The 110,509-nt window shown below is 64.5% G+C and carries 111 protein-coding genes, 1 tRNA gene and 2 pseudogenes (1 of these 114 cut by a window edge); 47 read left to right on the top strand and 67 right to left on the bottom strand.

What is annotated here, in order from left to right; translation table 11 throughout:
* Positions 1–968 carry the 3' portion of an MFS transporter gene (locus RHIZ70P_RS12500; protein ID WP_115670645.1) on the top strand. 253 nt of this gene lie to the left of the window's left edge, so 968 of the gene's 1,221 nt are visible here — the last part of the coding sequence; its start codon lies off the left edge, out of view; its stop codon occupies positions 966–968.
* A gap of 45 nt (positions 969–1,013) precedes the next feature.
* Here RHIZ70P_RS12500 and RHIZ70P_RS23030 read toward each other — a convergent pair whose 3' ends face one another.
* Positions 1,014–1,538, bottom strand: a complete 525-nt coding sequence (locus RHIZ70P_RS23030; RefSeq protein ID WP_181904012.1) for a hypothetical protein — start codon at positions 1,536–1,538, stop codon at positions 1,014–1,016.
* A complete protein-coding gene (recO, locus tag RHIZ70P_RS12490; protein ID WP_115670643.1) occupies positions 1,535–2,308 on the bottom strand; it encodes a DNA repair protein RecO in 774 nt (257 codons plus the stop codon). The genes RHIZ70P_RS23030 and recO overlap by 4 nt, the downstream gene beginning before the upstream one ends.
* Positions 2,309–2,479: 171 nt before the next feature.
* On the opposite strand from recO, the gene RHIZ70P_RS12485 reads away from it, so the two are divergent.
* Positions 2,480–3,580 carry an AbrB family transcriptional regulator gene (locus RHIZ70P_RS12485; RefSeq protein WP_115670642.1) on the top strand — a complete coding sequence of 367 codons (1,101 nt, stop codon included), beginning with the start codon at positions 2,480–2,482 and terminating at the stop codon, positions 3,578–3,580.
* 7 nt (positions 3,581–3,587) lie between these two features.
* On the opposite strand, the gene era is transcribed toward RHIZ70P_RS12485, so the two are convergent.
* The 8 genes from era to rpoZ form a co-directional block, all read right to left on the bottom strand.
* The gene (gene era / locus RHIZ70P_RS12480; RefSeq protein WP_115670850.1) at positions 3,588–4,532 is read right to left on the bottom strand and encodes a GTPase Era; all 945 of its coding nucleotides are present in this window, start codon (positions 4,530–4,532) and stop codon (positions 3,588–3,590) included.
* Between the two features lie 9 nt (positions 4,533–4,541).
* Complete coding sequence (gene rnc / locus RHIZ70P_RS12475) at positions 4,542–5,264, bottom strand: ribonuclease III (protein ID WP_115670641.1); 723 nt, start codon at positions 5,262–5,264, stop codon at positions 4,542–4,544.
* Complete coding sequence (gene lepB, locus RHIZ70P_RS12470) at positions 5,261–5,998, bottom strand: signal peptidase I (RefSeq protein WP_115670640.1); 738 nt, start codon at positions 5,996–5,998, stop codon at positions 5,261–5,263. Before lepB ends, rnc begins: the two co-directional genes overlap by 4 nt.
* A gap of 99 nt (positions 5,999–6,097) precedes the next feature.
* Positions 6,098–6,502, bottom strand: coding sequence for a holo-ACP synthase (gene acpS, locus RHIZ70P_RS12465; RefSeq protein ID WP_115670639.1), 405 nt, complete (start codon positions 6,500–6,502; stop codon positions 6,098–6,100).
* A gap of 214 nt (positions 6,503–6,716) precedes the next feature.
* Positions 6,717–6,869 carry a DUF3563 family protein gene (locus tag RHIZ70P_RS12460; protein WP_115670638.1) on the bottom strand — a complete coding sequence of 51 codons (153 nt, stop codon included), beginning with the start codon at positions 6,867–6,869 and terminating at the stop codon, positions 6,717–6,719.
* 156 nt (positions 6,870–7,025) lie between these two features.
* Positions 7,026–7,586: a hypothetical protein gene (locus RHIZ70P_RS23025; RefSeq protein ID WP_181904011.1), complete on the bottom strand. Its 561-nt coding sequence runs from the start codon at positions 7,584–7,586 to the stop codon at positions 7,026–7,028.
* 157 nt (positions 7,587–7,743) lie between these two features.
* Positions 7,744–9,966 (bottom strand): RelA/SpoT family protein, encoded by a 2,223-nt coding sequence (locus RHIZ70P_RS12450; protein ID WP_115670636.1) that lies wholly within the window; start codon positions 9,964–9,966, stop codon positions 7,744–7,746.
* Between the two features lie 94 nt (positions 9,967–10,060).
* The gene (gene rpoZ, locus RHIZ70P_RS12445) at positions 10,061–10,462 is read right to left on the bottom strand and encodes a DNA-directed RNA polymerase subunit omega (RefSeq protein ID WP_115670635.1); all 402 of its coding nucleotides are present in this window, start codon (positions 10,460–10,462) and stop codon (positions 10,061–10,063) included.
* A 299-nt stretch (positions 10,463–10,761) separates the two neighbouring features.
* On the opposite strand from rpoZ, the gene RHIZ70P_RS12440 reads away from it, so the two are divergent.
* Together RHIZ70P_RS12440 and RHIZ70P_RS12435 are read left to right on the top strand one after the other, a co-directional pair.
* Positions 10,762–11,343 carry an NYN domain-containing protein gene (locus tag RHIZ70P_RS12440; protein WP_115670634.1) on the top strand — a complete coding sequence of 194 codons (582 nt, stop codon included), beginning with the start codon at positions 10,762–10,764 and terminating at the stop codon, positions 11,341–11,343.
* A 329-nt stretch (positions 11,344–11,672) separates the two neighbouring features.
* Positions 11,673–13,187 (top strand): globin-coupled sensor protein, encoded by a 1,515-nt coding sequence (locus tag RHIZ70P_RS12435; protein ID WP_115670633.1) that lies wholly within the window; start codon positions 11,673–11,675, stop codon positions 13,185–13,187.
* Between the two features lie 72 nt (positions 13,188–13,259).
* Here RHIZ70P_RS12435 and RHIZ70P_RS12430 read toward each other — a convergent pair whose 3' ends face one another.
* The 3 genes from RHIZ70P_RS12430 to dapA form a co-directional block, all read right to left on the bottom strand.
* Positions 13,260–13,676, bottom strand: a complete 417-nt coding sequence (locus tag RHIZ70P_RS12430) for a DUF3830 family protein (RefSeq protein WP_115670632.1) — start codon at positions 13,674–13,676, stop codon at positions 13,260–13,262.
* 8 nt (positions 13,677–13,684) lie between these two features.
* A complete protein-coding gene (gene smpB / locus RHIZ70P_RS12425) occupies positions 13,685–14,164 on the bottom strand; it encodes an SsrA-binding protein SmpB (protein WP_115670631.1) in 480 nt (159 codons plus the stop codon).
* A 152-nt stretch (positions 14,165–14,316) separates the two neighbouring features.
* Entirely contained in the window at positions 14,317–15,201 is an 885-nt protein-coding gene (gene dapA / locus RHIZ70P_RS12420; RefSeq protein ID WP_115670849.1) for a 4-hydroxy-tetrahydrodipicolinate synthase, read from the bottom strand.
* A 220-nt stretch (positions 15,202–15,421) separates the two neighbouring features.
* On the opposite strand from dapA, the gene RHIZ70P_RS12415 reads away from it, so the two are divergent.
* The gene (locus tag RHIZ70P_RS12415; protein WP_115670848.1) at positions 15,422–17,488 is read left to right on the top strand and encodes a lytic transglycosylase domain-containing protein; all 2,067 of its coding nucleotides are present in this window, start codon (positions 15,422–15,424) and stop codon (positions 17,486–17,488) included.
* Positions 17,489–17,574: 86 nt separating this feature from the next.
* Positions 17,575–18,462 (top strand): alpha/beta fold hydrolase, encoded by an 888-nt coding sequence (locus tag RHIZ70P_RS12410; RefSeq protein WP_115670630.1) that lies wholly within the window; start codon positions 17,575–17,577, stop codon positions 18,460–18,462.
* A gap of 160 nt (positions 18,463–18,622) precedes the next feature.
* Here the strand turns inward: RHIZ70P_RS12410 and RHIZ70P_RS12405 are convergent, their stop codons facing one another.
* Complete coding sequence (locus RHIZ70P_RS12405) at positions 18,623–19,618, bottom strand: porin (RefSeq protein ID WP_115670629.1); 996 nt, start codon at positions 19,616–19,618, stop codon at positions 18,623–18,625.
* 645 nt (positions 19,619–20,263) lie between these two features.
* On the opposite strand from RHIZ70P_RS12405, the gene RHIZ70P_RS12400 reads away from it, so the two are divergent.
* The 3 genes from RHIZ70P_RS12400 (at position 20,264) to RHIZ70P_RS12390 (ending at position 23,980) form a co-directional block, all read left to right on the top strand.
* A tRNA-Ser gene (locus RHIZ70P_RS12400) sits at positions 20,264–20,354 on the top strand.
* A 308-nt stretch (positions 20,355–20,662) separates the two neighbouring features.
* Entirely contained in the window at positions 20,663–21,658 is a 996-nt protein-coding gene (locus RHIZ70P_RS12395) for a porin (protein ID WP_115670628.1), read from the top strand.
* Positions 21,659–22,126: 468 nt separating this feature from the next.
* Positions 22,127–23,980: a methyl-accepting chemotaxis protein gene (locus RHIZ70P_RS12390; protein WP_181904010.1), complete on the top strand. Its 1,854-nt coding sequence runs from the start codon at positions 22,127–22,129 to the stop codon at positions 23,978–23,980.
* Here the strand turns inward: RHIZ70P_RS12390 and RHIZ70P_RS12385 are convergent.
* The gene (locus tag RHIZ70P_RS12385; protein ID WP_115670847.1) at positions 23,977–25,194 is read right to left on the bottom strand and encodes an NAD(P)/FAD-dependent oxidoreductase; all 1,218 of its coding nucleotides are present in this window, start codon (positions 25,192–25,194) and stop codon (positions 23,977–23,979) included. The genes RHIZ70P_RS12390 and RHIZ70P_RS12385 overlap by 4 nt on opposite strands.
* Positions 25,195–25,389: 195 nt before the next feature.
* Positions 25,390–25,830 carry a glyoxalase superfamily protein gene (locus RHIZ70P_RS12380; protein ID WP_115670626.1) on the bottom strand — a complete coding sequence of 147 codons (441 nt, stop codon included), beginning with the start codon at positions 25,828–25,830 and terminating at the stop codon, positions 25,390–25,392.
* Between the two features lie 335 nt (positions 25,831–26,165).
* Between RHIZ70P_RS12380 and RHIZ70P_RS12375 the strand changes: the two genes are divergently transcribed.
* Positions 26,166–26,513 (top strand): hypothetical protein, encoded by a 348-nt coding sequence (locus RHIZ70P_RS12375; RefSeq protein WP_115670625.1) that lies wholly within the window; start codon positions 26,166–26,168, stop codon positions 26,511–26,513.
* Between the two features lie 90 nt (positions 26,514–26,603).
* Here the strand turns inward: RHIZ70P_RS12375 and RHIZ70P_RS12370 are convergent, their stop codons facing one another.
* Positions 26,604–27,056: a host attachment protein gene (locus RHIZ70P_RS12370; RefSeq protein WP_115670624.1), complete on the bottom strand. Its 453-nt coding sequence runs from the start codon at positions 27,054–27,056 to the stop codon at positions 26,604–26,606.
* A gap of 99 nt (positions 27,057–27,155) precedes the next feature.
* Positions 27,156–28,706, bottom strand: coding sequence for a right-handed parallel beta-helix repeat-containing protein (locus RHIZ70P_RS12365; protein WP_181904009.1), 1,551 nt, complete (start codon positions 28,704–28,706; stop codon positions 27,156–27,158).
* Between the two features lie 249 nt (positions 28,707–28,955).
* On the opposite strand from RHIZ70P_RS12365, the gene RHIZ70P_RS12360 reads away from it, so the two are divergent.
* Positions 28,956–29,339, top strand: a complete 384-nt coding sequence (locus RHIZ70P_RS12360; protein WP_115670622.1) for a PilZ domain-containing protein — start codon at positions 28,956–28,958, stop codon at positions 29,337–29,339.
* Positions 29,340–29,466: 127 nt separating this feature from the next.
* Positions 29,467–30,576, top strand: a complete 1,110-nt coding sequence (locus tag RHIZ70P_RS12355; RefSeq protein ID WP_115670621.1) for a pyridoxal phosphate-dependent aminotransferase — start codon at positions 29,467–29,469, stop codon at positions 30,574–30,576.
* A gap of 173 nt (positions 30,577–30,749) precedes the next feature.
* Here RHIZ70P_RS12355 and RHIZ70P_RS12350 read toward each other — a convergent pair whose 3' ends face one another.
* Positions 30,750–31,016 (bottom strand): sel1 repeat family protein, encoded by a 267-nt coding sequence (locus RHIZ70P_RS12350; RefSeq protein WP_115670620.1) that lies wholly within the window; start codon positions 31,014–31,016, stop codon positions 30,750–30,752.
* 537 nt (positions 31,017–31,553) lie between these two features.
* Between RHIZ70P_RS12350 and RHIZ70P_RS12345 the strand changes: the two genes are divergently transcribed.
* A complete protein-coding gene (locus RHIZ70P_RS12345; protein ID WP_115670619.1) occupies positions 31,554–31,895 on the top strand; it encodes a DUF2147 domain-containing protein in 342 nt (113 codons plus the stop codon).
* Between the two features lie 74 nt (positions 31,896–31,969).
* Here the strand turns inward: RHIZ70P_RS12345 and RHIZ70P_RS12340 are convergent, their stop codons facing one another.
* Positions 31,970–32,662, bottom strand: a complete 693-nt coding sequence (locus RHIZ70P_RS12340) for a glutathione S-transferase family protein (RefSeq protein ID WP_115670618.1) — start codon at positions 32,660–32,662, stop codon at positions 31,970–31,972.
* Positions 32,663–32,845: 183 nt separating this feature from the next.
* Here RHIZ70P_RS12340 and RHIZ70P_RS23020 point away from each other — a divergent pair, with 183 nt between their 5' ends.
* From RHIZ70P_RS23020 to RHIZ70P_RS12335, 3 genes are all read left to right on the top strand, one after another.
* Complete coding sequence (locus tag RHIZ70P_RS23020) at positions 32,846–33,013, top strand: hypothetical protein (protein ID WP_154719891.1); 168 nt, start codon at positions 32,846–32,848, stop codon at positions 33,011–33,013.
* 22 nt (positions 33,014–33,035) lie between these two features.
* Positions 33,036–33,212, top strand: a complete 177-nt coding sequence (locus RHIZ70P_RS23015; protein WP_181904008.1) for a hypothetical protein — start codon at positions 33,036–33,038, stop codon at positions 33,210–33,212.
* Between the two features lie 102 nt (positions 33,213–33,314).
* A complete protein-coding gene (locus RHIZ70P_RS12335) occupies positions 33,315–34,817 on the top strand; it encodes an AMP nucleosidase (protein ID WP_115670617.1) in 1,503 nt (500 codons plus the stop codon).
* 61 nt (positions 34,818–34,878) lie between these two features.
* Here RHIZ70P_RS12335 and RHIZ70P_RS12330 read toward each other — a convergent pair whose 3' ends face one another.
* Positions 34,879–35,853, bottom strand: a complete 975-nt coding sequence (locus RHIZ70P_RS12330) for a lysylphosphatidylglycerol synthase domain-containing protein (protein ID WP_115670616.1) — start codon at positions 35,851–35,853, stop codon at positions 34,879–34,881.
* Between the two features lie 92 nt (positions 35,854–35,945).
* Between RHIZ70P_RS12330 and RHIZ70P_RS12325 the strand changes: the two genes are divergently transcribed.
* Together RHIZ70P_RS12325 and RHIZ70P_RS12320 are read left to right on the top strand one after the other, a co-directional pair.
* Positions 35,946–36,950 carry a glycosyltransferase family 2 protein gene (locus RHIZ70P_RS12325; RefSeq protein WP_268877527.1) on the top strand — a complete coding sequence of 335 codons (1,005 nt, stop codon included), beginning with the start codon at positions 35,946–35,948 and terminating at the stop codon, positions 36,948–36,950.
* 1 nt (position 36,951) lies between these two features.
* On the top strand, positions 36,952–38,448 hold the full coding sequence (locus RHIZ70P_RS12320; RefSeq protein ID WP_115670615.1) for an ArnT family glycosyltransferase: 1,497 nt from the start codon (positions 36,952–36,954) through the stop codon (positions 38,446–38,448).
* Between the two features lie 17 nt (positions 38,449–38,465).
* Here RHIZ70P_RS12320 and RHIZ70P_RS12315 read toward each other — a convergent pair whose 3' ends face one another.
* Positions 38,466–38,936 carry an OsmC family protein gene (locus RHIZ70P_RS12315; RefSeq protein ID WP_115670614.1) on the bottom strand — a complete coding sequence of 157 codons (471 nt, stop codon included), beginning with the start codon at positions 38,934–38,936 and terminating at the stop codon, positions 38,466–38,468.
* A gap of 179 nt (positions 38,937–39,115) precedes the next feature.
* On the opposite strand from RHIZ70P_RS12315, the gene RHIZ70P_RS12310 reads away from it, so the two are divergent.
* Both RHIZ70P_RS12310 and RHIZ70P_RS12305 read left to right on the top strand, forming a co-directional pair.
* Positions 39,116–39,703 (top strand): PadR family transcriptional regulator, encoded by a 588-nt coding sequence (locus tag RHIZ70P_RS12310; protein ID WP_115670613.1) that lies wholly within the window; start codon positions 39,116–39,118, stop codon positions 39,701–39,703.
* Between the two features lie 2 nt (positions 39,704–39,705).
* Complete coding sequence (locus RHIZ70P_RS12305; protein WP_115670612.1) at positions 39,706–39,993, top strand: DUF2218 domain-containing protein; 288 nt, start codon at positions 39,706–39,708, stop codon at positions 39,991–39,993.
* A gap of 84 nt (positions 39,994–40,077) precedes the next feature.
* On the opposite strand, the gene RHIZ70P_RS12300 is transcribed toward RHIZ70P_RS12305, so the two are convergent.
* Entirely contained in the window at positions 40,078–41,448 is a 1,371-nt protein-coding gene (locus RHIZ70P_RS12300; RefSeq protein WP_115670611.1) for an aspartate aminotransferase family protein, read from the bottom strand.
* Between the two features lie 214 nt (positions 41,449–41,662).
* On the opposite strand from RHIZ70P_RS12300, the gene RHIZ70P_RS12295 reads away from it, so the two are divergent.
* Together RHIZ70P_RS12295 and RHIZ70P_RS12290 are read left to right on the top strand one after the other, a co-directional pair.
* A complete protein-coding gene (locus RHIZ70P_RS12295; RefSeq protein WP_115670610.1) occupies positions 41,663–43,021 on the top strand; it encodes a glutamine synthetase family protein in 1,359 nt (452 codons plus the stop codon).
* A 224-nt stretch (positions 43,022–43,245) separates the two neighbouring features.
* Positions 43,246–43,905 carry an outer membrane protein gene (locus tag RHIZ70P_RS12290; RefSeq protein ID WP_115670609.1) on the top strand — a complete coding sequence of 220 codons (660 nt, stop codon included), beginning with the start codon at positions 43,246–43,248 and terminating at the stop codon, positions 43,903–43,905.
* A gap of 74 nt (positions 43,906–43,979) precedes the next feature.
* Here RHIZ70P_RS12290 and RHIZ70P_RS12285 read toward each other — a convergent pair whose 3' ends face one another.
* The 4 genes from RHIZ70P_RS12285 to RHIZ70P_RS12270 form a co-directional block, all read right to left on the bottom strand.
* Positions 43,980–44,606: a nucleoside triphosphate hydrolase gene (locus RHIZ70P_RS12285; RefSeq protein ID WP_115670608.1), complete on the bottom strand. Its 627-nt coding sequence runs from the start codon at positions 44,604–44,606 to the stop codon at positions 43,980–43,982.
* Positions 44,603–45,385: an ATP-binding cassette domain-containing protein gene (locus RHIZ70P_RS12280; protein ID WP_115670607.1), complete on the bottom strand. Its 783-nt coding sequence runs from the start codon at positions 45,383–45,385 to the stop codon at positions 44,603–44,605. Before RHIZ70P_RS12280 ends, RHIZ70P_RS12285 begins: the two co-directional genes overlap by 4 nt.
* Positions 45,385–46,467: an ABC transporter permease gene (locus RHIZ70P_RS12275; protein WP_115670606.1), complete on the bottom strand. Its 1,083-nt coding sequence runs from the start codon at positions 46,465–46,467 to the stop codon at positions 45,385–45,387. Before RHIZ70P_RS12275 ends, RHIZ70P_RS12280 begins: the two co-directional genes overlap by 1 nt.
* Before the next feature lie 159 nt (positions 46,468–46,626).
* Positions 46,627–47,652, bottom strand: a complete 1,026-nt coding sequence (locus RHIZ70P_RS12270) for a sugar ABC transporter substrate-binding protein (protein WP_115670605.1) — start codon at positions 47,650–47,652, stop codon at positions 46,627–46,629.
* Between the two features lie 236 nt (positions 47,653–47,888).
* On the opposite strand from RHIZ70P_RS12270, the gene RHIZ70P_RS12265 reads away from it, so the two are divergent.
* Positions 47,889–49,133 carry an ROK family transcriptional regulator gene (locus RHIZ70P_RS12265; RefSeq protein ID WP_115670604.1) on the top strand — a complete coding sequence of 415 codons (1,245 nt, stop codon included), beginning with the start codon at positions 47,889–47,891 and terminating at the stop codon, positions 49,131–49,133.
* Positions 49,117–49,551, top strand: coding sequence for an RbsD/FucU family protein (locus RHIZ70P_RS12260; RefSeq protein ID WP_115670603.1), 435 nt, complete (start codon positions 49,117–49,119; stop codon positions 49,549–49,551). Before RHIZ70P_RS12265 ends, RHIZ70P_RS12260 begins: the two co-directional genes overlap by 17 nt.
* A 20-nt stretch (positions 49,552–49,571) precedes the next feature.
* Here the strand turns inward: RHIZ70P_RS12260 and RHIZ70P_RS12255 are convergent, their stop codons facing one another.
* Entirely contained in the window at positions 49,572–50,492 is a 921-nt protein-coding gene (locus RHIZ70P_RS12255; protein ID WP_115670602.1) for a diacylglycerol/lipid kinase family protein, read from the bottom strand.
* Between RHIZ70P_RS12255 and RHIZ70P_RS22780 the strand changes: the two genes are divergently transcribed.
* Both RHIZ70P_RS22780 and RHIZ70P_RS12250 read left to right on the top strand, forming a co-directional pair.
* Positions 50,482–50,775, top strand: coding sequence for a hypothetical protein (locus RHIZ70P_RS22780; protein WP_147293994.1), 294 nt, complete (start codon positions 50,482–50,484; stop codon positions 50,773–50,775). The genes RHIZ70P_RS12255 and RHIZ70P_RS22780 overlap by 11 nt on opposite strands.
* Positions 50,776–50,779: 4 nt before the next feature.
* Positions 50,780–52,015, top strand: a complete 1,236-nt coding sequence (locus tag RHIZ70P_RS12250; RefSeq protein WP_115670601.1) for an MFS transporter — start codon at positions 50,780–50,782, stop codon at positions 52,013–52,015.
* Here RHIZ70P_RS12250 and RHIZ70P_RS12245 read toward each other — a convergent pair.
* A complete protein-coding gene (locus tag RHIZ70P_RS12245) occupies positions 52,004–52,417 on the bottom strand; it encodes a winged helix-turn-helix transcriptional regulator (protein ID WP_115670600.1) in 414 nt (137 codons plus the stop codon). The genes RHIZ70P_RS12250 and RHIZ70P_RS12245 overlap by 12 nt on opposite strands.
* A 122-nt stretch (positions 52,418–52,539) precedes the next feature.
* Between RHIZ70P_RS12245 and RHIZ70P_RS12240 the strand changes: the two genes are divergently transcribed.
* The 3 genes from RHIZ70P_RS12240 (at position 52,540) to RHIZ70P_RS12230 (ending at position 54,223) form a co-directional block, all read left to right on the top strand.
* Positions 52,540–53,556, top strand: coding sequence for a zinc-binding alcohol dehydrogenase family protein (locus RHIZ70P_RS12240; RefSeq protein ID WP_115670599.1), 1,017 nt, complete (start codon positions 52,540–52,542; stop codon positions 53,554–53,556).
* Positions 53,557–53,667: 111 nt separating this feature from the next.
* Positions 53,668–53,913, top strand: a complete 246-nt coding sequence (locus tag RHIZ70P_RS12235; protein WP_115670598.1) for a type II toxin-antitoxin system ParD family antitoxin — start codon at positions 53,668–53,670, stop codon at positions 53,911–53,913.
* Position 53,914: 1 nt separating this feature from the next.
* A complete protein-coding gene (locus RHIZ70P_RS12230) occupies positions 53,915–54,223 on the top strand; it encodes a type II toxin-antitoxin system RelE/ParE family toxin (RefSeq protein ID WP_115670597.1) in 309 nt (102 codons plus the stop codon).
* A gap of 1 nt (position 54,224) precedes the next feature.
* Here the strand turns inward: RHIZ70P_RS12230 and RHIZ70P_RS12225 are convergent, their stop codons facing one another.
* A complete protein-coding gene (locus RHIZ70P_RS12225; RefSeq protein WP_115670596.1) occupies positions 54,225–54,701 on the bottom strand; it encodes an Lrp/AsnC family transcriptional regulator in 477 nt (158 codons plus the stop codon).
* A gap of 126 nt (positions 54,702–54,827) precedes the next feature.
* Here RHIZ70P_RS12225 and RHIZ70P_RS12220 point away from each other — a divergent pair, with 126 nt between their 5' ends.
* A complete protein-coding gene (locus RHIZ70P_RS12220; RefSeq protein ID WP_115670595.1) occupies positions 54,828–55,739 on the top strand; it encodes a DMT family transporter in 912 nt (303 codons plus the stop codon).
* 25 nt (positions 55,740–55,764) lie between these two features.
* Here the strand turns inward: RHIZ70P_RS12220 and RHIZ70P_RS12215 are convergent, their stop codons facing one another.
* Positions 55,765–56,379: a L,D-transpeptidase gene (locus tag RHIZ70P_RS12215; protein ID WP_115670594.1), complete on the bottom strand. Its 615-nt coding sequence runs from the start codon at positions 56,377–56,379 to the stop codon at positions 55,765–55,767.
* Between the two features lie 277 nt (positions 56,380–56,656).
* On the opposite strand from RHIZ70P_RS12215, the gene RHIZ70P_RS12210 reads away from it, so the two are divergent.
* Positions 56,657–57,052, top strand: a complete 396-nt coding sequence (locus RHIZ70P_RS12210) for a DoxX family protein (RefSeq protein ID WP_115670593.1) — start codon at positions 56,657–56,659, stop codon at positions 57,050–57,052.
* 81 nt (positions 57,053–57,133) lie between these two features.
* On the opposite strand, the gene RHIZ70P_RS12205 is transcribed toward RHIZ70P_RS12210, so the two are convergent.
* A complete protein-coding gene (locus RHIZ70P_RS12205) occupies positions 57,134–58,240 on the bottom strand; it encodes a branched-chain amino acid aminotransferase (protein ID WP_115670592.1) in 1,107 nt (368 codons plus the stop codon).
* 257 nt (positions 58,241–58,497) lie between these two features.
* Between RHIZ70P_RS12205 and RHIZ70P_RS12200 the strand changes: the two genes are divergently transcribed.
* Both RHIZ70P_RS12200 and RHIZ70P_RS12195 read left to right on the top strand, forming a co-directional pair.
* Complete coding sequence (locus tag RHIZ70P_RS12200; protein ID WP_115670591.1) at positions 58,498–58,698, top strand: type II toxin-antitoxin system VapB family antitoxin; 201 nt, start codon at positions 58,498–58,500, stop codon at positions 58,696–58,698.
* Complete coding sequence (locus RHIZ70P_RS12195) at positions 58,695–59,063, top strand: type II toxin-antitoxin system VapC family toxin (protein ID WP_328588185.1); 369 nt, start codon at positions 58,695–58,697, stop codon at positions 59,061–59,063. The genes RHIZ70P_RS12200 and RHIZ70P_RS12195 overlap by 4 nt, the downstream gene beginning before the upstream one ends.
* A gap of 44 nt (positions 59,064–59,107) precedes the next feature.
* On the opposite strand, the gene RHIZ70P_RS12190 is transcribed toward RHIZ70P_RS12195, so the two are convergent.
* The gene (locus tag RHIZ70P_RS12190) at positions 59,108–59,392 is read right to left on the bottom strand and encodes an immunity 53 family protein (RefSeq protein WP_115670590.1); all 285 of its coding nucleotides are present in this window, start codon (positions 59,390–59,392) and stop codon (positions 59,108–59,110) included.
* 99 nt (positions 59,393–59,491) lie between these two features.
* Positions 59,492–61,156 (bottom strand): electron transfer flavoprotein-ubiquinone oxidoreductase, encoded by a 1,665-nt coding sequence (locus tag RHIZ70P_RS12185; RefSeq protein WP_115670589.1) that lies wholly within the window; start codon positions 61,154–61,156, stop codon positions 59,492–59,494.
* A 305-nt stretch (positions 61,157–61,461) separates the two neighbouring features.
* Between RHIZ70P_RS12185 and RHIZ70P_RS12180 the strand changes: the two genes are divergently transcribed.
* The 10 genes from RHIZ70P_RS12180 to RHIZ70P_RS23010 all read left to right on the top strand — a co-directional run bounded on the left by RHIZ70P_RS12180 (position 61,462) and on the right by RHIZ70P_RS23010 (position 69,579).
* Positions 61,462–62,871, top strand: a complete 1,410-nt coding sequence (locus RHIZ70P_RS12180; protein WP_115670588.1) for an FAD-binding oxidoreductase — start codon at positions 61,462–61,464, stop codon at positions 62,869–62,871.
* Between the two features lie 145 nt (positions 62,872–63,016).
* Positions 63,017–63,319 (top strand): putative quinol monooxygenase, encoded by a 303-nt coding sequence (locus RHIZ70P_RS12175; protein WP_115670587.1) that lies wholly within the window; start codon positions 63,017–63,019, stop codon positions 63,317–63,319.
* A 4-nt stretch (positions 63,320–63,323) separates the two neighbouring features.
* Positions 63,324–64,076, top strand: coding sequence for an AraC family transcriptional regulator (locus tag RHIZ70P_RS12170; RefSeq protein ID WP_115670586.1), 753 nt, complete (start codon positions 63,324–63,326; stop codon positions 64,074–64,076).
* A 187-nt stretch (positions 64,077–64,263) separates the two neighbouring features.
* Positions 64,264–65,052: an SDR family oxidoreductase gene (locus tag RHIZ70P_RS12165; protein WP_115670585.1), complete on the top strand. Its 789-nt coding sequence runs from the start codon at positions 64,264–64,266 to the stop codon at positions 65,050–65,052.
* A gap of 161 nt (positions 65,053–65,213) precedes the next feature.
* Complete coding sequence (locus RHIZ70P_RS12160) at positions 65,214–65,438, top strand: hypothetical protein (protein WP_115670584.1); 225 nt, start codon at positions 65,214–65,216, stop codon at positions 65,436–65,438.
* An 88-nt stretch (positions 65,439–65,526) separates the two neighbouring features.
* Complete coding sequence (locus tag RHIZ70P_RS12155; protein ID WP_115670844.1) at positions 65,527–65,721, top strand: hypothetical protein; 195 nt, start codon at positions 65,527–65,529, stop codon at positions 65,719–65,721.
* Positions 65,722–66,079: 358 nt separating this feature from the next.
* The gene (locus RHIZ70P_RS12150; protein WP_115670583.1) at positions 66,080–67,417 is read left to right on the top strand and encodes an Hsp70 family protein; all 1,338 of its coding nucleotides are present in this window, start codon (positions 66,080–66,082) and stop codon (positions 67,415–67,417) included.
* Between the two features lie 636 nt (positions 67,418–68,053).
* Positions 68,054–68,926: a uracil-DNA glycosylase gene (locus RHIZ70P_RS12145; RefSeq protein WP_115670582.1), complete on the top strand. Its 873-nt coding sequence runs from the start codon at positions 68,054–68,056 to the stop codon at positions 68,924–68,926.
* 172 nt (positions 68,927–69,098) lie between these two features.
* On the top strand, positions 69,099–69,290 hold the full coding sequence (locus RHIZ70P_RS12140) for a hypothetical protein (RefSeq protein ID WP_115670581.1): 192 nt from the start codon (positions 69,099–69,101) through the stop codon (positions 69,288–69,290).
* A 130-nt stretch (positions 69,291–69,420) separates the two neighbouring features.
* Entirely contained in the window at positions 69,421–69,579 is a 159-nt protein-coding gene (locus RHIZ70P_RS23010) for a hypothetical protein (protein ID WP_181904007.1), read from the top strand.
* Between the two features lie 30 nt (positions 69,580–69,609).
* Here the strand turns inward: RHIZ70P_RS23010 and RHIZ70P_RS22775 are convergent, their stop codons facing one another.
* Both RHIZ70P_RS22775 and RHIZ70P_RS12125 read right to left on the bottom strand, forming a co-directional pair.
* The gene (locus RHIZ70P_RS22775) at positions 69,610–70,518 is read right to left on the bottom strand and encodes a hypothetical protein (protein WP_147293992.1); all 909 of its coding nucleotides are present in this window, start codon (positions 70,516–70,518) and stop codon (positions 69,610–69,612) included.
* 257 nt (positions 70,519–70,775) lie between these two features.
* Positions 70,776–71,714 (bottom strand): DMT family transporter, encoded by a 939-nt coding sequence (locus tag RHIZ70P_RS12125; RefSeq protein ID WP_115670578.1) that lies wholly within the window; start codon positions 71,712–71,714, stop codon positions 70,776–70,778.
* Between the two features lie 360 nt (positions 71,715–72,074).
* Here RHIZ70P_RS12125 and RHIZ70P_RS23440 point away from each other — a divergent pair, with 360 nt between their 5' ends.
* Together RHIZ70P_RS23440 and pepN are read left to right on the top strand one after the other, a co-directional pair.
* Positions 72,075–73,184 (top strand): methyl-accepting chemotaxis protein, encoded by a 1,110-nt coding sequence (locus RHIZ70P_RS23440; RefSeq protein ID WP_115670577.1) that lies wholly within the window; start codon positions 72,075–72,077, stop codon positions 73,182–73,184.
* 258 nt (positions 73,185–73,442) lie between these two features.
* Positions 73,443–76,091, top strand: coding sequence for an aminopeptidase N (gene pepN / locus RHIZ70P_RS12115; protein ID WP_115670576.1), 2,649 nt, complete (start codon positions 73,443–73,445; stop codon positions 76,089–76,091).
* Positions 76,092–76,194: 103 nt separating this feature from the next.
* Here the strand turns inward: pepN and RHIZ70P_RS12110 are convergent, their stop codons facing one another.
* Positions 76,195–77,190, bottom strand: coding sequence for a DUF4344 domain-containing metallopeptidase (locus RHIZ70P_RS12110; RefSeq protein WP_115670575.1), 996 nt, complete (start codon positions 77,188–77,190; stop codon positions 76,195–76,197).
* A 244-nt stretch (positions 77,191–77,434) separates the two neighbouring features.
* Between RHIZ70P_RS12110 and RHIZ70P_RS12105 the strand changes: the two genes are divergently transcribed.
* Positions 77,435–79,777 (top strand): PAS domain-containing sensor histidine kinase, encoded by a 2,343-nt coding sequence (locus tag RHIZ70P_RS12105; protein WP_115670574.1) that lies wholly within the window; start codon positions 77,435–77,437, stop codon positions 79,775–79,777.
* Between the two features lie 39 nt (positions 79,778–79,816).
* Here RHIZ70P_RS12105 and RHIZ70P_RS12100 read toward each other — a convergent pair.
* Positions 79,817–80,575 (bottom strand): annotated as a pseudogene (locus RHIZ70P_RS12100) (GlxA family transcriptional regulator); the annotation flags it as partial.
* On the opposite strand from RHIZ70P_RS12100, the pseudogene RHIZ70P_RS23005 reads away from it, so the two are divergent.
* A pseudogene (locus RHIZ70P_RS23005) lies at positions 80,567–80,671 on the top strand (SAM-dependent methyltransferase); the annotation flags it as partial. The pseudogenes RHIZ70P_RS12100 and RHIZ70P_RS23005 overlap by 9 nt on opposite strands.
* 215 nt (positions 80,672–80,886) lie before the next feature.
* Here the strand turns inward: RHIZ70P_RS23005 and RHIZ70P_RS12095 are convergent.
* The 29 genes from RHIZ70P_RS12095 to RHIZ70P_RS11955 all read right to left on the bottom strand — a co-directional run.
* On the bottom strand, positions 80,887–83,850 hold the full coding sequence (locus tag RHIZ70P_RS12095) for a bifunctional [glutamine synthetase] adenylyltransferase/[glutamine synthetase]-adenylyl-L-tyrosine phosphorylase (RefSeq protein ID WP_181904022.1): 2,964 nt from the start codon (positions 83,848–83,850) through the stop codon (positions 80,887–80,889).
* Between the two features lie 185 nt (positions 83,851–84,035).
* Positions 84,036–85,448: a sensor histidine kinase gene (locus RHIZ70P_RS12090; protein ID WP_115670572.1), complete on the bottom strand. Its 1,413-nt coding sequence runs from the start codon at positions 85,446–85,448 to the stop codon at positions 84,036–84,038.
* A gap of 7 nt (positions 85,449–85,455) precedes the next feature.
* On the bottom strand, positions 85,456–86,214 hold the full coding sequence (locus RHIZ70P_RS12085; protein WP_115670571.1) for a response regulator transcription factor: 759 nt from the start codon (positions 86,212–86,214) through the stop codon (positions 85,456–85,458).
* Between the two features lie 83 nt (positions 86,215–86,297).
* Complete coding sequence (locus tag RHIZ70P_RS12080) at positions 86,298–87,860, bottom strand: Do family serine endopeptidase (RefSeq protein ID WP_181904006.1); 1,563 nt, start codon at positions 87,858–87,860, stop codon at positions 86,298–86,300.
* Positions 87,861–88,009: 149 nt separating this feature from the next.
* Positions 88,010–88,441: a cytochrome c-type biogenesis protein gene (locus RHIZ70P_RS12075; protein ID WP_235842227.1), complete on the bottom strand. Its 432-nt coding sequence runs from the start codon at positions 88,439–88,441 to the stop codon at positions 88,010–88,012.
* A gap of 170 nt (positions 88,442–88,611) precedes the next feature.
* Entirely contained in the window at positions 88,612–90,603 is a 1,992-nt protein-coding gene (locus RHIZ70P_RS12070) for a heme lyase CcmF/NrfE family subunit (protein WP_115670568.1), read from the bottom strand.
* Positions 90,600–91,049: a cytochrome c maturation protein CcmE gene (gene ccmE / locus RHIZ70P_RS12065; protein WP_115670567.1), complete on the bottom strand. Its 450-nt coding sequence runs from the start codon at positions 91,047–91,049 to the stop codon at positions 90,600–90,602. The genes RHIZ70P_RS12070 and ccmE overlap by 4 nt, the downstream gene beginning before the upstream one ends.
* Positions 91,046–92,203 carry a c-type cytochrome biogenesis protein CcmI gene (gene ccmI, locus RHIZ70P_RS12060; RefSeq protein ID WP_115670843.1) on the bottom strand — a complete coding sequence of 386 codons (1,158 nt, stop codon included), beginning with the start codon at positions 92,201–92,203 and terminating at the stop codon, positions 91,046–91,048. The genes ccmE and ccmI overlap by 4 nt, the downstream gene beginning before the upstream one ends.
* A gap of 117 nt (positions 92,204–92,320) precedes the next feature.
* Positions 92,321–92,746 carry a hypothetical protein gene (locus RHIZ70P_RS12055; RefSeq protein WP_115670566.1) on the bottom strand — a complete coding sequence of 142 codons (426 nt, stop codon included), beginning with the start codon at positions 92,744–92,746 and terminating at the stop codon, positions 92,321–92,323.
* A 115-nt stretch (positions 92,747–92,861) separates the two neighbouring features.
* A complete protein-coding gene (locus RHIZ70P_RS12050; RefSeq protein WP_115670565.1) occupies positions 92,862–94,268 on the bottom strand; it encodes an ATP-binding protein in 1,407 nt (468 codons plus the stop codon).
* On the bottom strand, positions 94,265–94,936 hold the full coding sequence (locus RHIZ70P_RS12045; RefSeq protein WP_115670564.1) for a response regulator transcription factor: 672 nt from the start codon (positions 94,934–94,936) through the stop codon (positions 94,265–94,267). Before RHIZ70P_RS12045 ends, RHIZ70P_RS12050 begins: the two co-directional genes overlap by 4 nt.
* A gap of 52 nt (positions 94,937–94,988) precedes the next feature.
* Entirely contained in the window at positions 94,989–95,276 is a 288-nt protein-coding gene (locus RHIZ70P_RS12040) for a hypothetical protein (protein ID WP_115670563.1), read from the bottom strand.
* Positions 95,277–95,355: 79 nt separating this feature from the next.
* Positions 95,356–95,580, bottom strand: coding sequence for a hypothetical protein (locus RHIZ70P_RS12035; RefSeq protein WP_115670562.1), 225 nt, complete (start codon positions 95,578–95,580; stop codon positions 95,356–95,358).
* 361 nt (positions 95,581–95,941) lie between these two features.
* Complete coding sequence (locus RHIZ70P_RS12030; protein ID WP_115670561.1) at positions 95,942–99,784, bottom strand: baseplate multidomain protein megatron; 3,843 nt, start codon at positions 99,782–99,784, stop codon at positions 95,942–95,944.
* A gap of 317 nt (positions 99,785–100,101) precedes the next feature.
* Positions 100,102–100,539: an NlpC/P60 family protein gene (locus RHIZ70P_RS12025; protein ID WP_115670560.1), complete on the bottom strand. Its 438-nt coding sequence runs from the start codon at positions 100,537–100,539 to the stop codon at positions 100,102–100,104.
* Positions 100,540–100,994: 455 nt separating this feature from the next.
* Positions 100,995–101,888 carry a DUF2163 domain-containing protein gene (locus tag RHIZ70P_RS12020; RefSeq protein ID WP_115670559.1) on the bottom strand — a complete coding sequence of 298 codons (894 nt, stop codon included), beginning with the start codon at positions 101,886–101,888 and terminating at the stop codon, positions 100,995–100,997.
* A complete protein-coding gene (locus RHIZ70P_RS12015) occupies positions 101,885–102,526 on the bottom strand; it encodes a DUF2460 domain-containing protein (protein ID WP_115670558.1) in 642 nt (213 codons plus the stop codon). Before RHIZ70P_RS12015 ends, RHIZ70P_RS12020 begins: the two co-directional genes overlap by 4 nt.
* Positions 102,527–102,609: 83 nt before the next feature.
* A complete protein-coding gene (locus RHIZ70P_RS12010; RefSeq protein ID WP_115670557.1) occupies positions 102,610–103,203 on the bottom strand; it encodes a phage tail tape measure protein in 594 nt (197 codons plus the stop codon).
* A 466-nt stretch (positions 103,204–103,669) separates the two neighbouring features.
* Positions 103,670–103,915: a phage tail assembly chaperone gene (locus RHIZ70P_RS23405; RefSeq protein ID WP_268877526.1), complete on the bottom strand. Its 246-nt coding sequence runs from the start codon at positions 103,913–103,915 to the stop codon at positions 103,670–103,672.
* Entirely contained in the window at positions 103,912–104,289 is a 378-nt protein-coding gene (locus RHIZ70P_RS12000; protein WP_115670556.1) for a gene transfer agent family protein, read from the bottom strand. The genes RHIZ70P_RS23405 and RHIZ70P_RS12000 overlap by 4 nt, the downstream gene beginning before the upstream one ends.
* Complete coding sequence (locus RHIZ70P_RS11995) at positions 104,289–104,696, bottom strand: phage major tail protein, TP901-1 family (RefSeq protein ID WP_115670555.1); 408 nt, start codon at positions 104,694–104,696, stop codon at positions 104,289–104,291. The genes RHIZ70P_RS12000 and RHIZ70P_RS11995 overlap by 1 nt, the downstream gene beginning before the upstream one ends.
* A gap of 215 nt (positions 104,697–104,911) precedes the next feature.
* Positions 104,912–105,310, bottom strand: coding sequence for a DUF3168 domain-containing protein (locus RHIZ70P_RS11990; RefSeq protein WP_115670554.1), 399 nt, complete (start codon positions 105,308–105,310; stop codon positions 104,912–104,914).
* The gene (locus RHIZ70P_RS11985; protein ID WP_115670553.1) at positions 105,307–105,564 is read right to left on the bottom strand and encodes a hypothetical protein; all 258 of its coding nucleotides are present in this window, start codon (positions 105,562–105,564) and stop codon (positions 105,307–105,309) included. The genes RHIZ70P_RS11990 and RHIZ70P_RS11985 overlap by 4 nt, the downstream gene beginning before the upstream one ends.
* Positions 105,561–105,896, bottom strand: coding sequence for a phage head closure protein (locus tag RHIZ70P_RS11980; RefSeq protein ID WP_115670552.1), 336 nt, complete (start codon positions 105,894–105,896; stop codon positions 105,561–105,563). Before RHIZ70P_RS11980 ends, RHIZ70P_RS11985 begins: the two co-directional genes overlap by 4 nt.
* A gap of 2 nt (positions 105,897–105,898) precedes the next feature.
* A complete protein-coding gene (locus tag RHIZ70P_RS11975; protein ID WP_115670551.1) occupies positions 105,899–106,468 on the bottom strand; it encodes a head-tail connector protein in 570 nt (189 codons plus the stop codon).
* A 367-nt stretch (positions 106,469–106,835) separates the two neighbouring features.
* Complete coding sequence (locus RHIZ70P_RS11970; RefSeq protein ID WP_235842219.1) at positions 106,836–108,122, bottom strand: phage major capsid protein; 1,287 nt, start codon at positions 108,120–108,122, stop codon at positions 106,836–106,838.
* Between the two features lie 3 nt (positions 108,123–108,125).
* Entirely contained in the window at positions 108,126–108,701 is a 576-nt protein-coding gene (locus RHIZ70P_RS11965; RefSeq protein ID WP_115670550.1) for an HK97 family phage prohead protease, read from the bottom strand.
* A gap of 280 nt (positions 108,702–108,981) precedes the next feature.
* Positions 108,982–109,302 (bottom strand): DUF6107 family protein, encoded by a 321-nt coding sequence (locus RHIZ70P_RS11960; protein ID WP_115670549.1) that lies wholly within the window; start codon positions 109,300–109,302, stop codon positions 108,982–108,984.
* A gap of 562 nt (positions 109,303–109,864) precedes the next feature.
* Positions 109,865–110,509 (bottom strand): phage portal protein (locus RHIZ70P_RS11955; RefSeq protein WP_115670548.1); only part of this gene is annotated, 645 nt, incomplete at its 5' end.

The raw sequence follows: 110,509 nt of genomic DNA, 5'->3' as shown, positions 1-110,509 counted from the left end.
TGCTCTATGCGGGTGGCCTGCTGATGATGGCGAATGCCGGCGCGCCGCTTTGGCTGCACATCGGCGGTGGTGTGCTGATCGGGCTTGCGATCGCCGCCGGCTCCTTCGGCGTGGTGCTGTCGGCCTTTGCCCGCAACGTGACGCCGGAGCAGCGCTCGCTGGCGTTTGGCATCGGCACCGCGGCCGGTTCGGCCGGCATGTTCCTTTTCGCGCCGCTCAGTCAGGCGCTGATCTCCTCCTTCGGCTGGTCGGACAGCCTCGTCTACATGGGCGCGCTGATGCTTATCGTGCCGCTGCTCGCCTACCCGCTGCGCGGCAATGCCAATTCCGGGACGCAAGGGCAGAGCCAGTTCAAGCAATCGGTCGGGGACGCTCTGAAAGAGGCCTTCGCCCACAAGAGCTATCTGCTCTTGACCAGCGGCTTCTTCGTCTGCGGGTTCCAGGTCGCCTTCATCACCGCACACTTTCCCGCCTATCTCGGCGATATCGGCATCGACGCGCGCTATGCGGTGATTTCCATGGCGCTGATCGGCTTCTTCAATATTATTGGCTCGCTCGCCTCGGGCGTGATCGGTCAGCGCTATTCCAAGCCCTATTTCCTCGCGCTGATCTATATCGCCCGCTCGGTCGCCGTGACGCTGTTCCTGCTTCTGCCCCAGTCACCGACCTCGGTGGTCGTGTTCGCCATCGTCATGGGCCTGCTGTGGCTCTCCACCGTGCCGCCGACCAATGCGCTCGTCGCCATCATGTTCGGCACGCGCCATCTCGGCTTGCTCGGCGGGCTGGTCTTCCTGTCGCACCAGATCGGCTCCTTCCTCGGCGTCTGGATGGGCGGCTATCTCTATGACCGTCTCGGCTCCTACGACAGCGTGTGGTGGTTTGGCGTGGCACTCGGCATCTTCGCCGCGATTGTCCATTGGCCGATCCGCGAAAGGCCCGTCGAGCGGGCGGTTCCTGCGGCGGCCTGAAACGCCTGGATCAGGAGCATTTTTTAACGATTGCGGCAGGACGGATTATTTTTGCCGCAATGCACACATATTAAAACCGTCACAGAATATTATTTTGTTTTTCACTGAAGGTCGGTTGACGCGGGTGACCTGCGCACCTACCTTGATGCAGCCGGTTCGAACCGGAAGAAACCGGGTCTCGGAAGAGAGGCCCTTGCCAAAAAGGAGGTCAGCGAAATGCGTGTTGTTTTCCATCATGCCGCCCGCCCCTGGCAGAAATCCCCGCTCGGTGTGGTGGCAACCAATCTCTGCCGTCGCTTCTGTCGAATGTGACGCTGCCCAAGCACTGAATTCTACAATCGACACAATATTGTATGTCTGCGCGACCGCGCAGGCGGGGAAATCGTTATGGAAAAGCAAGTCATCGAATATGCCGGGGTTCCGGTCGGAATCACCATTCCGGATGGTGATCGCCTGAAGTTCATCGCCGTCAAATATCCGGTCATCGCGCTGGACGGTGGCACCTATAGCAATATCGGCGAACTCCAGAACGCCATCCACCGGCATATCCAGGAAACCAGCGACGATCACGAGATGTTTCGGGTCGCCGCCAATGGCGGGCCGGCTTCCGGCGCCCGCAAGGTCTTCAGCGCCGCCTGACAGAAACCCTCACGCGCCGCGCCGGCCTCGAGTCCGCGCGGCTCGTAGACATGACGGTTGAGGAAGAACCCGGTCAGCCGGAACGCCGCAGCAAGGCTGTCGCTGTCCGCCGCCTTGGAAGCACCGGACCTCAGAAATGGCGGCAGCGCCAGCATCCTGTCCGCCCAGGGCAATCCGGCATCGCGGCTCACCGCCCGGCCCGTCTTGGGTGACACGAATGCCAGGTCCTCGCGCTGGCCCGTGGCGGCGCATCGCTCCAGATCCAGCCCGTAGCCGAGATCATCCAATATCGCGAGTTCGAAACGAATGAACAATTCGCCGGCCGTCGCCGGGTCATCGAGATGTTCCAGGATGACGTCGAGAGCCTCGAACAGATGCGGATGCGGTTCGCGCTCCGGCAGCAGGCGCAACAGCGCCGCCAGCGCCTGTACGCCATAGACGGCGGTGGCGCTTTCCATCAGCCGCGCCGCACGCTGGGTAATCGGCTCGACGCGGAATTCGCCGAGATGGTCTTCCAGCCGGGCCCGCCAGACAACCTCCACCCGATTGCCGGGCTGGAGCACCGGCTGCATGGTGCGCGAGCGCCCGCCCCGCACCATGCCGAGATGGCGGCCGCGGGTGCGCGTCATCACTTCGGCGATGACACTCGTCTCGCCGTGGCGCCGCGCGCCGAGGAATATTGCTTCGTCCGTCCACTGCATGGTCCTGTTCTAGCCGATTTGAACGCTCGCGGACAGACGAGACGCCGACCCGCCGTGGATCAAAGGTCAGATGGAAATGATATTCGCCAAGTTTTCACACGGGGCTTGATCGAATCGGTATAGTCGAGGCCGACACCCCTCCCGCGCACGCGACCCTCAGGCTTCCCCGCAATGCAGCCATCGCCCTCCGGCTCCCCCGACCACACGCCCGATCCCGGCTTCCTGACCGGACTACCGGCTCCAGCGCGCTGGCTGGTCCTGGTCTGCGCGTCGATCGGCTTTTCGCTGGTGCTGCAACTCCTGCACCTGCCGGGCTCGCTGTTGCTCGGCCCGATGGTCGCTGCGATCGTCGTCGCCACGAACGGCGCGCGGCTTTCAGTCCACCGCATCCCCTATATCGCCGCCCATTCCCTGCTCGGCTGCGTCATTGCGCGCTCGCTCGATGCCGAGATCATCAAGACCTTCGCCGCCGACTGGCCGATTTTCCTGGCGATCGTGCTGGCGGTCATCGGTGCCAGCAGCGTGATGGGATATCTGATGGCCAAGGGTGGCACATTGCCGGGCACCACGGCGATCTGGGGCACTTCGGCGGGTGCGGCCTCGGCCATGATGCTGATGGCCGAAGCCCATGGCGGCGATGTTCGGCTCGTCGCCTTCATGCAATATCTGCGGGTGGTCTGCGTCGCCTCCGCCGCCTCGCTCGTCGCGGCCCTGGCCTTTCATGCCAGCGGCGGCCCCGCCCCTCAGATCGTCTGGCTTCCCGCCGTCGACGCAATCGAACTCGCCAAGACGCTGGCCGTATCCTTCGCCGCGAGTGCGCTCGGCGCACGGCTGAAGATCCCGGCCGGCACCATGCTTTTGCCGCTGATCGCCACCGCCACCCTTCATTCGGCGGGCATGATCACCATCGACCTTCCGCCATGGCTCTTGGCCATCGGCTATGCGACGCTCGGCTGGAAGATCGGATTGAGCTTTACCCGCCGCATCCTGCGTCATGCCGCCCATGCGCTGCCGCAGATCCTTGCCTCGATCGTCGTGCTGATCGTCTTTTGCGCCGGGCTTGCGGCACTGCTGACCTACCAGTTCGGCATCGACCCGCTCACCGCCTATCTGGCGACCAGCCCCGGCGGCCTCGATTCGGTCGCCATCATCGCCGCCTCGACGCCGGTCGACTTGTCCTTCGTCATGGCGCTGCAGACGGCGCGGCTGTTTCTGGTGTTGTTGCTCGGCGGGCCGATCTCGAAATTCGTCGCTCGCCGCATAGAGCGCTAAGACGCGCTCAGTTCCTCGGGAATTCGAGGCCCATCTCGCGGAAGCGCTCCGGATCGTCGCCCCAGTTCTCGCGCACCTTGACGAACAGGAAAAGGTGGACCGGCTGCTCGAGGATTTCAGAGAGCTCCTTGCGCGACGCCGTCGAGATCGACTTGATCGCATCGCCGCCCTTGCCGAGCACGATCTTCTTCTGGCTGTCGCGCTCGACATAGATGACCTGCTCGATCCTAACCGAGCCGTCCTTGCGCTCTTCCCACTTTTCCGTCTCGACATGCGACGAGTAAGGGAGCTCCTGATGGAGCCTGAGGAACAGCTTTTCGCGGGTGATTTCGGCGGCGAGCTGGCGCATGGGCAGGTCGGAGATCTGGTCTTCCGGATAATACCACGGACCTTCCGGCAGGCGCTTGGCAAGGAAATCCATCAGGTCGTCGCAGCCGGAGCCGGTCGTTGCCGAGACCATGAAGGTTTGCTCGAAGGCGATGGCCTCGTTCGCCTTGGCGGCGAGCTTCAGCAGATCTTCGTGGCGAACCCGGTCGATCTTGTTGAGCACCAGGATCTTCGGCTGGTGCACGTCTTTCAGCCCCTCGAGGATGGCTTCGGCATCGCCGCGCAGCCCTCGCTCGCTGTCGATCAGGAGCAGGATAAGGTCGGCATCCTTGGCACCGCCCCATGCGGACGTCACCATGGCGCGATCGAGCCTGCGGCGCGGCTTGAAGATGCCGGGGGTGTCCATGAAGACGATCTGGGCATTGTCGTGGATGGCGATGCCGCGGACGATGGCGCGGGTCGTCTGCACCTTATGGCTGACGATCGACACCTTGGCGCCGACGAGGCGGTTGAGCAGCGTCGACTTGCCGGCATTGGTCGGGCCGATCAGGGCCACGAAGCCGGAATGCGTGGGCTTGTCGTCAACGGCTGCGCCTTCGACGGAGGGGTTTTCGGTATCGCTCATGGTTTCCAATCAGCCTGCGTCCGTGGACTGCGTCCAGACGCCTTCGCGTTCGAGTATTTTCGTGGCGGCGACCTGCTCGGCGGCGCGCTTGGAGCGGTCCGTTCCGGTTTCAGGTGCAATGCCGGGGATTTCGACAATCACCGTGAAGAGGGGATCATGATCCGGTCCGGCGCGTTCGGCAATCCGGTAAGCGGGCGTCTTGGCGAATTTCGCATGCGCCCATTCCTGCAGTTCGGTCTTGGCATCGCGTCGCGCGCCGTCGGCCCGGCTCGCCTTTTCCTGCCAGAAGCGCAGGACGAAGCCGCGCGCGGCCTCCAGCCCTGCGTCGAGATAGATTGCCGCAATGAGGCTTTCCACCACGTCGGCCCGGACATTCAGCATGGCCTTGCCGGTCAGCTTCTTGACGTCGGAGCCGGTGCGGATGAAGCGGTGCAGTTCCAGATCGTCGGCGATCGCGGCGCAGGCCTCGGCGCTGACCAACTGGTTGAAGCGCACGGAAAGCTCGCCCTCGGTGGCGTTGCGGAAGGTCTTGAACAAAAGCTCGGCAATGCACAGGCCCAGAACCCGGTCGCCAAGAAACTCCAGCCGCTCATAGTCTCCGCCCTTGGCCGAGGGCGTCGCGCTCGAATGGGTGAGCGCGCGGTCAAGCCTCTCCTTCTCGGCGAAGGTGTGGCCGATCGCGGTTTCGATCCGCGTCCGGTCCTCCTCGCCGAGCCCCTTCAGTCTTTTCATTCGACCACCTTGAACAGGCGATCCCAGCGCATGTTCGACGGCCACTTCCACACTTCGCGGAACGAGGTGTCGTTGCCGAGCGAGAAGAAGATCACCGAAGCGCGGCCGATCAGATTTTCTTCCGGCACGAAGCCGACGTCGAAACGGCTGTCGAGCGAGTTGTCGCGGTTGTCGCCCATCATGAAATAGTGGCCTTCGGGGACGATGAACTCGCGCGTGTTGTCGCCGCGGGTGTTCGGGGCCTGGTCGAGCGTGTCATAGCTCACGCCATTGTCCATGGTTTCGCGGAACACCGGCACGTCCGTGCCGGGATCCAGGCTGTAGTCGGAGGTAAAACGGCCATCCTCGGCGCGTGCCACCGGCTTGCCGTTGATGTTCAGCACGCCGTCCGTCACCTGAATGCGGTCGCCCGGCAGGCCGACGACGCGCTTGATGTAGTCGACCTTGGGATTCGGGGGGAAGCGGAAGACGGCGATGTCGCCGCGCTCCGGCGCGCTGGCAAAAATGCGGCCCTCGAACAGGTCCGGCGAGAACGGCAGGGAATACTTGGAATAGCCGTAGGAGAACTTGTTGACGAAGATGTAGTCGCCGACAAGCAGCGTCGGCATCATCGAGCCCGACGGGATGGTGAAGGGCTGGAACAGGACCGTGCGGATGATCATGGCCAGGAGCAGGGCCTGGATGATGACCTTGATATTCTCCCAAAGAACACTGTGCTTCTTCTCAGCTTCCACGCCGTCAATTCCTTTTCTGGCAAATCCTGCCCTGTCTAGTCGGTTCGCGTCGCTGCGGCAACGGCAGAGGCGCGGAAAATGCCCTGTCCGGTGGGGTCGTCAGTCGCGCACCGGCCGCGCCTCGATGATGACGAAGGCCTGGGCCAGCGGATAGTCGTCGGTGATGGTCAGATGCACGACCGGTTCGTGACCGGCCGGGACCAGTCTTTGCAAGGCGATCGCGGCGCCGCCGGTCAGCGCCATGGTCGGCTTGCCGCTCGGTGCATTGACCACGCCCATGTCCTTCCAGAACACGCCCTCGGCCATGCCGGTGCCCAGCGCCTTCGACATGGCCTCCTTGGCGGCGAAGCGCTTGGCATAGGACTCGGCGCGGTTCTTTCGGCCATCGGACCTTTGTCGCTCGATCTCGGTGAAGCAGCGTTGGGTGAAGCGCTCGCCGAAGCGTTCGAGCGATTGCTCGATGCGGCGAATGTCGATGAGGTCGCTGCCGATGCCGATGATCATAAGCGATCACCCCGCAGCACCAAATGCTCTGGCGAAGCCGGATACCGGCAGGATGAAAGGGGATCAGGGGCTTCAGCCCGGCATCGAAGGGTCAGCATGGACCACATGTAGTGGATGCCCCCATCTTCCGACAAGTCAGGCGGGCGAAAATCGTCCGCAGACATTCGCAACGGTGCGCAAGGACCCTGCGCACCGGTATGGGTCGCGTTCGCGATCAGAAGCGGCTGCGGAACATGCCGCGTTCGATTTCGCGCTGACGGAATTCCAGGTCGACCATGTCGCGGGCGCCGTTGAGATAGGCCATTTCGCGTTCGGTGGAGGTGGGAACGCGAAGGGCGTTGGCAATCTTGCGAAGGGGCTTGAACATTTTTCGTTTCCTCAGATCATTTCTCTTATCTGAGGCGAATATAATTGTGCACCGCACAAACGACCAGATCCGAAAGAGGAACGCAGGCATGCGGCCTTTGCATGCCGGCTTAAGGAAGGTTTAAGAAACCGGCAACCACGTTAATGGCTGGCCAACCTACTGTCCGGCAGCCCGGAGCAGACGCGGACGTATCTCGTCGTCCCAGATCAGATCCCGGCAATCGGCCAAATCCGTCCGATCGAGGCGGAAGAGCTTGTCATCGCCGGCAAAATCCGCACCCTCCCCATCGTTGCAAAGGCCCGGTGCGGCGGGCATGTCGACCATGATCGCCCCTCCCCCGGCCTTCCTCAGGGCAAAGGGGCCACCATCGCATTCCATGCCACAGGCCAGCACATCACCTCGACCCTCTTTGCACTCTCCCGAGAATTCGGCCAATCCTCCGTCCCGGAACCGCGCCTTGAAGTTGAGGATGCTCGCCCCCGCGCCCGGCCAGTCGGGGCGATAGGCGAGCATGGCTATCTCCGAGACGTTCTGGCCGGGATGGCTGCGCAAATGAGCGGGATCGTATCGCCTTGAATAACAGGCCCAACCGAGTTCCCGGTCTTGAAGGACTCGGCCATAGAGAAACCGCTGCTCGACGTCGCCCGCATGAGCGATCCGGCCGGAAAGGGGTCCGGCCAGCAAGACCAAAAGCAAGACGGAGAACACCTTGATCACGGCTGCCGCTCCTCGCATGGACTTCGCTGCGGAGTGAACCGCATCCACGGCACCCCACAGCGCATGGTCAGAGTGAACCATTGGTGACGAGCAATCAATTGGCCTCGTTGACCGGAAACACACTTCATTGCCGCATCGCGGGAACGATGCGGCCCCGTCAGTCGTAGACCCGCTTGACGGTCGAGATGCAGTCCAGTTCCTTCATCTCGACCAGCAACTGGTTGAGTTGGCGCAGGTCCCAGACTTCGACATCGATCGCCATCTCGGTAAAGTCGGTGGCGACCCGCATCATCGACAGGGTGCGGATATTGATGTCGAGCCGCGCCACCGTCTGCGCCACCGTTGCCAGCGTACCCGGTTCGTTGATCGCGTTGATCAGGATGCGGGCCATGAAGCGCGACTTGTTGGCCTCGTCGAGATCCCAGCGCACGTCGATCCAGCGTTCCGGCTCGTCGTCGAACTTTTGCAGGGCGGACGCCTGGATCGGGTAGATGGTGATCCCCTTGTCGTCCTCCATGATGCCGACGATGCGATCGCCGGGAACGGCGCCGGCCGGCCCGAAATGCACACCGGCATTGCCACCGAGGCCGCGGATCGGCAGTCGCTCCTCGCCGTCGGCCGCGTCACCCTCGACGGGGCGCGCTTTGCCGGGGATCTTGAAGACCATGCCATTGGCACTGTTCATCGCGAACCAGCCTTCGTCGCTCGAAGGCTTCACCGTGACCCGTTCATCCTGGTAGTCGGGATAGACGGCGCGCAGGACGTCGATCGACGACAGTTCGCCGCGACCGACGGCGGCGATCGCATCCTCGACGTCGCGCTGGCCGAGACGGTGCAGGACCGGCCGCAGGCCGTCGCGCGAAAAGATCTTGCCGGCCCGCTCGAAGGTGCGCTCGAGGATGCGATGGCCAAGGCCGGCATACTGCTTGCGGATCGCCATGCGCGTGGCGCGCCGGATCGCGGCACGGGCCTTGCCGGTGACGACGATCTCCTCCCAGGCCGCCGGCGGCACCTGGACGCCGGAGCGTATGATCTCCACCTCGTCGCCGTTCGACAGGCGGGTGACAAGCGGCATGATCGAGCCGTTGATCTTGGCGCCGACCGTGGTGTCGCCGATATTGGTGTGGACGGCATAGGCGAAATCGATCGGGGTCGCACCGCGCGGCAGGGCGATCAGCTTGCCCTTCGGCGTGAAGCAGAAGACCTGGTCCTGGAACAGCTCGAGCTTGGTGTGCTCGAGGAACTCCTCCGGGCTGTCGCCCTCGGCCAGGGCCTCGATGGTATGGCGCAGCCACGAATAGGCATTGCTCTCGCGCGACAGAAGTTCCCCGTCGCCTCCGCCCTCACCGTCCTTATAAAGCGCATGCGCAGCGATGCCGTATTCGGCGATCTCGTGCATGCGCTTGGTGCGGATCTGCAGCTCGATGCGCTGGCGCGACGGACCGACGATGGTGGTGTGGATGGAGCGGTAGTCGTTCTGCTTGGGCGTCGAGATATAGTCCTTGAACCGACCCGGCACGACGCGCCAGCGGGTGTGGACGATCCCGAGCGCGCGGTAGCAGGACGGAATATCGTCGACGATGATGCGGAAACCGTAGACATCGGAGAGCTGTTCGAACGACAGCGACTTCGACTGCATCTTGCGGAAGACCGAATAGGGCTGCTTCTGCCGCCCCTTCACCCGGGCGTTCAGCAGTCCGTTGGCGACCAGCAGTTCGCGCAATTCGTCCTCGATCTTCTTGACCAGGCCTTCATTGCGCTGGGAGAGCTCGGCGAGCCTCTGCGTGACGGTCTCGTAGGCCTCCGGATTGATGTAGCGGAAGGACAGGTTTTCCAGCTCGTCGCGCATGTCCTGCATGCCCATGCGGCCGGCGAGCGGCGCATAGATTTCCATCGTCTCTTCGGAAATGCGGGCGCGCTTGTCGTCGCGCATGTGCTCGAGCGTGCGCATGTTGTGCAGGCGGTCGGCCAACTTGACCAGAAGGACGCGCACGTCGTCGGAAATCGCCAGCAGCAGCTTGCGCAGGTTTTCCGCCTGCTTGGCCTTCTTCGACACGAGGTCGAGCTTTTTAAGCTTGGTCAGCCCCTCGACCAGACGGCCGATGTCCTCGCCGAACAGTTCGTCGATTTCCTGCCGCGTCGCGGAGGTATCCTCGATCGTGTCGTGCAGCAGCGCCACCGCGATGGTCGACTCGTCGAGATGCATGTCGGTGAGGATAGCGGCGACTTCGAGCGGGTGGGAAATGTAAGGGTCGCCACTGGCACGCGTCTGCTTGCCATGCTTCTGCATGGCATAGACATAGGCTTTGTTGAGCAGAGCTTCGTTGGCATCGGGCTTGTATTTCTGAACCCGCTCGACGAGCTCGTATTGCCGCATCATGCCCAGGTGCTCCATAAACGAAAAGCGCGCCAATCGACAGGGATTGGCGCACAACGGCGGGTTTCCGAGACTTTAAAGCCCTATTGCTTGACGATTAGTAATCGTCGCTCTTTTCCGGCGGAACAAGCCCTTCGATACCGGCCAGAAGATCTTCTTCCGACATCTGGTCGAAGCTGACGGCCTCCGGCATTTCATCCTCGTCGTCGCCCTTGGCTGCAACCGCGCCGGCGCCGATCAGGGTGCCCGTATCCTGCTCCGGCTCGTCGACCTCGACATGCTTCTGCAGCGAATGGATCAGGTCTTCCTTGAGATCGCCGGGCGAGAGCGTCTCGTCGGCAATCTCGCGCAAAGCCACCACCGGGTTCTTGTCCTTGTCGCGATCGACCGTGATCGGAGCGCCCTGCGAGATCTGACGCGCGCGATGGCTGGCGAGCAGAACGAGCTCGAAGCGGTTATCTACTTTGTCGATGCAGTCTTCAACGGTGACACGGGCCATTGCCTGTCCTTTGCGCTCGGGAATTTAAGGATTTAGCAGCCCGATACAATCAATGGAAGGCAATTTCAAGTTTTTCGTCACCGAAGCGTCCTCCACACCGGGACCGCCGGGCAAAAAATCACCGCCGGACGGGCCCATTTCAACCCATGCGTGCTTGGAATATGATATTCCCTGCCCTAGATAAATCGTATATGAATATTTCATAATTTAAGTGGACTATTCATGAGTGAAAAGGCAAGGTTTTGTTTTGATTGTCTTTTATCACTAGTTCTGTATTTCCGACAAAGGAATTTGGCACGATGTTTGATCCCCGGGAAAAAATCGCACTCTTCATCGACGGCGCGAACCTCTATGCGGCATCGAAGAGCCTCGGCTTCGACATCGACTATCGTAAATTGCTAAAGGCGTTCCAGAAACGCGGCTATCTGCTACGCGCCTACTACTACACCGCACTGATCGAGGATCAGGAATATTCCTCGATCCGCCCCCTGATCGATTGGCTCGACTATAACGGCTACAAGGTCATCACCAAGCCGGCGAAGGAGTTCACCGACTCGATGGGCCGCCGCAAGGTCAAGGGCAACATGGACATCGAACTGGCGATCGACGCCATGGAACAGTCCGAGACGGTCGACCATCTGGTCATCTTCTCCGGCGACGGCGATTTCACCACCCTGGTCGAGGCATTGCAGCGCAAGGGCCGCAAGGTCTCGGTGGTCTCCACCATGGCGACCCAGCCGCCGATGATCGCCGACGACCTGCGCAGGCAGTCGGACCATTTCATCGACCTGATCTCGCTCAAGGCCGAGATCGGCCGCGATCCGAGCGAACGCCCGGTTCGCCAGGTCGAGCCCGCGCCCGCCTCCGAAACCGAAGCGTGATCCAGGTCAGCCTCTGCTGACGGCCAATGCGCGACGCCTGAAAAGGCGCGTCTGGGGCCAACATCGAGAAACGCCCTGTGGCGGTAATTACGTCATTGAAAACAATCAACAAACAGACGTGCCTCGCGGACCGGTAGGGTGGCGCGGTCGATGCTGAATTGTTTTTCGGCCCAGCATTTTTTGATCATTGCCAATTAATTCATGCGTTTCAAATGTCTGATTCATCCTTCCTTAATCACGCTAAAGCTACGGCCGCGTCTCGTGATTTACTGCCGCCTCCGACGAGCCTATCACGGCCGCCACCATCAATTTAATTATAGGTCATAAACATGTCCGCCTTTCATCGCCCGACCGCCCACCTGCACGACCGGTTGCATTTCCTCGGTCTCGGCAGTGCCGAAAGGCAGCGGCTCGCCAGCCTGCAGCCGTTGATCCGGCAGGCCATCGGCCCGGCCCTGGACGCGTTCTACGGCATGGCGAAATCCCATGGGGAAACGGCACGTTTCTTCGCCAGTGATGCCCACATCGCCCATGCCAAACAGAAGCAGGAGCAGCACTGGTCGCTCATCAGTTCCGGCAAGCTGGATGACCAGTATGTCGAGGCGGTGTCGAAGATCGGGCGAACCCATGCGCGGTTGGGGCTAGAGCCCCGCTGGTACATCGGTGCCTATGCCCTGGTCCTGGAGGGCATCATGGAAGCCCTGATCGCCGATGAGATGAAAGGTTTGCTGCAGCGGCGCAAGGCGAAACGCCTGGCCGAGAACCTGACGACAATCGTAAAGGCGGCCATGCTGGACATGGACTATTCCATATCGGTCTATCTCGACACCCTGGCCGAGGAGCGGGCGCGTGCCGAGGAGGAACGCCAGAGGCTTGAACATGAGCAGGACGTGGCGCTCGACGCTCTCGATGCCGCGCTCGTGCGGCTCAGCAACCATGACCTGACGGCCACTGTCGAAGGTGAACTGGCGCCGCGCTTCGACAGACTGCGTATGAACTTCAATACCACCGTGCAGACGCTCGGCGCTGCCTTTGCAGAGATTTCCGGCGAGGCTGCCCGCACGGCCGCCAATACGCGAGAGCTGACCCGGGCGACCGACGAGATGGCTCGGCGGACCGAGCAGCAGGCAGCCGCGCTCGAGCAGACGGCGGCGGCTCTCGACGAGATCACAACGGTTGCCCAGCAGACCGCGCAACGCACGCGGGAAGCCCGCGAAGCAGTCACGGCCTCGGCCGACGAAGCCGTGCGTTCCGGTCTGGTGGTCGACGAGGCGATCGAGGCCATGGGCGACATCGAGTCTTCCTCGAAGAAGATCACCCAGATCATCAGCGTCATCGACGAGATCTCGTTCCAGACCAATCTGCTGGCGCTGAATGCCGGGGTCGAGGCCGCGCGGGCCGGCGAAAGCGGTCGCGGCTTTGCCGTCGTCGCCCAGGAAGTGCGCGAACTGGCTCAGCGCTCCGCGGCCGCGGCAAAGGAGATCAAGGTCCTGATCGATCGTTCGTCACAGGACGTGGCCCGGGGTGTCGGCCTCGTCAACAAGACGGGTGCGGCCCTCAAAACGATCGGCACGCAGGTGCAGGCCGTCAACACCCATATCGCAGCGATCACGACGTCGTCCCAGGAGCAGTCGGCGGGCATTGCCGAGATCAATACGGCCATCAACAGCATGGACCAGATGACCCAGCAGAACGCCGCGATGGTGGAAGAAACACACGCCTCCACACAATCGCTTCTGCAGATCTCCCAGGAGCTCAATCTTCTGGTGCAGCGCTTCACGCTTTCCCGGGCCATGCCGATCACCGCACCAGCGCAGGACTACCGGCCGCGCTACGCCGCCTAGAGTTTGTCAGGGAGAAGCGGGATCCGGTTTTTCCCGAAGAGACAATGCCGTGCCCCCTCGGGGCGCGGCTTGTCAGATCGCTTCGAAACGGATCGGCTGGGCGCCCTGCCACAACACCATCCGGCCCATGGTTTCCAGGTTCTCAGCTCCGTCGACCACGGTGAGGAAATGATTTCCGGCAAGCGCGCCCATCTTGCTGGCGAAATGGGAACTGCCATAGGCGAAGAGAAGTTCGGTTTCGCTATAGCCGCCCGGATAGAGCAGGATGTCGCCGCGTGACGGGTGGCAGGTGTGGTTCTCGAACCCGGCACCGAACTGAAAGTCGCCGAGCGGCACCCAGACGGCCTCGCCGCTCCAGCGGGAATGGATCGTCTGATTGTGGAACGGCAGGAAGGTCTCGAATATCCGGCAGGTCTCCGGTGCCTTCTGCCGCTCGAAGCGCGCGGTGAAGATGAAGGGGCCGACACTGACTTTCAGCAGATCAGTCATTCTCTCACTCAGCCGCCGGTCTTCAGCAGTCGCGATTTCTGCCGGTTCCAGTCGCGTTCCTTCTCCGTCTCGCGCTTGTCGTGCAGCTTCTTGCCCTTGGCGAGCGCCAGTTCGAGCTTGGCGCGGCCCTTCTCGTTGAAATAGATCTTGAGCGGGACCAGCGTCATGCCCTCGCGATTGATCGCCTGACGCAGCCGGTTGATCTCGCGCTTGTTGAGCAGAAGCTTGCGGCGGCGGCGCGGTTCATGGTTGAAGCGATTGGCCTGGAGATATTCCGGCAAATGCGAATTGATCAGCCAGATCTCATCGCCCTCGTCCGAGGCATAGGATTCGGCGATGTTCGCCTTGCCTTCGCGCAACGACTTGACCTCGGTTCCGGTCAACTGGAGACCGGCCTCGTAGGTGTCGATGATCTCGTAGTTGAAGCGGGCCTTGCGGTTTTCCGCGACAATCTTGTTGACGGTGCGCTGGCTGCCTCTGGGTGCCATTATGATGATCCGATCCGCCCGGAATGCTTGTTGTTGGCCGGGCGGCGGGCATCCGTCCGGCTCTTGTCGTCATTATGTAATATAGCGCCTCGGGCAAAAAAAGAAGCCGGACGGAAAACCGCCCGGCCCGTTCACTTCAAGGAATTGCCCGCTCAGCCGAGAAGACCGGCGTGCTTCAGCGCCGCGTCGATCGCAGCCTCGGTCGAGGCTTCCAGCGTCGGCAGAAGCGGCAGCCGCACCGCGCGGTTCATCCGGCCGAGCCTGGACAGCGCATATTTCGCCCCGCACAGACCCGGCTCCAGGAAGATCGCCTTGTGCAGCGGCATCAGGCGATCCTGGTAGGCCAGCGCCTTCTTGTAATCGCCGGAAAGCGTCGCCGCCTGGAACTCCGCACAGAGCTTCGGCGCGACATTGGCGGTGACCGAGATACAGCCGACGCCGCCATGGGCGTTGAAGCCGAGCGCCGTCGCATCCTCGCCCGAAAGCTGGATGAAGTCGTTGCCGCAGGTGATCCGCTGCTCGGAGACACGCTCAAGCTTGCCGGTCGCATCCTTGACGCCGACGATGTTCTTGTGGGCCTTGGCCAGCACACCCATGGTCTCCGGGCTCATGTCGACGACCGAGCGGCCGGGAATGTTGTAGATGAAGATCGGCAGCGTGACGGCGTCGGCGATCGCGGCAAAATGGGCGACGAGGCCTTTCTGCGTCGGCTTGTTGTAATAGGGCGTGACGACCAGCAGCGCATCGGCGCCGACCTTTTCGGCATGCTGGGCAAGCTCGATGGCTTCGCGGGTATTGTTCGAGCCTGCGCCGGCGATGACCGGCACGCGCTTGTTCGCCGCTTCGATGCACAGTTCTACGACCCGTTTATGCTCGGCATGGGAAAGCGTCGGCGATTCACCGGTGGTGCCGACCGGCACCAGGCCGCTGGACCCCTCGGTGATCTGCCAATCCACATGGGCGGCAAAGGACTGCTCGTCGACGGTGCCGCTTTCGGTGAAAGGGGTGACGAGTGCGGGAATGGATCCCTGGAACATGCAGTAAAACTCCTTCAGGCCGACATCCATGCTTCGGCCGCATTCCTTGGCTACAAAGCGCGCACATTACTTGGCCGGCACGGGCGCGACAAGCCGAGCGGCGGGGCTTTTGTTTCGGTTTCCCACGCCTGACAGATCATATTTTGCCTGTCCGCTAGGATTTCGTTAATCTTGCGAATGACTAATGGAGGACATGCGCATTTTTCAGCGGGCAATCGAGATGAGGAAGACCACTCTCCTCGCATCCGTCGTCGGTTTCAGCCTCACGGCGCTCGCCTTCGCCAGCGAGCCCCTTGATCCGGCCGCCGCGCCCGTACCCTCTCCCAAGCCCTCCATGCCCCAGGCCGCCGTCGCCCCGCCGCCTTCACTGGAAATCACCGGCACCATCCCGCGCGGTGCCAGGATCAATTCGGCAAGCCCGCTCTTGAAGGCGGGTCTCGACGCCCTGTCCGACCGCAAGGCGGCGGAGGCGCTTGCCATTCGCGACCGCCTGCCCGCCGGCCTGGATAGGCACATGCTCACCTGGTCGATCGCCGTCTCCGGCCTGCCCGGCGTCGCCTCGTCGGAAATCGCCAGGGCGCAGCGGGAACTGCAGGGCTGGCCGGGCCTCAAGGCCTTTCGCGCCGGTTCCGAGCGGGCGCTCTACCGCGAAGATCCCCCGGCCGAAGAGGTGATCGCCGCCTTCGGTGCGACCGCACCAGAGACCGCGGAGGGAGCGATCGTGCTCGCCCGCGCGCTGCTCGCCACCGGGCAGAAGGCAAAGGCGGCCGAGGTCGTCCAAAAGCCGTGGCGCGAAGACCTGCTCGACACGGCCATGGAAGACCGCATCCTGAAGGCGTTTTCCGACCTGTTGACCGTGGCCGACCACAAGGCCCGCATGGACTACCTGCTTTATCGCGGGCGCACGGCGCAGGCGAAACGCTTCTCTTCGCTCGGCGAGGCGCAATCTCTCTACAATGCCTGGGTCGCGGTGCTGACCAGATCGTCCAAGGCGACGGCGCTGCTTGCGGCCGTCGATCCGCGCTGGCGTGCCGATCCGGGCTATCTGTTTGCGCGCATCGAACACCTGCGCCATCAGGAAAAATATGAGGAGGCGGCAAAGCTGATCGCTGCTGCGCCGCGCGATCCGGCGAAGCTGATCAATACCGGCGAGTGGTGGAACGAGCAGCGCATCGTTGCGCGCGGGCTTGCCGACCGGGGCAAGTTCAAGGCGGCCTACGAAATCACCTCGAAGCACTCGGCCACCGAACGCATCGACGTCGTCGACGCCGAATTCCATGCCGGATGGTATGCCCTGCGTCATCTGCAGGACCCCAATGCGGCCGCCGGCCATTTCGCCAAGATCCTGCAGGTGTCCGACAGGCCGCTTTCGGCGTCGCGCGCCTGGTATTGGCTCGGCCGCACATCGGAGGTCGCCGGGGACGGCAAGGCGCAGGAACATTTCACCCGGGCGGCACGCTTTGCCAGCACCTTCTACGGTCAACTCGCCGCCGCACGACTGAAAAACAGCCGGCTCGACATTCCCTATCCGATGCCGAGCGCCGAGGACAAGCAGAGCTTTGCGCGACGCGAGGCCGTGCAGGCGATCGCCCGCTATGAGGCGGCCGGGCACGCCTGGCGCGCCGAGAGCCTCTACCGCGCCTTGGCCGAACAACTCGACCGGCCGGGCGAGCTGGCGCTCCTGACGGCGAAGGCCGAACGATCCGGCGATCACCATTTGTCGCTGCAGATCGGCAAGATCGCCTATGCACGCGGCATCAACGTGCCGGCGCTGGCCTTCCCGGTCGGCGTTATTCCGGCCTCGGCCAATATCGAGGGATCGGGCAAGGCGTTGGCCTATGCGATTGCCCGGCAGGAAAGCGCATTCAATCCGGCGGCGGTCTCGCCGGCCGATGCGCGGGGCCTTCTGCAACTGATGCCGGGGACGGCCAAGGCGGTTGCCAAGCGCCACGGTCTTGCCTTTGCGCCGGAAAAGCTGACCCGCGATGCGGGTTATAACGCCACCCTTGGCGCCCATTACCTCGGCGAACAGATCGACGCCTTCGACGGGTCCTACATCCTGACCTTCATCGCCTATAATGCCGGGCCGAAGCGCGTTCCGGAATGGATCGCCCGCTACGGCGACCCCCGGGGCAAGCCGATCGACGAGGTGGTCGACTGGATCGAGCGCATCCCCTTCCCCGAGACGCGAAACTACGTCCAGCGGATCATGGAAAACTACCAGATCTACAAGAGCAGGCTCGGCCAGACGTCGGATATCGTCGCCGATCTGCGCTTTGGGCGGTAACGTCTGCAGTCCCTGACTGAACTCCGACTTTGGCAGCCGGCAAAACTGCGCTAGATCAGTCTTGCGGCACCGAACCGGAGGGCGGGATGACAGGCAGGGACAAAGAGGATTTCGCGACCCGTTTCATTCGGACTGCGGACGGTCTTTCGCTCCACATCCGGAGCTATGGCGAAGACCTGCCCAGCCCCCCGGTGGTCTGCCTGCCGGGCCTCACCCGCAATTCCCGTGATTTCCACCAGCTTGCGGTGATTCTCTCGCAATCCGCCAATCCGTCGCGGGTGATAACCGTTGATTCGCGCGGTCGCGGACTGTCCGATCGCGACAGCGACAAGAGCCACTATGCGCTTCCCGTCGAGGCGCTCGACGTCATCACCGTCCTCGACACATTGGCCATCGACCGCGCCGCCTTCATCGGCACCTCGCGCGGCGGGCTGATTCTCCATCTTCTCACCGCAAGCCACCCCGAACGCCTTGCCGCCGTTGTGCTCAACGATATCGGCCCGGTGATCGAACGGCAGGGGCTGGAGCAGATACAGGCCTATCTCGGGCGTGAGCAGAAGGCGCCAAACGACATGGACGAGGCCGCCGCCGTGCTGCGCGCCATCCACGGCGACGCCTTTCCGGCACTTCGACCGGAAGACTGGCGCGACATGGCCGATGCGATCTACCGCGAGATCGACGGCCGGATCGTTGCCGATTTCGACCCGGCCATCGCCGCGCAGATGGCCAGCGCCGACCTCAGCCAGCCGGTTGCCGATCTATGGGCGAATTTCGAGGCGTTTGGCCGCACGCCACTGATGGCGATCCGCGGCGAGACGTCAAAGCTTTTGTCGCCCGAGACGCTGGACAAAATGGCATCGCGGCATCCGGGACTGATCAGCGTCACGGCCAAGGGACAGGGGCACGCCCCGATCCTGCATCTGGATGGCCTGGCGGCGCGCATCGGCGAATTCTTCACCGCCGCGCTGGCCTGAGCCGGGCACCGCGGCGCCCGACGACACGTTTCAATTTCCCGACAGAGCCTACCCCGCCACGATTCGCGGCGCGCCCGAGCGAGCCGCATCCTTGGCTCAGCCCAAACGGAAAAAGCCCGGTCTTGCGACCGGGCTTTCCCTATAAGATCCGGAGATCCTATTAGAACGAACGCTGCAGGCGAACGTAACCGGTCCAGACGCCATCGGCGGCTGCATCTTCGTCGAAGTAGTTGGCAGTCGTCTTGAATGCCAGACCTTCGGCAACCTGGTAGTCGAGCGTTACGCCAGCCTTCCAAGCGTCGTTGCCGTCGACGAAACCGTAATCCCAGAAGTACTGGGCAGCCGGGGTCAGCTTGAGCTTGTCGGTCAGCTTGGCTGCGTATTCGGCAGCAACCGTCCACTCAGCTGCGCTGTAGTACTCATTGATGCCGGTCGAGTACACGCCAGCAACGCCGAGGGTGCCCGGGCCGATGTCGGCGGTGACGATCAGGCGAACGGCGCCTTCTTCGCGAGCGAAGTCATAACCACCGAGCAGGGCAGCGTTGGCAACGCCGAACGAGCCGGAAACCATGCCTTCGATGCCGATGCCGTCATTTTCGCCCGGAGCCGTGGCGTTCAGTTCGTCGATGAATACACCGGCGGTGAAGGCGTCGGAAGCATATTCGTAACCGACAGCGTTCAGACGGTTCGAACCGAGCACGTCGGTTTCACCCGACAGGCCGAGGTCCCAGTAGTTGTACATGTAACCGACCTTGAAGCCGCCAGCGGTGATGAAGGCTTCTTCGAGATAGGCAACGCCGTTGGTGTAGTCTTCGTTACCGTTGGCCAGGATCGAGATGTAGGAACCGATCGTGCCGATTTCCGAGTCGTTCTTGGCGCTGACGCGCAGTGCGCCGCGGGTAAACATGTTGAAAGCGAACTCCTCAGGAGCGCGGCCATCTACGTGCGACCAGTCGATCTGTGCACGAACGTAACCGCCGACCTTGAGGCAGGTTTCGGTGCCGGGGATGTAGAAATAGCCGGTGCCGAAAGCGTCGCAAACGCGAACGTATTCCATCGGCTCGGGCTCAGCTGCAACGATAGCGTCGGCAGCCTGTGCGCCGGTTACTGCAACGAGAGCTGCAGCGGAGCCGAGAAGAAGGCTCTTGATGTTCATATTGACCTCCAGTCAAGTTTCGTATGGGTCTGGGTTCTTTGGCTGAAGGACAGCATTCCCTGCCCCATCCCCTTCGGTTTTCAGAAGACGGACGATCCACCGCCTCGCTTCCGAAATCGAAAATACAAAACGCCGCCGGTCATGCAATCGCCAAACGGTCAAAAGCCACACAACCCATCGCCCTTCCCATCGCCCTGTTGCCGAAAGGACACAAACACGACCTCGAGACCAGCTTCGCGTTTACCTCTTGTTAAGAAACCCCTTATGAAAAAGGCACTTAGCACGCGATAGCGAGAGATCGTCGCGGCTCATTCACCGACTCACATCCCGAAACGGGACAACAAGAGAGCACCCTCTGCAGCTGAATGCAGGGCGGACCGAGTCTCGCCGAATAGCGCCGTCGCACGGTTGGGAGCCTGTCTCGACAGAATCACAAAGGCACCCAGACCTTCGAATCGACGCCTCATCGAGGTTTCGCGGAATCACTAACCATTCTCCTCGCCGGCCATCCCGGAGACGGTATCGAGCAAGGCGACCGCATCCGACCTTTTATATAGACACGGGCGTGAGACAGCGTCCGTAAAATGCGGGCCACGACGAAAAGACCTTGCATTCGCCCCATCAAGCAAATAATCAGGCCGCACCGGAGAGGTGGCCGAGTGGTCGAAGGCGCTCCCCTGCTAAGGGAGTATACGTCAAAAGCGTATCGAGGGTTCGAATCCCTTCCTCTCCGCCATCATCAAACTCTCCGCCATCATCAAAATTGCCCCACCATCGGAACGCCTGCCGGGATCGTGTGCGTCCACCCATATGCCGCCCACCGGACACCTCAAGAGTGCGCGATTTTGGCAACAGCTTGAGGGAAATAAGACGAACTGTTTCCCCTTGCATGTTTTTGACGCTTACATGACAGCCGCATTTGCGTATTCTGTTTACAGGAAGCGAGGCGGTGGATCGTCCGTCTTCCTTAAACCAGAGAATGGGTTTCAGGAGCGGTCTCCCAGCGTTTCGCCTTGACCCATCCGAACTTGACCGGAGATCATTATGAACATCAAGAGCCTCCTTATCGGCTCCGCTGCAGCTCTCGCTGTAGTATCTGGCGCGCAGGCTGCCGACGCTATCGTCGCCGCTGAACCCGAGCCGATGGAATACGTTCGCGTTTGCGACGCTTTCGGCACTGGCTATTTCTACATCCCGGGCACCGAAACCTGCCTCAAGATCGGCGGTTACGTTCGTGCGCAGATCGACTGGTCGCATGTAGACGGTCGCGTTCCTGAGGAATTCGCCGTCAACATGTGGACCCGCGGCGCACTGCGCGTCAGCGCCATGAACGACTCGGAAATCGGCACGATCGGCTCCTACATCTCGATCCTGGCCGAAGGCAACGAAGACTACACGAATGAGGCTGCCTACCTCGAAGAAGCCTACATCACCGCTGGCGGCTTCAAGGTCGGTTACATGTACAACTACTGGGACAACGATCTGTCGGGTGAAACCGACGTGCTCGGTTCGAACCGCCTGAACGCAGTTGGTTACGAGTACTCGTCCGACGCCTTCACCGCCGGCGTATTCATCGACGAACTGCGGGCAACGGCTCCGGGCGAAAATGACGGCGTTGGTGTTGAAGCCCAGATCGCTGGCACCTTTGGCGTTGCCAATGCCGCCCTGCTCGGCGCTTACGACTTCGCTCGCGAAGAAGGCGCTGTTCGCCTGATCGTCACCGCTGACCTCGGCCCGGGCACGCTCGGTGTTGCCGGCGTCTACTCGACCGGCGTCAACCAGTACTATGACGTTGCCGAATGGACGGTTGCTGCCGAATATGCAGCCAAGCTGACCGACAAGCTCAAGCTGACCCCGGCTGCCCAGTACTTCTGGGATTACGGTTTCGTCGACGGCAACGACGCTTGGAAGGCTGGCGTAACGCTCGACTACCAGGTTGCCGAAGGTCTGGCATTCAAGACGACTGCCAACTACTTCGACGAAGATGCAGCTGCCGATGGCGTCTGGAGCGGTTTCGTTCGCCTGCAGCGCTCGTTCTAATAAGATCCCAGGATCTTATAGGGAAAGCCCGGTCGCAAGACCGGGCTTTTTCCGTTTATGAGTTTGGTCCTGCGCTGGCCAAGGCGCCACGCCTGGAGCGAGGAACGTATCCGATCTGGGATTGTGCGGAGGATGATCAGCCGAGCGCCTGCACAGTCGCTCCGTTCACCTCGTTCACATATGATCGACCGAGGGGACCTGACCGAATTCGCCGGCGCGGTCCTGTCGACGGTCAAGTCTTCCGCCATTTGACTCCCCGCCTCCCGCGAGTGTCTCCCGCCCCCCCTTTGCCCGGTTGCAGCCCTTGCTGATCAGCGTCGGACAGGCCAAACAGGTCGCCAAACCGCGACGAAAGGATCGGTAGGCCAGCGTCTTCCTTTGCGAATAATCATGGGTGACGCGAATCGAGCGGCAGCGATGAACGTCCGGGAGGGACGGTCGCCGCACCGGTTTGCCACGGGGGGTGGCATGAGGATCTTGAAGGGCCGGGGCGCGATCAGCCTTTCGGCGATCGCATCGACGCTGCTGCTGGCCGGAGCGACATGTCTCGGTATCGTCCTCTGGACCCTGGTTCCAGCGCTTGGCGCCCGGCTGGGAATGACCGCCTTTGCCGGGCGGGCGGGCGCGATCGCCGCCATCCTGCTCACCGCGGCGGCGCTGGTGCCGACGAGCCGGCGGCTGGCCGGCGCGGGTGGGACATCGCTTGACGGAATGGCGAAGACCCTCACCGAAACCGCATCCCGTGCCACGAACATGGAGATGTTGGCGCTGGCCCAGCAAAGCCTGGACAACAACCTGCAAATCCTCGAAGCGGAGCTTCGCCTGCGCGGCGAACCCCAGGTGCGCGACGGCGCGCTCTATTATGGTGATACGCGAATCAATGACGATACCGCCATCGTCGATGCGGTCCGAGACAAAGCCGGGGGAACGGCCACCATTTTCCTCGGCGACCTGCGAATCGCCACCAATGTGACCAAGCCGGACGGTAGCCGGGCGACCGGCACACGCCTGACCGCCGAGAGCGTGATCGACACGGTCTTGCACCAGGGCAAGGCGTTCCGCGGCGAGGCCGAAATTCTCGGCGAGGCCTATTACACTATCTATGAGCCGGTACTCAGTGACGGCCGCGTGGTCGGCATTCTCTATGTCGGGTTGCGCAAGGCGGAATTCGCCGCCCGTCACGGCGAAGGCGCGGGTGACACGGGCGTCGGCGACCCGGCGGCGGCAATCGCCCGCGCGCTTTCCGCGCTCGACCGCTCCGCCAGGACGCAGGAGGAGATGGCGCGGGCGGCAATCGTCCAGCGCCAGGAGGCCGAAGACCTCAGGCGACAGCACGAGGCGCGCCGCCAGGCGCAAGCCGCCGAGCAGCGCCGGGTGGTGGGGGATCTCTCGGCCGCGCTCGAGCATCTGGCGCAGGGCGACCTGACCCGGCCGATCGCAGCCCCCTTCCCGCCCGACTACGAATCACTGCGGCTGAACTACAATAGCGCCCTCCATCGGCTGCATGACGCTATCGCCGAGATTTCGAGCGGCGTCGACAGCCTGCGCGAAGGATCGAACGGCATCAGTAGCACCGCCGACCAGCTCGCCCATCGCACCGAACAGCAGGCGGCAAGCCTCGAGGAAACGGCCGCCGCGCTCAACGAGATCACCGCGACGGTGCAGGCCACCTCGGCCGGCGCCAGCAAGGCCCGGGAAGCGGTCGAAAACACCCATGCCGATGTGGAGCGCAGCGGCCGGACCATGAGCCAGGCGGTTAGCGCCATGGAGCGCATCGAGGCTTCGGCCCGCCAGATGGAACAGATCATCGGCGTGATCGACGAGATCGCCTTCCAGACCAATCTGCTCGCCCTCAATGCCGGGGTGGAGGCGGCGCGGGCGGGCGAATCGGGGCGCGGATTTGCCGTCGTTGCGCAGGAGGTGCGGGCGCTGGCCCAGCGTGCCGCCGACGCCGCCCGGGAAATCCGCCAGCTGATCTCCGGCTCGAACGAGCAGGTGGCCCTGGGCGCGAGCCTCGTCAACCAGACGGGCGAGGCCTTGAGCAAGGTGGTCGGCCAGGTCGGCGAGATCGCCCGGCTCATTTCCGAGATCGCCAGCTCGGCCGTCGAACAGGCCAACGGCCTGGAGGAGGTCAACGGCGCCGTCAACCAGATGGACCAGTTCACCCAGCAGAATGCCGTGATGGTCGAGGAGAGCAATGCCGCAAGCCATGCGATCCGCATGGAAGCCGACCGGTTGAGCGGCAAGGTTGCCGTGTTCAAAGTTGATCTGCCACCCAGCTCATCCAAGAGCACCGTCGCGGCCCGAGCGATGATTCGCTAAGCCAGCAAGAGCTTCAGCTCGCTGCTGGGATCGGCGATCAGCGCGCGGTCGGGGGTGCGGCCGATCTCCAGCAGCTTCTTGCCGGTCACATAGGCCTTGGCATCGTTGATGGCATCGACGGCGATGAATTCGCCCTTGGCGAAGTACCAGATCGACAGGCTGCCCTCGCGCCCGCCGGGGCGCACCACCGTCTCGTCATAGCCGAGGTTGAAGCCGGCGATCTGCAGCTTGACGTCGTACTGGTCGGACCAGAACCACGGCTTTGGCCGATAGGGCTCGACGCCGCCGGCCATGGCGGCGGCGGCGGCTTCCGCCTGGTCGACGGCGTTCTGCACCGATTCGAGGCGGATCTTCTGGCCCTTCCAGTCGAACACGGCGCAGTCGCCCATGGCATAGACGGAGGGATCGGAGGTGATGCCGAAGGCGTCGACGACGATGCCGTCGGCGGTCTCGATGCCTGCGCGTGCGGCCAGCCCGTCATTGGCATTGACGCCGATGCCGGCGATCACGATGTCGGCCTCGACGCGGGAGCCATCCGACAGTTCGGCCGCGACGACCCGGCCGTTTTCGCCGATCAGCCGGCCAAGCCCGGTCTTTTCGCGGATGACGACGCCGTGGCCGACGTGGATGGCGCGCATGGCGTCGGCGGTCTCCTTCGCCGCGACCCGGGCCAGAATGCGGTCGGCCATCTCGATCACGGTGACGTCCAGCCCGAGATGGCGGGCGACGGCCGCGGCCTCGAGGCCGATATAGCCTCCGCCGACGATCAGCAGACGCCGGCCCGGCTTCATCTCGACGGCCAGGCGATCGGCATCGGCCTTGTCGCGCACGGTGTAGACGCCCTGAAGATTGCCGCCGATCGTCTCCGGCAGCCGTCGCGGCGTCGCGCCGGTGGCGATCGCCAGCGTGTCATAAGATATGGTCGAGCCGTCGAACAGGCGCACGGTCTTCTCTGCCCGGTCGATGTCCTCGACAGGGGTCGACAGGCGAATCTCCACATTGTTCTCGCCGTACCAGGCCTCGGGGCGGAACAGCAGGCGATCGAAACTCATCTCGCCCAGCAGGTATTTCTTCGACAGCGGCGGGCGCTGGTAGGGAAGGCAGTCTTCCGCGCCGAGGATGGTGATCGGCCGAGTGTCCTTCAGGCTGCGCAGTTTTGCCGCCAGTGCAAAGGCCGCCTGCCCTGCCCCGATGATGACCAGTCTGCCTGTCACGTGAAGCTCCCGATGCCGGTTCTGGAAGGTCGCGCCGATCGCCGCTTTGGGCCGCGCGAGAAGGAAGGCCAAGGGGTAACGCGCCGATACCGACCCGTCAAGCTGGACGACCGATCTGCAGAAGGCCCCGCCGCCGCCCGGACAGAGAACGGCCCGGCCGGCACATCGAGCGTGCCGGCCGGGCCGGGTGGCGGGTCAAAGGTCGAGCACGAGATGCGGCCGACCGTTGGAGGTATGACGGGGCGAAACGCCCTTTCCGTCGATCGTCGCGGTGACGCGCTGGCGAAAGGCCGAGAAGCTGTCGAAGGTGACGACATCGACCGGATCGTCGAAATGCAGCGTGATCGCGTAATAGCTGCTCTGCGACAGCCGCGACAGGGAAAGCACCTTGCCGCGAAAGCGCTGGCCGAGATATTCGCCGGAAACGACCGCGCCGACGGCAACGGGGGCCGGCTCGGCATTGTCGCTGCGGGCGGCGAGCGCCGAGATGGTGTTCCAGTCGCGCGCGCCGTGGCTCTTCGCCACCAGCTCGAGTGCCGCGCTATGGGTGACGGGCGTGCCGCCGCCGGACATGGCGTCGCGCAGGCGCCGGGCCTGGGATTTCAGTTCGTCAATCGTCAGTGTGGCCATGGACATGGCAAACCTCTTTTCTCATGGCATGCGAAAAGATCGAAGGGAGCCCGCATTGCCCCCATCGCGCATGCACGCAAAAAGGGTTCATTCCATGTCTCATGAGGACTTCACCAAGGGCATATCACCCGCGGGCGGCCGGCGCCTCGAACCGGGATCACATATGGAAAGCGGGAGGGCGCCTGTCAAGTCGGCGGAGCGAGCCAGCATTGGCACGCAGTCCTGCCCCTGGCCGCTGCGGCGAAGCGCGCACTCCCTTCGTCTTTTACCTATGTCGTTCAGAAAGCGTCAGGGAAGTTGCGCTAAAATGAGACCCTAAAAAGAATCTTGGGGAGGTTGTCATGCCGCTGCAGGTCATACCGGACGCCAAACAGACCGTTCCGCCGGACAAGGTCTACGAGAAGTTCACGATCGATCGCCCCGGCAAGATTATTTTCGTCGGCCGTCATCTCAGCACCAAGAACAACCTGCGCTGCCTGATCCATTCCATCTCGCTCTACGGTGCCGAACTCGAAGTCAGCCCGCAGGTGCCCGTCCCGAGCAATTTCTTCCTGGAAATCCTCGGCATCCACGACGAGATCGGCTGCACGCTGATCCGCCGCGAGGAAGAGAAGGTCACCGTCGGCTTCAACATGCTGATCGATGCCGAATTCCTGCACCACGTCGTGCGCTTGTCCTTCGAACTCTGAAACCTGCCGAACACTGACGAATTCAGCGACAAGAGGCCTTGCGCGTTCCCGCCCAAGGCCTCTTGTCCGTTCGTGTGGCCGCAGGGCGGACTATCTCAGCGCGGCCAAATGCTTCTCGATCTCGGGAACCGTCATTTTCACAAGATCCTTGTCGACCTCGGCGCGAAGAACGCCTTCCGGCAGAGAAGCGAGTTCCGGCCGCAGGATGCCGAGCGCCTTTGGTGGCGCGACCAGGATCATCGCCTTGATTTCATGCGATTGCACGAGTTTCTCGATCTTCCCGGCGACATCTTTCAGGAAGTCCGCCTCGGCCTGCTCGTGCCAGTCGGTATCCTCCATGGCGCTGCGGCCGGCGCCCTGCGACTGGTGCACCCGGCCAGGCCGATCGGAGCCCAGATCGCGGGTGGCCTCGTCCGGCTGGGACTGGTGGTCGACGACCGTCAGGTTGACCAGGCCGGCATCGCCATCGTTGCGCAGGAAGAGTGCCTTGGCACCGTCGCAAACGATCACCCAGGATTTGTGGCCAATATCGAAACGGCTCATGACTTTCTCCCTTTTTTGCCGAGGCGGTTCCGCCTCTATTTTAATACTAGGCCCCTCTGACCGCCCGTTCAAGGCGCACCACTTGCCTTGAGGTCGCAGTCATGGCGCGGCGGAAAGCCTTGCCACCGTGGGTGCATCGAGCGGATGGTGGTCGACTGCGGCGCCGCCGTCAATGGCGCGCCCGGTCTCGGAAACGCCATCGCCGCTTGCGTCGACAAAGCCCTCCGCCGTGTCGTCGAAATCGTCATAGCGATTGCCATGGACACCGTCGTCCCATTGAGTGACAGCCGGTACGAGGCTTTGCAGCATGGCGCCCAGCATCGCCTCGCGCACCGACCGGTTGGCGCGCAACTGCTGCTTGACCGGTTCAGGATAAGGCAGGCTGTCGATCACCCCGACAAGGTCGTCGACCGTCAGCCGGCGGCCGGAGGAGTCGAAGGCGTTGGCGCCGTTCCCCGCCATGTCGTTCAGCGTCAGCATATTGTCGGATGAAGGGGTGGCAAGCGGATTGCTGCCGCCGATGCGGATGCCGTGCGCCTTGTTGTCCGCCACCGTGTTGCGATGGATGCGATTGGCATTGGAACTGACGAGAAAGATGCCGGTCTGATTTCCCGTCACCGGATTGGCGCGGATCTCGTTGCGGTCGGAGCCGCTGACGAAGATGCCGGCGCCCAGGTTTTCGAAGGACCGGTTACGGATGACGAGACTATCCTCGACGCTGCACAGGACATAGATGCCGCTGCCGATAGCCTCCCGGTCGATCACGCCGACGCCGGACAGGCCGAGGCTGGCGGCGACGGCCTTCTCCATCAGTTCCATCTGCGCGGCGTCGTGCTTTCGCTCGATCCCGGTCGCGTGGACGACATTGTCCTCAATGGTCAGACGGCGGCTGTGCCAGGTGGCGGTGATGCCGAAACTGCCATTGCCGCGCACCTCGTTGCGGGAAACGAGGATGTCCTCGCTACGCTGCGCCTTGGCATTGTCCTCGGCAATCCGGGCGACCGAGGCCGGATCGCCGAGCGTGGCGAAGGGCGAGCGGCGATCCCCGTGCAGAACATCGATGGAGATACCGGTTTCGTTGCGCAGGATCGTGTTGCCGAGGATTCGATGTTCACGGCCGCCGAAGATGGCGATGCCGTCACGACGATTATCTCCTATGAGAGAAGTCTCGATCGTCGAGCCCCTTCCGCCGAGCATCACGATACCCCAGTCATTGGCGGAAAGATGCAGGTTGGCGAGCCGGGCGCCATCCGCAGCAAGGGTTATTCCGGCATCGCCCCAGAAGAAAAAGGGATCGTCGACCTTCCCGGAATTGCGGATCTCCAGGTCTTCGACCGTCACGCCTTCGGAGCGGATCGTCAGCACCGTCCCTTGGCCGCCGCCATCGAGAACCGGACGCTCCGCGCCCTGCTGCCGTCCGCGCAGAATCACACGCCGTTCGATCAGGAAGTTGCCCATGTAGGGCCCGCCGGAAACCTCGATCGCGTCGCCGTCGCGGGCGCTGGACAGGGCATCCTGCAGGCCGTCAAAACTCTCTCCCGTCGTCACGTTGCGTATGGCGCCCGAAGCCGCAAGCGCGATCGGTCCGCAAGCCGCGCCTGCGAGCAGGCAAACGAGAGCAAGGGCCAAGCCCGAGAGCGGCTTACGCATTCGCGACATCTCCTCCATCCCTTCACATCACCCTAGATGAACGCGGATCCGCCAAAATTGATCAGGATCAACAGGAGCACCGGAGCTGAGGCCAAGGCGTGCAGGTGGCCCCCTGAGGCTCGAAATCCGATTTCCGTTGGAAAACATGGGAATTCATAAAACCTTAGTGTTCTCGTTGACCGCACCACAATGCTTTTGATGCAGCCTCCCCTTCAAGAAACCGCCGCAGGGCGCAAAAAGGGGAATGCCATGCAGGATGGAACACATCTGGCGGCAGTGAGCTCGGAAATGTACGAGCGCAAGTGGGAGCGGTTCTATGTGCGCCGGCCGGCCCGCATCATGGCCGTCAGCCCGGGCTTGAGCGGCATCACCATGCGCAGCGGCGAAGTGGTGGACATCTCCCAGGGCGGCGCTGCCCTCGAGATAACCACGACGATCGGGCTGTCATCCCACTACTATATCCAGGTGATCGGGCTCGCCGACCGGATCGGTTGCGCCGAGGTCTATCGCAACGGCAGCCGTGTGGGGGTGAAGTTCATCTGCCCCATTCCGGAACACGTGCTGCACTCCATCGTGCGCGCCGATTTCATCATGGGCGAGAGGGTCAGGCAACCCGCTCCGGCCTATCGCTAGGCGCGCCCCTTCACAGGGAGAGATATACCCGCGGACGCGGCACTTCCGGCAAGGCCTGCTCTTGCGCGGGGCGCAATTGGACCTATTGTGGACCGGATTTCAATTTTCCAGGATTCTCAAGAACAGCATGTCCGGCTTCTCGCGCTTCACCCCCTTGATCAGCGCCCTTCCCGCAACCGTGCCCTTTGTCGGGCCAGAGGCCATTGAACGGCAGCGCGGCCTACCGGTCAAAGCCCGCATCGGCGCCAATGAAAGCGGCTTCGGCCCTGCCCCGTCCGTGCTCGCGGCGATCCGAGAGAAGGCAGGCGAGATCTGGAAATACAATGATCCGGAGAACTTCGCGCTGAAGACGGCGCTCGCCACTCATCTCGGGCTTGCTCCGGCCAATTTCGTCGTCGGCGAAGGCGTCGATGACCTGCTCGGCCTAATCGTCCGGCTGATCATCGAACCCGGCATGCCCGTCGTCACCTCGTTCGGCGGCTACCCGACCTTCAACTTCCACGTCAACGGCTTTGGCGGACGGCTCGTTACCGCCCCTTATGTCAACGATCGCGAAGACCTCGACGGCCTGCTGGCGGCGGTGAAGCGGGAAAACGCGCCGCTCGTCTATTTCGCCAATCCGGACAATCCGATGGGCAGCTGGTGGGATGCCGACAGCATCGTCTCATTTGCCCGGGCGCTGCCCGAGACGACGCTGCTCATTCTCGACGAAGCCTATTGCGAGACCGCGCCCGCTGGCTCGGCGCCGCTGGCCGATGCGCTGATCGACCTGCCGAACGTGCTGCGCATGCGCACCTTCTCCAAGGCCTATGGGCTGGCCGGCGCGCGCGTCGGCTATGCCTTCGGCACGCCGGAGACGGTTCTTGCCTTCGACAAGATCCGCAACCATTTTGGCATGCCGCGCCTGTCGACCGAGGCCGCGCTCGCCGCCCTTGCCGACCAGGCCTATCTGAAGGACGTGGTTGCCCGCATCGTCTCGGCACGCGAGCGGATCGCCGCGATCGCCACGGCCAACGGGCTTGTTCCGCTCGCCTCAGCCACCAATTTCGTCGCCATCGACTGCGGTCGCGACGGCACCCATGCCCGCGCCATCGTCGACGGACTGATGCAGCATGGCGTGTTCATCCGCATGCCGGGCGTTGCCCCGCTCAATCGCTGCATCCGCGTGTCGACCGGACTGCCGGCCGACATGGACCTGTTCGAGGACGCCCTGCCCAAGGTGCTGAAGTCGCTCTGATCGGCCGGTCCTCGGGTCAAATAAAAAGTACCGCGCCGGCCTTGTTCCTGCCGGTCGCGGTTCTCATGTGTTGGCTTAAGGCCCCGTCCAAAGGTCCCCCGCCACGCTCCCCTCTCCCAGGGTTTTTCTTGTCTGTCGAACCCGGTATCATACCGGGGAATTGGCGGTGACGATCAGTGCATCGTCATCCATTCACGGGCGGCGCGCAGCGCCTCGGCGAGTTCGCCCTTGCTCATCGTCTGGGCCAGATCGGCGCGGAGTTCCGCGGCGCGCTCGCAGCCCTTGATGGCGGCGATGTTCAGCCACTTGTGCGCCGAGACGAGATCGATGGAGCAGCCGCGGCCGGTTGCATACATCAGTCCCATGTCGCAGAAGACATCGGCGCGGGTTTCGCCACCCATGGTGGCCATTTCGGAATTGTGCATTTCAAAGCGTGCCATCGGTTTTGTCCCTGTCTAGCCTAACGGTTTAAACTGTCCCTGTTTTGGCCCTTGAGAGGCCTTCCTTTGGAACCCCTGGCCGCCTGTCGCGGCGTCTTATGGGGCCTTCCGGATCGGCGGGTTTTCCCTGCTCGTTTGATGACTTCACTATGCCAAAAGGCTTTCAACGGGCGCTTAAAATCCATGATTAATTTGCTGAAAACAAAGTACAAATGCTTTGTAAACTTGGCTTTTCGTTAAGCATCGCCGCTCCTGCATTCAAAGGCTTTCGGTTCAAAATTTACGAAAGTTTCAGACATGGATTTAAACGGAACGATAACCACAAGAACGACTGGGCTTTTGCTCCAGCACGATCTGAGAGGCGAAAACGGTCTTTCCCAAGCCGCGCAAAAGCCCGCGACGGCTATTTACCTTTACGTTTGCGTAAGATAATTTTCGCTGGCTGACCCATGGACGGCCATCTGGATGGTATCGACATGCCGGCATTGGAGCGCCGGTCGGTCAGCATTGGGCTCATTTCGGGAGGAGAGTTACACAATGCGCATGATTATCGTCGCCGCGGTTGCGGCCCTGGCATTTTCGACCGCCGCGGTTCAGGCTGCCGAACCGATCGAAGGCAACTGGAAGACGGCAAGCGGCGCCACCGCGCAGATCGCGCCTTGCGGCGGCAGCTTCTGCGTGACGCTGAAGAGCGGCAAGCATGCCGGCAAGCAGATCGGCAAGATGGCCGGCGCCGGCGGCGCCTACAAGGGTACCATCACCGATCCGGATGCGGACAAGACCTATTCCGGCTCCGGCAAGGTATCCGGCAATTCACTGAAGATGCAGGGCTGCGTCATGTCGGTCTTCTGCAAGACCCAGACCTGGTCGCGTCTCTGAGACATCGCAATCGCCAAGAATGAGGAAAGGCCCGGCAAGCTTTTGCCGGGCCTTTCTTTCTAAGGACAATTGATTCAGCGCGCCTTCTGGCCGAACAGAACCTTCTTGGCCTCGTCGTCCTGGGCTATGTTCTGGCGCTTCTCCTGACCAACCGCAATGCCGCGCTCGACCGCGGGGCGCGCCATGACACGCTCGAACCAAGCCTTGAGGTTCGGGAAGTCGTCGAGGTCCTGGCCCTGGTTCTTGTGCGGCACGATCCAGCCGACACAAGCGATGTCGGCGATCGAGTAGTCCCCCGCCAGGTAGTCGCGATCGGCAAGGCGCCGGTTCATCACGCCATAAAGCCGGTTCACCTCGTTGGTGTAGCGATTGATGCCGTATTCGATCTTCTCCGGCGCATACTGGCGGAAATGATGGGCCTGGCCGGCCATCGGACCGAGCCCGCCCATCTGCCAGAACAGCCACTGGTCGACTTCGACGCGGGCCCGCTCGTCGCTCGGATAGAGCTTGCCGTATTTTCGACCGAGATATTGCAGGATGGCACCGGACTCGAAGATCGAGATCGGTTCGCCGCCCGGGCCGTCCGGATCGATGATCGCGGGCATCCGGTTGTTCGGCGCGATCTTGAGGAATTCCGGCTCGAACTGCTCGCCCTTGCCGATATTGACGTACTTGACCTCGTAGGGAACGCCGAGTTCTTCGAGCATGATGGAGATCTTCCAGCCGTTCGGCGTCGGCCAGTAATAAAGTTCGATCGGCTTGGTCATGGTCTCTCTCCGGTTCCTCGGGATGATGGTCTGGTTGTCCCAAAGAGTTAGACGCAGCCGGCGGATCTTCAAGTGAATTCCCCTTAACCGATCTGAATGCCAGATGAACCACCACCTCAGGACGCGTTCAGGCCCGTTCGTTCATAAAGGCATCATCGAAACGACAAAGCGGGAGACACGGGAATGACCAAGGTAGCAAGACGGATGACGATCTTCAGCCTCGCCATGACGATCTTCGCCATGCTGGTCGCGGGTCTGGTGACCGCCGGCAGCGGTGCGGCCGGCCGCCCCGTCTCGGTGTCGTCCGCGTGCCTGTCGTCGACCGCCGCCTTCTGCAACGCCACCTTCTGACCCCAGCCCCGAGGACACCACCATGAGCGCAGCCATCAGCCCCCTTGCCGCCCTCTGCCTGCGCTGCACGCTGGCCGTCGGCCTCTTCCTCGGCCCGCTGGTCGCGGTCGGCATTGCCCGGTCCGAGGAGATCAAACTGGCCAAGAACGGCGCCGGCCTGGTGCTCTTCGTCAGCCTGCAGCGCCAGTCGATGAGCTGATCGCCGGCGAGCCGCCCGACAGCATTTTTCCCGCCGAAGTTCTCATGAATTCAAAGCTTGTAGCGTCGTTTGCTTGTCAACAAGTCTTCACTATAATGCCTCATGAGCAAACGAATCCATTTCCACTCGCCCATCAATTTCATCAGTCCAGAGCCCTTTGAGCCGCAGGTCTTCACCGATGCCGGGGCGGCGGTCGATGCGTTGACCGCGCTCTACGAGCGCAACACGGCCTTTCTAATCGACGGCTTCTCCTCTCTTGCCAAGGGTGCGCCGATCTCCGCGCGCTACCGGGCCTTCTATCCCCAAGTCGCCATGGAAACGACCAGTTTCGGCCATGTCGACACACGCCTCTCCTACGGCCATGTCACCGCCCCGGGGCGCTACACCACGACGATCACACGCCCGCAGCTCTTCCGCCATTATCTCGAGGAACAGCTCGGTTTGCTGATCCGCAACCACCAGGTCCCGGTGGTCGTGTCGGAATCGGAAACGCCGATCCCCTTGCATTTTGCCTTCGGCGAGGGCGCGCATGTCGAGGCGGCGGCGACCGGCCTGATGGACATGCCACTGCGCGACCTGTTCGACACGCCGGACCTCACCGTCACCGACGACGAGATCGCCAATGGCGAATATGATCCGCGGCCCGGCGAACCGCAGCCGCTCGCGCCGTTCACGGCGCAGCGTATCGATTATTCATTGGCACGCCTGTCGCACTACACCGCCACGAGTGCCGCCCATTTCCAGAACTTCGTGCTGTTCACCAACTACCAGTTTTACATCGACGAGTTCTGCGCCTATGCCCGCAAGCTGATGGCCGAGGGTGGCGAGGGCTATACCGCCTTCGTCGAGCCCGGCAATCTCGTGACGCTGCCCGGCGACAGCGAGCCGAGCGAAGGCGTGGCGATCGGGCGGCTGCCGCAGATGCCGGCCTATCACCTCAAGGGCAAGGGCCATGCCGGCATTACCATGATCAATATCGGCGTCGGCCCGTCGAACGCCAAGACGATCACCGACCATGTCGCGGTGCTGCGGCCGCATGCCTGGCTGATGCTCGGCCACTGCGCGGGCCTGCGCAATTCGCAGCGTCTCGGCGACTACGTTCTGGCGCATGCCTATGTGCGCGAGGACCATGTGCTCGACGACGACCTGCCGGTCTGGGTGCCGATCCCGGCGCTGGCCGAGGTGCAGCTGGCGCTGGAGGACGCCGTCGAGGAGATCACCGGCTTTGAGGGCTTCGAGCTCAAGCGCATCATGCGCACCGGCACGGTCGCTACCATCGACAACCGCAACTGGGAACTGCGCGACCAGCGCGGGCCGGTCAAGCGCCTGTCGCAGTCGCGGGCGATCGCGCTCGACATGGAATCGGCGACGATCGCCGCCAACGGCTTCCGCTTCCGCGTGCCCTACGGGACGCTGCTTTGCGTCTCCGACAAGCCGCTGCACGGCGAACTGAAGCTGCCGGGCATGGCGACCGCCTTCTACAAGACGCAGGTCAGCCAGCATCTGCAGATCGGCATCCGGGCCCTGCAAAAGCTCGGCGCCATGCCGAAGGAGAAGCTGCATTCGCGCAAGCTGCGCAGCTTCTTCGAGACGGCGTTCCAGTGAGGTTAGACACCCCGATCCGCCAATCATATCCGGGGACTGTTTGAAAATCAGGGCGGGCCGCTCAGCGGCCGGCCCGGAGGCGTCTCAGCTCGTTCAGCCCAAGCGACAGCGCGGTGCCGGTCAGCGCCGAGAGAATGATCATCAGGTGCATGTTGATGCTGGCGCGGGCCAGCGTGTCCATCGCCGCCCTTCCGGTCGGCGCGCCGAGCGAAACGGCGCCGGCGACGATGCCGGCCGAATAGGTGCCGACCCCGGCCGGGGCATGGAAGGGCAAGACCGAGGACAATTCCCCGCCCAGCGCACCGCCGAAGGTGGCGGAGAGCGGCGTGACCCCCATCAGCCCGAGCGCCCAGGCAAAGACCAGCACCTTGGCGCCCCAGTTGATGACCGTTGCCAGCCAGGCGCGCAGCAGCGCGGCAAGATCGACAGGCAAGCCATCGACGATGCCGTCGAGAATGCGGGCCAGCTTGCCCCTGAGGCGCGGGCGAAGGGCGGCCAGCACCGGCCCCTTCAGCAGGAAGGCCGGGATGGGTGCGACGAGGAAGGCAAGCCAGACGACGACGGGCAACAGCTTCGCTTCCGACGCCAAGACGAGCCCCAGCCCGCCGGCGGCCAGAAGCGCGTGCAGGTCGAGCAGCCGCATGACCAGCAGCGCCGAGGTTCCGTGCAGCAGCGGCACGGAAAACTCCGAGCGCATCAGCAGCGGAAAGCTCGTCTCGCCGCTGCGGAAGGGCAGCATGATGTTCAAGAGATTGTGCACCTGGGCGAGGTGGAAGAGCTCGACGAACCGGCCCGATGTCTCGCGCGGGAAGTAGTCGTAGAGCCGCCAGGCGCGGACGAAATAGGTGGAGACAAGCAAGCCGATCACGGCCGCCACGGTGCCGTAGCCGATGGCCTGCCACTCCACGACGATCGAGCCCCAGCCCCAGACATAATGGACGAAGGCGGCATAGGCGAGTATCGCGGCCGCTGCGATCAGCGACAGCCGATGGCGCACCAGCGCCGACGGCCGGCGGTTCTGCTCGTCTGTCTGCATGGGCGACCTGAGAAGTTCCGAATTGCGCTCTTTGCTTGGTTCCTATAACAACCGCGACAACAAAAGCCAGCCATTTCCGGAGTATCAAACCCGTGTCGTTCGAGCGCCTTTCCCCACCCACCCAGGACGGCACGGCCGTCTACGAGGTCGAACTCTCTCTCGTCATTCCGGTGATGAACGAGGAGGAGAGCCTGCGGCCGATGATCGACCGGGTGATCGAGGCGATGAAGGGATTCGACAAAAGCTGGGAACTGATCCTGATCGACGACGGCTCGACCGACAAGACGCTCAGCATTGCCCGCGACTATCTCGGTCGCGAGGGTCTCGACCTGCGGATCATCGAGTTCCAGCGCAATTTCGGCAAGGCATCCGGCCTGCAGGCAGGCTTCGACGCGGCACGCGGCCGGCTGATCGCCACGCTTGACGGCGACCTACAGAACGACCCCTATGACATCCCTTCCATGGTCGCCGAACTCAACGCGCGCGACCTCGACCTGCTCTGCGGCTGGCGCAAGGCGCGTCAGGATGCGCTGGTGCTGCGCAAGATCCCGTCCTGGTGCGCCAACCGCCTGATCGGCGCGGCCACCGGCGTCAAGATCCACGACAATGGCTGCGGCCTGAAGCTCTACCGCTCGGAGGTCATCCGGCAAGTCCGCATTCTCGGCGGCATGCACCGCTTCATCCCGGCCTGGGTCGCCTCCGTCGTCCCGAGTTCGCGGATCGGCGAGTGCGTCGTGACCCACCATGCCCGCCAGTTCGGCGAATCCAAGTACGGCATTTCGCGCACCATCCGCGTCTTCCTCGATCTGCTGTCGGTGCTGTTCTTCATGCGCTTCAAGCAGCGTCCGGGGCATTTCTTCGGAACGATCGGGCTCTTGATCGGCGCAATCAGCTCGCTCATCCTGCTCTACCTCGCCTGGGTCAAGTTCGGCCTCGGCGAAGACATCGGCACGCGGCCGCTGCTGCTCGTCGGCGTCATGCTGTTCCTCACCTCGATCCAGATGATCACCACCGGCATCCTCGCCGAAATGCTGGCGCGTTCCGACGACACGACGAAGAACTATATCGTCCGGAAGACCTATCATAAGGACGCCTGACATGGTCGCCGCGCTTCGGGAAAGGCCTTATCTGGTCTTCGCGCTGCTCGGCGCCTATTTCACCGCCAATGTGATCGTCCGCCTCTCCCTGCCGCATTCGCTCGAACTCGACGAAGGCCAGCAGCTGTTTCTGGCCCAATGGCTGGCCGTCGGCTATGACAGCCAGCCGCCGTTCTACAACTGGCTGCAATATGGCGCGGAACAGCTGCTCGGGCCGACGCTCGCCTCGCTGTCGGTGCTGAAGAACCTCGTCCTCTTCCTGTCCTACCTGTTCTTCGGGCTGACCGCCATCATGGTACTGCGCTCGCGCGAGCTGGCGATCATCGCCACGCTCGGCCTGCTCACCATGCCGCAGGTCAGCTTCGAGGCGCAGCGCGACCTGACCCATACGGTGGCGGTGATCTTCACCGCCTGCCTCTTCCTCTTTTCGCTCGTCAGAGCGATCCGCGCACCAAGCCTCTTTAGCTATGCACTGACCGGCCTTGCCATCGGCCTTGGCCTGATCGCCAAGTATAATTTCGTCCTTCTGCCGGCCGCCGCCCTTCTCGCCATGCTCGCCGAGCCGGAATTCCGCCGCCGCGTGTTCGACTGGCGCATCCTTTTGACCGCAGTGATCGCGCTGGCCGTGGTCCTGCCGCACGGACTGTGGTTCCTCGATCATCTCGACGCCGCCACCGGCCGCACCATCGGCAAGCTGACGGCGGAGGAGGCCTCCAGCCGGCTGTCGCAGATCATGACCGGCCTGTCCTCGCTGGCGCTGGCCTTTGCCGGCTTTGCCACGCTGACCCTCGTACTGTTTGCCATCGTCTTCGGCCGCGACATGATGTCGGCGTGGAAGGCCTCGAGCCCATGGAGCCGGCTGATCGGGCGGATCATGCTGATTTCGGCCGTTGCGCTCGTCGTCGTGGTGCTGTTCGGCGCCAGCAATATCAAGGACCGCTGGCTGACGCCGATCTACCTGGTCCTGCCGCTTTATCTCTGCCTGAAGATCGAGGCCGCCGGTCTCGCCTCTGAACGCCAGCTCAAGCGGTTTCTGCCGCTCGGTCTGACGCTCATGGCGCTGATCCCGCTCGTGCTTTTCGTCCGCATCCCGCTGCATGGGCAACTTGGCAAGTATGAGAAGCTCAACGTACCCTATGAAGCGGCCGTTGCGCAGATCCTGTCGTCGGAGCCGAACCGGCCTTCGCTGATCCTTACCAGCGACCAGCAGATGGCCGGCAATATCCGCCTCAATGCGCCTGAGATCCCGGTGACCATTCCCGGCTACGAAGCCTTCGAAGAGCCGTTCGCCTTCGATGCCACGCATCCGGTTCTGGTGGTCTGGCGCAATCGCGGCCGCGAGACCATGCCGCTGCCGGACGATGTCGCTGAGTGGCTTGCCGCCCACGGCAACCTACAGGTCGGCGAGACGAAGACCATCGCCCTGCCCTATATCTTCGGGCGCGAGGGCGACCTCTACCACTTCGCCTACGCCTTCCTCTACCCGCAGGCCAACTGAGGGGCCGATCGCCCTGTTCACCCCAGGATGATCACCGGCTCGCAACGCACCGGGAAATTCACCGAATTGGCGATGAAGCATTTCTCATGCGCGTCATCGTGCAACTGTTGCGCCCGCTCGGGATCGCCTGCCGAAATGGTCACGCGCGGCCGCAGCACCACGTCGGTGAAGCGGCCGCCGCCGGTTTCGTCCGTCACCATCGTGCCCTCGGCATGGTCTTCATAGGCCGTCACGACGACACCGTTGACCGCGCAGAAATGTAAATACCACAGCTTGTGGCAGGCGGAGATCGAAGCCACCAGCAGATCTTCCGGGTTCCATCGTTCGGCGTCGCCGCGGAAGGCGGGATCGGCCGAGCCGGGAATGTCGGGTTTTCCCTCACAAGAAATCACATGGTCGCGCGAATAGTCGCGGTAGCCGGACGTACCGGTGCCGCGATTGCCGGTCCAGGTGACGGCAGCCCGGTATTCGTGGTGATGCCCTGCCATGATCTTCCTCCCGAAGCTTGATTCTGTTGCAGCACGATAGGTCAATGACCACACCTCTCCAAGGCAGCCGCGCCGAACCCAAACTCCAGAACAACGAAAAAAAGTAAAAATGGCCCTTGTAACGACCAGTCTACGATATATCTTAGATACAGTTTCATTTCACAAACAGAGGAACGCAGATGACACACACGAATTTTGAAGGCCATGGCCCGGGTTTCGGCCACCGGGGTTGGCATGCCATGCGGGAAGGCGCGCCCGGCGGCCGCTTCGACGGTCCGCACCGGGGTCGCGGCCACGGTGGCGAGCGCCGTCGCATGTTCGAGAGCGGCGAGCTGCGGCTCGTCCTGCTCAAGCTGATCGAGGAACAGCCGCGCCACGGCTATGACCTGATCCGCGAGATCGAACACCGCTCCGGCGGCGCCTATGCCCCGAGCCCGGGCGTCGTCTATCCGACCATGACCCTGCTGCTCGACATGGGCCTTGCCGAGGAAGAGGCGAGCGAAGGCCCGCGCAAGCTGCTCACCATCACCGAGGCCGGACGCGCGCATCTTGCCGACCGCGCCGACGAGGTGGCGACCGCCATGGCGCGGCTTGCAGCCCTGGCCAAGGTCAGCGCACGCACGGATGCCGCGCCGGTCCGGCGCGCCATGCAGAACCTGAAGGCCGCCCTGCAGGACCGCCTGTCGCAGGAGAGCGTCACCCGCGAGGTCCAGCTCGAAGTGGCCCGCCTGATCGACGAGGCGGCCGGCAAGATCGAGAGGCTCTGAGCATGGTCAAGGTAATCGCGGTCGTGCCGACCGAGAACGGCTGGAAGTACCTGCAGCAGCTCTGCAAGCACTGGAGCCACAAGCTCGACGTCGAGCTCGGAGAAAAGAGCGGCGTCGTTCGCTTCGCCGAGGCGGTCGCCACCATGGGTGCCGATGACAAGGCGCTGACGGTGGAGATCGAGGCGGCCTCGGACGAGGTGCTGGAGCGGATGAAGGGCGTGGTGTCGAGCCATCTCGACCGCTTCGCCTTCCGCGAGGCGCCGCTGCCGTTCGAGTGGACGGCGGTTTGACCACGCGAGGCGAAATGGCAGCGGCCGTGGCGGTCGAAGCCGCAAATGACAAGGCCGGCGCGAAGCCGGCCTTGTGCTTGAGAACTATTCCTTGTGATTGTCCTTCAGCCAGTCGAGCCCTTTGCGCAACGTGTCGACCGCCTGGTCGACCTCGGAACGGGAAATGATCAGCGGCGGCGAAAACAGCATGCGGTCGCCGGTGGCGCGCAGGATCACGCCATTGTCGACGCACTGGTTGCGCACCAGCGTGCCGACTTCGTCCGGCTTGGCGAAACGGCGTCGGGTTGCCTTGTCCGCGGCGATCTGGACTGCGCCCATCAGGCCGACGCTGACGGCCTCGCCGACAAGGTCGTGATCCGCAAGCGACTGGAGCGCCTGCGCAAGATATGGGCCGATATCGTCGCGCACCCGCTCGACCAGGCCCTCTTCCTCGATGATCCGCAAATTTTCGATGGCCGCGGCGGCCGCCACCGGATGGCCGGAATAGGTGTAGCCGTGGTAGAAATCGCCGAGTTCCTCGATCATCACCTTCGCCACCCGCTCGGAGACCAGAACGCCGCCGATCGGCAGGTAACCGGAGGACAGGCCCTTGGCGATCGGCGCGAGGTCCGGTTCGAAGTCGTAATATTGGTGGCCGAACCAGGTGCCGAGGCGACCGAAGCCGCAGATGACTTCGTCGGCGACCAGGAGGATCTTGTATTTGGCGGCAATACGCTTGATTTCCGGCCAGTAGGTCGAGGGCGGAACGATGACGCCACCGGCGCCCTGGATCGGCTCGGCGACGAAGGCCGCGACATTCTCCTCGCCAAGCTCGAGGATCTTGTCCTCCAGTTCCTTTGCCACCTTGAGACCGAATTCCTCTGGCGAGAGGTCGCCGCCCTCGGCATACCAGTAGGGCTGGTTGATGTGGTGGATGCCCGGGATCGGCAGGTTGCCCTGCTCGTGCATCCATTTCATGCCCCCGAGCGAGGCGCCGGCGACCGTCGAGCCGTGATAGGCGTTCTTGCGGGCGATCACCTGGGTCTTCGTTTCGTGGCCGAGCGCCTTCCAGTAGACGCGGGCCATGCGGAACCAGGTATCGGAGGCCTCAGAGCCCGAATTGGTGAAGAAGACATGGTTGAGCTTGCCGCGCGTATGGCCGGCGATCTTCTGGGCCAGGAGCGTTGCCGGCGGGGTCGTCGTGCCGAAGAAGGTGTTGTAATAGGGCAGTTCCTGCATCTGGGCATAGGCCGCATCGGCGATCGACTGGCGGCCGTAGCCGACATTGACGCACCACAGACCGGCAAAGGCGTCGAGATACTGCTTTCCGTTGGAATCCCAGATATGCACGCCGTCGGCCCGGTTGATGATCTTGGTGCCGGCGTCGTTGAGCTTCTTCATGTCCGAGAAGGGGTGCAGATGATGGGCAGCGTCAATGGCACCGAGATTGGAGGGGGCAACGGCAGTCTTCGTCATGGCAAAAATCCTTGCGCAAGGTGCACTCGCAAAGACGGGCGCGCACCGGCGGCTCAAGGCCGGTCCGAGACGTCCTGCTTTTCCTTGCCTGATTGAAAGGCGGAAGTTTATCGGCTACGAACATGGCCTTCCAAAAAGCGTTTGGCAAGGGCGTCGAAAAGCCGTCGTCCCGGCCGCAAGCCACCTTTCCGCCAGCCCAGCGAGAGCCCTTTTCATGACGAATGCATCCAAGGCCGCCGAACTCCTCGCAGCCGATCCCTCCGCGCGTATCGAAGTCTTGCTCGTCGGCATGAACGGCGACTTGCGGGGCAAGATGATCCCGATCAAGGCCGAGGACAAGGTCTGGAAGAACACGGTCAGGCTGCCCGCCTCCACCCAGTCGCTCGACATCTGGGGCGACGACAACGACGACATCACCAAGATCTCGCTGACGCTCGGCGACCCGGACGGCATCTGCGTCGCCGACCGCAATTCGCTGACCACCCTGCCCTGGGGCCCGGCCGGTTCCAAGCAGGTGCTTGCCACCATGCATACGCTCGACGGCAATCCGCACTATATCTGTCCGCGTGCCATTCTCGCCAATGTGATGAAGCGCTTCGAGGCGCGTGGCCTCACGCCGGTCGTCGCCACCGAACTCGAATTCTACGTGGTCGAGCCGGACTTCCGCGAGACCGGCAAGCCGATGCCGCCGAAGGCGCTGGTGATGAACGGCGAAGCCGAGGGCTTTCAGCTCTACGACATGCGCGCGACCGCGGCTATGGAGGATTTCCTCGGCACCGTGCGCCGCTATTGCGACGAGATGGGCCTGCCGGCGGATGCCACGACCGCCGAGTTCGGCGCAGGCCAGTTCGAGGTCAACCTGCTGCACAAGCCGGACGCCATGGCAGCGGCTGATGACTGCATCTACCTCAAGCGCGTCGTCGATTTCGCTGCACGCCGCCATGGCCTGAAGGCCACCTGCATGGCCAAGCCCTATGCCGACCAGGCGGGCTCCGGCCTGCATGTTCATGCCTCGATCCTCGACCGCGACGGCAAGAATATCCTCGACGCCAAGGGCGGCGATCCGGCAAAGCTCAAGTCGATCACCGCCGGCATGCTGAAGACCATGCAGGACGCCCAGTTGATCTTCGCCCCCTTCGCAAACTCCTACCGCCGCTTCCAGCCAGGCTCGTTCGCCCCTGACAAGGTCGACTGGGGCTTTGGCAATCGCGGCACGGCGATCCGCATCCCCGACAGCGAAGGTCCGGCCGCCCGTGTCGAGCATCGCGTGGCCGGCGCCGACGCCCATCCGCACCTGCTGCTGGCCGCCATCCTCGGCGGCATCCTGCTCGGCCTCGACGCGGATCTCGATCCGGGTCCGGTGACGACACCCGACAGCGCGCCGGAAAACCCGGCCATGCTGACCCACGATTTCCTCACCGCCGTCGATCGCTTCCGCAACTCGACCTTCATCGCCGACGTCTTCGGCGCCGAATACCAGCGGATCTACGGCGAGACCAAGCGCAAGGAGGCGATCACCTACCTGCGTACCGTCTCGAGCTTCGACTACCAGACCTATCTGCCACGGATATGAACCGCGAGTCGCGGTGAGGTTTCTCCCAGCCATCCCCTCACCGCCGGATGCCGCAAATGAGGCGCGCCGGCAGCGCGGTGCGGGGCCAGGACTTGACGTGCGTCAAAAATACACGCCCAAGTGTTGTTTTCCGGTGACGCGCGCATCAATAAGCTTCAGCCAAATTGTCTTTGCACACATCGCGATGTATAGATGTTCTATGCCTCATCGAGGGAGAGGGAGCTATGATCAAGCAAGTCGTCAGTGCACTAATGTTGGCAGCCATGGTATCGCCGGCTGCCGCGGCCGACGTTTCGGCGCCTCTGGACATCCCGGCCTCCAGCGATTGGTCCGGCTTCTACATCGGTGGCCACCTTGGGGGTGGCAAGTCGATCATCGACTGGACCTATGACCTGGGCGGCACCGCCGATCACGAGGGCGACGGTGTCCTCGGCGGCGCGCAGGCCGGTTACAACTTCCAGTCCGGCGCCTGGGTGTTCGGTGCGGAAGCCGACATTTCCGCGTCAGGGATCGAGGGCGACACCGATTGCCCCAACCCGGCCTTCACCTGCTCCAGCGACGCCCAGTGGCTTTCGACCGTTCGTGCCCGCATCGGTTACAGCTTCGACAATCTGCTGGTCTACGGCACCGGTGGTCTCGGCATCGGCCGCTTCGAGATGAGCACAAATAACGGTGCCGGCGTAAGCGGCAGCACGACCAAGACCGATACCGGCTGGGTGGCGGGCGCCGGCGTTGAATATGCCTTCTCGCCGCGTTGGTCGGTGAAAGCGGAATACATGTACTATGACTTCGGCAGTTCCAGCTATGAGGTCGATGGCGGCCTGGGCGTTGATGTCGATCAGCGCTTCCACACCGGCAAGATCGGCGTGAACTTCAAGTTCTGATCGATCACTTAACGAACCCATAATCAAAAGGGCTGCCCGCGGGGCGGCCCTTTTTTTTCCTTTTGCGGGCCGGCTCAGAAGTCGTCGATGCTCAAGTCGGCCGGACGGCTATTCTCAACGACCAGCCGTGCATTGGGCAGGTCGTTGCCGTAGAGCTTCCAGTCGATGCCGGTGGCGTCGAGCTTATAGCCCTGCCAGCGGGCGGTGAGCCGACGCTCCAGTTCGTCAAGCGGCGGGGCGACGAAGATCGAGAAATCGAAAAGCGGCGCCAGGCCGGACCACGGTGCCCGGTCCAAAAGCAGGTAATTGCCCTCGACCAGCACGATGCGGTCCTGCGGCGCGATGCTGCGGGCCGAGGCGATTGCGATCTCCCGGTCGCGGTCGAAGACAGGGACCAGCACGTCTTCGTCCCCTGCCCTCACCGCACGCACGATGTCGGCAAACCCGCGCACGTCGAAGGTTTCCGGCGCGCCCTTGCGCGGCAGGAGGCCGCGTTGCTCAAGGATGCCGTTGTCCATGTGGAAGCCGTCCATCGGCAGGACGACCGCGCGTTCTCCGCGGGCATTGAGGATCTCGGCTAGGCGCTCGGCGAGCGTCGACTTGCCGGCACCCGGCGGCCCGGCGATCGCCACGAGAAAACGGCGCGCCCCTTCGGCGCGCCGTATGATGGTTGCGGCAAGGTCGTCAGCCTTAAGGCTCATGCGGCAAGTGCCTCGCTCGGGGCTTCCTTGGCGCCGGTCATGAAGGCCACGGCGTCCGACATGGTATAGTCCCTCGGATTGACGACGCAAAGACGTCGGCCGAGCCTATGAATGTGGATGCGGTCGGCGACTTCGAAGACATGCGGCATGTTGTGGCTGATCAGCACGATCGGGATGCCGCGCGAGCGCACGTCCTGGATGAGTTCCAGCACGCGGCGGCTTTCCTTGACGCCGAGCGCCGCGGTAGGCTCGTCGAGAATGATGACCTTGGAGCCGAAGGCGGCCGCACGGGCCACGGCCACGCCCTGGCGCTGGCCGCCCGACAGGGTTTCCACCGCCTGGTTGATGTTCTGGATGGTCATCAGGCCGAGTTCGGAGAGCTTGTCACGGGCAAACCTCTCCATGGCCGGACGGTCGAGCGAGCGGAAGACGCTGCCCATGATGCCCGGTTTGCGGATCTCACGACCAAGGAACATGTTGTCGGCGATCGACAGGGCCGGCGAGAGCGCAAGGTTCTGGTAGACCGTTTCGATGCCGGCCTTGCGCGCCTCGATCGGGGAGCGGAACTGCACCGTCTGGCCTTCCAGCCGGATCTCGCCTTCGTCCGGCGCAATCGCGCCGGAGATCGCCTTGATCATCGATGACTTGCCCGCACCGTTGTCGCCGATGACGGCGAGAATCTCGCCCGGGTAGAGATCGAAGTCAGCATTGTCTAGGGCGGTGACGCGGCCGTAGCGCTTGACGAGGCCGCGCGCGGTGAGAATGGGTTCCTTTGCCATCAGCCTGCTACCTTTCTGATCCACTGGTCGATTGCCACGGCGGTGATGATGAGGACGCCGATCAGGAGATAGGTCCACTGCGGATCGGTGCCGATGAGGCGAAGGCCGAGCGAGAAGACACCGACGATCAATGCGCCGAACAGCATGCCGAGAATAGAGCCCCGGCCGCCGAAGAGCGAGATGCCGCCGATCACCACGGCCGTGATGCTCTCGATATTGGCGAACTGGCCGGCGGTCGGGGAGACCGAACCGATGCGGCCGATGAGCGCCCAGCCGGCGAGCGCGCAGATCAGGCCCGACAGCGTATAGACCGAAACCAGCATGCGCTTGACGTTGACGCCGGCGAGTTCCGCCGCATCCGGGTCGTCGCCGACGGCATAGACATGGCGACCCCAGGCGGTGCGGTTGAGCACGTACCAAAGCAGCGCGACGAGCAGCACCATGAAGATCACGCCATAGGTAAAGACGGCGCTGCCGATGCGCAGGTTCTGGCCGAAGAACTGCAGGATCGGCGCATTGGCGGCGATGTCCTGGCTGCGGATCGTCTCATTGGCCGAATAGAGGAAGTTGGAGGCGAGCACGATCTGCCACATGCCGAGCGTGACGATGAAGGGGGGCAGCTTCATGCGGGCGACGAGTTGGCCGTTGATCCAGCCGCAGGCCGCGCCGACGGCCAGGCCACAGAGAACGGCGACGGCCGGCGGCAGGCCGTAGCGGAAGGTGAACTGGCCCATCACCACCGACGACAGCACCATGATGGCGCCGACGGAAAGGTCGATGCCGGCGGTGAGGATCACCAGCGTCTGGGCGGCGCCGACAATGCCGACGATCGCCACCTGCTGCAGAATGAGGGTGAGCGTGAAGGCGGAGAAGAACTTTCCGCCGAGGAGCACGCCGAAGACGACGAGCGACAGCACGAGCACGATCAGCGGCACCGCCGCCGGGCTCGAATGCAGGAAGTGCTGGAACTTCTGCAAGGGTGTCTTGTCATGGGTGTCGAAGGAGGCGACCTGGGTCGAACTTCCGGTCAATACCTTCTCGAATTCCTGGCTTGGTTGCGAAACCGGATCTGCAGACTGCATCGCATCGTCCTCCCTGGCTGTCCCGCGCGTGTCTCTGCTGGATTTGAGCGACCGGCCCTTAGCCCAATGGGCCGGTCGCGTGGACCGTGATCGCTCATTGCGGGGGACCTGACGTTCCCACGCGCTGCTTTGCCGACACGATCACGGTCAGTTGAGGGCTTAGCCCCAGCACTTGTCCTTGCCGGTCTTGGTGTCGATCGACTCGACGCCGGCGGCCGGCTTGTCGGTGACGAGCGCCACGCCGGTGTCGAAGAAGTTCTTGCCTTCGGTCGCAGCCGGCTTTTCACCGGTATCGGCGAACTTCTTGATCGCCTCGATGCCCATGGAAGCCATCAGCAGCGGATACTGCTGGGAGGTCGCGCCGATCACGCCATCGGCGACATTCTGTACGCCCGGGCAACCGCCGTCGACCGAAACGATCAGCACGTCCTTTTCGCGGCCGACGGCCTTCAGCGCTTCATAGGCGCCGGCAGCGGCCGGTTCGTTGATGGTGTGGACGACGTTGATCGTCGGATCCTTCTGCAGGAGGTTTTCCATGGCGGTGCGACCGCCTTCCTCGTTGCCGTTGGTGACGTCATGGCCGACGATGCGCGCATCGTCCTCGTCGCCGATCTTGTTGATGTCCTTCACGTCGATGCCGAAGCCCTTCATGAAGCCCTGGTTGCGCAGGACGTCGACAGACGGCTGCGACGGGGTGAGGTTCAAGAAGGCGATCTTGGCGTCCTTGGCGGCATCGCCAAGCGTTGCGGCGGCCCATTTGCCGATCAGTTCGCCGGCCAGCAGGTTGTCGGTGGCAAAGGTCTGGTCGGCGGCATCGATCGGCTCGAGCGGGGTGTCGAGGGCGATGACCAGCAAGCCGGCGTCGCGGGCCTTCTGCACGGCCGGGACGATGCCCTTTGTGTCGGACGCAGTCAAAAGGATGCCCTTGGCGCCATCGGCGATGCAGGTTTCGATGGCGGCGACCTGGCTTTCCGAATCGCCGTCGATCTTGCCGGCATAGGATTTCAGGGTCACGCCAAGTTCAGCGGCCTTGGCGGTCGCGCCTTCCTTCATCTTGACGAAGAAGGGATTGGTGTCGGTCTTGGTGATCAGGCAGGCCGAAACGTCGGCGGCGCTCGCCGGAGCCGCAAAAACGGTGCCGAGGGCAAGGGCAGCAAGCGAGGCGGCGAAAAGAGACTTCTTCATGTGATTCCTCCCGAAAAACGACAGATCCGGACCCTCCGGACCGTGAACGTGGACCCGATGCGCTCCCACGCCGGGTGGGCGATCCTCTTCGAGCCCGCCATTCCTCCACGCCCCATTAAGAACATCAGGGTTTCCTTATTGTCAATAAATAAATCCAGTTGAATTATTAATTCGCTGTGACATGCTGGCAGCCACGATCTATAAGACAGCCGGGAGCGACCGAAGGAGGAGCGGCCATGGCAGTGTCGGAAGGCCCGGGCGGGGCAAGCGAGCAATCGCCGTCGACCACCGCCGGCGGCGCCAATCAGGTGCGCGTGCGCGCCTATAACGAACGGCTGGTGCTCTCGCATGTCCGGCGCAACAGCGGCATATCCAAGGCCGAGATCGCCAGACTGACCGGTCTATCTGCCCAGACCGTGTCGGTCATCATGCGGGCATTGGAAAAAGACGGCCTGCTGGTGCGCGGCAAGCCGGTGCGCGGACGCGTCGGCCAGCCCTCGGTGCCGATGCATCTCAATCCCGACGCGGTGCTCTCCTTCGGCGTGAAGATCGGCCGCCGCAGCGCGGATCTGGTGCTGATGGACTTCGTCGGCACGATCCGCCTCAACCGCCACCTCACCTATCCCTATCCCGATCCGGCCGAGATCCTCGATTTCGTCGTCGCGGGAATCGGGGACCTGCAGCAGGAGCTCTCGGCCTCGCAGCGCGGTGCCATCGCCGGCGTCGGCATTGCTGCGCCCTTCGAGCTGTGGAACTGGGCGCGCGAGGTTGGCGCGCCGGAAGGTGCGATGGAGGCCTGGCGGGGCTTTGATCTGCAGGCCGAGGTGGCGAGCCGCCTGCCCTATCCGGTCTACCTGCAAAACGACGCCACCAGCGCCTGCGGTGCCGAACTGGTGTTCGGCGTCGGGCCTCGCTATCCGGATTTCGTCTATTTCTATGTGGGTTCCTTCATCGGTGGCGGGATCGTACTCAACTCCTCGGTCTTCGTCGGAAGAACCGGAACCGCCGGCGCGATCGGCCCGCTGCCGGTGCGCAACAAGCATGGCGAAACCCGGCAGTTGCTGGAGATCGCCTCGATCTTCGTCCTCGAAAAACTGCTGCGCGAGCGCGGCATCGATCCGCAGCCCCTGTGGTATGCCGCCGATCAATGGATCGATTTCGGCGAGCCGCTGGACATATGGATCCGCGACTGCGCCGCTGCGCTGGCCCAGGCGATCGTCGCGGCTTCGTCGATCATCGACTTTTCCGCCGCCATCATCGACGGCGGTTTCCCGGACTGGGTGCGCACCCGGCTCGTCAAGGCGACGATCGAGGCGATCGGCAAGCTGGACCTGCAGGGCATTGTGTTTCCCGACATTATCGAGGGTGCGGTCGGTGCCCAGGCCCGCGCCATCGGCGGCGCCAGCCTGCCGATCTTTGCCCGCTATCTCATCGACCAGACCGTCTTGTTCAAGGAAATCGATCATGCTGAAGGGAATTGACCCGCTTTTGAGCCCCGATCTGCTGGCGACGCTGCGCGCCATGGGCCATGGCGACGAGATCGCCGTCGTCGACGGCAATTACCCGGCCCTCGAGCATGCCAGGCGCCTTGTCCGCCTCGACGGCCATGGCATCGTCGCCGTGATCAACGCCATCCTCGGCCTCATGCCGATCGACGATTTCGTGCCCGAGGCGATCTTCCGCTCGACCGTCGGGGCGGACGCCGAGCGGCTCGACCCTATCCACCAGCAGATGATCGCCTGCTGCGCCCGGCATGAACCCGAACGCCGGGTGGTGCCGCTGGTCGGCGAGGATTTCTACAAAAGGGTCAAGGCTGCCCATACGGTGGTCCAGACCGGCGAGCCGGCCCTCTACGCCAACATCATCCTGCGCAAGGGTGTGATCTACCCGCAGACATAGCCTGGAACGACAGCTTGCGATCAAGCCGGAGGCGGAGCCGCCGCGGCCACCAGGACCTTGAGTTCTCCGGGATGCGCCCGTATCTCCACATCGCGCGGCATCCGCAGCAATTCCCCGTCGACGACACAGAGCGCCCCGTGACGGCGCTTGGGGAAATGCAGTCTAACGCGTTCGGCGGTGGTGGCGTTGACGGCCTCGTTGTCCTTCAGCCGACCGCGAAGAATGTCGAGCGCCAGTTTGGCCACACCGACCGGCTTCAACGGATCCGCCAGATAGACGCCGAGCTTTCCGCTGGTCAGGTCGTCTGCGAAGAACAGCGGACTTTCGCCGAACGGATTGTTGGATACCGAAATCGCCGAAACCACGCGATGCTCGTTTCGCCCGTCATGGTCGATGTCGAAAATCACCTCGAAACGCGACGGGCGGAGCATGACGCCGAGGGCCGCGCGCGTGCTCGCCCGCATCTTGCCCAGTCGGGACGCAAAATCCATGGCATTGCGCATGCGCACCATGCGGGCATGCAGGCCGGCGGAGAACTGATGAACGAAGGGACGGTCATTGACCGTTGCGATATCGACGGACTGAACCCGCCCCTCGGAAAGCGTGTCAAGGACGGCGTGGATGTCGAGCGGCAGCTTCAGCGAGCGGGCAAAGAGGTTCATCGTTCCTGCCGGGACGACACCGAGCGGTATCCCCGCCTTCCAGGCGATGCCGGCGGCCGCCGAAATCGTGCCGTCGCCGCCTCCGGCAATCAGCGCGTCCAGCCCCTCTTCGCGTGCCGACGCCTCCAGCCGCTCCACCACGTCGCGCCCGGCCACCACGTCGAAGGAGATGTCATGGCCGGCCGCGCGGAAGATCTCGTCCGCGCGGGCGCAATAGGCGTCCATGTCGGTGGTCTTGAACGTGCCGCCGTCCCGATTGAATACCGCTTTGAGTTTCATGGATCCTTTTCCGCTCCGCCATCCGGCAGGAATTCCGCAGTTGCGGGCAGCACAAATCAACGCGGCGTACCGGGAATGGTTTCGCCGCCACCCTCAAGATCGGGATACACAGGGCGAAAATCAAGCGGCCGGGCACGTCGCCTTTGCCGCGCCGCACAAAAACATGATAGTCGTCAAATCAATTCCAGACAGATTCCCGCAACCGGCACACCCGGATGCCTTCACACCAGACCGCTCCTCCCTGTCCTTCCTCGACCGCAACGAAGCGGCCGACCCAAGGTGATCGCATGACCGACTGTACTGCCCTTCGTCCCGATATCAGAACCCTCGGCGAGACGGCCGCCGCAACGCCCGCGCTGACGCCGCTGATGATGATCCTGATCGAGATCGCGCTTGCCGCGGGCGGCTTCGGCATCGGAACCGGCGAATTCGTCATCATGGGGCTTTTGCCGGAGGTGGCAACGACCTATGGCGTGAGCGTTCCCGAAGCCGGCCGGGTGATCAGCGCCTACGCGCTCGGCGTGGTGATCGGTGCGCCGATCATTGCGGTTCTCGCCGCCAAGCTATCGCGCCGCACCCTGCTCCTGGCCCTGATGGGCGTGTTCGCCATCGGCAATGTCATGAGCGCGCTGGCCCCCGACTTTCTCTCCTTCACCGCACTGCGCTTCGTCACCGGCCTGCCGCACGGCGCCTATTTCGGCGTCGCCGCCCTGGTCGCCGCTTCGATGGTGCCGCCGCATCGTCGCGCCCGCGCCGTGGGACGGGTCATGCTCGGGCTCACCATCGCCACCCTGATCGGCACGCCGATCGCCACCTTGCTCGGCCAGATGATGAGCTGGCGGGCCGCCTTCCTTATGGTCGGCGCCATCGCCGTGCTGACCGTCGTGTTGATTGCGCTCTATTTGCCGAAGGACAAGGTGGCCGACGGCGCCAGCATCCGCCGCGAACTCGGCGCATTCGGCCGGTTGCAGGTCTGGCTGACGCTTGGTGTCGCCGCCGTCGGCTTTGGTGGGATGTTCTCGATCTTCAGCTACATCGCCAAGACCACGACCGACACCGCCGACCTTCCGGCCAGCATGGTGGCCATCGTTCTGGCGCTTTTTGGCATCGGCATGAATGTCGGCAATGTCGTGGGCAGCCGCATGGCCGACTATTCGCTGAAGGGCACGATCGGCGGCATGCTCGCCTTCAATGTCGTGCTGATGAGCATCTTTTCGCTGACGGCGCATGATCCCGTCATGCTGTGCATCTGCGTGTTTCTCACCGGCTGCGGCTTTGCCGCCTGCCCGGCCGTGCAGACCCGGCTGATGGACGTCGCAGCCGATGCCCAGACGCTCGCGGCGGCGTCCAACCACTCCGCCTTCAACATCGCCAATGCACTCGGCGCCTGGCTTGGCGGCCTCGTCATCACCTGGGGCTATGGCTATGGCGCGACGGGTTTTGTCGGCGCCGCGCTGTCGGCGCTCGGGCTGGTGATCTTCCTGGTCTCGGTCATGATCGAAAAGCGCAGTTCAGGCCGCTGAGCGCGCAACCGCATCAACCGCTTCCGCCGCCTCGTCCGGGAGGGCCACGGTCTTCACCCCGTTTCGGCACTTCACGTGGCCCTTGCCCCAGGTGTCGAGCGCCAGGATCACCGGCTCGAGGCTCAGGCCGAGCGGGGTCAGCGAATAGTCGACCCGCGGCGGCACGACGGCAAAGACCTTGCGCGCGACGATCCCGGCCTCCTCCAGTTCGCGTAGCTGCTTGGTCAGCATGCGCTGCGTCACGGCTGAGAGCCTGCGCCTGAGCTCGTTGAAGCGCAGCGTGCCGTCGTTCAGCAGGTGATAGAGGATCACCCCCTTCCACTTGCCGTCGAGCAGGCTCAAGGTCGATTCGACCGGACAGCCGGGGAAATTGTTCGTCAGCTTGGCGCGCGGGCGGGACATTTACAGTATCCTTTTTGATACTACATACATTTTAAGTCCCTATAGACAGAAAATGTGCATTCTTGCTTCGTGAGAATATACGTAGCAATTGAAGGACGTGCAAACCTTCAAGGAGACTGTCCATGCGCGCCGTCGGCTACCAGACACCCCAACCCATCGCTGCGGAGACCTCGCTGGTCGATATCGAACTCCCCGTACCGGAAGCCACGGGCCATGACCTGCTGGTCGAGGTGAAGGCGGTTTCGGTCAATCCGGTCGACACCAAGGTCCGATCCGCCGCACAGCCGGAACCCGGCCAGCACCGCATTCTCGGCTATGACGCCTCGGGCGTGGTCAAGGCGGTCGGCGAAAACGTCACCCTGTTCAAGCCCGGCGACGCGGTTTTCTATGCCGGCGTCATCAACCGGCCCGGCACCAACAGCGAATTTCACCTGGTGGACGAGCGCATCGTCGGATTGAAGCCGAAGAGCCTGAGCTTCGCCGAAGCGGCAGCGATCCCGCTGACCGCGATCACCGCCTATGAAATGCTGTTCCATCGCCTCAAGGTGCGCGATGAAGTGGTCGGCGCCAATAACGCCCTGCTGGTCACCGGCGGCGCCGGCGGCGTCGGCTCGATGGCGAACCAGCTCGCCCGGGCGCTGACCGATCTCACCATCATCACCACCACGTCGCGGCCGGAAACCAGCCAGTGGGTCAGGGATCTGGGCGCCCATCACGTGCTCGATCACAGCAATGCGCTGGCGCCGCAATATGCAGCACTCGGCATCGGCGCACCGGCTTTCGTCTTCTCGGTCACCCGCAGCGACCTGCATGCCGCCGATCTGCTGGCGATCATCGCGCCGCAGGGCCGCTTCGGCATCATCGACGAAATCAAGGGCGGCTTCGACGTCATGCCGTTCAAGGGCAAGGCCGTGTCGATCCACTGGGAATCGATGTTCACCCGCGCCGTCTTCCAGACCGCCGACATGATCGAGCAGCACAAGCTGCTCACCCACGTCGCCGAACTGGTCGACAGCGGCCAGATCCGCACGACGCTCACCGAAACGCTCGGCACCATCAACGCCGCCAACCTGAAGAAGGCGCACGCGCTGATCGAATCCGGCCGGACCAAGGGCAAGATCGTGCTCGAAGGCTTCTGACGACGGGAACGAGGCGGGGTTCGCTCCGCCTCGCAACCTGTCCAGCAATGTCAAATATTGCGTCATTTCTGTTATCGATATAGGCTTTCTCTTGCAATCGGAGAGCCTGCCATGAACGTCTCGCTGGGCGAACGCTGGGAAAAATTCGTCGAAAACACTGTACAATCGGGGCGTTACGGCTCGGCGAGCGAAGTTGTGCGCGAAGGGCTGCGACTGGTCGAGGAACGCGAAACCAAACTGTCGGCGCTGCGTGAAACACTTGATCGCTCGATTGCTGCCGGCGGGGACATCAGCGACGAGGCGCTGGACGCTGAACTTGAGAAGAAGGCCGCTGAACTGACCGCCACGGACGACTGACTTGGCTCGGCTCCGCTATCTCGACAGCGCCAGGGCCGACTTCCTTTCGATACTCGACTATGTCTACCGCGAGAGCGGGGACGTCGCTCTGGCCAGGCAGTTCCTGGAAAAGCTGCGGGGACATTGCCGACACTTGGCGAGCCTGCCCGGCCATATGGGTCGGCCACGGCCGGAACTGCGTCCCGATGTTCGTAGCGTCGCCGTCGGCTCCTATGTGATCTTCTTCCGCTATGTGGGCGACGACTTCCAGGTGATCAATGTTCTGGAGGGACACCGGGACATCGATGCCTATTTCGGTAAGACGGAATAGCTCATTCCTTGAGCGACGGCAGCTTCAGCGGGCCGCCGGTCTTGACGGAGCGGATGGCGAAGTTCGACTGGATGTCTGTGACATGCGGCAGGACCAGCAGTTTGTCGGTCAGAAGCGCCTCATAGGCAGCGAGATTCTCGACGACCACCTCGGCCATGAAATCGGAATGGCCGGAAATCATGTAGCAACCGACCACTTCCGGCAGATCCTGCAGCGCCTGCTGGAAGGCCTGGGCATGTTCGCGGGTGTGGTGCGCCACTTTGAAGGCGACGAACACCGTCAGTTCGAGGCCCAGCGCCCGCCGGTCGATATCGGCGCGGTAGCCGCGGATGATGCCGGCCTGCTCCAGCATGCGGATCCGCCTCAGGCAGGGAGACGGCGACAGATTAACCCGTTCGGCAATCTCGACATTGGTCGCCCGCGCATCGTCCTGCAGCGCCGCGAGGATCGCCAGATCGAAATTGTCAAGTTTTGGCATTTTCTAGACCCAGGTTCCCATTCTGAGCAAGTTTGTGCCAATCGAGATGATCAGACAAGCGCAAATGGCAAGGACACACCACGAGCACCGGGGCTAATCTGGCGCCTTCTTTCTGAGGAGTGCTCCATGACCGCTGCCAGCCCCGCCACCCGACCTCCGCTATCCGCCGGCCTCGGCGCCGCCTCTGCCCTGTCGGTCGTGCTGATCTGGGCGGCCTGGCTGATTTCGACGCGCCACAGCGTCGGCACCTCGCTCACCGCGCTCGACCTCAGCCTGTTGCGCTACGGCGTGCCTGCCCTCCTGCTTGCGCCCTTCTGGCTGCGCACCGGGCTCTGGCCCAGGGGCACGCCGAAATGGACGCTGGTGCTGATGGTGCTCGGTTCCGGCGCGCCGTTCTTCCAGCTGGTCGGCTTCGGCATGAAGGCGACGCCTGCCTCCGCCGCCGGCGTGCTTCTACCCGGCGTCATGCCGCTGGCGGCCGCGCTGATCGGCATCCTGCTTCTCGGCGAGCGGCCGGACCGGATGCGCAAGCTCGGCATGCTGGCGATCCTGGCCGGTGGCGTCCTGCTGCTGGTGGACAATCTTTCGTCCGGACGCCTGTCCTGGGTCAGCTATACGGTCCTGCCGGCCGGGGCGACGCTGTGGGCGATCTATACCCATGCCTTCCGCAAGTCGGGGCTTTCGGCCTTCGAGGGCGGCGCGCTGATCTGCGTCTGGTCGACCATTATCAACCTCGCGCTCATCCCCTTCCTCGGCACGCATCTCATGACCGCGCCGATTGCGGAAACGGGGCTGCAATTCATCACGCAGGGTCTGCTCTCCGGCCTGCTGGCAACCGTACTCTATGGTACGGCGGTGCGCAGTCTCGGCGGGACGCAGGCCGCAGCCTATACCGCCGTCACGCCGGTTGCGGCGGCAATCGGCGGCGCGCTTCTGCTTGGCGAACCCTTGGGCGTCGTGACGATCGTCGCGACGCTGGTCACCGGTGCCGGCGTCCTGTTGTCGACCGGCCTGCTCTCGGCGCGGGCCGGCCGTTGAGGCCTGCTTCAATCGCGCGCAGGCCTCAGGCCTGCAGCACCACGACCCGGCCGCCAACCTTGGCGCGCTCATAGAGGTCGATCACGTCGTGGTTCATCATGCGGATGCAGCCTGACGACATGGCCTGACCGATTGAGGACGGCTGGTTGGTGCCGTGGATGCGGAACATGGTGTCGTTGCCGCCACGATAGAGATAGAGCGCGCGGGCGCCGAGCGGATTGTTGATGCCGCCCGGCACGCCGCCGGCATATCTCATGTTCTTTTCCGGATTGGTGCGCAGCATGTTGGGCGACGGCGTCCAGCTCGGCCATTCCGCCTTGCGGCCGATATAGGCGACCCCGGCCAGCGCATAGCCGTTGCGGCCGACGCCGACGCCGTAGCGCATGGCGCGACCATTGCCGAGAACGTAATAGAGCCGCCGCGCCGGGGTATCGACGACGATCGTGCCGGCCGGCTGGCTGGTCTCATAGGCGACCTCCTGGCGGCGCAGCTCCGGCTTGATCTTGTCGATCGGCACCTTCTTCAGCGGATGCGGTTCATTCGGACGCGCATCATACATCGACTGCTGGCTCGGTCCGGTCTGGCAACCGGCAAGCAAGAGCGGCAGGCCGATCAACAGGCTGCGGCGGGAAATCGTCATGTCTGGCCCCCAGAAGAAGTGTCGAATATCGGGGTCCAGACTAGGTAGTTTATGGTTAATGCCCAGTTAAGCCGTTGAAGGGATGGTTAACCATGTTGGAGGTCGCAACCGGTCTCACCCCGGCCCTTATAGCCGCTGCGACACGTGGCGGACCTGCAACAGCAAGGCGAAGCCGCCGCGAGACTAGGGGAAAACGACGGCGACATGCTAAATTTGACCATTGCCAATACTTGAGAGACTGGCAGACTGCGCCCCGCAATTGAGGGGGGATGTTTTCATGCAAAATTTCGTTACTGCGATGACTTCCACGATATGGTTCGGTTATCTCGCCCGTGTCGTTTTGACCTACATGTTCTGGGCGAGCGGTATCGCCAAGCTCGTCGATTTCCAGGGTGCCGTCGGGGAGATGGCCCATTTCGGTCTCAACCCGCCCGCCGCCTTCGCCGTCGCAACCATTGTCGTGCAACTAGTCGGTTCGGCGCTCATCATCCTTGATCGCTGGACCTGGCTCGGGGCCGGCATGCTCGGCGTCTTCACCGCGCTGACGATCCCGATCGCCCACACGTTCTGGGCGATGGAAGAACCGTTCAAGACGATCGAGTTCTACGTGGTGATGGAACACATCACCGTCATCGGCGCGCTGATGGTGGTCGCCTGGAAAGCGGAACGGTAGCGCCGCAGGCATCCGAGAACGACAAAGGCCCGTTCGCGTCGCGAACGGGCCTCATTTGTTCAAGAGATAAGCCCTGCCGGATCAGACGCCGTCGATGACGTGGATCCAGCCGTGGCGGTCATTGCTCTGGCCGCGCTGGATGCCGACCAGCGCGTCGCGCAGCCGGGTCGTCAGCGGACCGGTCTCGCCGCCGCCGATCTGGAATTCGCCCTGCGGATACTTGACCGTGCCGATGGCCGCGACCACGGCGGCGGTGCCGCAGGCAAAGGCCTCCTTCAGCCTGCCGCTTGCCGCGTCCGCCTTCCACTCGTCGAAGGAATAGGGCTTCTCGTTGACGGTCACGCCCTCTTCGCGGGCGAGTGCGATCAGCGACTTGCGGGTGATGCCGGGCAGGATCGTGCCGCCGAGCGGCGGGGTGACGATCGAGCCGTCCTCCATGACGAAGAAGACGTTCATGCCGCCCAGTTCCTCGACCCATTTATGCTCGGCGGCGTCCAGGAAGACGACCTGGTCGCAGCCTTTGGCATAGGCTTCGGCCTGGGCAACGAGGCTTGCGGCATAATTGCCGCCGCACTTGGCAGCGCCCGTGCCGCCGGGGGCGGCGCGGGTATAGTCCTGCGACACCCAGATGCTGACCGGCTTGGCGCCGCCCTTGAAATAGGGGCCGACCGGGGATGCGATGACGCAGAAGATATATTCCTTGGACGGCCGCACGCCGAGGAAGGTCTCGCTGGCGAACATGAAGGGGCGCAGATAGAGGCTGCTGCCCTCGGCCTTGGGAATCCATTTGGCATCGATCGCCACCAGTTTCTCGACGGCCGCGAGAAAATCCGCCTCCGGCAGGTCGGGCATGGCCATGCGGCGCGCCGATTCGTTGAAGCGTCGGGCGTTTTCCTCCGGGCGGAACAGCACGGCGCGGCCGTCGGCGGTGCGGTAGGCCTTCATGCCCTCGAAAATTTCCTGGGCATAGTGCAGCACGCTTGCGGCCGGATCGATCGGGAACGGCGCGCGGGCGGTGATTTCGGCGGAGTGCCACCCCTTGCCCTCGCTCCAGCGGATCACCGCCATATGGTCGGTAAACAGTGTGCCGAAACCGAGGTTCTCGAAGGCCGCAAGACGGTCGGTCTCGGGCATGGGGTTGGTGTTGGGCTTGATGTCGAAGGAAAGCGGTGCGGAATTCGATGGCATGGGGGAACTTTCAACTGATCTCGAACGTCGCCGCAAACTGCCCCTTTGCAGGGCATTTTTCAAGCGGCAACGACCAGGGATCGGTACGCCTGCGCGCGGATCCGCGGCAAGGCCGCATGGTTTCGGGCCAATTCCGGCAGGCGGTGGGATAATGATGTCATTTGATGGCCGCGCGGACGGGTCCCCGATGGCCGCATTCTGCCCTCGCATTGAAGGGCGCATCGATTGGTGCTATTTTTGATGCAAAGGAGAGGGCCATGCGGACGACAATCACGATTGACGATGAGTTGCTCGATAATGCGCGCGAATTGTCCGGGATCAATGAGACAGGGCCGCTCGTCAAGGCCGCGTTGACCATGCTGGTTCAAAGGGAAGCGGCGCGCGCCCTCGCCCGTCTGGGCGGAACTGCTCCCGATATCGTGGCACCGCCGCGCAGGCGCTTTGAACCAGACGAATGATCGTCCTTGCCGACACATCCATATGGATCGATCACCTGCGTTCGCCGGACGAGCGGCTTGTCGCGCTTCTGGAGGAAGGACGCATCCTTTTGCATCCCTTCGTGATCGGCGAAATCGCCCTTGGGACCATGCCAAACTACGCATTCGTTCTCAAGCGGCTGGCCTTGATGCCGAAGGCACTCAAGGCTTCCGACGATCAACTGCTGCATCTCATCCGGCGGCACAGGTTGAACGGCGTGGGCATCGGATATGTCGACGCCCATCTGATTGCTTCAACCCTGCTGATGGCGGAGGGCCTTCTTTGGACCCGTGACAAGCGCCTGCACAGAACCGCAAATGCCATGGGGATCGCTTTTCCCGAATAGGGTACTGAGACCTGCCCTCTTGGCGCGACCTCCAGTTGCATGGACTACTCAGCCCAACTCAGGAAGATTTCTATCATCTCATCAAGAGCCATGGGTCCGCCGAATGCTTCGAAGGTGCTGCCGTCCTTTCGAGCGACAACCCAATCGCGGTCAGTTCTTTCGATCTGAATTTCCTGAAAAGTCCTCTCGCAAAGAGACGTTCCCTCCAGATCGATCTTCATCCACCACCCCGGATTGTCCAAGGTGCCGATCTTGATCTGGTGATCCTCTTGCCAGTCGTCAACGCACTGAAGCTCATACCATGCGCAAAGCCTTGAAACCGCATCCATCGCCAACCTCACCTCCCCACAGTCTCTGTGCGTCGGCTATCCAGCGCGGTGGTCGGCCGTGTCGGCCCAAGGCTCCGGTTCGCTCGCTCGGCCTCACCATCACATGTTCGGGTAGACCGGCCCCTCGCCCCCCTGCGGCGGGACCCAGTTGATGTTCTGGTTCGGGTCCTTGATGTCGCAGGTCTTGCAGTGGACGCAGTTCTGCGCGTTGATCACGTAGACCTGCTCGCCATCCTTCTCCACCCATTCATAGACGCCGGCCGGGCAGTAGCGGGTCGAGGGGCCGGCGAAGACGCCGAGTTCCGAACGCTTCTGCAGATCCATGTCCTTGACCTGGAGATGGACCGGCTGGTCCTCCTCATGATTGGTATTGGACAGGAAGACCGACGACAGGCGGTCGAAGGTCAAGACGCCGTCCGGCTTCGGATAGGCGATCGGCTTGTGCCTGGCCGCCGGCTCCAGCGAGGCCGCATCGGTCTTGCCGTGCTTCAGCGTGCCGAAGAAGGAGAAGCCGAACAGCTGGTTGGTCCACATGTCGAGACCGCCGAGCCCCACGCCGAGCGCCGTGCCGAGCTTCGACCACAGCGGCTTGACGTTGCGCACGCGCCTCAGGTCCGTGCCGATGTCGGTCGAGCGCCATTCGTTCTCGATCTCGACCGGCTCGTCATTGGCGCGGCCGTTGCCGATGGCTTCGGCGATCTTGTCGGCCGCCAGCATGCCCGACAGCACAGCATTGTGGCTGCCCTTGATGCGCGGCACGTTGACGAGGCCGGCGGAACAGCCGATCAGCGCGCCGCCGGGGAAGGAGAGCTTCGGCACCGACTGGTAGCCGCCTTCGGTGATGGCGCGGGCGCCATAGGACAGACGCTTGGCCCCTTCGAAGGTCGGCGCGATCGCCGGATGGGTCTTGAAGCGCTGGAACTCCTCGAAGGGATAGAGATAGGGGTTCTTGTAGTTCAGGTGGACGACGAAACCGACCGCCACAAGATTGTCTTCCAGGTGATAAAGGAAGGAGCCGCCGCCGGTCTTCATGTCGAGCGGCCAGCCGAACGAGTGCTGCACCAGACCGGGCTTATGATGCTCCGGCTTGACCTGCCAGAGCTCCTTCAGGCCGATGCCGAATTTCTGCGGCTCGCGATCCTTCTGGAGATCAAATTTGGCAATCAGCTGCTTGGCGAGCGATCCGCGCACGCCCTCCCCGATCAGCACGTATTTGCCGAGCAGTTCCATGCCACGGGTATAGGCCGGGCCCGGCTCGCCATTCTTCTCGATGCCCATGTCGCCGGTGGCGACGCCAATCACGGCGCCCTTATCATTGTAGAGCAGTTCGGTCGCGGCAAAGCCCGGATAGATCTCGACACCCAGCGCCTCGGCATGGGTGGCGAGCCAGCGACAGACATTGCCGAGCGAGACGATGTAATTGCCGTGATTGTTCATCAGCGGCGGCATGAACATGTTCGGCAGGCGGATCGAGCCGGCCGGTCCGAGGAACAGGAACTGGTCGTCCTTGACCTCGGTCTTGAACGGATGATCGGCCTCTTCGCGCCAGCCGGGCAGAAGCCTGTCGACGCCGATCGGGTCGACCACGGCGCCGGAGAGAATGTGCGCGCCGACTTCCGAGCCCTTCTCCAGCACGACGACGGTAAGCTCGGGATTGACCTGTTTCAGGCGGATCGCCGCCGACAGACCGGCAGGTCCGGCCCCGACGATCACCACGTCGAATTCCATGCTCTCGCGTTCGGGCAGTTCCAGTTGCTCGCTCATCGTCTCTCTCCGCTCGGCCGATCCCAGTCTTCGGCCTCTTCCTTGTCAAAACACAAGCACCTTGTCGAGCCGCGATGCGACATGCCGTGGCTCGAAATAATGGCTTGGCGATATTCCCGGACAGAATATCTGACGCTTACGTTAACGTCAATGTTTCGTCCGGAGAGCGGCGCTGCGGAGCCGATCCGGCTGTGGCCAATTCGGCCCCTGCGCGGCTTGGTGATTGTCCCCGGCGCCGCTGCAAACTAAACATCGCCGGAAAGGGCTCGAACCGCGCGACGCCCGACGATACAGGATATGCACGAATGCCCCAAAGACCAGGAACCCGGTTCACCGCGACGGAACTGCTGGAGAGGCTGGCCGGCCTGCATCCCGATCTCCTGATTCTTGGTCCGGCAGACCTGCAAGGCCGGCATCCGGGCGAACATGCCGAGAATTTCGCCGGCGGCGTCATGGCGCAGCCCGGTTCGACGGCGGCGGCGGCGGCACTGGTGTCCTGGTGCGCCGCGCATGACGTGGCGATCGTGCCGCAGGGCGGGCTCACCGGTCTCGTCGGCGGCAATGTCAGCCATGCCGGCGAGGTGATCCTGTCGTCCTCCCGCCTCAACCGGATCGTCGCCATCCATCCGGAGGAAATGACGGTCGTGGTCGAGGCCGGGGTGCCGCTCGAGACCCTGCAGCAGGCGATCGACGCCCATGGGCTGACGACCGGCATCGACCTCGGCTCGCGCGGCTCGGCCACCATCGGCGGCATGGTCTCGACCAATGCCGGCGGCATTCTCGCCTTCCGCAATGGCGTGATGCGCCACCAGGTCCTCGGCCTCGAGGCGGTGCTGCCGTCCGGCGCCGTCTTTTCCGACCTCACCCGCGTGGTCAAGGTTTCGGCCGGGCCGGACCTCAAGCACCTGTTCATCGGCGGCGAAGGCGCCTTCGGCTTCGTCACAAAAGTCGTGTTGAAACTGGAGCCGCAGCGCCCCGCCCGCGCCACCGCCTTTCTCGGAGTGGCCGATGCGGCCGCAGCACTTGCCGTCATCCGGCATTTCCGCGACCTCCCCTCGGTGACGCTCGAAGGGGCGGAAATGATGTGGCCGCGCTACATCCGCGACGGCGCGGCGCTCAAGGGTTTCGATCTGTCCTGGCTGGAAGACGGCGCTGCGGCGCTGCTGATCGAGGTGTCGGCGGAAACGGTCGAGGCCGCGACGGCAGCTTTGGAAGAAGGCCTTGAAACGCTCTGGGAGCCGGTCGGCCTCAAGGGCGGCGTCATCGCCCAGTCGCTCGACCAGGCGAGGAAATTCTGGGACATCCGCGAGGATTCCGGCTTCTACTATCCGTCGATCCCGCACGCTCCCTCCTTCGACATCTCCGTGCCGCCGACCCATCTCGACGCCTATGTCGCCGGCCTCGACGCCCGGCTGAAGGCGATCGATCCGTCCTATGCGGCCTATGTCTACGGCCATGTCGCCGATGGCAACCTGCACCTCACGCTCATCAAGCCCGGCCCGTTGCCTATGGACGAACTTCTGGCCGTGGAAAACGCCATCTACACCGGCATCGTCGAGGCCGGCGGCTCGTTTTCCGCCGAACACGGCGTCGGCACCGAAAAGCGCCACGCCTACGAGACCTTCGCCTCGCCGGAAAAACAGGCGCTGGCGCGGACGATCAAGCAGGCGATCGATCCGAAGGGATTGTTCAATCCGGGCAAGGTGCCGTTCTGACTTCGCATGCGGAACTGGCCGTTCCGAACAAATAGCTGTCCTTTACGCGTTGGCGCGCCTGGTCGTCGTCTGGCAATCATGGGTTTCGGGAAGATATGCCGTTAGCACTTCCCCTCATCGAAGCGAGACACCGAAAGGACTGCCTATGCTCATCGCCCATGTGCGCTTGCGCGTATCCGAAGACGACCGCCAGAAGGCGCTCGATACCCTGATGGCGAACGCCCCTGCGATCCGCGCCACGAAAGGTTGCCTGGCCTTTGTTCCATTCCTCGACCCGACCGACCGACAGGGTCTTGGCGTCCTGCACGAATGGCAAAGCGGTGAGGAGTTTGCGGCCTATGCCGCCTCGCCCGGATTTGTCGAAACCGCCGCGATCCTGCGTCCCCTGATGACCGCGGCGCCGGTCAGCCGCCGCTTTGACGCGAGGCTGATCGAGACGATAGACTGAAAAAATGAGACCGGACGCCTATTGTTTTCACCAGAGTTTCGAGCCCGCCGGCCCGTCCGAATTCCGGATGGACCGGCACTATCTGCTCTATGCGATGGAAGGAACGATCCGGCTGGAAGCGAACGGCCGGCGCTGGACCCTGCCGCCAGCCCGCGCCGCACTGATCTCCGCCGGCCATCCGGTCACGATTTCGATCCTGTCGCGACTGACCTCCGCTTCGGTTCTCTACGCGCCTAGTTTCGCGGCCGCTCCACCGCAGGTTCTATCGGTATTCGATGTCTCGCCGCTGGCCCGTGAGCTGATCGCCGAGTGCCGCCAATGGGGGCCCGAAGGCGGCGCGCTGTCGCCCTATGCGCAGAGGATCTTCGAAACGCTGGTGGCCGTTGCCCTGAAGCTTGCGGAAACGCCGAGCCCTTGCGTGCTGCCGGCACCGGCGAGCTCCGCCCTTGCCCGGGCGCTGGCACTGACAGAGGAACTGGCTGACGGCACCCCCGTTTTTGCCGAGATCGCCAAGGCAACCGGCCAGTCTCCCCGCGCGCTCGCCCGCCGTTTCTCGACCGAAATGGGGATGACCTGGCGCGAGACGCTTCGGCGCATCCGCCTGATCCGCGCGGTCGAGGCGCTGGCCTCCGGCGACGCGCCAATCACCGAGATCGCGCTCGGCGTCGGCTACAATTCTCTCTCGGCCTTCAATACCGCCTTCCGCGACCTGATGGGCAAGGGCCCGCGCGCGTACCGCGCCAGCTTCCGGGATTGACAAGGCTTGCCGGGACCGCTCCTGCCGTCTGCCTGCCGCGCGGCGCTCGCACCATGACGGCTCTACAGGGTGTCCGAACCAGGCGACGCCCTCGCGCTTTTCCCTTCCCAAACCCGCCGCTCCCCCTATAACCTTCCCTCCCGCAGCGCATGCGGCGGACAGGAAAACACCAGGGAAGGACATCACCATGGATCTCGGAATTTCGGGCAAGCGTGCCCTCGTGCTCGCCTCGTCGCGCGGCCTTGGCCTCGGCATCGCCAAGGCGCTGGCCGATGAGGGCTGCCATGTGCTGCTCTGCGGCCGCAGCGCCGACAAGCTGAAGGCCAATGCCGATGCCATCAATGCGGCGGGCCGGGGCAAGGCCGACTGGGTCGAGGCCGATCTGTCCGAAGCCGATTTCGTCGACAAGATGCTCGCCGCCGTCCACCACAAGCTCGGCGGCATCGACATCCTGGTCAACAATACCGGGGGCCCGACGCCGGGCACGGCCGAGGAGATGACGGCGGAACGGCTCTACAATTTCTTCCAGTCCATGGTGGTGCGCGTCATCACGCTCACCAATGCGCTGCTGCCGCTGATGCAGACGCAAGGGTTTGGCCGCATCCTCACCGTCGCCTCGTCCGGCGTGTTCGAGCCGATCCCCAATCTGGCGCTGTCCAACACGCTCCGCTCGGCGCTGGTCGGCTGGAACAAGACGCTTGCGACCGAGGTCGCCTCCTATGGCGTCACCGCCAACATGCTGCTGCCGGGCCGCATTCATACCGACCGGATCGATGAACTGGACGCCGCCAATGCCAAGAAGGCCGGCAAGACGGTGGACGAGGTGCGTGCCGCATCGGTGAAGTCGATCCCGGCCGGCCGTCTCGGCAAGGTCGAGGAATTCGCCGCCGCCGCCGCCTTCCTCTGCTCGGTGCCGGCCTCCTATGTCACCGGCACGATGCTGCGCGTCGATGGCGGAGCGGCAAAGTCGATCTGATCGCCGCCCGCACACCCGCCCGATGAAGCCCCGCGACACCCTGTGTTCGCGGGGTTTCTGCTTTATTAGCGCCCCCAGAACGAGCGGAGGGATTTTGCTGGCGTCCGACGCGGACTCGACTATAGTGGGTGCGACAAATTGTTCCATGGGAGGAGAGACTATTGGGGCAGATTCGCCAATTATTCACCGTCGTCGGGGTCCTGACGCTGCTTGTCGGAATAGCCTGGGTGGCCCATGGCACCGGCCTGTTCCGCCTGCCCGGCACTGACTTCATGCCGAACGAAAGTGTGTGGACGATCAACGGCTTGCTGGTCGCCGTCTTCGGCCTGGTGGTCTTCGTCGGCGCCCGCTGGTTCCTGCGCCGGGAGCATTCGACGCCAAACTGACGGTCCTGCCCGGCGAGACCGGACCTGGATTCACGGCCGCGCCTCCGGCGCGGTCGGTTGCCTTTCAGAAGGATCACGTGCCATGCCGATGCGACGCATCCTCACCCTGCTCGGCGCGCTTTCCGTGCTGATGGGCCTGGTCTGGATGGGTCAGGGCAGCGGCTATTTTCCCTATCCCGCGTCCAGCTTCATGATCGACCAGAGCCCGTGGATCGTCTATGGCGCTGGCCTGGCGCTCGTCGGCGTCGTGCTGATCGCCATCGCGCGGCGGCCGAGGCGGTAGGTCGGCACATAACGGCTCGGACGGGTGCCCCCCTACCGACCTTCCTTCACAATACAATTGTTGAAACTTGCGGCGCCGGTCTTGGAATGACCTCTTCTCCCCATCGGGGAGAAGTGCCGAGTGAAACGAGGCGATGAGGGGGCCGCTTGCGCTGATCCGCGAGCTTCGCCCCCTCATCCGGCGCTACGCGCCACCTTCTCCCCGCTGGGGAGAAGAGGAACGGATACCGCTGCCCCTTGCCTTTCCCCTCCCCTTCGTGGCAATAGGCGCCCTCTCCACTGCGGGCGCTGACAGCGCCCTTTTCACCTTCGGGCGCTGCCCGGCTTCAACAACCGACAGACGACGAGGGAGCGCGGCGATGGCTGAGGCGCTGGGGCTTGATTTCGGCACGACCAACACGGTGATGGCGCTTTCCGATAGCGTGGGGGCCGATAGCGTGGGGGCCAACAGCGCAGGCGCCGACCGCCAAGCGGCCACCCATTCGATCCGCTTTTCCTCGCCGGCGGGGACAAGCGACAGCATGCGCACGGCGCTATCCTTCATGAAGGACCGCAATCTCGGCGCCGGCGCGCTGAAGGTCGAGGCCGGACAGGCGGCGATCCGCGCCTTCATCGACAATCCGGGCGACTGCCGCTTCCTCCAGTCGATCAAGACCTTCGCCGCCTCGGCCCTGTTCCAGGGCACGCTGATCCATGCCCGGCGCTTCCAGTTCGAGGACCTGATGGAAGTCTTCCTCAGGCGCCTGGAAGCCTATGCCGGCGACGGCTGGCCGTCGGGGACGAAACGCATCGTCGCCGGGCGGCCGGTGCATTTCGCCGGAGCAAACCCCGATCCGCAGCTGGCCATCACCCGCTACAACGCGGCGCTCACGCGCTTCGGCTTTCCCGAGATCCACTATGTCTACGAGCCGGTGGCGGCCGCCTTCTATTTCGCCCAGCACTTGAAGCAGGACGCGACCGTGCTGGTCGCCGACTTCGGCGGCGGCACGACCGACTATTCGCTGATCCGCTTCGCAACCAGCGCCGGCAAGCTATCCGCCACCCCGGTCGGCCATTCCGGCGTCGGCCTTGCCGGCGACCAGTTCGACGCCCGCATCATCGAGCATCTGGTGGCGCCGGAAATCGGCAAGGGCAGCCAGTTCAGGAGCTTCGACAAGGTGCTCGACGTGCCGAACAATTACTACACCTCGTTCTCGCGCTGGAACCAGCTCTCGGTGTTCAAGACCTCGCGCGAATATGCCGACCTCAAATCACTGGTGCGTCAGAGCCTCGAGCCGGACAAGCTGGAGCTTTTCATCGATCTCGTCGAGCATGACGAGGGCTATCCGCTCTACCAGGCGGTCTCGGCCACCAAGATGGCGCTGTCCTCGGCCGACGAGGCGGAATTCCGCTTCGCGCCGCTCGGGCGGGCCGGGGAAAAGTCGGTGAAGCGCGCCGAGTTCGAGGGCTGGATCGCCGAGGATCTGGCGCGCATCGAAGGGGCGCTCGACGACGTGCTGACGACGACCAACACGGCGCCCGGCGCAATCGACAAGGTCTTCCTCACCGGCGGCACGTCCTTCGTCCCGGCGGTGCGCAAGATCTTCACCGACCGCTTCGACGCATCGCGCATCGAGACCGGCGGCGAACTCGTCTCCATCGCCCACGGCCTGGCGCTGATCGGCGAGCGTGACGACATAGCCCAATGGGTGGCATGAGGGCGCGCCGTCGCCACCCCTCCCTCCCCGCAAGGGGGAGGGCTTAAACCGCCGAGCGCCCGGCGGCCTCCAGCCATCCCCGGCAATGATCGCTGAAACCCGGCGACCAATGCCGATCTTCAGCGGCTGCGGCCAAAGCCTGGCCGCGAGTCTTCTCCCCCCTTGTGGGGGAGATGGCCGGCAGGCCAGAGGGGGTTCTCTCCTCCTTGGTCGCGGAGAATGGAATTTCAACATCTTGGCTGAAAGCTAAGTGTTGGAAATTCCAAGAGAGGGAGTCGGTCGCCTCGTTTCCCCCTCGCCTGCGATTTCTGGCATTTACGCCTTCGACCTAAGACGCCGAAATCGCCTCTTCTCCCACCAAGGCAGAGGAGACCGCCGCATCCGCCGGCCCGGCTTCGCCCCCCCTCATCCGGCCCTGCGGGCCACCTTCTCCCCGCCGGGGAGAAGAGGGTGTCGCCGCGACGTTTCCGGCCTCCTCGCCCCGGCGGGGAGAGGTCCGCCGAGCGAAGCGGAGGCGGGGTGAGGGGGAGCCCCGCGCGCCCGCGCCGATGACGAGAAAGGCCAGGCGCCGCGACATTGCCTTCCACGCCGCAGGAATCTGTTTCCTTCCGCCCATCCCTGCACTAGAACGGGGACATGATCTCCGCCCGCGACATGACGCCCGCCGAACTGGCCGCCCTTCTGCATTTTCATGCGGATGCCGGCGTCGAATGGCTGGTGGAGGACGAGCCGGTCGACCGGGTCGCCGAATTTTCCGCCGAGCGCGCGGCGCGCAATGTCCGGGCACCGGCCGCCGTCGCCATGGCGCAAGCCCAGACCGTGCAGACGACCTCCGGCCGCACCCGGCCCGACACGCCGCCGCCGTTGCGAGGCCCCGCCCCGTCGGCCCTGCCGGCCATTCCCGACGAGCACGCCGTCACCGAGGCGCGCTTCGCCGCCGAAAGCGCCCGTTCGCTGACCGAGCTGAAAACCGCGCTCGAGGGTTTCGCCGGCTGCAACCTGAAGACCAGCGCCCGCTCGACCATCTTTGCCGCCGGCGATCCGTCCAGCCGCATCATGGTGATCGGGCCGATGCCGAGCGCCGACGACGACCGCGAGGGCGTCGCCTTTTCCGGCCGCGCCGGTCTCCTGCTCGACCGCATGCTGGGCTCGATCGGCCTCAAGCGCGAGTCGATCCTGATCTCCACGGTGATCCCCTGGCGCCCGCCGGGCGACCGCCCGCCCTCCGTGCCCGAGGTGGCGATCTGCCGGCCGTTCATCGAGCGGCAAGTCGAGCTGGCCGAGCCGAAGGCCGTGCTTTTGTTCGGCAACCTGACCGCCCGCTTCTTCTTCAACGAGACCGGCACGATCCACGCGCTGCGTGGCCAGTGGCGCGACATCGCCTGCGGCAATCATGCGGTTCCGGCAATCGCCACCCTGCATCCGCAGGAACTGTTGACCGCGCCGGCCAGCAAGGCGCTCGCCTGGCGCGACCTGCAGGCCTTCGCCCACAGGCTCGCTGAGGGCTGATCGGTTCCGAGACGAAGTTCGTCCAAAAATTCGGCATTTGTGACATTCTTGCGACCGAACCATGCGTATTGCGCATGGCTGCAACGCGTCCGCGCGCGCTTGAATCATTCATGCTGCACTGCGATATATTGAGTCGCTCATGGGGGGAGTCGCAAGACAAGGAACAAAGGTCATGACCGTTCGTGCCCGCCCCATGCACTGCAAGTTCGAGACGCTGCGCCTTGCCGCCGAGCCGCTGCGCAGCGGCCAGCCCTATCACCGCTTCGGCTCCGCCACCTGCGAACAACTGACCGCCCGGGTTCTTGCCCGCCGCGGCATGATCACGCGGCCGGCAACCATTTTCGCCGACTTCCGCGAGGCGTGACGCCGGCCCGCAAAGGCTCCTAAGCCTTGTGCGTCGCACAAAAAAGGCGACGCAATGTCCACCAAGCGGCTTCACACGTTGATCTTTTCGCCGTTTCCCGGCCATGTCGATAATGCAAAGGAAGACCACCATGACCACCATGTTCCATCCGCTCCGCAGGCTCAAGGCGGCCGTCAGCCAGATCGGCAGCGCCATCGATGCCTCGGAAGCCTATAGCCAGGCCGCTTCGGGACGATCCCGGCGCACGGCGCGCGGCGAAAACGCCCTGGTCCGCCACATCCCGCTGTAACGGTTTACCGGGCGCAAGCGACGGGACGGCTCAGCCGTCCGCCTTTGCCAGCAATTGAACCGGGGCGTCGCGCGTCTCGGCGGGGGCGACCAGCCTCAGGGCATGGTCGAAGGCCTCGTCGATGATCGAGAACTTGATCGCCTGCCAGCCGCAATATTCGTCCAGCAGGTCGGCCATGAACCAGAGATGGGTCTTCTTGCCCTCGTCCTGCCATTGCAGCCCCCCGGCCTCGACGGCACGGCGCAGCAGCCGTTGCAGATGGGTGCGCGACATCATGAAATGCTCGGCCATGGCGCGGGCATCGACCCGGCCGACGTCATAGCGCTGGGCCGCCGGATCGGTTGCCTCTATGCGCCGCACCAGTTCGTCCATCACCAGGCCGCCAGCCTCCGTCCACAGGAACATCGCCACGCGCGGCGGCGGTTCGCGCCAGCCGTCGTGCGCGAACGAGCGCCGGGCCGCTTGGGGCTGGATCAGCTTGAACAGTTCCGGGCGTTCAGCCAGCGTCTCGGCCCGGCTTCCGCCGTCGACCCGATCGAGCGTCGCCAGATTGGCAAGCGTCCAGCGCATCATCGCGGCCTGGGTAACGTCCGTCGCCTCGAAGCGGCGCGGCCGTCGTGTCGCCTCATCGGCAAGGCGGATGAAGCGATAGGAAAGCAGCTGGTCGAGGAAGTTGAGGACCGTGTTGCGGCTCGCGGCATTGGAGGCGGTAATCATGTCGCGCAGCCGCGACGCCGTCAGCCCCGATCCGGGCACGTCCGGATCATGTTCGATATGCAGCGCGAAGGCGCACTGGCTGAGCAGCCAGCGCTGGTGCGAGGAGAGCAGCCGCGCCAGACGCGGATTGCCGTCATATTCGCCCTGCAGGGCGCCCGCATAGACGCGCAGCGCCTCGCAAAAGGCGGGACTGGAGCGGAGATGGTCAGCCGAGAGCGCCAAGGCGTGCCCTCCCCTTCGCCTTGACGCATCGATCGCGCATCAACCGTGGCCGGCTGTCGGCGCCCGGCCGCGCTGCGCGGTCCGGATGGGGCATTTCGCTGTCCAGGTTCATGAAATTCTACGTCGATCGGGTTGGGTTTGCTCTCGGCGGCGCCCGCTAGACTAGCCACAACCTTCCCCCTGTTTCAATCTTTATCGGCCTGACGCAAGAAAAGAAAAGCCGGAACCGCGATACGGGACCGATCTTGTCGCCGCAGTCAGCCCTGCGGGGTCGCCGCCTTGCGCGCGGCGCGGCGCTCCAGGCCGAGCCGGTGTTCGCGGTAGATGATGAAGATCCCGGCCCCGACGACGATCGCCGCGCCGACCAGCGTGGTCAGGGTCGGCACCTCGTCGAACAACAGATAGGCGATGACCGAGCCGAGGATGATCGAGGTGTATTCGAACGGCGCCACGGTCGAGACGTCGGCATGGCGGTAACTCTCGGTCAACAGGATCTGGCCCAGCCCGCCGAAGAAACCGGCCAGCGCCATCAGCCCCAGCGCCTCCCAGCTCAGCACCTGCCAGCCGAAGAACCAGGTGACGGCCGAGAGCAGCGAGGCGGTGAGCGAGAAGAACAGGACGATGGTCGCGGTCTTTTCCTCCTGCACCAGCTGGCGCACCTGCAGCATGGCGGCCGCGCCCAGACCCGCCGACAACAGCACCGCCAACGCCCCGGTCGCCGCGGTCGAACCGAAGCCCTGCTGGCTGAACAGCGTCAGCTTCGGCCAGGAAATGATCATCACCCCGACCAAGCCGACGAAGACCGCCGTCCAGCGATAGGCCCTGACCGTCTCGCCGAGGAAGAGGGCGGCAAAGACGACCGCCAGAAGCGGCATGGCATAGCCGATGGCGATCGCATCCGGCAGCGGCAGAAGCACGAGGCCGTAAAAGCCGACTCCCATGGCGGCGACGCCGATCAGGCCCCGCTTCAGGTGGCCCAACGGATTGCTGGTCTGGAAGGCGGACCGCAATTCGCCGCGAAGCGCAAGATAGACCAGGATCGGCACGATGGCGAAGGCGGAGCGGTAGAAGGTGATCTGACCGGAGGGCATGCCGGACCCCGCCAGCTTGATCGAGGCCTGCATGCCGACGAAGACGGTGACGGAGGCAATTTTCATCAATATGCCGCGAAGCGGATTTGTGGCGGCAACGGCCATCGGCGGAACTCGGTATCTGGGAGGCGGTGTCTGGGACGCGGGGCCGGGAGCGGAGGAAAGGAAGACGCCAGCGCTCGCGCGCTCGACAGAATCCTGTTTTGCCAGAGTGGCACTTCCAAGGCGCCCGGACAAGGCCATGTTGCGCAGGCAGACATTCGTCCCCTGCCTGCAATATGGGCAATTGCACAAATAATACCACCAGAGACAACAAGCAAATCAGATTTATATACTTTTGGATTTATACATGATTAACCAATGTCAAGGATTATACTTCAAAGACCAATCCCTGTATTGCCTTCGCCCGCTCGGTCGTCCCTCGACCTCCGGACGCGCGATCAACTTGCCCGCGGTGAATCTTCGATGTCCGATCTCGCGCCGAAACAGAAACCCGCCACCGTCGATGCGGCCACGCCGCGCTCCATGCGCGTCGTCACAGAGGGGATCGGCGTCGATCTCGAGCGGTTCAGCGCCGATAATACCCATGTCGTCCGGCAGATCCGGCTGCTTGCCATCAACGCGCTGATCGAAGCGGCGCGCGCAGGCGAGACCGGCAAGGGTTTTGCGGTCGTGGCCCACGAGGTGCAGCGCCTGGCCCAGGGTGCGGCCGAAATCGCCGCCCGTTTCCAGGAGAACGTGCTTGGCCGCATCGGGCTGGGCCGGGAGATGGCCGATGCCCTGGTCGGCGAGATGGAAGGCGTGCGGCTGACCGACCTTGCCCAGACGCTGGTGCAATTCATCGTCCGCAACCTGTTCGAGCGCACCGCCGATGTACGCTGGTGGGCGACCGATCCGGCGCTCTGGCAGGCGCTTGGCGATCCGACCGCCGAGCGTCTCGCCTATGCCGCAGAGCGGCTCGGGGTGATCAACCGCTTCTATACCGTCTATCTCGACCTGGTCATGACCGATCCGAGCGGGCGCGTCGTCGCCTCCGCCAATCCCCGCTTCCAGCGCGGCCTGAAAGACCGCAACCTTGCCGGCGATCCGTGGTTTGCCGCCGCGAAGAACTGCGCGAGCGGCGACGACTATATCGTCGACGAGGTCAAGCCCAGCTCGCTGCACGACAACCGCGACGTGCTGGTCTATGCCACCGGCATCCGCGAGGGCGGCCAGACCGACGGCCGGCTGGTCGGGACGCTCGGCGTCTATTTCGACTGGCAGGCGCAGGGCCAGGCGATCGTCGAGAAGGAGGCCAATCTGCCGCCGCAAGTGGCGGAAAAGACGGAAGTCCTGCTGCTGGACGGAGCGCTGCGGGTGATCGCCTCCAGCAACCCGGCGCGGCGCTACACCCATTTCGCGCTCGCCAACCCGGATCAGGCCATGCGCGGCAGCTATTACGACCATTCCGGCTCGATCGTCGCCTTTGCCAGGACGCTCGGCTACGAGGATTATGACGGGCTCGGCTGGTACGGCGTCATCATCCAGCAGACCGAGAACGAAGACGCCATCCGCGCCAGGCTCGGCATCCGGTAGGCGCGTCGAGCAAGGCTTCGGCAGGCGCGAAGTCGCTGTCACACGTCTTGGCTATTACTGCCGAGCGCGAGCACATATCCAGCAATGCGAATAGAATTGCCCAGGTCCGCGCCCTCGACAGAGACGGTTTATTTCTTGGCTTTTTAACAATCGTTCAGAAATGTGTGTCAGTCTCTGCGACGAAATCACATCCTTGCAGGCGCATGTTCGGTTATCATGATCACGCAAGGCGGCTCACGGACGAGATCAGGATAGACAATGCGAACAGACACCGGCCGGATCATCCATCTGGCAGACTACCGCCCCACCGACTTCGTCCTGGAACGCGTGGATCTCACCTTCGAACTCGATCCGACCGAGACCAAGGTTGAGGCGCGTCTGATCTTCCACCGCCGCGAAGGTGCCGACCCCAATGCCCCGCTGGTGCTCGATGGGGACGAGCTGAAGATGACCGGCCTGCTGTTCGACCAGATCGAACTGGCGCCCGAGCGTTACACCGAGACGCCCGACAGCCTGACGATCCGCGACCTGCCGGCAAGCGTCCCCTTCGAGATCACCATCACGACGCTGATCAATCCCGAGGCCAACACCCAGCTGATGGGCCTCTACCGCTCCAACGGCATCTACTGCACCCAGTGCGAGGCGGAGGGCTTCCGCCGCATCACCTTCTTCCCCGACCGCCCGGACGTGCTCGCCGTCTATACGGTCAACATCATCGCCGACAAGGCCGCCAACCCGCTGCTCCTGTCGAACGGCAACTTCCTCGGCGGCGCAGGCTACGGCGAAGGCAAGCATTTCGCCGCCTGGTTCGATCCGCATCCCAAACCGTCCTACCTGTTCGCGCTGGTCGCCGGCGATCTTGGCGTGGTCGAGGATACCTTCGTCACCATGTCGGAGCGCGAGGTGGCGCTGAAGATCTATGTCGAGCATGGCAAGGAGGCCCGCGCGGCCTATGCCATGGACGCGCTGAAGCGCTCGATGAAATGGGACGAGGAAGTGTTCGGCCGCGAATACGATCTCGACATCTTCATGATCGTCGCCGTCTCCGACTTCAACATGGGGGCCATGGAGAACAAGGGTCTCAACATATTCAACGACAAATATGTGCTGGCCGACCCGGAGACCGCAACCGACCAGGACTATGCCAATATCGAGGCGATCATCGCCCACGAGTACTTCCACAACTGGACCGGCAACCGCATCACCTGCCGCGACTGGTTCCAGCTGTGCCTGAAGGAAGGCCTGACCGTCTATCGCGACCACGAATTCTCCGCCGACCAGCGCTCGCGCGCCGTCAAGCGCATCGCCGAGGTCCGGCACCTGCGCTCGGAGCAGTTCCCCGAGGATTCTGGTCCGCTCGCTCATCCGGTGCGTCCGACAAAGTATCGCGAGATCAACAATTTCTACACGACGACCGTCTACGAGAAGGGCTCGGAAGTCACCCGCATGATCGCGACCATTCTTGGCCGCGACGGGTTCAAGAAGGGCATGGACCTCTATTTCGAGCGCCATGACGGCGACGCCGCCACCGTCGAGGACTTCGTCAAGTGCTTCGAGGATGCGAGCGGCCGCGATCTCACCCAGTTCTCGCTCTGGTATCACCAGGCCGGCACGCCGCAGATCACCGTGTCGTCGTCCTACGACGCGAGCGCCAAGACCTTTTCGCTTTCGCTTGAGCAGATGGTTCCCGCGACCCCTGGCCAGACGGCCAAGGAGCCCATGCACATTCCGCTGAAATTTACGCTGATCGGCGAAAACGGCGCGGAAGCACAACCGAGCGCGGTCAGCGGCGGCGAGGTCACCGGCGACGTCCTGCACCTCACCGAGCGCAGCCAGACCTTCGTGTTCGCCGGCATCGGCGCGCGGCCCGTCGTTTCGCTCAACCGCGGCTTCTCCGCACCGGTGAACCTGCACTATTCCCAGACCACCGACGACCTCGCCCATATTGCCCGCCATGACAGCGATCTCTTCGCCCGCTGGCAGGCGATCACCGATCTGGCCCTTCCCAACCTCACCGCCGCCGCCAAGGCAGCCGCGGCCGGCAAGCCGGTCGAATGCGACGCCGCGCTTTGCGATGCGCTGCTGGCGATTGCCTCGGACGACAGTCTCGAGCCGGCCTTCCGCGCGCAGGCTCTGGCGCTGCCGAGCGAATCCGACATTGCCCGCGAGCTCGGCGCCAACAACGATCCCGACGCGATCCACCAAGGCCGCCAGGCCGTCCTGACCGCCATCGCCAAGGCAGGGTCCGCGACCTTCCGCAGCCTCTATGACGGGCTTGCCGCATCGACGCCGTTCAGCCCGGACGCAGCAGGCGCCGGTCGTCGGGCGCTGCGCAATGCCGCCCTCGGCTTCCTGGCGCTCAGCGACAACAGCCCCGCTGGCGCGGCGGAAGCCTATGCCAGGGCCGACAACATGACGGACCTGTCGCAGGCGCTGACCGTGCTCGCCCACCGCTTCCCGGATGCGACCGAGACGCATGCCGCGCTCGCCGCCTTCGAGAGCCGTTTCGCCGCCAATGCGCTGGTGCTCGACAAGTGGTTCTCGATCCAGGCGACCATTCCGGGCGAAGGCGCGCTGGAACGCGTCATGCGCCTGATGCAGAATCCGCATTTCGCCGCGTCCAACCCCAACCGCGTGCGCGCGCTGATCGGCACGTTTGCCTTTGGCAACCCCACTGGCTTCAACCGGCCGGACGGCAAGGCCTATCACTTCTTCGCCGAAGAGATCCTGTCGATCGACAAGCGCAATCCGCAGCTTGCCGCCCGCCTGTTGACGGCCCTGCGCTCCTGGCGCCTGCTCGAGCCGGTGCGCGCCGACCAGGCCCGCGAGGCGCTGATGACCATCGAACGGGCTTCGTCGCTGTCGTCCGACGTCGCCGACATCGTCGAGCGAATGTTGAAGGGCTGACCTTTTCTAAAATCACGTCCGGAATCGGTGCTCACCGGTTCCGGGCGCCATGCCACACCCGGCAAGCCCAGGCGTCGAGCAATGTTCTCTGGCGGACACGGCGTCAACCGGAGCGCGACCCTCCGGCCCGGGGCGACCCGGCATCGCGCTCACGCGGCGGGCTTGGCTGTCCGGCGTCCCGGTCCTCGACCGCTTCCTCGTCTTCGACCGTTCCCTCGTCTTCGGTTGTGGCCTCTTCGCCGTCCGGATTGTCGATATACCACTGCGCGTCGAGCTCGGCGCTGTTGAGGAGATCCTCGTAGCACAGCGTCATTTCACGATCGTCCGGGCTCCAGAAGGCATTGGCCTCGCCGCATTCGGCCGCCGTCAGCTTGATCCCGTCCTTGAGCTTGTAGCTGCCGGAAAAAGCCGCGGCGACCATTTCCATGACGCCCGCCGTCTTGATCAGCTCGCGGAAATGGGCGAGCCGCGGATCGCTGGTCGGTGCATAGGTGATCTTGAACGCGGTCTTTTCGCCCTTTGACGCCTCGTGCGGTCCCAGCACCTTTTCCCAGCTTCGCAGCAGGCTCTGGTACTCGACGAGGCACTCCTCGAAGCGGTAGTCGGGATATTCGATGGATTGGGCGAAGTCGTGGAAACGCTTCTTGTCCTTGCCGACCATCAGGCACACGGTCGAATAGGCGCGCTGCTCGTCGAGACCGTGGCTGTCCCAGAACGCCATGTCCTCCTCGTCCTCGTTGGCGCCGGCAGTGAGGAACCAGACATTGGCCCAATCCTCGACCACGCTGTTGAAGTCCTCGTCTTCCGCTTCCAACAGGAGCAAGACGGCCAACGCATCGACCGCGTCCTCCTCCTTGCCCAGCACGGGAAGCGAGAATTCCGAAATGAGCATGTGGCCCGCCTCGTGAAAGACGGTGGCTATGGCGTTGTTGAGGGCAAACTGGTCGGCTTCCGCGGCCTGTTCCGCGGTGATCTCGCCATAGAGTTCCGGCGGCTTCGGCTCGACGGCGAGGACGGGCCGAGCGCCCAACAGCAAGGCCAGGACGGCAAGGGCCGTCGCGGCCCGCGACGATGACCGGCGAAGTGGTGTCGAACCCATGTCGGAAACTCTCCTTCGGGCCCTGCCCGCATTGATCTGCAGGTCTATCGTTAGGCGACGAAGGGGGATGTTTTCAATCAGATTCAAGCGTTTGGCACGGACTGCACAAAAAAAGCCGATTCGGATTAAGGGCTTAAGATTTTGTTCACCAAACCCGTCTGGACAAGGCGAATCACGGATGATTCATTGAGTCAGATTCGGGCGAGCGGCGCTTCGGATCACGCGAGGGATCGAGGCAGGGACAATGTCGAACGTGCGGCGGGCAACCGCAGCCGATGAGCGGTTGCGACTCAATTTTGCAGTCATTGTGGCATTTTTCAACCGCCTGCGGGATCGCATCGCGGGCATGAACAATCCCGACAAGGGGCCGTCCCGGTGGATCGAGACCGCGTTGCGCCGGTCGATCCCGGTACTCATCCTTGCCTTCCTGTGCGTCGTGGCACTGGCGCGGCTGGCCGGCATGATCAACGAGCACGGCCGCCTGGAAGACAATGTGCGCCAGACCACGGCGCTGGTCGCCACCACCGCGAGGGCCGCCCTTGACGGGCAGGAGGCCCTGTTTGTTGCCGCCGACCGCGCGGCGGCGCAAGCCGCCCTAATGGCGCTCCTGCCGAATGAACGCCTGGTCGGCGAAGCCTTCGTGCTAATGGTCGAGCCGTCGGGCCGCATCTTCGCATCGTCTTCGGCCGGTGCCGGCTATGTCGGCCTGCCGCTCGCCAATCTGCTGCCGCAGGTCGCCACGATCCGCCGCTTCGCCGACCAGGGCGGTGGTATCGAGACCGACATTGGCGGAGAACGCCATTTCGCCGTGCTGACCCCGATCGGCGCCGATGGTGCGCTACTGCTCACCGCCCATTCGCTACAGCCGGCCATGGCCTTCTTCCGCAGCGAGATCGCCCTCAACGTCACGCTGTTTGCCGGCATTTCGCTGATCCTCAGCGTCATTCTCTACGCCTATTTCCAGCAGGTGAAGCGCGCCCGCGACGCCGACGAGATCTTCCTCGAAAGCAATATGCGGGTCGAGGCGGCGCTGTCGCGCGGCCGTTGCGGCCTCTGGGACTTCGACCTCGCCAACCGCAAGCTGTTCTGGTCGCGCTCGATGTACGAAATGCTCGGGCTTCCGCCGTCGAGCGAGGTGATGGCCTTCGCCGATGCGGCGCGTCTGATGCATCCGGACGACGGCAATCTCTTTGCGCTCGCCCGCGCCGTCGGTCGCGGCAAGTCGAAGCAGATCGACCAGATCTTCCGCATGCGCCATGCCCAGGGCCACTATGTCTGGATGCGGGCCCGCGCCCAGGTGATCTGCTCCCATAACGGCTGCATGCACGTCATCGGGATTGCCATGGACGTCACCGAGCAGCATCGCCTCGCCCAGCGCTATGCCGAGGCCGACCAGCGCCTTGCCGACGCGATCGAATGCACGTCTGAAGCCTTTGTGCTGTGGGACAAGAACGACCGTCTGGTCATGTGCAACGGCCATTTCCAGCACGTCTACGGCCTGCCGGACAGCATCCTCGTGCCCGGCACCGAACGTGCCGTGGTGCAGGCCGCCGCCCAGCGGCCGATCATCCAGCGCCGCGTCGCCGATCCCGACCAGAGCGGCTCGTCGCGCACCACCGAGGTGCAACTCGCCGACGAGCGCTGGCTGCAGATCAACGAGCGTCGCACCCGCGACGGGGGCCTCGTCTCCGTCGGCACCGACATCACCCTCCTGAAGCGCCACCAGGAGCGCCTGCGCGAGCAGGAACGCCGGCTGATGGCCAATATCGGCGACCTCTCCTCGTCGCAGAGGAAGCTGGAGCTTCAGAAGGCCGCACTTTCGGTCGCCAATGCCAATTACCAGGCGGAGAAGGAGCGCGCCGAGGCCGCCAACAAGGCGAAGTCGGAATTCCTCGCCAATATGAGCCACGAACTGCGCACGCCGCTCAACGCCATTCTCGGCTTCTCCGAGATCCTGCTGGCCGGCATGTTCGGGCCGATCGGCTCGCCGAAATATTCCGAATATGCCCGCGACATCCACGAGAGCGGCAAGCACCTGCTCAACGTCATCAACGACATTCTCGACATGTCGAAGATCGAGGCCGGGCAGATGAAGCTTCGCTGCGAGAACATCGACCTCGACGCGCTGATCGAGGAAAGCCTGCGCCTGACCGCCATCCCCGCCGAGGAGAAGAATGTCCGTATCGAACAGCGCATCACGTCCGGGCTTTCCATGACCGCCGACCGGCGGTCGATGAAACAGATCCTGCTCAACATCCTGTCGAATGCCGTCAAGTTCACCGAGCCGGGCGGACGGGTCGCCGTTCGCGCCCGCAAGATCGGTGATCAGTTGGCGATCACCATCGCCGACACCGGCATCGGCATTCCCAAGTCAGCACTCGGCAAGATCGGCCAGCCGTTCGAGCAGGTGCAGAGCCAGTATGCCAAGAGCAATGGCGGCTCGGGCCTTGGCCTTGCCATCTCCCGCTCGCTGGTCAACCTGCATGGCGGCAGCCTTCGTATCCGCTCCTGCGAGGGCAAGGGAACCGTCGTTTCGGTGCGCATCCCGGACGTCCTGGTGATCGAGACGGCTCGCAAGCGGGCGTGAGAATAGAGCGGGTTTGCCCCGGAGGCGCCCCGGCACCGCTCAGGCCCCGCCCCTCGGGCGAGCAAAGTCTGGAACCTTAAAGCGCCTTCGATAGGCGCCGGGCGTCAGGCCCGTCAGACGCTTGAAGAGCCGGCGAAAGAAGGCCGGTTCCTCATAACCGACCTGCCAACTGATCTCGTCCACCGGAGCCTCCGTCCGTTCCAGCCGGCGTTTGGCATCCTCCACCCTCAGTCGCTGCACATAGCCAAGCGGCGCGAGCCCGGTGGCGGTGGTGAAACGCCGTTTGAAGGTGCGTTCCGACAGGCCGGTCAGCCGAACCATTTCGCCGAGCGGATCGACGACCGAGAAATGCGTGGCGAGCCAATCCTGAGCGACACTGATCACCTGGTCGCCATGATCCATTCGTCCCGCAAAGACCATGTAGGGCGCAAGCCCGTCCTGGTGCCATTGCAGGGCGAAGAAGCGTGCGACCGCCTGGGCAGCCGTCGCGCCGGCATGGCGGCCGATCAGGTACAGCGCCAGGTCGTGCCACGTCATCGAAGCACCCGAGGTGATCAGGTCATCCCGCTCGCCGGCCACGACCAGCACCTTCTCCGGATGTACGCGCACTTCGGGGAATGCAACAGAGAAGGCCTTGGCGTAGTCGAAATGCACCGTGGCATCGACGCCGTCGAAGAGCCCGGTCTCTGCCAGCAGGAATACGCCGGAGCAGGCCGAGCACAAGAGCGCCCCGCGGCGATGCATGGCGCGCAGCCATTCGACCAGTTCCGGGTGTCGCCCCTTCGCCCAGCCGCCGGGGCGAGGCTGGCGGACGTGTTCCGCAAGGCCGGCTTCACCCGCTTCCGCCGGGCGCTGGAAACGCCGTTCAACCTGGTGCTGGAGGCGAAGCTGTAGGTCGCAGCCTGGACAGAGACCTGCCTTCCAGGCCCTGGTCCCATCGCCCTGGCGATGCGCCCGGTCCGGGCCCCGCCGCCCTCTCCCCGACATGCGGCAGGTCCGGGACCGGGCAGAAGCGTCCTGCGCTCATTGCGAGGACGAAGCCGCTTTCAAGATCGTCTCCGATACGAAGGGCTCGGACGATCTGCCGTCCGCGTCTCCGCCCCGCGCCCCTACCCCTTCACCACGCCTTGAAAAACCTTGCGCACCGCCTTCGACAGCCTCTTGATCTCCGCCTCGAGCGTCTTCAGGTCCGGACTGTCGCCGGCGCGGCAGACGAGGTCGACGAGACCGGCAGGCACGGTCGCAGGATCGAACCCGCCGTCGACGCAAAGTCGGATGACCTGCGACAGCTCGGTATAGAGCTTCAGCGCCACCAGGCACAGCTCGAGGTCGTTCGGGTCCATCAGGCTGGCCCCGAGCCGTTTCAGCGCCTCGGCCGTCGAAAGTCCGTCGACCTCGGCAGCCACGCCCCGCCCACGGGCGATCAGGGCCAGGTGCTGGGCGATGAATTCGATGTCGATCAGGCCGCCGGGGATGAGCTTCAGGTCCCAGTTGTCCTTCGGCGGCTTCTCCTTGTCGATCATCGTCCGCATCTCGGCGACGTCGGCGGCGGTCCTCGCCTCCTCGCGCGGCTTGGCCAGCACGGCGGAGATCACCGCCCTCGTCGCGTCCATCAGCGCGCCGTCACCGGCGATCAGCCGGGCACGGGTGAGCGCCATGTGCTCCCAGGTCCAGGCCTCCTCGAACTGGTATTTCTCGAAGGCTCTGAGCCGGGTCGCCACCGGGCCCTTGTTGCCCGAGGGACGAAGCCGCATGTCGACCTCGTAGAGCACGCCCTCCGCCGTCGGCGCCGAGAGCGCCGCGATCAGCCGCTGGGTGAGCCGCGTATAGTAGCGCACCGGATCGAGCGGTTTTGCCCCATCGGACTCGCCCGCCTCGTCATCGTGCTCGTAGAGCAGGATCAGGTCGACGTCGGAGCCGGCGGTGAGTTCGAAGGAGCCGAGCTTGCCCATGCCGGCCAGCGCCACCTTGCCGCCGGCAATCCTGCCGTGCACGGCCTCCATTTCCGCCACCACCGCCTTCAGCGCCTCGGCGATGATGAGGCCCGCGAGGTCGGTGAAGGCATGACCGGCCTGCGCGCCGCCGATCGTGCCGGTGAGCAGCCTAATGCCGATCAGGAAGCGTTGTTCGGCGGCGAAGATGCGCAACCGGTCGAGGATTTCCTCGTAATGGCGGCTGCCCTGGAGGAACGAGGCCAGCCGCTTGGCCAGATAGTCGCGCGTCGGCAGTTCGACCATCAGGCCCGGATCGAGCATGCCGTCGAAGACATGCGGCCGCCGGGCAATGATCTCGGCGAGCCTGGGCGCGGACGACATGATGTTGACGATCAGGTCGAGCAGGGCCGGATTGCTGGTGAGCAGGGAAAAGAGCTGGATGCCGGCCGGCAGGCCCGAAATGAAGCTGTCGAAGCGCAGCAGCGCCTCGTCGGCGCGCCGGCTTTCGCCGAAGGTCTTCAGGAGCTGCGGCGTGAGTTCCGTCAGCCGCTCGCGCGCCTCGACCGACTGCGTGGCGCGGTAGCGGCCATAGTGCCAGGTGCGGATGACGCGTGAAATGTCCTCAGGCCGCTCGAAGCCCAGCCCCTTCAACGTCTTCAGCGTGTCGGGATCGTCCTTCTGGCCGGTGAAGACCAGATTGCCCGAAGCCGAGGACAGAACCTCCTCCTGCTCGAACAGCCGGGCATAGCGCCGCTCGACCGTCTTCAGCACGCTTTCCAGCCGGGCGGAAAAGCTCGTCGTATCGCCAAAGCCGGCCATGTAGGCAATGCGGCGAAGCTCGGTCTCGGTCTCCGGCAGGAGATGGGTCTGCTCGTCATGCACCATCTGGATGCGGTGCTCGATATCGCGCAGGAACCAGTAGGCCTCGATCAGTTCGTCGCGGGTGGCGGCGTCGATCCAGCGGGCGGCGGTAAGCGCATGCAGCGCGGCTTCGGTCGGTCTCAGCCGCAGGTCCGGCATCCGCCCGCCGGCGATCAGCTGCTGGGTCTGCGCGAAGAACTCGATCTCGCGGATGCCGCCGCGGCCGAGCTTGACATTGTGGCCCTTCACCGCAATCGCGCCGTGCCCCTTGTGCACGTGAATCTGCCGCTTGATCGAATGAATGTCGGCGATCGCCGCATAGTCGAGATATTTGCGGAAGACGAAGGGCACGAGTTCGCGCAGAAAATTCTGACCGGCCCTCAGGTCGCCGCCCACCGGCCGCGCCTTGATATAGGCGGCGCGCTCCCAGTTCTGCCCCCTGCCCTCGTAATAGAGCAGCGCCGCCTCGACCGGTACGGCGAGCGGTGTCGAGCCCGGATCGGGGCGGAGCCTGAGATCGGTCCGGAACACGTAGCCGTCACCGGTGCGATCCTGCAGAATGCGCACGAGCCGCCGCATCATTCGGCCATAGGTTTCCGTGGCATCCTCGGGTGAAACAAGAATGCCGGCTTCCGCCTCGAAGAAGACGACGAGGTCGATGTCGGAGGAATAGTTGAGCTCGCAGGCGCCGAGCTTGCCCATGCCGAGCACGATCAGGCCGCTGTCGAGCGACGGTGCCTGCCGGTCGGAGAGCCGGAGCTTGCCGGCGTCCTCGCCGGCAAGCAGCAGATGGTCGATGGCCGCGGCAACGCAGGCGTCGGCCATGGAGGACAGCCAGCGGGTGGTGTCGCGCGCGTCGAATATGCGGGCGAGGTCGGCGAGCGCCGTGATGAAGGAAAGCTTGCGCTTGACGGTCCTCAGCCGCGTCATCACCTGCGCTTCCGTGGCGACCGCCCCTCCGTCTTCGCCGCGCCAGGCATTGCGGGCATCGGCGACCAGGCTTTCCAGCAGCGGTTCGAGCGGTTCTTCCAGCGCCAGCGCCAGCGTCGCCGGGTCGAGCATGGCCATGTCGCGCAGATAGGGCGAAAGAGACAGCGCCGAGGTCACGAAGGCCTTGAGCGGTCCTTCCTGGGCCAGCAGTTCGGCGATCGCCGGCTGCTGCTTGGCGGCATCTTTCAGCAGCGAGACAACCGATTTCTGTTCCGTCTGATTGAGCGGACGGATCACGCCGTCCGCGACCTCGGCCAGTCTTTTCGTCGTCGTCTCGTTCATCGCCAGCTCCCCGCACGCGCCGACTGCAAGATCGTTCTTAGCGAATCTCGCCGCCCGTTGGGAAGTTAGGCCTTATGCCCGGCAAAGGCCATGCTCGCCGTCGAGGCGCAAATGTTCGCCGGCGCAGTTCTTCTTCGAATGGGTGGGCAACTGAGCGGAAGAGACGGCCTTCGACCGCCGCCCGGCCTGCCTCAGGCCTTTTGTCCGGGAAAGACCATGCTCGCCGTCAGGCCGCGCGCGGCGCCGCCCTCCGGGTTCGTGTCGGAAAGCTCCAGCCGCCCGCCATGCAGCGCCATGATCGCCTCGACCAGCGACAGACCGAGCCCGGTTCCGGGCTTGCTGCGGCTGGCGTCGAGACGGACGAAGCGCTTCACCACCGCCTCGCGCTTGTCGGCGTCGATGCCCGGGCCGTTGTCGGCGACCGATAATTGCAGCGCCCCGCCCGCCTTGCCGACTGTCACCACGATCTTTCGTTCGCCTTCGGCTGTCGCACCGTATTTGATGGCGTTGTCGATCAGGTTGGAAAGCGCCTGGCCCACCAGTTCGCGGTTACCCCGGACCGACAGGCCGGGGGCGATCCGCGTTTCCAGTTCCAGCCCCGCCTCCTCTGCCACCGGCTCGTAGAGTTCGGCACTGTCGGCGGCGATTGCCGAAAGGTCGATGTCGGACAATTCGGCGGCGATCGATCCCGCCTCGACGCGGGAGATCATCAAAAGCGCGTTGAAGGTGCGGATCAACTGGTCGGATTCGGTGATGATGCCTTCCAGAGCCGCGCGCCGCGCCGTCTCGTCGTTCTCCGCCAGCGCATCGGACGCCTTGTTGCGCAGGCGCGTCAGCGGCGTCTTCAGGTCATGGGCAATATTGTCGGACACCTGGCGCAGCCCCTCGTTCAGCCTCTCGATCCGGCCGAGCATCTCGTTGAGCGAGGAGGACAGCCGGTCGAACTCGTCGCCGGAGCCCGACACCGGCAGACGCTGCGACAGGTCGCCCGCCATGATCTTGTGGCTAGCCGCCGAGACCCGGTCGATGCGTTTCAGCGCATTGCGGCCGATGGCGAACCAGATGATGACGGCGCCCAGCCCCATGATGGCGAGCGCCACCATCAAAGCCTGGCGCACCAGCAGCCGCAGCTTGCTCGGCTCGCCGAGGTCGCGCCCGACCAGCACCCTGAGCTTGTTGTCGAGGAAGAAGACATGACCGGCCGCCACGTGCCGCTGCACGTCGCCGCTCTCGTTGTAGCGCTCGTAGCGGAACGGATGGTCGGTCCAGCCCTCGTTGTCGAACAGGCCGGGCTCCACCGAGGCGACATTGCCGGCGAGGATTTCCCCGTTCGGACCGGCGATGACGTAGAGATTGGCGCCGGGCTGGCGGGCGCGGCGCTCCATCATGCCGAGCAGACGGTTGATGCCGCCGCGCTCGAAGGCGGTCTCGATCTCCTTGACCTCCTCGTTCAGCGTCTCGCGCGTCTGGACATAGAGGATGCGCTCCGACATCGCCGTCACATAAATGACCAGCAACGCGGCGCAGAGGGCGAACAGCGCGATATAGAGTGCCGACAGCCGAACCGCGGTCGACTTGAACAGGAGCTTGGCGCGGGCGTTCATGGAGGGCTCAGGCCTCGTCCTTGATCATGTAGCCCGCCCCCCGCACCGTCTTCAGAAGCGGCTTGTCGAAATCCTTCTCGATCTTCGAGCGCAGCCGCGAGACATGCACGTCGATGACATTGGTCTGCGGGTCGAAGTGATAGTCCCAGACATTCTCGAGCAGCATGGTGCGGGTCACCACCTGGCCGGCATTCTTCATCAGATATTCGAGCAGCCGGTATTCGCGCGGCTGCAAGGGGATCTCCCTGCCGGCGCGGCGCACCTCGTGCGACAGACGGTCGAGTTCCAGGTCTCCGACCCGATAGACCATGTCCTGCTCGGGTTTGCCCTTGCGCCGGCCCAGCACCTCGACGCGGGCCAGAAGCTCGGAAAAGGCATAGGGCTTGGGCAGGTAGTCGTCGCCACCGGCGCGAAGGCCAGTGACCCGGTCGTCCACCTGGCCGAGCGCCGAAAGGATCAGCACCGGCGTATCGACGCCGCGCTTCCTCAGTTCGCTGATGACGGAGAGCCCGTCGCGACGCGGCAGCATGCGGTCGACGACCATCACGTCATAACCGTTCTCTGAGCCCATGAAGAGGCCGCTTTCCCCGTCGCTGGCGTGATCGGCGACAATGCCCGCCTCGCGAAAGGCCTTGGTGATATAGGCGGCGGCTTCGAGATCGTCTTCGATGACAAGTATTTTCATGCGTGCGACATTACCGCCTGCTGTGGTCGTGGCACAACCGGAATCGCCCGGCTGCGGCTCATGGCCCTGCCCGGTGTTCATGATGGACGTCCTTCTCGGCAAAAGAAAAGGGCGCCGCGTCGACTAAGACTGCGGCGCCCGTGGATCAGGTCGGTTTAGCGCCGTCAGCCCTGTTGGATCGGCAGGGCGACGAAGCGGCTGCCGTTCTCGGATTCGATCTGGAACAGCGCCTTGGTGCGGCCGTCCTTCTTCGCCTGTTCGAGCACCTTCAGAACATCATCGGCGGTGGCCACCGACTGGTTGTTGACCGAGGTGATCTTCTCGCCGGCCTTCATGCCCTTGTCGGCGGCATCCGAGTCCGGATCGACGTCGACGATGGTCAGGCCCTTGCCGTCCTCGGCCGGCGTAACGGAGAGGCCCATGCCGGCCAGCGCCTGTTCGGTCGCCGGCGCCTGCGGCTCGCCGTTCTGGCTTTCAGGCCCGGCCAGAGCCTGCTCGCTCGGCAATTGTCCAAGCTCGACCTTGAGGCTCGACGCCTTGCCTTCGCGCCAGATCGACACGTCGACCGTGGTCCCCGGATCGAAGGCGGCGATGCGCTTGGCCAGGTCGCGCGGATCCTTGACCGGCTCGCCGTTGACGGCGGTGATGACGTCACCCTGCTTGATGCCGGCCTTGCCGCCGGGCGAGCCCGCCTGCGGTGCGACCACAAGGGCGCCGCTTGCCTCCGACAGGCCGAGCGAATCGGCGATGTCCTGCGTGACCGGCTGGATCTGTACGCCGAGCCAGCCGCGCTCGACCGTGCCGCCGTCCTTGAGCTTTTCGATCACATCCTTGGCGACCGAGGCCGGGATGGCGAAAGCGATGCCGACATTGCCGCCCGAGGGCGAGAAGATCGCGGTGTTGATGCCGACCACTTCGCCGGCCAGGTTGAAGTCCGGACCGCCGGAATTGCCGCGGTTCACGGCCGCGTCGATCTGGATATAGTCGTCATAGGGGCCGGAGCCGATATCGCGGCCACGGGCCGAGATGATGCCGGCCGTCACCGTGCCGCCAAGGCCGAACGGGTTGCCGACCGCCACGACCCAGTCGCCGACGCGCATGTTCTCGTCCTCAGCAAAGGTTACATACGTGAACTTCTGCTTCGGGTTTTCGACCTTCAGCAGGGCAAGGTCGGTGCGGCTGTCCTTGCCGACCAGCTTGGCGTCGAGTTCCTTGCCGTCATTCATCACGATGGTGAAGGCCGAGCCGTCATCGACCACGTGGTTGTTGGTGACGATATAGCCGTCCTCGGAGATGAAGAAGCCGGAGCCCTGCGAGATCGGGCGCAGGCGACCCTTGCCGTCGCCGCGGCCGTGCGGCATGCGGTCAGGCTGGCGCTGGCCGTACTGTTCGCCGTCGGGGCCGCCGAATTCCTTGAAGAAACGCTTCAGCGGATGATCGTCGGGCAGGTCTTCAAAACTGCGGCCGCCAAAGCCGAAGGAGAAATTGCTGCTGTCGGCGGTCTGTTCGACGTTGGACTGGACACGGACCGACACGACGGCCGGAGACACGGCCTCGACCACGTCGGCGAAGCTCGGCACCTGTGCCGCCTCGACTTTCACGGGCTCGGCGTAGGCCGGTGCCACGACGACCGGAAGCGCGCCGGCCAGCATCAAGGCGGCCAGACCCGCGGCGGTCGAGTTTTTCAGGATTGTCTTGAACTTGGAGCGACCAATGGGTGTGGACATGTAATCTACCTTCATCTGTTCTTCTGACGGGAGCCCCGGAAGCCGGGGGAAGCGGTGGATGATGTAGATATAGGGCGCCTCACCTTACGGCGAACTGTACGGCAGATGAAATCTTTGTAATCTTTCGGGACGCTTGAATCACCGGCAGCTCACTCGTCGAGCAGCTTGCCGAGCCGGGCTTCTTCCTCGTCGGACAGCCTCTTGGGCTCCGGCCGGCTGCGCCCGCGCGCATAGACCACGGCGACGCCAAGCCCGACCAGCAGCAGGAATGCCGGCGCACCCCACAGGATCAGCGTCTTTGCCGACAAACGCGGCTTCAGCAAAACGAACTCGCCGTAACGCGACACGACATAGCCGATCACCTGCTCGTCGCTGTCGCCCGCCACGATGCGCTCGCGCACCAAAAGGCGCAGGTCGCGCGCCAGATCGGCATTGGAATCGTCGATCGACTGGTTCTGGCAGACCATGCAGCGCAGGTTGGCGGAAAGGTCCCGCGCCCGCTGCTCCAGCTTCGGATCGGCAAGTCTTTCGCTCGGATCGACGGCGAAGGCCGGAAGGGGCGCGAGGAGGAGGAGAAGCAGAAGGAGTGAACCCAGACCCCCTCTGGCCTGCCGGCCATCTCCCCCACAAGGGGGGAGAAGACGCGCGGCAAGGCTTTGCACCCACGTCGACAGCCAGCTGAAACGGAAAAGCCCCTCCCCCTTGTGGGGAGGGGTTGGGGAGGGGTTCTTTCCTTTAAGGACAGCAGCCTTCATTCCGCCGCCTCCAGCGCCCCAGATGCGGCCGTCTTGGCATGCCGCTTCGGCACGCCGACACGCAGGCGCCGGTCGGAGAGCGAGACGAAGCCGGCGACCATCATGACCAGCGCACCGTACCAGATGCACAGGATGTAGGGCTTCCACCAGATGCGCACGACGATGCCGCCGCTGTCCATCATGTCGCCGAGCGACACGTAGAGCTGGCTGACGCCGAAGGTGCGGATGCCGGCTTCGGTGGTCGGCATGCGCCGCGCTGTATAGAGCCGCTTCGACGACCAGACGTCGCCCTTGTCGATGCCGGCCTGCCGGATCGTGAAGTGCCCCCGATCCTCGGTATAGTTCGGGCCGACGGCCGACTTCATGCCGTCAAAGGTGACGGTGTAGCCGCCCGCCTCCACCGTCATGCCGGGCTTCATTTCGACCACGGTCTCGGTCTCGAAGGTCGTCACCGCGACGATGCCCAGCACGGTCACGCCGAGGCCGAAATGAGCAAGCGCCGTACCGATCGCCGAGCGCGGCAGGCCGTTGAGACGCCGCAGCGCCACCCCGGTTCCAACCTTGCCGAAGCCGGCGCGATACCAGAGGTCGGAGAGAGCTCCGAAGATCAGGAAGAAGCCGGCGGCAAGGCCGAACACGGCCAGCACCGGGCCGCCGTTCTCGACATAGTAGAGCGCCACGGCGAGCACGAAAGCGATGCCGGCGGCAAAATAGAGCCGCTGCAAGGCTGCATATAGATCGCCGCGCTTCCAGGCGAGCATCGGACCGAAGGGCACGGCGAGAAGGAGCGGTGCCGTCAGCAGGCCGAAGGTCAGGTTGAAGAACGGCGCGCCGACCGAAATCTTCTCGCCGGTCAGTGTTTCCAGCAGCAGCGGATAGAGCGTGCCGATCAGCACGGTTGCCGTCGAAACCGTCAGGATCAGGTTGTTGAGGACAAGCGCGCCCTCGCGCGAGATCGGATGAAAGAGACCCCCGGATTTCAGCAGGGGCGCGCGGAAGGCGAACAGCGCGAAGGCGCCGCCGATGAACAGCGTCAGGATGCCGAGGATGAAGATGCCGCGGCTCGGATCGGTGGCAAAGGCATGGACCGAGGTCAACACGCCGGACCGCACCAGGAAGGTACCGAGCAGCGACAGCGAGAAGGTCATGATTGCGAGCAGCACCGTCCAGATCTTCAGGGCATCGCGCTTTTCCATCACCAGCGCCGAATGCAGGAGCGCCGTGCCGGCAAGCCAGGGCATGAAGGAGGCGTTCTCGACCGGGTCCCAGAACCACCAGCCACCCCAGCCGAGCTCATAGTAAGCCCAGTAGGAGCCCATGGCGATGCCGGCGGTCAGGAAAGTCCAGGCGGCGAGTGTCCACGGGCGCACCCAGCGTGCCCAGGCGGCGTCGATCCGTCCGTCAATCAAAGCGGCGATGGCAAAGGAGAAGCAGACGGAAAAGCCGACATAGCCGAGATAGAGCAGCGGCGGATGGATGGCGAGCCCGACGTCCTGCAGGATCGGGTTCAGGTCCTTGCCCTCGGCCGGGATCGGCGACAGGCGGACGAACGGGTTCGAGGTCAGCAGGATGAACAGCAGGAAGGCGGAGGAAATCCACGCCTGCACGGCCAGCACATTGGCCTTCAGCCGGTCCGGCAGGTTGGCGCCGAAAAAGGCGACGAGCGCGGAAAACAGCGTGAGAATCAACAGCCAGAGCATCATCGACCCTTCGTGATTGCCCCAGACTGCGGAATAGCGATAGATCGCCGGCATCATCGAATGGGAGTTTTCCCAGACGTTCTTCACCGAAAAGTCCGAGACCACATAGGCCCAGGTCAGCGCAGAAAAGGAGAAGGCGACGAGCAGGAACTGCGCCATGGTCCCGGTGACTGCGACCGCCATCAGGGCCGCGTCGCCGCGCTTGGCGCCGATGACCGGCAGGATGGCGATGATGATCGATGCGGCCAGTGCCAGCACCAGGGCATAGTGGCCAAGTTCGATGATCATTGGGTCTTTTCCTCCTCCTGCCAGACACCGTCTTGCTTCAGCCGGTCGGCAACTTCCTTCGGCATGTAGTTCTCGTCATGCTTGGCCAGCACGCTGTCGGCGGAAAAGACCGTGCTGCCGGCCTCGAACTTGCCCTCGGTCACCACGCCCTGGCCCTCGCGGAACAGGTCCGGCAGGATGCCGACATAGGTAACGGGAATGGTCGCGGTGCCGTCGGTGACGGAGAACTTGACGGTCGATCCCTCGCCGCGCACCACCGAGCCCGCCTCGACGAGGCCACCGAGGCGAATGCGCGTGCCCGGCCCGACCGCCGTCTTCTCGAGATCGGCCGGCATGTAGAAATAGGCGACCGACTGGCCGAAGGCGAACATCACCAGAAGCACTGCGGCGATGATGAAGGTCATGCCGCCGGCGATCACGGCCAGTCTTTTCTGCTTGCGGGTCATTTCAATGCCTCCTCAACCGGCAGGCCGAGTTCGCGGCCCATCGCGATCAACTGCTTGCCTTCGTCCTTCTCCGCCGGAAAGGCCTGAAGGGCGGTCTTCAGGGCCGCGAGCGCCTTGTCCTTCTCGTTCAGCATCGCATAGGATCGAACGAGGCGCATCCAGCCTTGGAAGTTGTTCGGGTCTTCCTTGAGCTTGGCGTCAAGCCCCTCGACCATGCCGCGGATCATCGCATTGCGGTCGCCCGCCGACATGCCGGCCGCGGCCTCGACATCGCTTTGGCTCGGGCCGCCCGGCGCCTTGGAGGCGGCCTGCCCGGGCGAACCCGCAGCCGGCGCGCGGCCATTGCTGGCGATATGCTCCTGCACCAGCGGCAGCCAGGGCGCGTCGGCCGGCGAGGCCTTGGCGATCGCCTGGAAAGCGATCAAGGCCTCGGCCTTCTTTCCGGCCTGCTCGAGTGCAAGCGCCAGGTAAAACTGCGCACGCGGATCGCGCGGATCCAGCTTCAGCGCTTCGGCGAAGGCCGACCGCGCGTCGTCGGTGACGATCCCGTCATTGCCGGCGACCAGCACCTCGCCGATCCCGTTCATCCGCGCCGGGTTGGTGCCCAGCAGGCGGATGGCATTGCGGTAGGCCAGTTCGGCATCGCCAAGGCGCTGCATCTTGAAATAGATCGGCGCCAGCACGTCCCAGCCCGAGCCGTCATTGGGGTTTTCCGCCAGATGGCGTTCGACCTTGGCGACCAGCAGTTCGATATTGCCTTCCGGATTTTCCAGCCGCGCGGCCAGCGGTGCGGCCGGCATGTCGGGATTGCCGGTCTTCAGGTAGAGCCCGAGCCCCACCGCGGGAAGACAGAGAATGACGAAGGCCTGTGCGAGCTTGTTCAGGCCGTTCGTGCGGCCGATCGCGCCGGGAACCTCGCCCTTTCCTGAAACCGCCAGCAGCCGGCGGCCGATCTCGGCGCGGGCATAGGACGCGTCCTCGGCGGAGATCAACCCTTGCGCCTTGTCACGCTCGAGTTCCTTCAACTGGTCGCGATAGACGGCGGCTTCGCCGGCATCGTCTATGGGCGCGGGCTCGGCCCCCTTGAGAAGGGGATAAAGGAGGGCGACGGCCACGGCCACCGTCAGAAAGGCAGATACGATCCAGAACAACATGATGCCCAATTACTGCAAGCCGAGGCTCGACGCTACAAACAAACTGCCTATGACGCAAAGTTGAGGCGTTTGGCCGCAAGCCGATCGTTAAGGCAGCGCATCCCGGCCGGCCTTGACTTACGTCAAGGGTGTCCAGGTACCGTTCGGGTTGCGGCAGGCGGCGCCGCGCGCCTCGATCTGCCTGCCCTTGTCGTTCAGCTTGTGAACATACTGGCGGCAATTCTGCTGGCCGACCTGATAGGGCGCGGCCGCCACCACCTGTCCGCTGACGCTCTGCCCGACCCAGGCCACCGGCTGGAATCCCGGCGCCGCTTCCAGAGCGCGGTACTCGGCCTCCAGCGCCCGCTGCAACTCGCTATTGCTCAGCTTCACGCCGGCGCGCGAGACGATGCCGCCCTGGAGTGCCGAAATATAGAGCGCAGAGGGATTGGTCTTGTCCGAAGACAACAGCCCGCCCTTCGATCCGCCGCCGGTCGTGCAGGCGGAAAGCGCGAATGCGGCCAGCGCCGTCACTGCCACGCCCCTAAAGCGAGAAAAACCCATCGGAACAGCCCCAGTCCCATCTTCGGAACGATCGATCATAACGCCTGTCCTCGCCCTGCTGCGGTACACCCATGGCATCTTTATGGCCGCCCTTGTTTTTTCACAACAAAATTGATCATGCAGTGTCCCGTGTCACAGCCGGCAGCAATAACGTCGCCTTCAATCCGCCGATCTGGGCGCGGGAAAGGCCGAAAGCCCCCTGATATTCGCTGGAAATCTCCTTGACGATCGACAGGCCGAGCCCGGTGCCCGGCTTGCTCTCGTCGAGCCGCTTGCCGCGCTTCAGCGCCTCGCCGATCTGCTCCGGCGCCAGGCCGGGACCATCGTCCTCGACGGTCACCTCGATCCAGCCGCGCCGCGCGCCCTCGCCCACCGTTTGCGGCTCGTGGGTCGCTGCCATGGCAACCAGAACGACCCGCGAAACGGCAAAGCGGGCGGCGTTTTCCAGGAGATTGCCCACGGTCTCCTCGACGTCCTGCTGCTCCATGGCAAAGGCGAGGCCAGGTGCCACCTCGAGCGTGAAGTCGACCTGCGGATTGAGCCGCCGCATGACGCGCACCAGCCTTTCCAGCACCGGCTCCGCCTCGCAGCGCGCCAGCACCGAATCACGCTGGGCGGCGATGCGCGCGCGGTTGAGATAGGTGCCCACCTGCGCCTGCATGGCTTCCGCCTGACTGCGCACCACCTCGCCCTGCGCCTTGTCCAGCCCGCGCGCCTCGTTGAGCAGAACGGCGATCGGCGTCTTCAGCGAATGGGCGAGATTGCCGACCTGCATGCGGGCCCGCTCGACGATGCGGCGGTTGCTTTCGATCAGCGCGTTGATTTCGTTGGCCAGCGGCTGGATCTCGCGGGGATAGTCCCCCTCGATCCGCTCCGCCTCGCCGCCGCGGATCTTCTCCAGCGCCCGGCGCGCCCGGTCCAGCGGCTTCAGTCCGATCAGGATGGCAAGGCCATTGACCACCAGGCCGCCGATGCCGAACAGGGCCAGTCCGGCATAGAGCCTTGTGGAGAAAAAGCCGATCTCCTCCTCGACCACGTCGACATTGCCCGATACGCGAAAGCGCGCCGCCCGGTCTCCGCCGTCGAGCACCACCTCGGTCTCGGCCACCAGGATCTTGTTCCCGGCCGCATCGACCATCGGATAGAAGCGCTCGTAGTGCTCGTCGAAGGGAACCTGCTCGAGGCTCGGAACCGCAAGCTCGGCCATGCCGAGCGAGGTCGAGGCAAGCGGCGCGGCTGAAAAATTGCCAAGCGGTTCGACCAACCAGTACCATCCGGTCTCCGGCTGGGAAAAACGCAGGTCGCCGAGTTCGGGACTGCCCGACAGGCTGTCGCCGTCGCCGATCGATACCGAATTGATGACGTTGTAGAGCTGGGCGCGCAGGAGGTTGTTGAACCCCCGCTCCACGCCCTGGCGGTAGAAGGCCGAGATCACCAGCGCGATGGTGATCAGCGAGACCGCCGACCACAGCGTGGCCATCAGCAGCACGCGGACGGTCAGCGACCGGGAGACGGGAATCATTTCGCCTCTTGCGGGTCTTGGATGCGATAGCCCAGACCGCGCACGGTCTCGATCATGTCGATGCCGATTTTCTTGCGCAACCGGCCGACGAACACTTCGATGGTGTTCGAATCGCGGTCGAAGTCCTGGTCATAGAGATGCTCGACCAGCTCGGTGCGCGACACGACCTCGCCCATGTGATGCATGAGGTAGGACAGGAGCCGATACTCGTGCGAGGTGAGCTTCAAGGCCTTGCCGTCGACGGTCGCCTTGGAGCTCTTGGTGTCGAGCCGGACCGGACCGCAGGTAATCTCGGAAGAGGCATGGCCGGCGGCACGGCGGATCAGCGCGCGGATGCGGGCCAGCACTTCCTCGAGATGGAATGGCTTGGCGACATAGTCGTCGGCGCCGGCGTCGATGCCGGCGACCTTGTCGCTCCAGCGGTCGCGGGCGGTCAGCAGCAGGACCGGCATGACGCGGCCGGCGGCCCGCCACTTTTCCAGCACCGTGATGCCGTCCATTTCCGGCAGGCCGATATCGAGGATGACGGCGTCATAAGGTTCGGTATCACCGAGAAAATGGCCTTCCTCGCCGTCGAAGGCCTTGTCGACGACATAGCCCGCCTCCTGCAGCGCCTCGACGAGTTGCCGGTTGAGGTTGACATCGTCCTCGACGACCAGAATGCGCATCTATCCCGCCCTCTTTGAAAAACCGTCGCCGCAGCCGGGGCTGCGGCGGAAATCAGTTGGACACCCGCATCGTCACCTTGCGCGGGCGCTCGTTGCCGTTGCCCGGAATGAGCACCGTGATGACGCATTCATTGCCGGATTGGCGCACCGAGAGCAACTGCCCGCCGACCTCTTCGACCACGCGATAGGCGGCGCTGCGGCAGTCCACCCCGCCGCCATTATCACCGGACGATTGCACGAGCACGAGCGGCGGCGTCATGGCACCGGTGCCGACGCGTTCTGCGACGGGCGATGCCGCCAGTCCGACCGCCAGGCCTGCGATGATCATGATGGATGCCATTGCTTCTTCTTCCACACGACGTCTAACTCTCGCATTCTATCTATCGCATGCCTTCTGAATGGCAAATGAATGCGCCCGATCAATTGCGCCGGCCGCCGAAATCGATCGGCCCGCTCGCCCGGATCCGACCGTAGATCGCCAATACTCCGCCCAGTGCCCCGGCGATTGTCGCCAGAGCATCGGCGAGGTTCGCCTGTTCGGCAAGCCCCATTTCGACACCGACATGCCTCAAAAGCGGCGCCCCCATTGCAATCAGCGCGCCCCACACCGTCTTCGACTGATACCACTGCTTCATGTCGAGCATCTGGCTCTCCTCTTTCTGGATTTTCGTTGGAAATGGATGGGGGCAATGAGATCGACCCGTTTCGGCTGCTGGGCGTGCCTACTGGGCGGGTGGTCCGGCGTTGGTCGTTGGTCCTGGCTTCCGAGAACGGCCGCCAGGCCCTGAGCAATTGCCCCTCACCCTGACCCAACCGGGGTCGAATTGCCCCTCACCCTGACCCTCTCCCCGCAGGCGGGGAGAGGGGACGGCCACGGCGGTGCCGCTTGTCCCTTCTCCCCGTCAGAACGGGGAGAAGGTGCCGGCAGGCGGATGAGGGGCAGTCACCGGAGATTAATCACGTCATCGGACGCTTGGCCGGGAAGAAATGCCCAAGCGAATTGCCTCACCCCACCGCCAGTTCCGCCTCGCTCGCATTCCCCTCGGCCACGCGCCCCAGCTGCCGCACCCGCACGCGAATACTTGCCTGCAGACTTCCAAAATCCGAAAGCTCCCACGCCTGCGGATAGACGAACCGCGCCTCGCCGGTCTCCACCGTCCGCCGCACCTCGGCCCCGTCGAGGATCTCCAGCCGATAGGCCTCGACCGTTTCGACGAGCGGCACCTCGGCGGGCAGCCAGTTGTCGCCGTCCACGCGGGACCTGCGAACCCAGTCGAACGCGACATCGCCCGCCTCCCCGCGCCGCGCCCTCAAATGCACCGGCGAAAACGGTGTCTGCGCCCGCACCCCGCCAGCAAAGCTGCCGAGCGTGGCCGGCGTTGCGGCCATACCCATCGGTTCCGCGATATAGGCGAGCGCCAGCCCCGCCTCCTCCGTGCTCAGCCCGAGCGGCCGCACGGCCTCGTCGAGCAGAACGACGGCCGCCCCGGCAACCGCGCCGGCCGACATCGCGTCCTCGGTGCCGGCGAGACCGCGCAGCAGGGTCGACAGCCGCCAGCGCCCGGCGGAAATCTCCTCCGCCCCGGCAAAGCCGATCACTTCCCAGGCACCGGAGGCCGAACGCAGCGCCAGCCGGTTTTCCCCGTTCAGCACCAAGAGTTCGGTTGCGGCGGCAAAGCTGCCGAAGGAGAGATCAACCTCCAGCGTCCGCGACCGGTCGAATCGACCCGCCACCCCGCCGGAGAGCGGCGCCGCCAGCCGGCCCAGTCTTGCCGGCCGGTCGAGCATGGCCCGCGAGCGAAAAACGCCATTCCCGGCAGAGGACGCGATCGCCATCCGCCGCCAAGGCCGCGCCAGGCCCGCCACGCAGGCGAAATCCGTGGCCTCGCCGACCGTGTAACGCGGCAGATCCATCAAGGTGACAACGGGATCAAAGCCGACCGAACCCGGCCGGTCCGGCGTGCGTCCCGTCCCCGCACTCGCCGTCGTCGCCGAGACCGCCGCGGCCACTTCGCGCAGGCTCAGCCGCCGCACCAGCCCGTCATCGATCTCGCCGACCAGAAACCGCCCCTCCGGCCCCTCGGACAGCGAAAGCACATCGCCCGGCTGGACCGAAAGCTCCGCCGGCCCGAGCGAAAATTCCAGCCGCCGCCGTCCGATGCGATGGTCGCGCAGCATGCCCTCGGCGAGCGACAGCGCCGTCTCTTCCGCCAGAACCGCCGGCAGGTCGCGCGCCATCTGCCTTTGCGTTTCCGCCTCGATCCGCCGCGAGCGGGCCGATGCCTCGCCGTAGTCGCTGGCCGGGTCGTAATAGGTGAGCGAGGCCTCCGCGGCAAAATCGCTGTCGTGGCCGCGCGTCTCGCGCCACAGCGGCTCGTCCTTCACATCGGCCAGCACCTCCACCGTCCGCGCCGGCAGGCTCGCCGCCATGCGCGACCGGAATTTAAGCCGCGGTCCATCCTCGACGATGTCGATCAGGAAGGTCTCCGCCAGCGGCTCGATCAGGCTTCTCGCCGAGGCGAGGTCGCCCTGCACATAGCCCATGAGGTCGCCGCTCACCTCCGACAAGTCGTAATCGGCAAAGCCATGATCCTCGAGCAGGCCTGCGACAACATCGGCGAGCGTACCCGCCCCCAGCCGCCCGTTTAGCCAGTGGCCGGTGCGCCAGTTCGTGCCGTCGGCCCAGAGATCCAGATCCTGCGGAAAGGCCGGCTGCGGACGCGCATCCCAGGTCCACAGGAAGATCTGCCCCGGATCGACCATGCCCGCCGGCGCGGCACCACCCTGCCAATAACCGAGATGCGCTTCGAGGAACCGCCGCTGCTGGCTGTCGGACCGCGCCCCGCTGGAGAAATGGGGCAGCGCGCTTTCCGCCGATTTCGGATCGCCGAAGACGTTGGGCTGGTTCGCCCCCTTGTCGACCGCCGCGCAGCCGAGTTCGGTGAACCAGACCGGCTTCAACCCCGGCGTCCAGGCGCTCGGCTCCGGCCGTTCCGTCCCGCCGATCCGGTCGAAGTGGAAATTGCTCCACCAGCCTTCGATATCCTTGAATCGAAACACGAAAGGCTTGCCCGCCAGCCCGTCGCTGATCGGCGAGCGCACGCGTGCCGCCCGGTCGGCTTCGCTGGCATAATACCAGTCGAACCCCTCGCCCGCCGCGATCTGCCCGGCCATGGCCTCGCCGTCGTCGCAGAGCCGGAACCCGTCCGGATTGGCGTCCTCCAGATCCGCGTCGCGCCAATCGGACAGCGGCATGTAATTGTCGATCCCTACCGCATCGATCGCCGGATGCGCCCAGAGCGGATCGAGATGGAAGAAGACATCGCCCGAGCCGTCGGCCGGATGATGGCCGAAATATTCGCTCCAGTCGGCGCCATAGGTGATCTTCGTCGAGGCCCCAAGGATCGCCCGCACGTCAGCCGCCAGATCCGCCAGCGCCGCCACGAAGGGAAAGCCATCGGCCGCATCGCGGAGCGTCGTCAGCCCGCGCAGTTCCGAGCCGATCAGGAAGGCGTCCACCCCGCCCGCCACCTCAGCCAGCAACGCATAGTGCAGCACCATGCGGCGATAGCCCTCGTCGCTGCCATGATACGAAACCGTGGTGCCGGACACGTCAAAATCGGCCGCCTCGGCCGCCCCGCAAAAGCCAGCGACCGTCGCCGGGATTGCCTCAGACCGGTCGGGCGAGCCGGGCCGTCCCGGCGCCGGATGACAGGTGATCCGCCCGCGCCAGGGATAGGCCGCCTGCTCCGCCCCGCCATAGGGATCGGACAGGCCATTGCCGACCGGAATGTCCATCATGACAAAGGGATAGAGCACCACCTTCTGCCCGCGCGCCTTGAGGTCGAGGATCGCCTCGACCACGCTTCTGTCGTCCGGCGTGCCGCCATAGGCCGGGCCGCCGTCATGGCGGCTGACCCGATGGGCGGTCTCTCGCGTTACCCCCGACACCCGCCAGTCCCGGCTCTCGTTGCGGCTCCCAACCTCGACGCCCGGCACCACCCGGCACTGCCCGGCGCGCAGGTCCGTGCCGAACCAGGACACAACCAGCGCGACAGTCTCGAGATTGGGGCAGAGCGCCTGCAGTTCGTCGATCGACGCCTGCCAGTCGGTATGGGCGACCAGCGTGTTGCGGTTGAGAATACGCGAGGCGCCCTCGCCAGTCCGTTCCCGGACCTGCACCGTCGCATAGCCGTGCTCGGTGGAGCCCGGGATGACGGTCACCGCCTTGACCATGCCTTCCAACGCCCCGACCGGCCGAATGACCTCGAACTGCAGCAGCGGAATACGGTTGCCGAAATCGTCCAGCGGCAACCGCTCGAACACCACATAGGAAAGCCCGCGATAGGCCGGCGCATTGCCTGCCCCCTGCTTCGCCTCGATCAGCGGATCGGGCAACTGGTCCTCCGTCCCCGGATAGAATCGCATCTCGATCTCGGTGAGGTCGATTTCTTGCCCGTCGGCCCAGACGCGCCGAACCAGAGCTGCCTCCCCATCGCAGAGCCCGACCGCCAGATTGGCGAAATAGCGATAAGTCTTCACCCGCGTGCCGGTCGCCTTGGCGCCGGTCCGCTCGGTCGTCGCCTCCTCCTCGAAGCGCGTCGCCCAGATCAGCGTGCCGCCGAGCCGCGCCGTGCCGTAGAGCCTCGGGATCGCCGCCCCTTCGGCCGCCCCCGGCAGCCTGGCCGCAGAAAGCCGTGCGCCCGACAGCGTCGTTCCGCCGCCGATCAGCGCCCGGTCGAGCATGTTGCCGGCCAGCGCCCCCGCCGCCCGGCCGATCACGGCCCCCAGCGGCCCGAACACCGAACCCAGCGCCGCACCCGCCGCCTGGAAGAGGATTGTCGCCATGGATGCCCCTCGCGGCACCCGGCTGGATGCTCGCCTAGATTGTGATAGGATGCTGAGGTTCGGGAGCAGAAGCAGCAGGCGCCGTACCAGCCGGCGCGTCGGCGAAGACGGGCTCCGCCGACCTTGGCAAAGGCCTTGCTCTCGAATGTGGAGGTAGTGCTATGAGGTCTTGGCCAATTGGCATTACGCTGATCTTGAGGATAACCCGGACGGGCTGGTCGATCGCCGTCCGGGTCAACTTCAAACATTGGCAAACGCTGGACGAGGTGTCCGCCTCGTCCAGCACTCCAGCAAGATACGGCAAAACCCGCCGCTTTTCAAGAAATCTCCGGGAACCGGTAGATCCCGGCAATGCGCCTGCGCCAGGCCGGCACCAGGGCCGAGCGGATCACGGCCGCCTGCTCATAGGCGTGGATGAAGGCATCGGCCCCGACGAGGATGCCGGCATGCTTGGCGGCAAATTGCGGTCGAAACCGGAAGACCAGCAGATCGCCCGGCAACGCAGCGGCAAGGCCCGTCACCACCGCACAATGCCGCCCCGCCGCCTCCAGCAACCGCTCCTGCCCGCCGCGCTCCGCCCAGTCCGCCGCATAGGGCGCCACCATCTCCGGCTCCGCCCCATAGATCTCCCGCCAGATCCCCCGCACCAGCCCCAGGCAATCGCAGCCGACACCCTTCGTCGATCCCTGATGCCGATAGGGCGTGTCGATCCACTGCCCGGCGATCGCGACCACGCGGTTTCCGATGGCGGTCATGGGTCTTGCTCCTTGGAACGCACGAGATCACTCGCGACGGCGATAGCATCGACTTAGCGGCAGAGCGTCGCCGGCCCGTCTTCTCCCTTGGTGGGAGAAGAAGCAAAATCAGCACCTTAGCGCCAGCTAAGTGCTAGATTTTCGCAGATGAGGGGGATGGTCGGACAGCTACCCCGCCCACCCCGTCCTCATCCTGAGGTGCCCCGCAGGGGCCTCGAAGGATCGAGGCCGGCCACGCCGTCCGCGGCAAGGCCCCTTCGAGGGTCGCTGCGCTCCCACCTCAGGGTGAGGATCAAGCCGAATTGCCCTCACTCGAAAAGCCCCACCCCGTCCTCATCCTGAGGTGCCCCGCAGGGGCCTCGAAGGATCGGGGCGGCCACGCCGTCCGTCGCAAAGGCCCTTCGAGGGCCTCGCTTTCGCTCGACCACCTCAGGGCGAGGCCCCCCCCATCACCCTCACTCGAACAGCGCCGTCCCGTCATGCGTGCTCTCGCCCTTCACATAGGAATAGGCGAAATCGCTGCCCGGCATATGCGGGAATCCCCGGAAATTGAGAGCGTTGCCAAAACGGTCGCGACAGGTCGAAAACCCCTTGTCGCAGCCCACCGTCACCGTCACCGCATCGCCGACCGCCGCCGCGCTCTCCAGCGGCAGCCACAGCGTCAGCCGCGTGCCGTCCTCGACAGCGGCATTGCCGTCGATCTCGACCGTCAGCCCCGCGTTCACGCCCGCGTCGAACCGCAGGGTGCCGAGCCGGAAATGTCCGTCCTCGAACCCACCGAGCCCGGACACCAAAACCCGGTCACGCCCCTCGACCGCCGTCACCATGCCCGTCGCCTGCCGCCCGGCGATGGACAGATCCACCCCGCAGCGTCCGTCGCCGAGGCTCGCATCGCAACGCCGGCCATAAATCCGTCCCTGTTCCTGCGACAGCCGATGGGCAAAACTCCGAAGCTCCGCGGCAAAGGCCCCGCCCGCCCGCGACACTTCGCCGATCTCCTGAACCTTCATCAGCAGGTGCTGATCTTCCGGCGCCTGCCAGTTGACGGTGAACAGCTCGACCCGCGCGCCGTCATAGCGCCCTGCCGAAAGGTCCGCCTCACTGATCGCCGCGCTGGAAAAGCCGCCCGTCACCTCGGCGCCCGGTGCCGCCAGGCCGTTCACCGCCCGCGCCTCGGTCCCGGCAAAGCCGCTCGCCGCGAGAAAGACCGTGCCGGCAAAGGTCAGATCACGGTCATGCTCGGTAAAGCCGAGCACCACCCCGTCGCGCCGCGTCACCCGCCATGAGCGGCAGAGCGTCGTGGCGTCGCCCGAGAGATGGGTATCGAGCGCATCGGGAATCTGTCTCATGGCAGGACCTCCACCAGCGGAATGGCCGGAATGCGCCCGGCCCGGAACGCCTCGAGGTTCACGTCTATACGGTCGGTGTCGAAGCGCACGGGCACGTCGAACTCGAACCCCGCCTGCACCAGCGCGCCGGGAGGCGGAATATATTCCTCGGACAACATGACGATACCCGTCACCGGATCGCTGCTGAAACCAGACGGCGGCAATTCCACCCCGTCGACCGCGACCCTGACCGTTCCCGCCACCGGCTTCAAAATCTCGCGCCGCCATTCCCCGCCGGCATCGCCATAGCTCTTGACCAGCCGGAAGGTCGCCGTCACCCCGTCGCCCGTGCCGATCGCCTGGTCGAAGGGCGATACAGCCTCGCCCGGTCCGCAGGATTTCGCATCGAGCGGATCGCGAAAGCGGAAACCGTAGAGCTGCCCGCCGCGCGCCTCGAAGAAGGCGACAACGGCATAAAGATCGTCCACCGCCCTCAGACCCGAGCCCGCATCATAGACCCGCCGCGAATGGCGCCACCTTGCATTTCGCTGTTCGCGCCCATTGGTCAGGTCGACGATGTCGGTCAGTCTCTTCGGCCCGCCGCTGGTCGACAGCGACAGGCGCAGCGGAAAGCGCACCTCGTGGAAACCATTGCTCATGGTTCAGCGTCCTTTGTTCAAAGGCTTAAAAGGAAGGCCCGGCCGATGCCGACCACCAGCATCACGCCCGCGCGAGACGCTGCTCAGAGATGCCGCCGCCCGCGCCCGACGCTGCGCGCCAGCATGGCGGTGATCTGGCCCTCGCTGCGGGCAAAGCTCGCCGCGTCGCTCGCCGTCACATGGAAATTGATCTGCGTCGTCGCCCCGCTGCCGCCGGCGGCCACGCCGAGCGACCCGTCCGAGCCGCGCTTCAGCGGCAAGATCGCCTCGGCGCCCGCCTCGCCCATCAGGCCGAGATCGCCGCCGAGCGGAAAATAGGTCGGCGCCGACACCACGCCCCCGGCCGCAAACGGCGTCACCCGCCCCGTCACGCCGCCCGTCGCAAAGGGCATGATCGCCCCGAACCCCGCCGTCAGCCCGGAGATCAGGCCGGTCAGCGCATTGCCCATCAGCCCCTCGATCGGCTTCAGCCCGGCCGACAGCGCAATGTCGGCGAGCCGCGTACCCACCGATTTCAGCGTATCCTCCAGCCCCTTGCCGCCGACCGTCGCGCCCTTCAGCGCCGAGCCCAGCGCCGCCCCGAAACTCCTCGACCGCCCCTCCAGTTCGTCCAACACCTTCAGCGCTTCGGTCGCATCGAGATCGAGGGACAGCGCAACCATGTCGTCGTCGGTCATGGGAAACTCCTTCGTATGGCCGTTGTGTTTCCCCTTCTCCCCGTTCACGGGGAGAAGGTGCCGGCAGGCGGATGAAGGGCCAAACGCCGCCCAGCCGCCAACCAGCTGGTTGTCTTCGACGCCAAGACTGCCCCTCACCGTGACCCTCTCCCCGCATGCGGGGAGAGGGAAACGCGTCGTTGCCCCCTCATCCTGAGGTGCCCCGCAGGGGCCTCGAAGGATCGAGGCCACCCCCGGCGCTGCTTCAGGTCCCTTCCCCCCGTTCACCGGGGTGAGGAATGGTCGGCGCAGCCGACGAAACGATCCGGTGAATCGTTTCGAATGACGAACGCCCTGAGCCCAAGCGAAGGGCCGGTAGACGGATGAGGGGCAGGGCTGGACGCTTCGAGGGTCGCTGCGCTCCCACCTCAGGGTGAGGGGCCGGCGCGGCACGCCGCAGCCCGATCTCCCCCTTGAGGGGGAGATGTCACGCAGTGACAGAGGGGGGTGAACCGCCACCCCCGTCATCCGGATAGTCCCGCATCAACCCGACCAGCCCCGCCCGCGAAAGCCGCGCCGACCGCGGCGCAAACGCCCCGGCCATGGCGGCAAACTCGACGAGGCTCAAATCCCAGAACACGCTCGGAGGAAGCCGCAGGCGACAAAGACCGGCATCGAGCACCGCCTCCCAGGGGAAGATTCGCGCCGGCGCCTCGCCGCCTGCGGCCCTCAAGGGTCCGGCGCGGCTACTCCGTGCTCCGCCTCCGGCGCAAACGTCGCGACCAGCAGGTCACGCACGATCGCCGCGGCGCCGGCAATGCCGCCCTCGACCGCCATATCGGCCAGGTCCTCGTCGCTCAATCGGTTGCCGCCGCCGCGCAGGCCGGCGCCGAGGATCCGCGTCAGATCGGCCGCCCTCAGCCGGCCTGCGGCAAAGCGCTGGCCGAGATCGGCCAGACTTTCCGCCCCGAAAGCCGTTTCCAGTTCGGCCAGTGCGCCCAGCGTCAGGCAGAGAATTCGTCGCTCGCCGCCGATCACCGCCTCCACCTCGCCGCGCCGCCGGTTGGCCCGCCCGAGCGTCGCCAATCCGTCGCCCCCGCCGCGCATCACAGCACCGCGAAGGAAAGCGCGCCGGCCGATTCCAGCGCGATCTCGAAGGTCAGTTCGCCGTCATGCGACCCGGCATATTCGAGCGCGGTCACCTGGAACGGCCCGCTCACCGTGCCGAAATCCGGGATCACCACCTGCCAGGCGAGAATGTCGCCGGCAAAGAAGGCCCCCCGCACCAGCGCATCCGAGGCCTGATCCTTGAACAGCCCGGCGCCCGAGAGTGCTGCGCGCTGCACGCCCGCACCGCCCAAAAGCTCCCGCCAGCGTCCGACGCTCTCCGCATCGGTCACGTCGACGGTCTGGGCGTTGAAGGAAAGCCGCTTGGAGCGCAGCCCCGCCACCGTGACGAAGCCCGCCCCGTCATGGGCCTTCAACAGCAGGTCCTTGCCCTTCTGTGCCACCATGTCGAAATCCTCTTCTATTCAAGGAGATTGTTCCGTCTTTTTGCCGATCGAGGCCGGCGGGTCGCCTTCTCCCCGTTCACCGGGGTCCGGAATGGTTGGCGAGGCCGACGAAACGATCCAGTGAACCGTTTCGAATGGCGAACGCCCTGAGCCCAAGCGAAGGGCTGGCAGAGGTGGCGGCAGCCCAATGAGGGGCGACACCGGCGCCCGACCCCTCACTCCACCACCGCCCGAAACGACAGTTCCGCGACGAAAAACCCGGTCTTTGCCTCGCGGCGGCTGACCGTCCGGCGATGCCGGAGGCTCACCAGCCTGTGGCCCGCCAGCGCCAGATCGGCGTCGTCGAGCAGGCCCCGCACGGCATCGGCGATCGCCTCCGCCGCGCGCCGCCCCTCTCCCGACCAGGCCTCCAGCGCCAGCAGGAATTCAAATCCCGCCTCGCTCGCCGTCGAATAGTCGCGGCACTCGACGGCGCCGAGCACCAGCGCCGGCAGGTCGAGCCCGCTCGCCCGCCGGTCGCGCATCCCGCTGGGGCCAATCAGGGTGGCAAGCCCGGCATGGCTTATCAGCCGCGCCTGGACGGCGGCCAGAAACGCGTTCACGACGCTGCTCATGGCACGCCCTCGCTTTGTTGGATGTCGCTGCCGGCCTTGCCGACAGACGCGCCACCGCTCCGCCCGACCGACCCGCCGTCGTCTAAAGTTCCAGACCCGCCGTCCCGCACGGGCGCATCCGCCATCCGCCCGGCCGCTCGACGTTCGATCTGCAGCTCGATCCGCCGCGCGACCCCGCCCGAGAGCGCGCGACGCAACACCAGCCCCAGGTCCTCGCCCGTCTGCGCCAGCGACGCCCGTATCCTGCCCTTCATCGCCCCTCCTCCCGGCAGCGGCAGAGGAGAAGGCGGCCGGTCTCGTCCGGATCGCGTACGCTCTCGATGGCAAACCGCCGCGTGCCCTTGATGAGCCGCATCCCCGCCGCCACATCGGCGCGAAAGCGCAGCCAGACATGATGCGTGACGATCACCCGCCCCGCGCCCGCGACCTCCTCGACTTCGGCGGCCAGAGGCTCGATCCGCGCCCAGAGATCGGCAACGGCCTCGAAGTCAACCGTCGCGCCGCCCTGCCCGTCCGGGTTTTCGACCAGCCGCTCCAGCCTGAGCCGGGCCGTCAGCGCCCCCGGGTCGAAATCGATCAGCGCCATGGTCAGAGCCCCCTTCGGCAATAGGGCGCGATCAGCCGTTCGTAGCCGGCCGGCATGACTGCCGGCTGTGCCTCGACCGGGATCGCCCCGCGCAGGGCAAACATCGCCGCCACATGCAGCAACATCGCCCGTTTCAGCGTTTCGGGCATATCCGCGCCGCTCGGCCCGAAGCCTGCGACGAAATCGATCTCGATGCCGTTCATGGTACGCGCCGGGACCGGCGGATCACGCAGCCACAGCCGCGCCGGCCGCGCCTCGCCGTCCAGCAGATGGTCGGCCAGCGAGGCGGCCGTGGCATTGCCCTTGCCGTCATAAACGGTCACGCCCGTCACCTCGCGCACCGGACCACAGCCGATGCGGATCACCCCGTCGGCCGGCCAGCTATCGAGGCAGAGCCTAAACGGCCGGCTGATCAGCACCCGCGCGGTCTCGCGCTCCAGATGCTCGCGGGCGACGGTGATCAACTGCCCGATCAACGCATCCTCGTCATTGCCGTCGACGCGCAGATGCGCCTTGGCCTCAGCCAACGTCACCGCCTCGGCCGCCGGCGGGGCCGTCGGAAATAGGGTCATGGGAGTCTCCTGGAATTGGCTTTTGAAAGTGGCAGGCCGCAGCGCGTCGTCGAAAACCTCTTCTCCCCAGCGGGGAGAAGTGCCGAACGCAGTGAGGCGATGAGGGGGCTTAGTGCGCAACATCACGTGGCTTCGCCCCCCTCATCCGGCGCTGCGCGCCACCTTCTCCCCGCTGGGGAGAAGACGAGCCTCGGCCGGATCGACAACTGCCCCTCACCCTGATCGACCGGGGTCGAGCCGCGTGTCTCGACCCGTCCTTCGGACCCCCGCAGGCGGGGAGAGGGAACGGCCACGGCGGTGCCTCTTGGTCCCTTCTCCCCGTTTACGGGGAGAAGGTGCCGGCAGGCGGATGAGGGGCAAGCACCCATCAGCTCGCCGCAAACTTCACCAGCTTGATCGCCTCGAAGTTCTGCACGCCCCCGCCGACGCGCTTGGTGGTGTAGAACAGCACGTAGGGCTTGGCGGAATAGGGATCGCGCAGCACCCGCACGCCGACCCGGTCGACCACCAGATAGCCCGAGCGGAAGTCGCCAAAGGCGATCGCGGTGGCATTGGGCGCGATTGCCGGCATGTCTTCCGCCTCCGCCACCGGAAAGCCGATCAGCGAGGCGGCCTCGCCCGGCCGCGCCGGCGGCTGCCAGAGATAATTGCCGTCGGCATCCTTGAACTTGCGGATCTCGCCTTGGGTCTTGCGGCTCATGACGAAGCTGGCATTCTGCCGGTGCCCGGCTTTGAGCGCATAGACGAGGTCGACCAGCACGTCCGACGGCCCCGAGGCGGCAAAGCCTCCCGCCACGCCGGTCGCAAGATAGCCGATCTTGCCCCATTCCCACGCGCCGTCCGCCACCTGGTCATAGGCGAGAAAGCCCTTCGGCTTGTTCACCCCGTCGCCGGAAACGAAGGCCGTGCCCTCCTGCTCGGCAAAGGCGATGTCGACCTCCGCGGCGATCCAGGCCTCGATGTCGACCGCCGCGTCATCGAGCAGCGCCTGGCTTGCCGCCGGCATGGCGTAGAGTTCCATGGTCGGGAAGGAGAGTTCGGCAAGCTGCGCCGTCGCCGTCTGCGGCCGCGCCGCGGTCTCGGCCACCCAGCCGGCGGTCATGCCGGCCGGCGAAAACGGCTTCTTCAGCACCGAGCCCGAGACCTGCCGGACCGTCGACAGCGCCCGGATCGGCGAGACGACCGAGAGCCTGCGGCCGATCTCGCTGTCGGTCTCCGGCGGCACCAGATAGCCGCCGTCGGCGGGCGCACCCGCGCTCATCGCCTTGGCCTCCAGCTCGCGCAGGCCCGCCTCGTCGCCGCGGCGGATATAGGCTTCGAAGGCCGCCTTGTGTTCGGCCGCTTCCGGCCCGTCCGCCTCCCCGCCGCGGCCGAGCGGCGGGCGCATCTTCTTCAAGACCAGCTCGTCGAGCAGCCGGCCCTGTTCGTCCATCGCCTTGTTGATCCGCTCCATCTTGTCGCGGGTCACCACGTCGGCGGAAAGCTTCTGCTCGATCTCGGAGAGCCTGCGATCGTTGACGTCCTTGAACGCCTCGAAGGCGCCCATGAAATCCTCGAACGCCGCCGTCACGCTGTCGGGCACGGCCTTCACCTCCGGTGCTGTCCGCTTGCGCGGGGCATCGGCCGTCTGCTTTTCCATCGCTGCATCGCTCATCTGTCATCCTTTCCTGAAGACATCCATGGCCATCGTCCGCGCCGCCCGGCGCATGGCGCGGACGAGCTCGGTTTCCTTGTCGCGGAAGAACCGCGCATGCTTGACGTTGGAGACCCGGGCCGCCGGCAGCATCGGGAAGGTCACCACCGAGATCTCCCAGAGGTCGGCCTCGAGTATGCGGCGCACCCCGCTCTTGCGGTCGCTCCTCGAGCGCACGGTGCGAAAGCCGATCGACAGCCCGTCGAGCGCACCCGACTTCATCAGCGCATGCACCTCGCGGGCCCGCGCCACGCCAAAAGACAGCTGCCCCTCGACATAGAGCCCGCGGGCGTCCTCGCGGATCACCCGCCAGGCGCCGATCGGCTCGGCCGGGTCGTGCTGGAACAGCATGCGCACCCCCTTGGCGCCGCGCTTCACCAGCGACCGCTCGAAGGCCCCCGGCTCGATCGCGTCGCGCCCGAGATCGACCTCGCCGAACAGGCTGGCATAACCCGAGAACGATCCGTCGCCCTCCACCCCCTTCAACGTCAGGTTGACGAACTTTTCCGTCAGCGAGACGGGCCCGCGGTGCGCGTGCATGGCATTCTCCTCATGATGAATGATGGTTGTCTTGGGCCGCGCTCCGTCCTCATCCTGAGGTGTCCCGAAGGGGCCTCGAAGGATCGGGATGGCCCCGGCGGTTCCGCTCGTCCCTTCTCCCCGTCAGAACGGGGGTGAGGAATGGTCGGCGCAGCCGACGAAACGATCCAGTGAATCGTTTCGAATGACGAACGCCCTGAGCCCCAGCGAAGGGCAGGCAAAGGTGCTGGCAGGCGGATGAGGGGCAAGGATCCCCGACCTCAGGGTGACGTCTCCCCCCTCACCCGCCCGGCCGCTGCCCGTAGCGGGCAAACAGCCGCACCAGCAGCCCCAGCCCCCACCAAGCGGAAAGGCTCGCCGCCGTCGCTCCGGCGAGCATGATCTCCGGCGGCGACAGTCCGGCCGCGACATCGAGCTTGCGCACGATCCACAGACCCGCCGGCCCGCCGAAGATCATGCCGCAGGTCACCCCGGTCAGGAACCGCACCGCCGCCTCGCGCCGGCCCTTGGGCAAAAGGTAGACGAGCGAGATCGCCGACCCCGCCACCGCCCCGATCACGCGGGCGCTCCACACGCCGCCGTCATGGCTGAAGTCAGTCATTTGTTAATCTCTCATCGCTAAAATAGAGAACATCCGAGGGCCCGCGCCGATCGCCGGCCCTCACGCCTCGACCCGTTCGAGACCGCCTCGATCTGCGTCTTCTGACGCCCGATCCGACCCGCGAAGAGAACAGCTCCCCCAGCGCAACCCGCTTCACGCAACACTTCAGGTGGCGGCGTTTTCGCGAGTCGATTGAATCGCTTGCGGCCGGTTCTTGAGAGCCTGATTCACGTCCCGCACGCGCCACTTCAACGGCCTCATCTTCCGATTCCGCTTGAAGTGACCGGCCTCCTGCCGCCGCGCCCACGTCCCCTCTTCTCCCCGACGGGGAGAAGGTGGCGCGTAGCGCCGGATGAGGGGGGCGAAGCCAATTGATGGCGGCGCACTCGGCCCCCTCATCGCCTCGCATTCGCTCGGCGCTTCTCCCCGTTGGGGAGAAGAGGATTTCCGCCAGGCACCGCGGACGGCGTTTCGAATGACGAACGCCTGAGCCAAAGCGAAGGGCCGGCAGAATGCCGGCAGACTGGCGTAGAGCAAGGTGAGGCCAAAGCCGCTCCTCCCCTCAATACCCCACCGCCTGCCGCTTCTCCTCCTCGGTGAGGAAATCCGCCGCGCCGAGCCTTGCCCAGAGCGCGTCGCGCTCGGCGGCCAGTCCGGCCACTTGGTCGAGATCCGGCACCAGCCTGAGCGCCTCCCCATAGAGCCCGGACAAGAAGCCGGAAAAGCTCGCCGCGGTGCGCGCAACGAGCGGCAAAACGGTCAGGCGGTAAAAGGCCCGGTTCGCCTCCTGGTAGTTGGCATAGGTGTTGTCGCCGGGGATGCCGAGCAGCATGGGCGGCACGCCGAAGGCCAGCGCCACGTCGCGCGCCGCGCCGTTTCGCGCCTCGACGAAATCCATGTCCTTGGGCGACAGCCCCATCGATTTCCAGTCGAGCCCGCCCTCGAGCAGCAGCGGTCGTCCGGCCCGCATCGGCCCGGAATAGCCCTCGTCGAGTTCCACCTTCAGCCGCTCATACTGGTCGGCCGACAGATTGCCGCCCTCCTTCGGCTGGTAGACCAGCGCGCCCGATGGCCGGGCGGAATTGTCCAGCAGCGCCTTGTTCCAGCGCGCCGCCGCATTGTGCAGGTCGAGCGCAAATTGCGCTGCGGCGAGCGGCGGAAAGCCGAGATGGTCGTCGAGCGGATGGAAGAGTTTCAGATGCAGCAA

This window comes from Paenirhizobium selenitireducens ATCC BAA-1503, assembly GCF_900492185.1.
In the GTDB taxonomy this organism is placed as follows: domain Bacteria; phylum Pseudomonadota; class Alphaproteobacteria; order Rhizobiales; family Rhizobiaceae; genus Allorhizobium; species Allorhizobium selenitireducens_A.
Note: the sequence above shows the minus strand (reverse complement) of the source record. Positions and strands in the feature narration are given on the sequence as shown.

Coding starts and splice junctions, on each gene's coding strand:
- RHIZ70P_RS12310 (WP_115670613.1), top strand. CDS start 39,116: ATGACACACACGAATTTTGAAGGCCATGGCCCGGGTTTCGGCCACCGG.
- RHIZ70P_RS11965 (WP_115670550.1), bottom strand. CDS start 108,701: ATGCACGCGCACCGCGGGCCCGTCTCGCTGACGGAAAAGTTCGTCAAC.
- RHIZ70P_RS12200 (WP_115670591.1), top strand. CDS start 58,498: ATGCGGACGACAATCACGATTGACGATGAGTTGCTCGATAATGCGCGC.
- RHIZ70P_RS12110 (WP_115670575.1), bottom strand. CDS start 77,190: ATGGGTTCGACACCACTTCGCCGGTCATCGTCGCGGGCCGCGACGGCC.
- RHIZ70P_RS12285 (WP_115670608.1), bottom strand. CDS start 44,606: ATGAGCCTTAAGGCTGACGACCTTGCCGCAACCATCATACGGCGCGCC.
- RHIZ70P_RS12330 (WP_115670616.1), bottom strand. CDS start 35,853: ATGCAGACAGACGAGCAGAACCGCCGGCCGTCGGCGCTGGTGCGCCAT.
- RHIZ70P_RS12370 (WP_115670624.1), bottom strand. CDS start 27,056: ATGAGCCGTTTCGATATTGGCCACAAATCCTGGGTGATCGTTTGCGAC.
- RHIZ70P_RS12185 (WP_115670589.1), bottom strand. CDS start 61,156: ATGAGCGAGCAACTGGAACTGCCCGAACGCGAGAGCATGGAATTCGAC.
- RHIZ70P_RS12010 (WP_115670557.1), bottom strand. CDS start 103,203: ATGACCGACGACGACATGGTTGCGCTGTCCCTCGATCTCGATGCGACC.
- RHIZ70P_RS12020 (WP_115670559.1), bottom strand. CDS start 101,888: ATGAGACAGATTCCCGATGCGCTCGATACCCATCTCTCGGGCGACGCC.
- RHIZ70P_RS11970 (WP_235842219.1), bottom strand. CDS start 108,122: ATGAGCGATGCAGCGATGGAAAAGCAGACGGCCGATGCCCCGCGCAAG.
- era (WP_115670850.1), bottom strand. CDS start 4,532: ATGAGCGATACCGAAAACCCCTCCGTCGAAGGCGCAGCCGTTGACGAC.
- RHIZ70P_RS12150 (WP_115670583.1), top strand. CDS start 66,080: ATGGCTGAGGCGCTGGGGCTTGATTTCGGCACGACCAACACGGTGATG.
- RHIZ70P_RS12205 (WP_115670592.1), bottom strand. CDS start 58,240: ATGCCATCGAATTCCGCACCGCTTTCCTTCGACATCAAGCCCAACACC.
- RHIZ70P_RS12275 (WP_115670606.1), bottom strand. CDS start 46,467: ATGCAGTCTGCAGATCCGGTTTCGCAACCAAGCCAGGAATTCGAGAAG.
- RHIZ70P_RS12015 (WP_115670558.1), bottom strand. CDS start 102,526: ATGAGCAATGGTTTCCACGAGGTGCGCTTTCCGCTGCGCCTGTCGCTG.
- RHIZ70P_RS12405 (WP_115670629.1), bottom strand. CDS start 19,618: ATGAACATCAAGAGCCTTCTTCTCGGCTCCGCTGCAGCTCTCGTTGCA.
- RHIZ70P_RS12190 (WP_115670590.1), bottom strand. CDS start 59,392: ATGGATGCGGTTTCAAGGCTTTGCGCATGGTATGAGCTTCAGTGCGTT.
- RHIZ70P_RS12360 (WP_115670622.1), top strand. CDS start 28,956: ATGCAGGATGGAACACATCTGGCGGCAGTGAGCTCGGAAATGTACGAG.
- RHIZ70P_RS12220 (WP_115670595.1), top strand. CDS start 54,828: ATGACCGCTGCCAGCCCCGCCACCCGACCTCCGCTATCCGCCGGCCTC.
- RHIZ70P_RS12045 (WP_115670564.1), bottom strand. CDS start 94,936: ATGCGCATTCTGGTCGTCGAGGACGATGTCAACCTCAACCGGCAACTC.
- RHIZ70P_RS12170 (WP_115670586.1), top strand. CDS start 63,324: ATGAGACCGGACGCCTATTGTTTTCACCAGAGTTTCGAGCCCGCCGGC.
- RHIZ70P_RS12395 (WP_115670628.1), top strand. CDS start 20,663: ATGAACATCAAGAGCCTCCTTATCGGCTCCGCTGCAGCTCTCGCTGTA.
- RHIZ70P_RS12145 (WP_115670582.1), top strand. CDS start 68,054: ATGATCTCCGCCCGCGACATGACGCCCGCCGAACTGGCCGCCCTTCTG.
- RHIZ70P_RS12315 (WP_115670614.1), bottom strand. CDS start 38,936: ATGGCAGGGCATCACCACGAATACCGGGCTGCCGTCACCTGGACCGGC.
- RHIZ70P_RS11985 (WP_115670553.1), bottom strand. CDS start 105,564: ATGAAGGGCAGGATACGGGCGTCGCTGGCGCAGACGGGCGAGGACCTG.
- RHIZ70P_RS12300 (WP_115670611.1), bottom strand. CDS start 41,448: ATGACGAAGACTGCCGTTGCCCCCTCCAATCTCGGTGCCATTGACGCT.
- RHIZ70P_RS12375 (WP_115670625.1), top strand. CDS start 26,166: ATGCCGCTGCAGGTCATACCGGACGCCAAACAGACCGTTCCGCCGGAC.
- RHIZ70P_RS11975 (WP_115670551.1), bottom strand. CDS start 106,468: ATGACCCTATTTCCGACGGCCCCGCCGGCGGCCGAGGCGGTGACGTTG.
- RHIZ70P_RS12390 (WP_181904010.1), top strand. CDS start 22,127: ATGAGGATCTTGAAGGGCCGGGGCGCGATCAGCCTTTCGGCGATCGCA.
- RHIZ70P_RS12265 (WP_115670604.1), top strand. CDS start 47,889: ATGGCAGTGTCGGAAGGCCCGGGCGGGGCAAGCGAGCAATCGCCGTCG.
- RHIZ70P_RS12295 (WP_115670610.1), top strand. CDS start 41,663: ATGACGAATGCATCCAAGGCCGCCGAACTCCTCGCAGCCGATCCCTCC.
- RHIZ70P_RS12460 (WP_115670638.1), bottom strand. CDS start 6,869: ATGTTCAAGCCCCTTCGCAAGATTGCCAACGCCCTTCGCGTTCCCACC.
- RHIZ70P_RS12410 (WP_115670630.1), top strand. CDS start 17,575: ATGACAGGCAGGGACAAAGAGGATTTCGCGACCCGTTTCATTCGGACT.
- RHIZ70P_RS12105 (WP_115670574.1), top strand. CDS start 77,435: ATGTCGAACGTGCGGCGGGCAACCGCAGCCGATGAGCGGTTGCGACTC.
- RHIZ70P_RS12355 (WP_115670621.1), top strand. CDS start 29,467: ATGTCCGGCTTCTCGCGCTTCACCCCCTTGATCAGCGCCCTTCCCGCA.
- RHIZ70P_RS12040 (WP_115670563.1), bottom strand. CDS start 95,276: ATGGCATCCATCATGATCATCGCAGGCCTGGCGGTCGGACTGGCGGCA.
- RHIZ70P_RS12215 (WP_115670594.1), bottom strand. CDS start 56,379: ATGACGATTTCCCGCCGCAGCCTGTTGATCGGCCTGCCGCTCTTGCTT.
- RHIZ70P_RS12435 (WP_115670633.1), top strand. CDS start 11,673: ATGTCCGCCTTTCATCGCCCGACCGCCCACCTGCACGACCGGTTGCAT.
- RHIZ70P_RS23015 (WP_181904008.1), top strand. CDS start 33,036: ATGAGCGCAGCCATCAGCCCCCTTGCCGCCCTCTGCCTGCGCTGCACG.
- RHIZ70P_RS12250 (WP_115670601.1), top strand. CDS start 50,780: ATGACCGACTGTACTGCCCTTCGTCCCGATATCAGAACCCTCGGCGAG.
- RHIZ70P_RS12030 (WP_115670561.1), bottom strand. CDS start 99,784: ATGGCGACAATCCTCTTCCAGGCGGCGGGTGCGGCGCTGGGTTCGGTG.
- RHIZ70P_RS12485 (WP_115670642.1), top strand. CDS start 2,480: ATGCAGCCATCGCCCTCCGGCTCCCCCGACCACACGCCCGATCCCGGC.
- RHIZ70P_RS12025 (WP_115670560.1), bottom strand. CDS start 100,539: ATGACCGCCATCGGAAACCGCGTGGTCGCGATCGCCGGGCAGTGGATC.
- RHIZ70P_RS12035 (WP_115670562.1), bottom strand. CDS start 95,580: ATGCTCGACATGAAGCAGTGGTATCAGTCGAAGACGGTGTGGGGCGCG.
- RHIZ70P_RS12210 (WP_115670593.1), top strand. CDS start 56,657: ATGCAAAATTTCGTTACTGCGATGACTTCCACGATATGGTTCGGTTAT.
- RHIZ70P_RS12255 (WP_115670602.1), bottom strand. CDS start 50,492: ATGAAACTCAAAGCGGTATTCAATCGGGACGGCGGCACGTTCAAGACC.
- pepN (WP_115670576.1), top strand. CDS start 73,443: ATGCGAACAGACACCGGCCGGATCATCCATCTGGCAGACTACCGCCCC.
- ccmE (WP_115670567.1), bottom strand. CDS start 91,049: ATGACCCGCAAGCAGAAAAGACTGGCCGTGATCGCCGGCGGCATGACC.
- RHIZ70P_RS12450 (WP_115670636.1), bottom strand. CDS start 9,966: ATGATGCGGCAATACGAGCTCGTCGAGCGGGTTCAGAAATACAAGCCC.
- RHIZ70P_RS12270 (WP_115670605.1), bottom strand. CDS start 47,652: ATGAAGAAGTCTCTTTTCGCCGCCTCGCTTGCTGCCCTTGCCCTCGGC.
- RHIZ70P_RS12440 (WP_115670634.1), top strand. CDS start 10,762: ATGTTTGATCCCCGGGAAAAAATCGCACTCTTCATCGACGGCGCGAAC.
- RHIZ70P_RS12280 (WP_115670607.1), bottom strand. CDS start 45,385: ATGGCAAAGGAACCCATTCTCACCGCGCGCGGCCTCGTCAAGCGCTAC.
- ccmI (WP_115670843.1), bottom strand. CDS start 92,203: ATGTTGTTCTGGATCGTATCTGCCTTTCTGACGGTGGCCGTGGCCGTC.
- RHIZ70P_RS12000 (WP_115670556.1), bottom strand. CDS start 104,289: ATGCGCGGCGGGGGCGACGGATTGGCGACGCTCGGGCGGGCCAACCGG.
- RHIZ70P_RS12165 (WP_115670585.1), top strand. CDS start 64,264: ATGGATCTCGGAATTTCGGGCAAGCGTGCCCTCGTGCTCGCCTCGTCG.
- RHIZ70P_RS12055 (WP_115670566.1), bottom strand. CDS start 92,746: ATGGGTTTTTCTCGCTTTAGGGGCGTGGCAGTGACGGCGCTGGCCGCA.
- RHIZ70P_RS12345 (WP_115670619.1), top strand. CDS start 31,554: ATGCGCATGATTATCGTCGCCGCGGTTGCGGCCCTGGCATTTTCGACC.
- RHIZ70P_RS11995 (WP_115670555.1), bottom strand. CDS start 104,696: ATGGTGGCACAGAAGGGCAAGGACCTGCTGTTGAAGGCCCATGACGGG.
- smpB (WP_115670631.1), bottom strand. CDS start 14,164: ATGGCACCCAGAGGCAGCCAGCGCACCGTCAACAAGATTGTCGCGGAA.
- RHIZ70P_RS12050 (WP_115670565.1), bottom strand. CDS start 94,268: ATGATTCCCGTCTCCCGGTCGCTGACCGTCCGCGTGCTGCTGATGGCC.
- RHIZ70P_RS12260 (WP_115670603.1), top strand. CDS start 49,117: ATGCTGAAGGGAATTGACCCGCTTTTGAGCCCCGATCTGCTGGCGACG.
- dapA (WP_115670849.1), bottom strand. CDS start 15,201: ATGTTCCAGGGATCCATTCCCGCACTCGTCACCCCTTTCACCGAAAGC.
- RHIZ70P_RS12415 (WP_115670848.1), top strand. CDS start 15,422: ATGAGGAAGACCACTCTCCTCGCATCCGTCGTCGGTTTCAGCCTCACG.
- RHIZ70P_RS12070 (WP_115670568.1), bottom strand. CDS start 90,603: ATGATCATCGAACTTGGCCACTATGCCCTGGTGCTGGCACTGGCCGCA.
- recO (WP_115670643.1), bottom strand. CDS start 2,308: ATGCAGTGGACGGACGAAGCAATATTCCTCGGCGCGCGGCGCCACGGC.
- RHIZ70P_RS12140 (WP_115670581.1), top strand. CDS start 69,099: ATGACCGTTCGTGCCCGCCCCATGCACTGCAAGTTCGAGACGCTGCGC.
- RHIZ70P_RS12335 (WP_115670617.1), top strand. CDS start 33,315: ATGAGCAAACGAATCCATTTCCACTCGCCCATCAATTTCATCAGTCCA.
- RHIZ70P_RS12365 (WP_181904009.1), bottom strand. CDS start 28,706: ATGCGTAAGCCGCTCTCGGGCTTGGCCCTTGCTCTCGTTTGCCTGCTC.
- RHIZ70P_RS12305 (WP_115670612.1), top strand. CDS start 39,706: ATGGTCAAGGTAATCGCGGTCGTGCCGACCGAGAACGGCTGGAAGTAC.
- RHIZ70P_RS12430 (WP_115670632.1), bottom strand. CDS start 13,676: ATGACTGATCTGCTGAAAGTCAGTGTCGGCCCCTTCATCTTCACCGCG.
- RHIZ70P_RS11980 (WP_115670552.1), bottom strand. CDS start 105,896: ATGGCGCTGATCGATTTCGACCCGGGGGCGCTGACGGCCCGGCTCAGG.
- RHIZ70P_RS23440 (WP_115670577.1), top strand. CDS start 72,075: ATGTCCGATCTCGCGCCGAAACAGAAACCCGCCACCGTCGATGCGGCC.
- RHIZ70P_RS12340 (WP_115670618.1), bottom strand. CDS start 32,662: ATGACCAAGCCGATCGAACTTTATTACTGGCCGACGCCGAACGGCTGG.
- RHIZ70P_RS12090 (WP_115670572.1), bottom strand. CDS start 85,448: ATGAACGCCCGCGCCAAGCTCCTGTTCAAGTCGACCGCGGTTCGGCTG.
- RHIZ70P_RS11960 (WP_115670549.1), bottom strand. CDS start 109,302: ATGACTGACTTCAGCCATGACGGCGGCGTGTGGAGCGCCCGCGTGATC.
- RHIZ70P_RS12080 (WP_181904006.1), bottom strand. CDS start 87,860: ATGTCCACACCCATTGGTCGCTCCAAGTTCAAGACAATCCTGAAAAAC.
- RHIZ70P_RS12380 (WP_115670626.1), bottom strand. CDS start 25,830: ATGTCCATGGCCACACTGACGATTGACGAACTGAAATCCCAGGCCCGG.
- RHIZ70P_RS12195 (WP_328588185.1), top strand. CDS start 58,695: ATGATCGTCCTTGCCGACACATCCATATGGATCGATCACCTGCGTTCG.
- RHIZ70P_RS23020 (WP_154719891.1), top strand. CDS start 32,846: ATGACCAAGGTAGCAAGACGGATGACGATCTTCAGCCTCGCCATGACG.
- acpS (WP_115670639.1), bottom strand. CDS start 6,502: ATGATCATCGGCATCGGCAGCGACCTCATCGACATTCGCCGCATCGAG.
- RHIZ70P_RS12125 (WP_115670578.1), bottom strand. CDS start 71,714: ATGGCCGTTGCCGCCACAAATCCGCTTCGCGGCATATTGATGAAAATT.
- rpoZ (WP_115670635.1), bottom strand. CDS start 10,462: ATGGCCCGTGTCACCGTTGAAGACTGCATCGACAAAGTAGATAACCGC.
- RHIZ70P_RS12155 (WP_115670844.1), top strand. CDS start 65,527: ATGCGACGCATCCTCACCCTGCTCGGCGCGCTTTCCGTGCTGATGGGC.
- RHIZ70P_RS12085 (WP_115670571.1), bottom strand. CDS start 86,214: ATGAACACCGGGCAGGGCCATGAGCCGCAGCCGGGCGATTCCGGTTGT.
- RHIZ70P_RS12240 (WP_115670599.1), top strand. CDS start 52,540: ATGCGCGCCGTCGGCTACCAGACACCCCAACCCATCGCTGCGGAGACC.
- RHIZ70P_RS12245 (WP_115670600.1), bottom strand. CDS start 52,417: ATGTCCCGCCCGCGCGCCAAGCTGACGAACAATTTCCCCGGCTGTCCG.
- RHIZ70P_RS12350 (WP_115670620.1), bottom strand. CDS start 31,016: ATGGCACGCTTTGAAATGCACAATTCCGAAATGGCCACCATGGGTGGC.
- RHIZ70P_RS23010 (WP_181904007.1), top strand. CDS start 69,421: ATGACCACCATGTTCCATCCGCTCCGCAGGCTCAAGGCGGCCGTCAGC.
- RHIZ70P_RS12290 (WP_115670609.1), top strand. CDS start 43,246: ATGATCAAGCAAGTCGTCAGTGCACTAATGTTGGCAGCCATGGTATCG.
- RHIZ70P_RS12180 (WP_115670588.1), top strand. CDS start 61,462: ATGCCCCAAAGACCAGGAACCCGGTTCACCGCGACGGAACTGCTGGAG.
- RHIZ70P_RS12235 (WP_115670598.1), top strand. CDS start 53,668: ATGAACGTCTCGCTGGGCGAACGCTGGGAAAAATTCGTCGAAAACACT.
- RHIZ70P_RS12225 (WP_115670596.1), bottom strand. CDS start 54,701: ATGCCAAAACTTGACAATTTCGATCTGGCGATCCTCGCGGCGCTGCAG.
- RHIZ70P_RS11990 (WP_115670554.1), bottom strand. CDS start 105,310: ATGAGCAGCGTCGTGAACGCGTTTCTGGCCGCCGTCCAGGCGCGGCTG.
- rnc (WP_115670641.1), bottom strand. CDS start 5,264: ATGAAAAGACTGAAGGGGCTCGGCGAGGAGGACCGGACGCGGATCGAA.
- RHIZ70P_RS12175 (WP_115670587.1), top strand. CDS start 63,017: ATGCTCATCGCCCATGTGCGCTTGCGCGTATCCGAAGACGACCGCCAG.
- RHIZ70P_RS12320 (WP_115670615.1), top strand. CDS start 36,952: ATGGTCGCCGCGCTTCGGGAAAGGCCTTATCTGGTCTTCGCGCTGCTC.